Origin of the sequence: Streptomyces fractus (assembly GCF_049844455.1) — a bacterium.
Lineage (GTDB): Bacteria > Actinomycetota > Actinomycetes > Streptomycetales > Streptomycetaceae > Streptomyces > Streptomyces fractus.
Genome location: NZ_JBMYHI010000002.1, coordinates 1,651,211 through 1,762,768, shown reverse-complemented (window position 1 = coordinate 1,762,768; position 111,558 = coordinate 1,651,211). Strand labels below are relative to the sequence as shown.

Here is a 111,558-nt window from a genome sequence, read left to right as displayed (position 1 = left end):
CGCGTGCGGTACGCCTTGGGGACGACGAACGGGGAACGTGGATGGCCGACCGGTCGGTCGACGGCGAGGACGCCGGGGTCGCGCCCCGGCGCGGCATCTGGACCCGCGACTTCGGCCTCTTCTTCACCGCGAGGGGCGTGGCCAAGCTCGGCGACAGCATGCTCCCGGTGGCCCTCGCGGCGGGGCTCCTGCAGTACGGCTACGGGGCGGGCGCGGTCGGCCTGGCGATGGCCTCCTCGGTGGCCTGCTTCGCCGGCCTGGTCATCTTCGGCGGCGTACTGGCGGACCGTTTCAACACACGGCTGCTGATGACGGGCGCCGACCTCGTCCGCCTGGTCACCCAGTCCCTCGCGGCCGTCATGTTCTTCACCGGCCATGTCGTGCTCTGGCAGATCTGCGCCATCGGAGCGATCAACGGCCTGGCCGCGGCGATCTTCCAACCTGGCGTCGCCGGCACGGTGCCCCGCCTGGCATCCGACGTCCAGGCGGCGAACGGCGCGATCCGGGTCGCGGAGTCCGGCGCGCAGCTGGCGGGCCCCGCAATGGCGGGCATGCTGGTCGCGCTGGCCTCACCGGGCCTGGTCTTCGCGGCGCACGCGGGCACGTACGCGCTGAGCGCCCTGTGCCTGCTCCTCCTGCGCCTGCCACCGTTGCCCCGGGACGCAGCCGCCGGCAAAACCCGCACCCGAGGCGCCTTCCGCTCCGAACTGGTCGAGGGCTGGGGGGAGTTCAGATCCCGAAGATGGCTCTGGGGAGTCATCTCGGTCTGGTGCGTGCTGATGATAGGAGCGTGGGGCCCGGCCGTCCCCCTGGTCGCCGTACAGGTCACCCAGGAGTACGGCTCGAGCGCGTACGGCCTGGTGAACTCGGCACTCGGCGCGGGCACGGTCATCGGCGGCGTCCTGGCCCTGCGCGTGCGCCCGCGCAGGATGCTGCGCGCGGGCGCCCTGGCCCTGTTCGGCTTCGCCCTGTTCCCCGCCACGGCGGGCGCGGGCCTGGGTGTGCCGTGGATGATGACGGGCTGCGCGGTGGCCGGCGCCGGCATGTCGTTCTGGGGCGTGATGTGGGCGACGAGCGTCCAGACCCAGGTCCCGCGCGAGGTCCTCAACCGCATCCACGCCTACGAGGTGGCCGGTTCCATCGCCATGCAGCCGGTGGGCCAGGCCCTGGCGGGCCCGGCGGCGGCCACGTTCGGTACGCAGCAGGTCCTGCTGGCGGGCGGCGCAATCACGCTGATGGTGGCGACGACGATGATCTCGATCCCGGCGATCAGGGGCCTGGTGAGAGCGGACGTGCCACCGCAGACCTCGCTGGGACTTCCTCCTGCTACGCCGGAACCCCGACAGCGCCGACGCTCCGGGAAAGCAGAAACCCACTGATCCGCTCCCGCAGTGCCGCCGCGTCGAGCCCGTGCCCGACGATGTGCTCCTCGACGCTCCCGTACCGCCGCAGCTCCCGCCTCCCGACACCGAGCCCGAGAACGCGGTGCGGAAGATCGGTGAGCGCGTCATTGGCGGCGCCGGTGGAGGTCCCGGCAAGATAGGGTTCGACGACCACGACATCAGTGCTGCTGCCATTGCCCACGGCCCGCCGCAGCCCGGCGCCATCAAAGGGCCGCACGGTGGTCCCGTACAGCACACTCACATCAAGCCCTTCGGTGGCGGCCAGCACGTTGTCCAGCATGGGCCCGACGGCGACGACAACTCCCTGCCGCCCCTCCCGCACACTCAGGAACCGCTCCCCATCAACAGGCATCGCCTCCCGATTCCCCTGCACGGAGAGCCGCACATATTCGCGCGAGTCCTTGACGGGATCGCCGCTACTGCTACCGCTACTGCTACCGCTACTGCTCCGGACGGCGTGCCGCAGCAGGACCTCGGCCTCGTCGGGGTGCCCGGGCACGTGCACCCGCCACCCATCAAGGGTGTCGAGCAGCGCGACATCACCGGGGGACATGTGCGTGAACCCTCCGGAGGACACGTCATACGACGCGCCCGCACTCACCAGCACACCTCCCACCCCCTGATGCCCGAAGTCCAACTTCACCTGCTCAAAGGGCCGTTCAACGAGGAAGCTGGCGAAGGTGTGCATCACGGGCCGCATCCCGGCGAGCGCAAGCCCCGCCCCGGCCCCGACGAGCAGCTGCTCCCGGATCCCGACATTGATTACCCGCTCCGGATGCCGCCGGGCGGCCCCGGCAAAGGGCGCGACCCCGATCTCGGCGAGGACGACGGCGACACGCGGATCCTCATCGAGAATCCGGCTGAGAACGGGGGCGAACCGATCACGCATGGTGTCCACGAGAACTTTCCTTTCGGGAGAGGGGAGAGAGGGGGCGGCGGAACTCAGTAGTGGTTGAGGGAGAGGGAGAGGGAGAGGGAGGGGGGCTCACTCAAACTTGGGCTCGACGCGGGCGACGACGGCGTGCGGGCGCCCTGGATGGGACGCGGTGAACGCCTCGAACAGGGCTTCGTGATCCCGCCCGTCGACGGTCACGGTCGACCACCCGGCGGCCTCGAACCGGGCGGCGATCCCTCCGGCCCGCCCGTAGGTGGCGGACAGGTTGTCCACGACGACGGTGTGCAGCCGCTCGAGCCCGAAGGCGCCGGCGAAGGCGATGGCCTCGTGATTGCTGCCCTCGTCGAGCTCGGCGTCCCCGACCAGGGTCCAGACGGCCGGCTCGCCGAGCCCCTGGGCGCGCAGCCCGAGCGCGGTCCCGACGGCGATCGGAAGCCCGTGCCCGAGGGACCCGCTCCCGATCTCCACGCCCGGCACGAGCACGCGGTCGGGGTGATGCCCGAGCCGCGATTCGTACGCCCCGAAGTCGCTCAGCCACTCCTCGGGCACGAACCCCTTGGCGACGAGGACGGCGTAGTACGCCATGGGCCCGTGCCCCTTGGACAACAGAAACCGATCCCGCCCGGCTTCTTCGACACTCTCAGGCCCGACCCGCAGAACACGGTCGTACAGCACCCACAGCACGTCGAGGGTGGAGGTGGCGGCGGGCCCGTGCTTCTCGTCCCCGGTCATGAGACTCATGAGCCGAGGCAGATCTTCGTAGCGATAGCCGGTGTGCGCGACGGCTCCGGTGGCACTGGTCGCGATGGCGAGGTCATCCGCTGTGGTCGTCATGAAACGAAGCGTGCAACCTCAAGTTTGCTTGAGGTCAACCCTTGCTCCCGCGGTGCGCCGGATCCGGCCGCACGCCGGAAGTGATTCACGACCACCGCCCCGAGTGCGGTATGGTTTCTCTGCGCGTGAGGCCAGGGGGAAATCCCAGGTCAACGAGCACCGGGACGTGGCGCAGCTTGGTAGCGCACTTGACTGGGGGTCAAGGGGTCGCAGGTTCAAATCCTGTCGTCCCGACAAGTTCGAACGATCGAACGTCGCAGGTGAAGGGCCGTTTTCGAACGGCCCTTTTTCTGTTGCTCCCACGCTCCCAGTGGGAGCGTGGCGAGTGGGAGCGGGCTCCCACTGTCTCCTTGTCTGTTTGCTCCGACTCGGGCCGATGCGCACATATTCGAATCCTTGCGCGCGTGTTCACGTCCGTGCCCGGTTTGCTACCCCTGACTCCCCGTCCAATGGGTGGCTTTCCGGGTATGTGCTTGCGCTCTTCGTGCTGGTGGGGGCCGCTCCCAGTCGCTCCCAGTGGGAGTGGGGGCGGGAGCGGCGTCCCCTTGGCCGGAAGCTGGGTTACGGGGTCATGCGAATCATTGACCCCATTTCCGATTTCGGGTGGGCGGTATGCGGCTTTCTGGCGGTGGCCGTTGGGGGCTGCATTGAGAGGTTGAACGGGGGTGGGAGCGGTTGAATTTTGCAGGGAGCCGCTGGAAGAGGTGCCGCGCTCTCGGTGGAAGGTAGCGGCTGATCCGACGGGGCGCTGGGCCACCCTGTTCGGGCCTTTCGTGAGCGCCCCCGTGACTGCAGCGGCTCGATGTGGCTGGGGCGCCGCGATCGGCGCGACGCTCTCCGCCGCCGGGTGGTCGTCCGGCGCCGGTTCGATCGTGCCGCCGTCGGCGCGGTGCCCGGTGGCGGCACGGTCACACACGACCGCGGTGCGGCGTATGAGGGCAGCCGGTTTCAGCGTCGGCACTGGTCCGCGCGGAGTTCGAAGTCGCCGTAGCTGTTGTCGGCGGGGTTGACGGTGACGCCGGGGGCCACGATCTCGTCGATGCGGTCGAGGACGTCGGTGGAGAGCGTGACGTCGGCGGCCGGCAGGAAGGCCTCCAGTTGTTCCATGGTGCGCGGGCCGATGATGGCGGAGGTGACGCCGGGGTGGTTGATGACGAAGGCGACGGCCAGCTCGATCAGGGTGAGGCCGGACTTCTCGGCCAGTACCGCGAGTTGTTCGACCGCGTCGAGCTTGCGTTGGTTGGCCGGGGTGCTCATGTCGAAGCGGGCCGCGGGGCGCGCGGAGGACGTCGGCCCGGAGGCGGTGTCCTTGCGGTAGCGGCCCGAGAGCCAGCCGCCGGCCAGCGGGCTGTAGGTGAGGGTGCCCATGCCGTGACGGCGCACGGTGGGCAGGACGTCCTCCTCGATGCCGCGGACCAGGATCGAGTACGGCGGCTGCTCGGTCACGAACCGCTCCAAGCGGCGCTCCCGTGAAGCCCATTGGGCCTCGACGATCTGGGATCCGGAGTACGAGGAGGAACCGATGTAGCGGATCTTGCCCTGATGCACGAGGTCGGAGAGGGCGCCGAGGGTCTCCTCGACGTCGGTGTCCGGGCTCGGCCGGTGCACCTGGTAGAGGTCGATGTGGTCGGTGCCCAGGCGGCGCAGGGAGTCCTCGACCGCGCGGATGATCCAACGTCGGGAGCCGCCGCGCTGGTTGGGGTCGTCCTTGCTCATCGGCATGAAGAACTTGGTTGCGAGGACGACGTCGTCGCGGCGGCCCTTGAGTGCCTTGCCGGCGATCTCCTCGGAGGCGCCGGCGGAGTACACGTCGGCGGTGTCGACGAAGTTGATGCCGGCGTCCAGGGCGCGGTGGATGATCCGGATCGAGTCGGTCTCGTCCTCGTTGCCCCAAGGGCCGAACATCATCGCGCCCAGGCACAGCGGGCTGACCTGGACGCCAGTACGGCCGAGCGGTCGGTACTGCATGCGGTTGTTCTCCTCGTGTCTGTGCTCAATCGGTGTTGGTGCCGGTGGCGGCGGCCATGCCGATGCCCGCCCAGCTGGCGAGCAGTCCCAGGGCCTCCTGCTCCCGCGAATCGGGTTCGGGGGTGTAGAAGTTGAGGCGGAGGCCGGGGTCGGAGGGCAGTTCCATCGCCTCGTAGGGCAGCGCGAGGTCTCCGACCAGCGGGTGGTGGAGGTTCTTCACGCCGGAGCGGTGGAACTTCACGTTGTGGTGTGCCCAGAGGCGGGCGAAGTCGTCGCTCTTGGTGGTCAGTTCGCCGATCAGGTCGGTCAGCGTCTTGTCGTGCGGCGCCCGGCCGGTCTCGGTGCGCAGGAAGGCCACGGCGTCGCCGGCGCCCTTGTCCCAGTCGACCCAGAAGTCCTTGCTGGCGGGGTCGAGGAACATGAAGCGGGCACTGTTGACCGGCCCGCGCTGGGCGAACAGCGGCGAGTCGTAGACCGGCGCGTACAGCGCGCGGCCCAGCGTGTTGGCGGCCACGAGGTCGAAGCGTGCGTTGCGCACGTATGCCGGTACTCCGGTCATGGAGTCGAGCAGCCGAAGGATCGTGGGACGCACCCGGGACGCGGTCACCGTGGGCCGTCGGCCCGAGGGGGTGGCCGCACGGGCGAGGTCGTAGAGGTGTGTGCGCTCGGCCTCGTTGAGCTGCAGCGCGTGGGAGAGGGCTTCGAGGACGGAGTCGGAGGCGCCGCTGAGGTTGCCGCGCTCCAGGCGCACGTAGTAGTCCACGCTCATGCCCGACAGCAGGGCCACTTCCTCGCGGCGCAGGCCCGCCACACGGCGCTGTCCGCCGTAGACCGGCAGGCCGGCTTGCTCGGGGGTGATCCGGGCTCGCCGGGTGCTCAGGAACTCGCGGACTTCGGCGGCCTGGCTCTTCTTGTCGGCGCCGGCCACGGTCACACCCCGCGCAGGTGATCCGCAGCACCACGGGGTGTGCTGTGGTGGCGGGCTTGGGTGGGGGCCTGGGGCACGGGGAACTCCTCTTGATCGGCATGACGCGGGGTGCCGGTTTCTTCACCGTAGGCCGGTAGGCGAGGACCTGCGAGGTACTGCCAGTACCTGGAAGAGGAGTGACTCCCACCTGCGCGTCTGTGCGCGGTTACCTGGAGAACAGCTCGGCCGGCGTGGCCTGGACGAGCATCCCGAGCCCGAGTACGGGCCCGACCACAGATCAACGCGAAGGAACCCCAGTGCGCACAGCACTCCCCGCGAACCAAGCGGGCAACGCCCCCGTCGCCGCAGCGCGGCCGGGCCGGGCCCCCACCCACGCGACGCTGATCCTGGCCATCATCTGCGTCAGCTACTTCATGGTCATCCTCGACAACTCGATCGTGTTCACCGGGCTGCCCCAGATCCGCTCGGACATGGGCTTCTCCGAGACCGGCCTGTCCTGGATCACCAACGCCTACGTCCTTGTCTTCGGCGGCCTGCTCCTGCTGGGGGCGAGGGCGGGCGACCTGTTCGGGCACCGCAGGGTGTTCCTGTTCTCGCTGGCCGTGTTCTCGCTGACCTCGCTCCTGGTGGGCGCCGCGCAGACCCAGTGGTGGTTGATCGGTGCGCGGGCGCTCCAGGGCGTCGGCGCTGCGGTGCTGGCCCCGTCCGCCCTGTCCCTGCTCACCCGCAGCTTCGTCGAGGGTCAGGCGCGCAACCGGGCGATGGCCGCGTACAGCGCGGTCGCCGGTCTTGGCGCCGCCCTGGGGCTTGTTGTCGGCGGGCTGGCCGCCGACCTGGTGTCGTGGCGGGCCGGGTTCTTCCTCAACGTGCCGATCGGCATCGTGATGACGGTGCTCGCGGTGCGCTTCCTGTCGGAGACCGAGCGGCGGCGCGGCCGTTTCGACCTGGCCGGCGCGCTGCTCGCGACCCTCGGCTCGACGGCCCTGGTGCTCGGCATCGTGGACGCCGCCGACTTCGGCTGGACGGCTTCCGCCACCGTGCTGTCCCTTGTGACCGGTGCGGCGATGCTGGGCCTGTTCGTGAGGGTGGAGCGGCGGGCGGCGCAGCCGATCGTGCCGCTGCGGCTGTTCGCCAGCCGGGAACGGAGCGGCGCCTATCTTGCCCGGATGCTCTACATGGGCGCGATGATCGGGTTCTTCTTCTTCACCGCGCAGTTCGTGCAGAGCGTCTACCACTGGACACCCTTGCAGGCCGGGCTCTCCTTCCTGCCGATGACCCTGGTCAACTTCGTGTGCGCCGTCCAGGTCCCCCGGTTGCTGGAACGCGCCGGCAGACCGAGGGTGCTCTTGACCGGGGTGGTTGTGACCACGGCAGGCATGGCGTGGCTCAGCCGCCTGGACCTGCACACCCCGTACCTGACAGGAGTGGCGATCCCGATGGCGCTCATCGGCGCCGGCCAGGGCCTCGCCCTGGCTCCGCTGACCTCCAGCGGCGTCGACGGCATCGCCCCCGCGGACGCGGGGGCCGGCGCCGGCCTGGTCAACACCGTGCACCAGATCGGCAGCGCCCTGAGCCTGAGCATCCTCACCGCCCTGGCGGCCTCCGTCTCCACCGGACACACGGTCGCCGACATCGCGGCCCGCTCCGGTGTGGCCCTGACCGGCTCCGCCACCCTGCTGGCCCTCGCCGTCCTGACCGTCCTCCTCCTCATCGTGCCCGCACGGGCACACCGCAACGAAAGGCCCCTGTGATGCAGACCCTCACCCTCAACAACGGCGTCGAGATCCCCGCCCTCGGCCTCGGCGTCTTCCAGACCCCGCCGGAGGAGACCCGGGACGCCGTCACGGCCGCGCTCGAGCTCGGCTACCGGCACATCGACACCGCCGCCGCGTACGGCAACGAACGTGAGGTCGGCCGGGCCATCCACGAATCGAGCGTGCCGCGCGAGGACGTCTTCATCGAGACGAAGATCTGGATCAGCGACTTCGGCCACGACGAGACCCTGCACGGCTTCGACAAGAGCGCCGCCAAGCTCGGCGTCGACCAGATCGACCTGCTCATCCTGCACCAGGCCCTGCCGACCGACTTCGACAAGACCCTCGCCGCCTACCGAGCCCTGGAAAAGCTCCTGGCCGACGGCAAGGTCCGCGCGATCGGCGTCAGCAACTTCATGGTCGACCACCTCCGCGCGCTCCTCGACGCCACCTCGGTCGTGCCCGCGGTCAACCAGCTGGAGATCCACCCCTACTTCCAGCAGCGCGCGGTGCTGGACTTCGACGACGAGCACAACATCCTCAATCAGGCCTGGTCCCCGATCGGCGGCATCACCTTCTACCCGGGCTACGGCGAGCACCGCACTAGCGTCCTTGAGGACCCGGCCGTCACCCGCATCGCCGAGAAGCACGGCAAGAGCCCCGCCCAGGTACTGCTGCGCTGGGGCCTGCAGCAGGGCCGCTCCGTCATCCCCAAGTCCACCAAGCGCCACCGCATCGCCGAGAACATCGACGTCTTCGACTTCGACCTCACCGCGGACGAACTCGCCGCCCTCGACGCCCTGGAGACCGGCCACCGCGGCGGCCCCGAGCCCGAGAACGTCACCCTCGACACCTACGGCCGCGCCATCCCCGAGGCGTAACACCGCCTCGGCGCCCAGCACACGTCACCGCCAGGAGGAACGACCATGCCGCACTGGAACAGCTCAGACCTTGAAAAGATCGGTTCCGCCGAGGAACTGGACCTGGCGACCGAACGCGCCGACGGCACTCTGCGCGACCGCGTCACCATGTGGGTCGTCCGGTCCGGAGACCATCTCTACGTCCGCTCCGTCAAAGGCACCGACGGCCCCTGGTACCGGGGAACCCAGTCCCGCCACCAGGGCCGCATCGACGCAGGCGGCGTCCACCAGGACGTCACCCTCCACGAGGCCGACCCCGCCGAATACCCGGCGGTGGACGACGCCTACCGGCACAAGTACGGCCACTACACCACGATCGTCGAGCACGTCCTGACCGACCGCGCCCGCAATTCCACCCTCCGGCTCGAACCTCGCTGACACCCCCTCAGGCTGTCATGGCCAACAGAGCCGCTGATCGCAACTGACGTCCCAGCCGGTGATGCCCCCGTAGCAGAGGCATCACCAGGCCCCGACCAGCGCCGCGTCCGGATCGGACGCGGCGCTGCTTCATGTCCGCCCACGGGTGCAGCCTTCCGGCGGGAGGCCCAACGCGTGCCGTGCCGATCTGCACCGTGCAGGACGCAAGATGCAGTCAGCCGGACGGGCGACGGCTGATGACGGTGCCCAGCAGCACCCGGGTCCGCTCGCCGTCAGGATCGTCACGCAGTTCGTAGACCTCGACACGTTGGTCGGGCTGACCGGACTGGGCCAGAGCTGGAAGTCCCGTGATCTCGCCGGCGTGCGGGTCGACCATGCGCTTGGTGCCCGCGGCGCATTCACCTACCCGACCCGACGATGCGATCTGCCGTGTGTGGCCATATGGGCTACGACCTCGGCCGGGACATCCTGCGCCAACTGATCAGCCCCTATGGCCCATCGGATTCCACCTTGCCCGCGAGCTGGGTTCAGCGCTCGACGCGCTGTTGCGCGATTGCAGTGGTGTTGAGTTCCCGGGGTGCGCGGTCACTCGAAGGCGGTCAGGGGATCGCGGCCGTGCTCTTCGAGGTATGTGGCGTGGTTCTCGGTGACGCGGTCGGGCACGACGAGCGTGCAGTACTGCCAGAAGTCCAGGAGTACATCCAGCACCTCGCGGGGCGTGAACTCGTCGGCTACATGCTCCACGAACTCGTTTTGCACGGAGACGTTGTCTCGGTCCGCCTCGACGTAGAAGGCGTTGCCGCTCAGTTCCTGCGGCGCCTCGACGTGGCCGGTGCTCACACCATGGATGACATCGACCATGTCCAGGACGGTGTGCGGCGACAGCTGAACGTCGCCGGTGACCCACACCCCGAGGAGTCCTCGGAGAAGTACTTGGTCTTCGGCGTCATCGTGTCTTTCCGTTCCACTACTTCGGCAGGACAGGGTACGCAGTGAGCGCGTCGCCCGTGACCGTCTCGAAGTAGCCTTCGATCCTGATCCCCTTGTAGGTGCCGCGCCACATGTTCATCGAACCCTCGACGACCTCGGAGTTGGTGAAGGCGGTTTCGATCGCCCGGTTCACTTCCTTGGGCGTCCAGGTGTCCGGGAAGAAGGTGCTGTTCACGCGCTTCTGCACCCACTCGCCGTTGCGGGGGGTTCTTCATCCACACCGGGCCGCGGGTGAGTCCGGTCTTGTTGTCACGGCCGGTGATCTTGGGCACCTTGGTGCCGGCCGGGTCCTTGCCGCCCGGTCTGTGGTGATAGCCGGTCGGCCTGCCTGCTTTGTTGATTCGGTCTGGGCCGCTTTCCAGGACAGCACCGCAGTGGGCTACTTCGTCCCGCGCGACGCTCGCCAGGGATTCGAGACGGCGATCCCCGGTGGACCGCTCGCGATCGCGTTCGAGAACGCCTGGAAGACTGGCAGCGAGAAGGACCGCGAGGCAGCGGCACAGACGGCGGAGAACTGAGGCCCGGACATGTCCCTCGCAGTACCGATCCTCGCGGTCGTCGCATTCATGGTGCTCGCCCTCGTCGCTCTGCCGATCTTCTTCTACCAGGTTCATGTCGGCTCCAGCGGCGCGCGGCAAGGGCGCCAGCAGGAGATCCTGCGGTCCCTCGACGGGAGGCCGGAGGTCAAGGTCCTGGCCACCGGCACCGGCTGGTCCATGGAGCAGACGGTGTGGGTCGCCCAGCAGCACGGGTACCAGCTCTCGCACATGGAGGGCGTGCGCGCGCAACCCCGGTATCTGGTGCTGCGCTCCACGCAGGCGTTCACCCCCTTCCCACCTCCTCCGCCGCAGGGGACGTTTCCGCCTCCTCCCGGGTCGCCCGAACTGCGGCCCGCGCACCAGGAGATGAGGAAGGCGGGCAACCCGGGCGCCGTCTACGGCCTGGCCTTCATCCTCGGCCTGCCGGGCTGCGGCATGGTGGTGAAGGCCGTCACCGCCGCCCGGCACGGGGAATCCTTCGCCGGGCAGGCCCTGCTCGGTGTCGCAATGCTGGCCGGGGCGATCGCCCTCATTGTGGTGGCCCGCCGCATGACACGACGCAACGCCCCCGGGAGCATGCGGTGAACGTCACTTTCCAGGTTCCCCCGTTCTTCCAGGAGATCGTGCCGGGACTCGACGCCGACCGGGCGCGCACCGCGGCCGCGGTCCGGGCGGGCAGCCGTGCGGGCAGCCTCAGCGAGGATCAGCTGGACGGCCTCGCCGCTGAGTACGCTCGTGCGTCCGCCTCGTTGGCCGCGGCGAACGTCTTCTATGCCGCCACCTGCTTGGTCACCATCGGCGGCGACCTGTCGAGCGGCACTCTGCTGCTCGCACGGGAGCCGCTGGCCTATCGCGATCCGGGGACGGCGGTCGCCGGTATCGGTGAGGTGATGGCACGCCGGCACGGCACCGATGGTGCCGTCAGGCAGTGGGACCTGCCCTGCGGCCAGGCCGTCCTCGTGTTCGAGCAGAGCGCGGCGCTGCGCATTCCGGGGGAGCTGACCGCGTCGGGTGAGGACTTCCCGGTCGAGGTCGCGCAGATCCAGGCGTACGTACCGGTGCCGCACGAAGCCGTGCCCGGCGCGCAGGACATGGTCGTGGCGACCTTCAGCACCCCCAGTACGGACCACTGGGAGGAGTACTGCGAGGTGATGGCGGCGCTCCTGAGGAGCCTCGCCTTCGCGCCGGAGGAGGAGCCTTCCTCGTCGACGCCGGCCGGGGGAGCCCCGGTGGCGTAGGCCGGACCTGCTCGGGGCTCAGTTCCGTGGTCCCCGGTCCTTGCCAGGGAGTTGGTGATGAGCTCCAGCCATTCCTACGGTTGTTCGGCGAACGGCAGGTGCCGAGTGGGCAGCTCGGTGACCTCGGGGGCGGGGACCCCAGCGGCGAGCTGCCGTTGCAGGGCCGGGTAGATGAGCGGGTCCTCGGTCGTGACGATCGCAAGGGTCGGCACGGTGATCCCGGCGGGGTCGGCGCGGACGTTGATGCGCCGGACGGTCGACGTGGTCCCCGGTGTCGGGCGGGCGGTCGGACGCGAGTTGCTCGGCCGACGTCTGGACCAAGACGGGGGCAAGCGAATTCAGGGCGTCCTCGTCGAGGGCCATCTGGTTCAGGTACAGGTACAGGGCCAGCAGGGTGCGCCGACCGGACTCGTAGCGCTGTTGCCAGATGGCGGCGGCGAGGTCCGTGCGGGTGTCGGCGTGGGCGCACGTGGCGCTGAGGACGATCGCGGTGATCCGCTCGGCGTGGCGTGCGGCGAGGCGGATCGCTGCGGGCGCGCGAGTCCCTGGCCGTCACCAATGTGTAGAGACCGCAGGCCTAGTGACCCGCGGGCTCCGCCGCCGCGCCGGTGCCGGAACTGGTCTCTGTCCCAGCGGACTTGGAAAGCCTGTCCGTTCCGGCGCCTCCCTGGCCGTTGCGGCTCCCCGCGCGGAGTCGCAGCAGGGCCAGCGGGGTGAGGAGTGCGGCCAGGAGGCCGCCGGTGAGGCCCAGCGCGGGGAAGCCGGCGCCGGCCACCACCGCGCCGGAGGCTGCCCCGCCCGTGGCGCCCGCGAGGGAGATGCCGACGTCGACGAGGCCCTGGGTGCGGGCCCGGGTGGCCACGGGGAGCGCGTCCGTGATGAGGGCGGTGCCGCTGACGAGGCCGAAGTTCCAGCCGAGGCCCAGCAGGACCAGGGCCGTGGCGAGCGCGGCGACGGAGTGCGGCGGCGCCAGAGCGGCGAGCGCCCCCGCCGCGAGCAGCGTCGTCCCGGAGGCCGCGGCCAGCCACAGCCGTCCGATGCGGTCGACAAGGAGCCCCGTGAGCGGCGACGGCAGATACATGGCACCCACGTGCAGGGCGATGACCAGGCCCGTTGCCTGGGTGCCGTGCCCGTGGGCCTGCATGTGGACCGGCGTCATCGTCATGACAGCGATCATCACGAGCTGGGTGAGGATCATGACAGCGGTGCCGGTGGCCAGGCCGCGGGTGTCGGTACGTCCCGCGGCCCCGGCGGCCGACCCCGGCTCCGCCGTCGCCTCCTCCTCGGCGGCCCGTTCGCGCGCGAGCAGCAGCGGGTCCGGCCGCAGGAGGGCGGCCAGGGTCAGAGAGGCCGCACCGTACGCGGCCGTGGCGAGCAGGAAGGGGCCCGCGAGGCGCGGTATGCCCCAGGCATGGGCCCAATTGCCGGTCACGTCGGCGAGGTTGGGGCCGATGACCGCCCCGAACGTCGTCGCGAACAGGACGGTGCTGACCGCCCGGCCACGTCGTGCGGGCGAGGCGACGTCGGCCCCGGCGTACCGGGCGAGGAGGTTGGCGGCCGTGCCCGAGCCGTACACCAGCAGCGAGACGAACAGCAGCGGCACGCTGTCCGCGACCGCGGCGAGCACGACGCCGAGGCTGCCGACCGCTCCCGTCCCGTACCCCAGGGCGAGACCGGGGCGGCGGCCCCACCGCTGGCAGAGCCGCCCGATGCCCACCGAACCGAGCGCGGCGCCCCCGGTGAACAGCGCGCTGGGCAGCCCGGCAAGGCTCGTGGAGCCCAGCATCTGCTCGGCGAGCAACGCCCCCACGGTGATGCCGGCGGCGAGGCCTGCCCCGCTCAAGGCCTGACAGAGGGAGAGGACGGTCAACACACGCCGCTGCGCGGGGTGTTCGGGTTCGGGCGTCGGTCGTCCGGACTGCGAGGGGCGTGCCGCAGAGGTCACGCCGCGCCGATCCGCTCGGCGGGGGCGTTCGGCTCGGCCGCGGCGTTCGGCTCCATCGGTTCGAGCGCCGAGATCTCGTCCAGCGGCATGTCCATGTGCTGGTGCAGGTAGCGCACGATGGTCCAGTGCGGCAGCGCACCCTCGTCGAAGGGCCCGAACTCCCGGCAGTACAACGGGATCCAGCGCAGCGCCTCCTCGGCAGCCTGCTCGCGGCCCGGCTCGGCCTGGTAGTCCTCGTAGGCGATGCTGCGGTGGTGGATGAAGTACCGGCCAGGCAGGCGCTCCTCGCACAGGGCGACGTATTCGCGGGTCTGCAGGATCAGGTAGTGCCAGATCTCGTCGATGGCCTGCTCGACGGGGAGGAAGAGGCCGCTGAGCCGCTCGCGGTACTTCGAGACGAGGTAGAGGTAGCGGAGGCACTCGGTGACCTGCCGCTCCACGTAGGCGCGTTCCTCGCCGGTCTCCTTCACGAAGTACGCGACCACCTCGCCGTGCAAACCGTGGCCGAGCAGTTCGCGCAGGTCCTCGTCGGTGACGGTGGTGGTGGGTGCTTCGTGTGCCGCCGCGTGCGGGTCCTGCTGGTTGGCCATGGTGGTCTGGTCGTTCACGTCGTTCCCCTCAGATACTTCCCTCGGTGTTGCCCTTTGCGCTGCCCCGGGGTGTCCCGGCCTTCGCTCTCACTGGGGGCGGTGCCCATCAACTCCGTCCCAGCCAGGAGTACTTGCCGGAGGCGCCGATGGGGATGTGATCCCGGTGTTCGACGCGGCAGTCGCGCCCGGTCAGCGCGGAGACGGAGCGCCCCAGTGCTTCGGACTCGTCCGTGCCGAGCGGCTTGCCGTCGAAGGTGGTGCAGTGGAGCACGGCCGGCGGCGGGCCGTGCCCCTCCGTTTCGGCCTCCGGCAGCAGCAGTTGGTGCACGAAGACGCGGGGTGCGGCGGTGGCGACCCGCTCGTCCAGGTCGCCCGCCGCGACGGGCCCGTCCGGCCCGTCGAGGAGCTCCTTCTCCCGGCCGCAGAACGACACGATCTTCTCGGGGTCCGGCGAGCCGTCCCGCGTACGGGCGCAGTCGCCGGAGCGATAGCGGACCAGTGGCATGTGCGGGTTGCGGACGCTGGTGACGATGAGGGAGTAGAGGGTGCTGCCCGGGGCGACGGGGAGGAGCTCAACGCTCATCCCCTCCAGGTACGGGCGGTAACTGCCGGTGCGGTCGCTGTAGAAGAGGTAGCCGAGCTCGGTGCTGCCGAAGAGGTCGACGACCGGGCAGTCGAACCGGCTCTCCAGGAAGCGGCGTACGTTGCGCGGCGTGTACTCGTACGCGGTGATGATGCTCGCCGGGCGCGGGAACGACTCCGGGCTCTCCCACAGTCCGGCGTCCTCGGCGTGGCGCACGAGGTGTGCCAGGTGGTAGCCGGAGCAGTCCAGGTGGTAGCGGCCTTCGGGGTGGGATGCGGCGATCGCGCGCAGCTCGCCGAGCATGCGCTCGACATCGGCACGCTCCCACAGGGCGGGGTCGAGACGCAGGTTGAGATAGACGGTGCGCTCGTCCAACCGCCGTTCCTCGAGGGAGGGTTCGGCGCCCGAGCCGCTGGCGCTTGCGTCGAGCTTCTTCGCATTCACGCGGGCCACGTGTTCGGTGGCCAGAACCGTGGTGAGGGAGGCGCGTCGGCAGCCGTCCCGCCAGGTGTGCGCGATGTCGGGGTGCTCGCTCCACAGCCGGTAGTAGGAGCGGAGCAGGAAGTACGGGGGGCGGATGAGCTGCATCCGCGCGTGGTTGGTGCCGGTGGACAGGACGTACTCCGCCGCGCCGGCCGCGAGGGCGGCCTCCAGCCGTGGCGTCATCCAGTTGTCCGGGAAGCCGCGGGCGATCTCGGGCTTCTCCAGCACGGGGAAGTGGCCGCGCGCGATGGATTCGCGGTAGATCGGTATGTCCTTGACCTGCTCTATGACGTCGGCAGTCGGCTGACCGTCCATGGTCGTCCTCGAAGGATCGGGGGGGGGGCGCTCGCTGTCGCCCGTACGTCGCCTGGGTGCGGGCCGCGGCCGGTCCTGTCGCTCCGGCCGCGGCCCGCCCTGGGCCGCCGCTGTCACCCGGGTCGGTGCTCAGGGGCAGTCCTTGATCGTGCGACCGGGTGCGTCCTGCTTCAGGAGATGCAGCCGGTCTTCGGGGCGGCGCTGATGCAGCCCGCCTTGGGGGCCGCGCTGATGCAGCCGTCCTTGGCGGCGGTCGCCGAGTTGGCGGCGACCCAGCCCTGCCAGTTGGCGTCCTGGGCCATCTTCTTGACGAGCTTCTCCATGTCGACCTCCGCAAATGTGGTGGGGACAGCGGTACGACGACCAAGATCCGTACCGCCCGATTGAGCGTAAAAGCAGCCCCAAGAAAATGTCAAAGGTCGGTAAAGTGAACTGGTCGACGGCTGGGTGGAATTGGCTCGAACTGATCGTTAACGGGGCGTCAGTGCGGCAGGACGAGCGTCACCGTGAGGAACGCCAAGCCGACGGTGATCGCGGCCGGGTTGGTGAGGAGGACCGGGCGTCGCCAGGCGGCACGGAGGTCCAGGAGGGGGCCTTGGCGCGCAGTTCGAAGAGTGCACCTGCCGGGAACTCCATCCGCGCGGTTCAAGCAACGTGCTGGTACTCCTGGAGCGCTCCACTCAGGCGGTCTCTCCGGCGTGCCTTCAGGCGGGTGTGGATGCCCACGCTGGACAGTCGTGCACAACGTGCGGATCAGCGTCTTGCGCCGGGCTACGCCGCTCCCGAGTGGAGCGGGGTGCATCAGGAGATGGCCGCAAAGCCGGGCTTTGGGCCCCCGGTCGGCATCCTCGACGGCGATCGGTTGTGCGCGCAGACGCTTCACGTCCTCGACGTGGTCGCCGAGTCCGACCTGGCCATCGGGACCGGGCATCTGGACGCCCGGGAGGTGTCCGTCCTCTTTGCGGAGCTTCGCCGGCGAAGGCTCCAACGGGTGATGGTGGCGCACCCCGACTTTCTCCGGCAGGGGATCGGCATCGAGGAGCACACCCCGCCGTATCGGCACGCGGCCGCCGACTCCGGCGGCCTCAGAGGGCGGCTCCCAGGGGGAGCGTCCCCTGGGAGCCGATGCGTGATCTGCGCCGAGCTCCGGCCCGGCGCCTCGGTCAGGCGGGCCGGACCGTCACCGTGTGGCGTCCGCCCTGCACCCCGCTGTAGCGGACGGAGCCGTCGGTGACGCGGACATCGCGCGCGGTATGGTCGCGCCGCCACAGTGTGGCGGCGTCCCAACGCACCACCCAGTCGCCCTGGCGCGGAAGCGGCACGGCGATCTCCCTCACGGCGCCGGCCGGGGCATCGACGGTGAGAGTGAAGTCCCCGTCGTGGGCCCGGTGCCAGGACACCGTGATGACGCCGTCCGAGGTCACCAGTCGGCCCTCGGCGTAGCGGTGGTCGCCCGGATGTGGGGCGATGACGTGACCCGGCCCGTCCTCGGCCGGAACGATGCCCAGGAAGTGGCAGGTCAACGCCGAGGTGGGGGCGGTGGACCAGCCGTGCGCGGCGCTCATGTACGAGCCGCCGTAGTCCGAGGTCCCGTCGCGGCGGTATCCCTCCCAGAACGTACTCGCCGTGCCCGTAGGGGTGTTGAGCATGAAGCCCCACTGGCGGCGGATCAGGTCGAGGGCTCTGTCCGCGTGGTCGGCGAGGAAGTGGGCGTGGACCTCCATGCCGCCGGGGAAGGGGTGCACCGAGTCGGCGCTCTTCTCCGGGCTGGGTGCGCCCACGCCCGTCCAGCGGGCGGCCAGACGTTCGCTGATGACGGCCGCCCGCTGCGGGGTGGGGACCAGGCCGAACCAGACGGCGAGCGCGTTGCCGTCCTGCGGATACAGTGCGGCACCGGCGCCGGAGGGCTTGTCGCGGTACAGGCCGGCGTCCTCGTCCCAGTAACCGCCTTTCTCCACCGCCGACTTGAGGGCGGCGGCCAGTGACGTCCAGCGCCCGGCGGACGCGGTGTCCCCTTGCGACACGGCGAGCGTGCTGCCGGTGACCAGGGCCCGGTACATGATCGCGTTGGCCTCGAGGTTCTTGCCGTCGGAGTCCCCGCGTGCCCAGTCGGCACTGCTGGTGACGTTGAGGAGGCCATCGGTGTCGAGCTTGGCGACGATGTAGGCCATGGCCGTGCGGTAGGCGTCGTACATGGATGCCAACCATGCGGTGTCCGAGCTGAGTTGGACATACAGGGCCGTGCCGATGAGCGTCCACAGGTGGTACGCGTCGGAGTTTCCGATGAAGTTGACGGCGGGCCCTGCGTAGGGCAGCGCGCCGGATGCGGCCTGGTGGTTGTAGAGGGTGCGCAGGGAGTTGCGCACGGTGCCCAGGTCGCCCAGCGACACATAGTCGGTGAGTACCGAGATGCCGAGGTCGCCGGGCCACACCGTCCGGTCCCGCTTGGCGCCGTCGACCAGGACCGTGGCGCCCTGCTCGCCGACCGTCGCCGCGTTGTTCCAGCCGGTCTCGGGAGGCCCCCAGACGCGGCCCTGGTCGCAGGCGATGATGTTGGTCTGGACGGTGTACGCCCCTGCGTACCAGATCCGGTTGAGCAGATCGTCGTCGCAGTGGAAGTAGTTGGGATAGGCCCGCAGGTCGATGACGTTCGGAGCGAACGTGATGTCCACCTCTACGGCGGTGAGGTCGAGGTCGCCGTCCGTGGTGTTGATGACGGTCAAATAGCGGAACCCTCCGCGCAGTTGGGAGGCGGCGGAGGAGCCCGGCGGCGTTCCCCCGGTGGGTGCGTCGAGGCGGGTGCGCACCGCCGTGCCGGGCTGTGCCGAATAGCGGACCGGCGGCTCGTGGTTGGTGCCGCCGTTGGAGCCGTCACTGGTGGTGGCGCTGATGTAGGTGGACAGCTCGGCGTAGGTCAGGCCGAGGGTCTGGCCTGAGGTGGTCGTCGGCGCCACATGCAGGGTGACGAAGCCGCCGACCTCCTTGCCGAAGTCGAGCGTGACGGTGGACCCCTGCCCGCTCAGCCGGGCGTACCGGCCCCGCGCCCCTTTTCGCTGGCCGGGTGCGAGGACCTCTGGTGTGGTCACCTTCCCGGTGGTGCTGTGCACGGCCACCGGCCGGACGGTGCGGCTCGCGGGGGAGAGGTTGAAGCGGTCCCAGCGTCCGGCCGGTGCTTTCGGCGACGCGGTGACGTGCTCGCCCGGCTCCGCCCCGGGCAGCGCTGCGGCGGCGGTGGCCGGGAGGCCCGCGGCTGCCACGACGGCGGTGCCGGCCCCCGCCGCGATGATGCTGCGGCGTCCGGGTCCCTGTGGTGTGTGATGCGGCATGCGTACTCCTGTGCGGGATGGCTGCGGGTGGGGTGAGCGAGGGCCGGCGCCGTGCGCGCGGGCAGTGCGCGGTGCGGCCGAGCCGGTCGGCTCGTGCGACGGTGGACGCGGCCGGGTCAGTCGGCCCGTACGACGGTGAAGGTGCGCGCGTTGCCGCCGGTGAGCGCGACGGTGACCCGCCCGTCCGCGGTATCGACCGAGGAGGTCTTGCCCCGCTGTCCGTCCCACAGGACGGTGCGCCCCTCGCGCACTGTCACCCGCTCGCTGGCGCCCGGGAGGGCGACCGTCCCCCTGGTGCCGTCGGGTCCCTGGACGGACACGGTCGTGGTGGCGCCCGAGACCTGCCAGGAGACCGTCAACGGGCCGTGTGGAGTGGGTAGTTGTCCCTGCGCCCAGGCGACGTCGCCCGGTATCGGCCGCACCTGCTACGTGGCGTACCCCGGTGCCGTCGGACGCGCGCCGAGCAGCTGGTGGGTGAGGGCGGGCAGTACCCCGGTCGACCAGCCGTGCGCCATGCTCGTGTACGCGTCCTCGTAGGGGATGCCGTCCGGCCCGATGCCCTCCCAGTGTGTGATGCCGGGGTCGTGTGCGTCCATCCACCCGTAGGTGCGACGGATCTGGTCGAGTGCCGAGCCGGCGTGCCCGCTCTCGAACCTGGCCACGATCTCGGGATAGGAGGTGAACGCGTACACCCGTCGCGAGGCACCACCGAAGATGGTGTCGTTGTCCATGAAGGCGTTGCCGTAGGGCAGCCGCGTGGTGGCGTCGAGATGCGCCAGGAGTGAGGAGGTGCGCGCGGCGTCCGCGACACCCGCCACCACGGCCAGCCCGTTGCCGTCCTGTGCATGGCGGACCGGCCCCGTCCCCGAGTCCAGGTAGGCCCCCGCCGCCTCGTCCCACAGGTGGGAGTTGACCGCGTCCGCGACCTGCCCGGCCCGCTTCTCCCAGCGCGCCGCGTCGTCGGAGTGCCCCAGCCAGCGGGCCAGGCGGGCGGCGTCACCGAGCGCCTGGACGTACAGGACGTTGTAGTACGTGATCCGGCCCGTGCGATCGAGGAAGGCGTAATCCCCGTACCCGCCAGTGTGGTTGAGCCCCTTGCTGAGGAGCCCCGCGTCGTCGGTGACGCTCGGGTGCCAGGTGTCGAGGACCTTCTTCAGATGCGGGAAGTAGCCGCTCGCATAGCCTCGGTCGCCGGTGTAGAGCACGTAGTCCCAGCTGCACGTCACCCACCACAGCGGATAGTCGAACAGCGGGAGCGTGTACTTGTTGATGGAGGCCGGGGGGATCCAGCCGTCGGCGCGCTGGTGCTCGGCCAGGTCGGCGAGCACATTGCGGGCGGCGGCCGCGGCGTCGTCGTGCGTGAGGTAGAGGCTGCGTGCCGACACCGCGAGATCCCCCACGTAGGGGTCGCGGTCCCGCTTGGGCCCGTCGTGCAGGACCAGTTTCCCCTCGAGGGTGTCGCTCCAGGCGTCTCGCGGGTCCACGTCGTCACGGCGGAAGGTGTCGGTGACGAGTTCGTTGGTGTACGACGCCCCGTACCAGTAGCGGTTGAGGGCGTCGTCGGAACACAGGAACCAGCCGCGGTAGGTGCTCGGGGTGCCGAGGTAGGCGGTGAACTCCAGACTCACCGCGTCGATGTCCACCCGTCCCCATGGCTGCGCGGCCGGCGCGTCCGAGGCCAGCGCGTCCAGGGTGATCTTGAGATAGCGGAAGCCGTGCAGCCCGTCCGCGAAGACCTTCTCGCCGGCCTGGAAGCCCTTGTGGTCCGTCCAGTCGGCGCCCTTGGCGGGCACGGCGAACGAGTCCGCGCCCTGTCCCGCGCCGCCCGCCTGGTCGGAGCGCGTGAAGTCACTGCGCTCCGTCAGGAACTGGCGCGTCTCGGAGAAGGCGAGCCGGACACCGGGGGAGTTGTCCGACGCGGAACGGAAACGCACCCGCGGGTACCCGACGACGACCTTCCCGAAGTCGAGCGTGACACTGGGCAGTTCCTCCGCCTCGACGGGCTCGGGCCACACCTCGTTGATCCGGGTGAACGCACCCTGCGAGGTCTGCTGCACGGCCGTCACGGTGATCCGCACCTTCGACACCTTCGACGCCGAGACGGTGGTGCTGAAGGGGACCGCACACTGGATGACATCGTTGTCGGAGACTGTTGCGGCGGCGTGCCAGGCATCGTCGTACCAGGCCTCGACCGTGAACGCGCGCGGTACGCCGTCCCGATTGGAGATCACCGTGATGCCGGACAGCTCCCGCTCCTCGGGCAGCTGGATGGTCAGCACGTCGGGGAAGGCGCCCTCGGTGTCGTCGTTCCAGAAGGTGTCCCGGTCGCCGTCCACGGCGTGCGAGGCATCGTACGTACGAGGCGTGCCGTCGCTGCCGTTGTTGCCCGCGTGGGTGGAGGAGGCCTGCGCGGTGGTGCCGTCGGGCCAGCGCGGCGTGGGTGCGGGCTCGGCCCGGCGCAGAGAGGTGGCGCGGCCCCCGGCCGTGAGCAGCGCCGCGGGCGCGGTGACATCACCGCTGTGGGTCACTACGCGGACGGGGCGCACGGTCCGGGAGGCGGGCGCCTGGACGTAGCGCTGCCATCCGGTACCGGCCCGCGGCGGCCCGGCGGCCTCGCTCGCGGCCGTCGCGGCCGCTGTGGTGGGGGCGGGTTTTGCGGGGGCCGCGGTGGCGCGTGAGGTGCCGACGGTGGTGAGGGTCGCCGCGGCGGCACCGGACGCGATGACCGCGCGGCGGGTGGGGCGGGCGCTGGGGGCGGGCGTCTGGTCGTTCGGGGTGTTCGCGTCGTTCGTGCGGGAGCGGCTCGTTGTCATGGGCCTCGGTCTTCTGCGACAGGGGATGTGTGAAACGATTCATATCCGGTGGGCGAGGCGAACGTATATCAACTACGGCTTGGCGTACAGGTGTTGGGCAGTACCAGGATGGGCGGGAGTGCGCGCAGGCCCGAGTGGCCGCCACGAGCGGATGAATCCGGTGACACGGTTGTGACGTAAACCGGGGCAACGGGTATGCCGGGTCACTGGTCGTACAGAGCAGTCCGGCCAATTGGAACCAGCATGTGGGACGACATGCACGAGCACACGGGGAACGCGCCGATGACGAACACCCGCACCCGCACCCGTCTCACCACCTCCCGACCCCGCAACTCCCGTATCTGTAGAGGCCTGTTGACGCTGACCGTGGTGGCGGCCGCCACCGTGGGCGTCGCCGCGACGACGACCGCCTCCGCATTCGCGTCCGGGACGCCGCGGTTCCTGTCCCCGTCCCAGCTGCCGCCGCACCCATCGTCGCCCTGGTACGCGGGTCCGGTCACGGCCGGACAGCCGGACCCGCTGCCGATGTGCGTGGGTGAGGCGCTGCCGTCGACCTCCCTGCACCGCGCCTACTACACCGACCTCGATGCCACGGCGCTCCAGGTGACGGTGGTCGAGCGCAGCGTGCAACGCGCCAAGGACTTCGCGGCGCTGCTGCGCAAGGACCTCGGCAGGTGTGCAGCTGCGGTGATGAACCAGTACCCCGAGGTGAGCGCCACCCAGAAGTACTACGGCCGGCTCCCCGTGGAGGAAGGCGCGCACGTCTACGGCGTGCACACCACGGCCACGTGGGGTGCGTCCGACATCAACCTGTTCTCGGTGGGCCGTGACGGAAACGTCGTGACGGTGGTGCGCTGGGGCCAGATGGGCTCCTACCGCGACGCTCAGGTGGCCGACTTCAAGAAGACGACCGTGACGGCGGTGAACAAGCTGCGCTGACCTGCGCACGGTTGAGTCGTGCAGTGGGGCGGCAGCCTTCGCCGACCAGGCAGGCGAGGCCGATCGGGGCCATGGTGGGCGCCCGCCGCCCACGGGGCGGTGGTGCTGAGTCCGGCTCTCTCGGTGGAGAATCCTCACAGGGCGCGCAGAACCCGCAGGAAGGCACGGTGCTCCTCGTGCGCTCGGGGATGGTCACGTCTGCCTCTGTCGCGTCGTGAAGAGAGTGGCGGCCCCGGCTCGTGCTCCTCGACGGTGCCCGCCATGGTGTCGACCGGCAAACAAGACAACGCCTCCACCCCAATCGGGTGTGGGGGCGCTGTCGCGCGTCAGGCAGACGGCCCAGTGATCTGCACGATGTATACGCGCCGGCGCGGCCGGTGAACCTGGTACGACACCACCCACGTCCCCTCCGGATGCATGAGCAGATCGCTCACCCCAGGATCGCCGTACTCCGGATCGCGCGGATACATGAACGCCGCCCGCTCCGTGAGCCGCCGAGCAATGCCATCCAACTCCACCCGCTGCTCCACCGAAAAGCCCTGCAACGACGACCTGGCATGCCCGTCGTACTCGAACTCCCAGTCCGTCACGGCAACGGCAGGTCAGCCGACACCTTGTGCAGCAGTTCGCTCATCTCGATCGCCACCGCACGTGCCTCCTCATCCGTCTTCGCCGCGCCCATCGCCACTTCCAGCTCACGGATCCGGGCCGCGGTCGCCGGCACCCGATACCGCTCCACCCACACCGCCCAACGGGTCAAGAACGTCCGCAACGGAAGATCCGACGACGCGGGAGAGTTGACCTCAGACAACTCCCTGTCGAACACCACTGTCTGCGCCGGATCCAGACGAACCACCGCAGCCCGCAATGCATCCACCGTCACAGCAGGACGAGGAACCAACTCGTGCGACGACTCCGGGTTGAACGGCAGATCAGACACAACAAACATCCCAACACGCCAAGAGATTGAAGAAGACACAAGAGGCCGCGGCGACCCCGGACGGCACACTCCCGCACCACCCGAGATCACCTGGCCGAAACGGGCAAACACGCCCCAAGACAAGGGCGCGTTCGGACGATCCGACCGCCCTCGCCACCGCCGCCAGAGCACGCAACCGCGCCTCGAACGCAGCCGCACGATCAGCCGCGGCCGGCCCCCGGCGTGCGTCACGTCCACCAGGTGCCGCTGGCGGCTGCGGGCCAGGAGTTCGGCGTTCTGTCACCGTCGCTCCCGGCCGGGGGCGGGTGATCGCTAGGCGATCACCAGGGAAGTGGGCTCGTTGCTCAAGCCCAGGGGGGTGGTTGCCGAGACCGTGTTGGTCGTCGTGTCCACGCGGATGATCGTGCTGGACGTGTTGTTGGTGACCCATATGTCGGTGCCGTCGCCGATGATGCCGGTGGGTATGTGGCCGACCGTCAGGGTGCCGGTCACGGCCGGGCGGGACGTGTCGATGATCGACAGGGTGTCGTCGTTGGCGTTGGTGACGTACGCGTGCGAGCCGTTGCCGGTGAAGGCCACGTTCCACGGGGCGCGGCCGGTCGTGATGCGCTTGGTTACCTTGCCGGTGGCGGTGTCCACCACGGCTACGCGGTCGTCCATCGGCAGAGTGACGTAGCAGGACCTGCCGTCGGGGCTCAGCGTGGCGCCTCGGGCGCGGGACAGCTCGCTCAGGACGGTCAGCCGACGGCCGTCCGCCGCGTCCAGAACGTACAGCCCGTTGCTGCAGGGAACGTACAGCCGGGCGCCGTCGGGGGACACCGCGATCGTGTACGGGGCCTCACCGGCCTGGTATGTGGCGGTCACCGTGTCGGTCGCGACGTCGATCACCGAGATGTCCCGCGAGCCGCCGGAGCCGGTGTCCGGGCCGGTGTCGGCCACGTATACGCGGGTGCTGTCCGGCGAGGCGGCGGCGCCGTGCGGGTACACGCCGACGGTGATCTTCTTCGTGATCTTGTTGGTGGCCCGGTCGACCACCGCGACCGTGTTCGTGCCGGAGTTCGCCACGTACACCTTGCCCGCGGCGGCCGTGATGCCGTACGCGTTGGTGAACCCTTTGACCGCGGCGATCAGCGTGCCGGACGACCGGTCGAGGATCGCGAGCCCGCCGCCGAGCGACGCGACATACACGGCGGGCGTGGTCGTGTCCGCCGCGGCGTCCAGGTGGCTCTGGCTGGAGACCGCCTCCATGATGCCGGGGAAGTTGGTGCCCTTGCCGCGGTCGGGATAGTCGTCGCGGGCGCTGGTACGGACCTCGTCCAGGCGGCTGGGTGACTCACGCAGGGCGCCGCCCCGGCGCCGGCCCGGGTTCTTCTGGGACGGCATGGGGGACGGCGACTGCTGCTGGTGCGGCGGCGTCTGGTCCGTGCCGGGAAGCGTCGGCGCGGGCAGGTTCCCGGCCTCGTACTCCGCCAGCCAGAACGACGGCAGCGTGGGCGGCATGGGCGGGAACCGCTTGTGCACCTTCATGCCGAGCGCGGACGTCAGGTCGCCGAACGTCTCGCGCCGCCAGTCCGTGATGTTGGCCGCGCGCACGCCGGTGACCTGCTCCAGGAACTGCAGGGTGGACGTGTGGTCGAACGCCTCGCTCGCCACGTGCCCGCCGCGCGTCCACGGCGACACGATCGTGCAGGGCACCCGGAACCCGCCGCCGATGGGCAGCCCGCCCACGAACTCGTGCGGGGTCCCGGCCGGCGGTGTGGGCGGCGGCACATGGTCGAACAGCCCGTCGTTCTCGTCGTAGTTGATGATGAAGACGGTCTTGGAGAACAGGTTCGGGTCGGACGCAACCGCCTCGAGCTTGCTTGCCACGAAGTCGGCCGCGGCGGCCGGGAGATACGCCGGGTGGGAGGACTGTTCCGACGTCGGGATGATCCACGAGACGGCGGGCAGCCGGCCGCGCTTGACGTCGTACTCGAACTGATCCGCCGGGCCGATCCGCATGCCCCGCGTGTGCAGCGGCGAGCCGGGTCTGGCGTCCTGGAACGTCTGGAAGAACTCCAGCGGGTTGCAGCCGTAGTCGTCCTCGTCCTGGTAGACGCGCCAGCTCACCCCCGCCTCCTCCAGCTGCTCGGGATAGGACTTCCAGCGGTACGGCTGCGGCACGACGTTGCTGATGACCGGGCCGCCCGCCGCGCCGTCCGGATCGATCGTGCCGGACATCAGGTACAGGCGGTTCGGCCAGGTCGGGCCCATGAGGGAGCAGAAGTAGCCGTCGCACAAGGTGAACGCGTGGGCCAGCGCGTAGTCGAAGGGAATGTCCTGCCATTCGTAATAGCCCATGGTGTACGGCCCGACCGCGTCGCCGTCGGCTCGCCGGTGAGCGGGCAGCCAGTTGTCCATCTTGCCGTTGTTCCAGGCCTCGTGCTGCACGGACCAGGCGTGACTGGTGGAGGGGATGGCCTGGGCGCTGGTGCGGTGGGTGTCCAGGTGCCAGGGCAGCAGATAGCCGTCCGGGTTCTTCGGATCCGGCTGGTAGAAGACGGACTTGCCGTCCGGGAGCTTCAGCGCGTCCGGGTCGTCGAATCCGCGGACCCCGGCCAGCGAGCCGAAGTAGTGGTCGAACGAGCGGTTCTCCAGCGTCAGGATGACCACGTGCTCGATGTCGCTCAGGGAGCCGGGTCTGCCCGTCGCGGCCGCCGCCGCTTGCAGATTGGGCGGCAGGTACGAGGCGATGAGCGCGCCGGCGGCGGTACCGGCCATGGATCCGAGCAGTCGACGACGTGTGATCTCGGGCATGTATGAGACACCTTTCTGGCACGACGGTGCGGACGCGTTTCCCGAGCGGACAGCAGGTCTCTTGATGACTCGGCCGCGTGCGGATACCTGACCGGCTCCGGCACGCGGCTGCGGTGACGTGGGAGCGAGAGGTGACTTGGATGACCATTACACGGATGTGCCGTGAGGGGCAGTTGTGGGATCGGACTTTGCGGGATCTTTGCGGGCAGACTGAGGGGCTGTCACCTCGTGCTCCGCGCGGGCCGCTGGGGTCGACGTAACGTGCCGTTCCGGTAGCGGTCTTGACGGGGCGCTCCGGCGAACGCGGGCCGGAGGAAGGCCTGTTCGAGGTGCTTGGTGCTTGGTGCTTTGTGCTTCGGCGGGACGGGCTCTCGGCTCGGATCGAGGGCCGGGACCTTCGGAGAACCGGGTCCAGAAGCATTCCATCTACGCGGGGGACTGCATCCGCGGTGTGATGGAGTACCGACACACGATGTACGTCACCAAGTGGCGCTGCCGTCCTGGTCGTGCTGCCGGCGACGCTGGTCCCGGATCAGCCGCTGGGCAGCGGTGGTCAGCCCTACATCGCCTGGCTGCCCGGTGAGGGGCCGTGCGGCCGCGACGTGTCTGGTTCTGAGCGTTCTCGTCGAGGCGGCGCAGCCGCGGCACGCCCAATGGCCTTGCAGGAACGCCCTGTTCGCGGCCGCGGCACCTGGCGGCACGTGCCTTTCCAGGGCCTCGATACCCTGGCCTGGGGATCTGGGAGGCCTCAGAGGTGGCACGAACGACGCGTTCTCTCTCAGCAGCCTCGGCTTCGAGCGCTGCACGTCACAAGCGCCGCCAGTGCCTGGAAGGTGATCAGCCAGCAGTACGCGATGTGCGGAGGCTCACCTGTGCGACGGCCTTCGTACGTCTCACCCGGCAAGTGGCCGCCACAATGCCCGCTCATCAGGGTCCGTGGGGGTGCCCCACGTCAGCGCTCCGTTGATCAACCCGGGTGTGGCGCCAGTGGCCAAGGACGGTACGTCGAGCATGTCGGCCATCTCCTCCAAGTAGCACGACAGTGACGCGAACTCCACAGCCCGCCCGGCATACTTGCTCCACGACCACAGCTTCCCCGTTTCCGCATCCAGGCAGAGGCCGAACAGGCGGTCTATCTCTGAGCAGAACGGGATCCATGAAGCGCGCCAGAGCAGGAACTCCTCATGTGTCCCACCGCGACGATGACTCAACTCGTTCTCATGCTGCTGCATCTCCAGCATGCTCCGATACTTTCGAATCACTGAATCGAACTTCATCGGCGCCCAGTTGCCCAACAAGAACTGCCCCTGCGGGCCGGGCTGCACCCCCGAGCAGTGGCGCCATATGCCCTGAGACCCGCCGGGATGCGCACGCCCAGTTCCTGCTGCAGGGCATCTATCTCTGTATCGGATGCTCCGGGCAGGAGATTGTCCGTGGTCGCCGGAGCGTGTTGATGCAGCCACGACTGGATACGGCGCCAGGCGTCAGCGACCTGGCGTTCCTCCATGGCTTGCGCCTGCTGTATGTCGTCAGTCACGGACGAAAAGGTACCCAGCGGCTTGCAGCGACACCTCTCCAACAGGCAGTGCGCCGTGGCCGCTCGCCGGATTTGTCGTGTGTGATGTGGGGAGCCCCGAGCCCACCCTCACCGTCTCGGATCTGCACGTGGTGATGTGCTGTGCGCGGTGCACTGTCACCTGTACGCGGTGCTGAGCTGCACTGTTTCGTGGGGAGTCGAACCCCCGCGTTGCTCTTCACGCGCCAGGAGTGGGCCGGAAACCGCCGGCCCTCGGTGTGTGCACGCCTCCGACACGGCTACCTGCTCCACATCGTCATGACCTCCGTGGACCTTCTAGTCCAGCAGATCGACCTCCCAGTTCGCACGCTGGATACGCACGTCGATCTCACGGATCTCCCGCGCGAGGACGTCGGACTGTGTGCGCAGTTCGGCGACCGAGAGCGCGGAGAGCATCACCAGTTCGGAGCGCAGCTGTCGGCCGTACCCCCGGTTGCCCGATCCTGCGGCCGAGTCCGCCGCCTTGGTGATGACTGAGTGGCGCAGGCGGAGCACGTCCCGGCGTGCGAGTGCGTCGGTGAGCGTGCTGTCCTCGCCCATTCGCACGGTGGCATTGGTGCGGTTGATCCGTCGGATCAGCAGTTCGAGGCGGTCCAGTACCTCGCCGACCTCGGTCAGCAGCTGCGGCGCGTCCTCCGCGGGCGTCTCGCCTTCCTGATAGCGCGCGTTGTCGACGATGCGTGCGCGCAGCTGCTCGACGCGTCGTGTTGCATCCGCCCGCTCTGCCAGTGCCTCGGCCAGTTTCATTGGCTCCACCCCCGCTCGTTGTTGGTCCGGCCGACTCTACGGACCTGCGCGCTGCGAAACCACGGAATAACCAACGCCCGGCCCGATGCGCTGAGCAGGCGGAACGATCCCTGCGCAGGAATTGCACCCAGGCGTGGTCGCTTGTCGTCTCGTTCGCGGATCCGTCGTTCTGCACATTCCAGGACGCGGGTGTGCATGCCGTCGAGCGGTCCTCATGGCGGCCCGGGCAATGGCACCCACCGCCGGTCATCCAATACTCCGACTCTTGCGTTCTGTGTGGGCATTTTCTTGATCAATTACGCTCGACAGGCGAACCCAGCCAGGGGGTGGGACGTCCGCGAACACGTCAACGGTGGACGGCCGAATGGAGGGCGTTGTCCAGAGCTGGGCCCGTCGCCCTCCGCCCATTTCAAGCGCCATCCTGCTGGGGTAGACATCACGACAAGCTCCCTCGACTGCAGGGATCAGCCCGTGGTTCTCCAGGTCTCGTCGCACGTTGACGAGGGCAACAAAGAGATTCCAGGCCGTGTGTTCCGAAGCGTGTTCATTCCAGCTGATACGGACGGTGTAGCCGGGCCCGGACATTGCGGCGAACAGATGGCCGGCGATCTCGCCCTCCGGCGAAACGAGTATGACGGTCTTCTGATACAGAATCTCGGCTTCGTCGGCCATAGGGAGCCTCGGGGCTGTCGAGAGCGGATGGGGATCAAGACGCCGAGCTCAAGAAGTGGGTGTCCATCGGGCTCGGGCGCCGAGCTGCATCGGTGGCCGACATATCGTGGCTACCGCAGCTCTGCTGTGCCGGTACGGCTTTTGAGGTGGCTGGTCAGGGTGTGGAGCGTTGCCCAGGCGTCGGCGCTGGTGCCATCGCCCAGCGGGTAGTGGAGAGATGGCGCCGCGGCGGTGCCGAGTTGTACTGGCTTGATCGCGAGTGGTGGGCGGCGGGCGTACGCGAGACCGATGGCGCGGACGTCGGACGCACCGAGGGTGAATGTCACCGGGAGGGGTGGGGGCGTCAGGAGCGGCGGCAGGGTGAGGTCGGCGCGGGCCATGCGGAGTGTGGTCAGCATCGTGGCCAGGCCATGGTCGTCGACGAGTTCGGCGGCGAGGGGCTCGATGGCGGCCAGGGGGACCGGCTCGTCGGCGTGGTAGCCGACCGTGAGGGTGATGTCCTCGGCGATGCCTGTCGTGGTGCGTGTGGTGCGGTGGGTGGCGACGGCCGGGCGGTCCGGAGTGCCGATCACGAGCGTGTGGGTGGGTTCCGGGGCGCGGTCGCGGGCCAGGTCGGTCAACTGGCGGGGCGACCAGGGGAGGTTGATGGGTTCGGCGGTGCCCCAGCCAGTCGGCGGTGTGCCCAGCAGGTGGCGCCAGGCGGCCTCCAGTGAGGCGCCGAGAGTCAGGTCCGCGTCGGATGCCTGCAGCGTGCGGAAGGACACCGTCAGCTGGTGCTCATGCGCCGGGGCGGCGGTGCCGGCCGTGAAAGCGGCGGCGACTTTGCCGGCGCCGGCCGGTGCGAATGTGCCCTCTCGCCAGGTGAGTTCGGCTCCGGACAGGCCGTCGTAGTAGCCGCCCTCCGGGTGTTGGGCGACCCAGCGGTTGGGGGCGCCACCCAGCGCTGTTCGTAGGGGGAGCGTGAGGCGGGTGTGGGGTGGTGTCACGATGTGCAGGGCGCGGTTGGCCGCGGTCGCGATGCGCAGGACGTCGGCGAGCCAGGTGGTCAGGCCCAGGACGGGCCGGTCCGCGATGACGACCGCCGTGGAGTCGGTCAGGACGTCCACGATGGGTAGCGCGCCCGCCGCGGCGGGCGTTGGTGTGATGTCGTCCGGTGGCGAGTCGACCGCCTCTACGACGGACGTGGTGTGCGTGCCCCGAGGCCAGGTGGTGCCGCCCAGCAGCATCTTCAGGCGGGCGGCCACCGAGGTGGCGAGGGTCTCCGCCTCGGGGGCGGCGGTGGAGGCGCGGAGTTCGGTCCACCAGAACGGTGGTTCGGGGGCGTCGACTTCCGGGCCAAGCAGGCGTTCCGCCTCGCCCGTCGTGTGGACGAGGACCGGTGCTTCGACGGAGACCAGGGGGCGGCCTTCCGGGGTGCACAGGTGGATGACCGCGTCGTCGTCGGTAGTGGTCAGGGTGAGGTCGGGGCCGCCGGCGTGCAGGGCGGCGAGGAGGGCCGCGGGGTCGGGCATCTTCGGGGTGAGGGCGATGACGTCCTGGGTCACGCCGGTGTCTCCTCGGCTTCGGGCGCGAGGGCGGTCTGGATGAGCTGGTGGCGGCGTCCTCGGCGGGCCAGGGTGCCGCGGCCGGGCGGCTGTTGGGAGGCGTAGAGGCCGGGCAGGAGTTGGCCCTCGCTGCGGTCGCCGGTCATGACCAGGGCGGTGGCCCCGGTCTCGCGCAGGGCCATCAGGAACGGGTCGTACAGGGCGCGGGAGGAGCCCGCGACGTGGCGCGTGACGACGAAGTGCAGGCCGATGTCCTGGGCCGAGGAGATGTACGGCAGGAACGGGTCCAGGGGGTGCTGTCCGGCTGCGGTGAGGATGTCGTAGTCGTCGACGAGGATCACGATCCGCGGGCCCTTGAAGGTGGGTTCGGCTTCTGTTGAGTCCGGGTCGGCGGCTTCCGGGAGGCGCTTTTCCAGTTCGGTGGCGATGCCGGTGGCGAGCGCGTTCGCCAGCTTGGCGTTGTGGGCGTAGCCGCCGCGGTACGGCTCGGGGATGACACCCCGCAGGCCGCGGCGCGGGTCGAAGACGCCGAAGACCAGTTCCTTGTCTCCGTGGCGGTCGACCAGGGAGCGGGAGATGAGGGCGAGGAGGTTGGTCTTGCCGCACTCGTTGTCGCCGAGGATCAGCAGGTGCTGGTCGGCGCCGAACAGGTTCAGGACGGCGGGGGAGAGGGTGTCCTGGTCGAGACCGATCGGCACCGCGTGGGGTTCCGTGGTGGTGGACGGCAGGCGTTGCGCGGGCAGGTGTGTCGGCAACACCCGGACGGGGGCGGCGAGTTCGCCGTGCCAGGTGGCGCGGACGGTGCGGGCGGCCTCTTCGAGGGCGGGGCCGATGTCTGTCGTGGTGGTGCTGGTGTCGATGCGGGGCAGGGCCGTGTGTGCGAAGAGCTTGCCGTCGGTGAGGGCGCGTCCCGGTGTGTCGGCGGTCAGTGTCTCGGAGAGTTTGCGGTCGACGGAGGAGTCGGCGGGGTCGTTGAGGCGCAGTTCGATGCGGCTGCCGAACATGGACTGGGCGGCGATGCGGACGTCGTTCCAGCGGAGCATGCCTGCCACGACGTGGATGCCGTAGCCGCTGCCGCGCTTGAGCAGGTCGGCGACCGGCTCGTCGAGGTGGGCGAACTCGTCGCGCAGTGCGCCGTAGCCGTCGATGAGCAGCACGATGTCCGTGGAGCCGAGTTCGGGCAGGTGGCCCTGGGTGCGTAGGGCGCGCAGTTGGTCGACGGAGTCGATGCCGTGCTCGCGGAAGGCGGTTTCGCGGCGGTCCAGCATGGCGCGGACTTCGGCGACGGTGCGGGCGGCGCGTTCGTGGTCGGCGCGGCCCGCGATGCCACCCACGTGCGGCAGGTCGGCCAGCGCGCTCAGTCCGCCGCCGGCCAGGTCCAGGCCATAGAGGGCGACGTCGGCGGGGGTGTGGGTGAGCGCGAGCGACAGGGCGAGGGTGCGCAGCAGGGTCGTCTTGCCGGACTGCGGGCCGCCGATAATCGCGGTGTGTCCGCCGGCCGTGTTCAGGTCGTGGACCCAGGGGCCCTGCCATTGCCGCGCCGGGTCGTCGAGGATGCCGAGGGGTGCACGCAACGCGCCGTCGGCTGTGGCGAGTTGTACGCCTTGGGGCGTCGCCTGTACGGGGCCTGCGGCCGTGTCGAGGGTGGCGGCCTGCGGGAGTGGGGGCAGCCAGATGCGGCGGACTGTCGGGGCGGCGTCGGTGAGTTGGGCGACGGCGGTGGACAGGACCGTCGGCCCGGTCTCTCGCTCCCGCATCGTCGCCGGCTCGGTGTCCTGCGGTGAACTCTCCAGCGCCTGAGGTGTGTTGAAGGCCGGGTACGGCCATACGCGGGGCGTGTCGTCGGTCGTCGTCTTGCGGAGCGCCGGGCCGCGGTAGGCGCCGGAGACGTAGCCCGCCTTGAAGCGGGTGTACGTGGAGGTGTCGACCTTGAGGTAGCCGAAGCCGGGCAGGGGCGGCAGGTGGAAGGCGTCGGTGGTCTCCAGGACCGTGCGGGACTCGTCGGCGGAGAAGGTGCGCAGGCCCAGGCGGTAGGACAGGTATGTTTCCAGGCCTTTGAGGTTGCCGCCCTCGATGCGCTGGCTGGACAGCAGCAGGTGCACGCCGATCGAGCGGCCGATGCGCCCGATGGACAGGAACAGGTCGATGAAGTCCGGTTTCGCCGTGAGGAGTTCGCCGAATTCGTCGATGACGACGAAGAGGTGGGGGAGCGGTTCGAGATCGGGCCGCTCGCTGTCACGCAGGGCGCGGTAGTGGCCGATGTCGGCGATGTTGCCCGCGTCCTTCAGGACCTGCTGACGGCGCTTGATCTCGCCGGCGAGGGAGGTATGGACGCGTTCGACGAGTCCCGCCTGGTTCTCCAGGTTGGTGATGACACCGGCGACGTGCGGCAGTCCGGTGAACGGGGCGAAGGTGGCGCCGCCTTTGTAGTCGACCAGGACCATCGCGAGGTCGTCGGGGGAGTGGGTGGCGGTGAGCGCGAGGACGAGGGTGCGCAGGAGCTCGCTCTTGCCGGAGCCGGTGGCGCCCACGCACAGTCCGTGCGGGCCCATGCCGAGTTCGGAGGACTCCTTGAGGTCGAGGAGGACCGGCTGGTGGCGGTCGTCGAGGCCGATCGGGACGCGCAGGAAGTCCCGTTCGCCGCGGGGTGCCCACTGCCGGGGCAGGTCGAGGGCGGCCATGTCCTCGATGCCGAGGAGGTGGGGGAAGTCGACCGGGCCCGCGACGGGGGCACCGTCGGCCGCGGATTCGGCCGACAGGCGCAGCGGGGCCAGGACACGCGAGAGTGCTTCGGCGGCTGCCGGGCCGGCCTCGTCGGCGATCCCTGAGGTGCGTACGGGCTGCTGGGGGCGCAGATCGTCCACGACGATCCGGTCCTCGTCGACGGTGATGCGCACCGAGACATGGTCGGGCTCGTGGCGCTGGTCGGCGAGCAGGTGGACCACGGTGACACCCATGGCGTCGAGCGGGACGGCCGCGTCGGGGCGGGGCAGATCGGTGGCGTTCTCGCCGTAGGTGTCATGGACGACGAGGAGCCGGTCGGTGAGGGCGAGGGCCCGCTTGTCGGCGAGGCCGCGGCGCACCTCGGCGGCGTAGGTGGCACGCTGCTTGAGGTCGGCGCCGATCACCTGGGCCAGTTGGTTCAGGTCGGGGGCGATGCGGCGCGCCGGGGTGGTCCCGTCCGGGGTGGTGTTCGGGTCGAGGGCGTGCGGGAGCCACTTGGCCCACTCCCACTCCTCGATACGGTCCCCGGGCACGGCGAGCGCGAGCGCCGCGTCGTCCGGGGCATGAGTGGCGGCCACCTGCATGAGCAGGGCGCGGGCGATGCGCAGCACGCCCGCGCGGTCACCGATGACACTGACGTTGCCCGCCCGGTCCAGCTGCACAGCCAGCGGGTGGTCGGGTGTGGTGGCGTAGCGGGCCTGGAGGGCACGGGCCTCGTTCAGCATGAACGGGTCGGGCGGGGTCATCGCGGTGCCGGACGTGTTCTGCCCGATGGCCAGGTCCTGCACGGGAACGTCGCCGACGCCGATACGCGCCTGAAGGAAGTCTGCGTCCGAGCGGCGCCGCTCCCACAGCCGCGCCGGATCACGCACGATGTCGTGCAGGGCGGCCGGGTCCGGGTGCAGGAAACGGGCCGCGCGACGGCGGTCGCGTTCGGCGTCGGCCAACTCGGTCCGCAGTCCCTCCAGATACTCCAGGTACCGCTCGCGCTGGGTGCGCCGCTGGCGCTGCGCCTTGCCGCGCTGGGACAGGAACAGGGCCACCGCGCCGAGCAGCGCGATGACCAGGACGACGGCGCCGAGCCCGGCGAACTGACTGGAGCGGATCACCGTCATCATCACGACCGAGCCCATGACACCCGCCATCGGCAGCAGCGCGGTGGCGGCGCTGCCGGTCTTGCCCTCGGGCAGATTCGGCGGCGGCTCAATGGTGCGCGTCTCGGCGGGCGGCAGCGGACGGTACGAGCGGGCCGGGCGGTGGACGAGGCGCTGGGTCACCGGGTGCGCACCGCCGTCCGGTTCAGGTGGTGGGTCATCGGACGCGCACCGCCCGCTGCATCGCCTCGGCGGACAGTTCGGTGGCCGCGCGCCGGGTGGCCTCGCCGAGCCGGTCGGTGCGGATCGGGCCGCCGCCCGCCAGATGACGGTCGTAGGGCAGGTGCACGACGGTCACGCCCGTTTCGCGCAGATGGGCCATGGCCACCTTCAACTCCAGGCTGGGATCGGTGCTGTTGGTGGTGAGTACCACGACGGTGGAAGCGAGCGCGTCCTGCGGCAGCTGGGCCAGCCAGTCCAGGACGATCCGGCTGCCGTTGACACCCTCCGCCGTCTGTGGCGCGACCACGATGCGGGCGTGGGCGGTGGCCATGGCGGTGCGGGCGATCTCGCCGGGCAGCGACTCGCAGTCCACCACGGTCACGGCGAAGTAGCGGCGCAGCGAGAGCGTCACCTTGCGATACGTCGGGATGTCCAGCGGTGCGACGCCGAGGCGTCCCTGGCTGGCCGGCAGCAGCCAGCCGCCGTCCCCGGTCGGGGCCAGGTAGCCGGTCACGTCGGTCAGTTGCATCGACGGGGTGAGGAGCTGGGCGAGGTCGGTGGCCGACCAGCGCACGCTCTGGGCCCCCAGGCGCACCGGCAGGGTGCCCAGCGCGGAGTCCGCGTCCAGGGCCAGGACCGGGTCGTGCCGGTAGTGGCTGAGAGTGCGGGTCAGGAGAGCGGAGGTGGTGGTCTTGCCCGCGCCGCCACGGATCGACGTCACCGCGATCACGCGGCCCGTGGTCACCGGCTGCTGCAACAGTCCGGCGAGCCGGGTCTCCTCACCGACGTCGCGCGCGGCGGACGAGGCCAGCTTGCGTAGACCGCGTCCGGTGCGCCGGGCCATCGAGTCACCGTGCTGCGGTGTGCCCAGCGCGTAGGCGAGGCGGGGGTCGAGGGTCGGGACGGACTCGGGGGAGGCGACTGGTGGCCGGGGCGGACTGGGCGGGGGCGAGGCGGGCGAGAGACTGGTGGGATGAGGGTGGGCGGGTGCGGGCGGGGCCGACGGCGCCTGTTGAGGTGGGTCGGCCTGGGGCGGCGCCGCTTGCGGCATCGGCTGTGCGCCGACCGGAGAAGCCTCCGGCCGGGACGGGGCATGCGCCTGCCCCGGGTGGGGCCGCTGCTCGTCCGGGCGCCGCACGGGCAACGGCGAGCGGCCGTCGTCAGGTGCGGGTTGCTCGGCGGACGCGTTGAGCTCTCGCAGTACGTCGTTCTGCCACCGGCCGGATGTCGTCATCACCGCCCCCTTACGCGAACGTGCCGAGCAGCCGCCCGTACACCCCGAACACCCCGAGAACCAACGGGAACAGAGCGATCACCCCGACCGACTCCAGCACGTCCCCGACCTTGCGAAGCCGCACGCGCACATGCTCGGCCGGCTCCACGGCGAGCACACCGAACGGCACCAGCGCCAGCACCACCAGCACCGCGAGCGGCCCCGCGGCGCCCTGCTGCTCCAGCCACAGCCAGGCCAGCCGCGCCACGACGACACCCGACGCCAGCAGCAACGCGACGACCTCGGCCACCAGCGGATACGCCCGGGCCCGCAGCGCGAGAACGAGAGCGACGGTCACCGCGAGCAGCACCGTCCACACCGTCACCGAACGGACGACCAGCACCCCGGCGAGCGCTCCGGATGCCGCCATCACCACCGTCGCCAGGGCCAGTCCCCGATGCGTAGCGGCCATGGCGGTCCCCACCTGCAGCCGGCTCACCGATGTGCCCGCTGAACGCCGGTCATCGAGCCCGGACAGCCCCGACGCCATCAAGGCAAGCCGCGGCAGAACCCCCGAGGCCACTACGGAAACCACGGCGAGCAGCGCCGCCGCGCGAGCGGAACCGACGGCCTGCTCGCCGCCGGACTGCAGGGCGAGCGCGACTTCCCAGCACGCCCCGGCCCCGGCCAGCGCACCGGCACCGACCAGAGCACCGCGCCCGAGCGGCGTGAACCCACCGAACAGCAACAACGCCACGACCCCCACCGCGACCACGGCGCCCCACCGCAGAGCCGCAGACCACCCGCTGGCATCCGCGAACGACCACGCACCCACGATCCCGACAGCAGCACTCGCGCCGATCAGCGCCGTGGCGAGTCCCTGCCGCCCGGCCCGCCCGAGCAGCACACCGGCCACCGCGGCGACGACCGCGGCGATAGCCAGCGCGCCTCCGACGGTTCGCGCCTCGTACCCGTCGCGGGCGATGAACGACGCGGCCACGGCCCAAACAACACAGGCCCCGGCAGAGACGACCCTTCGCGACCGCGCACCCCACCGCCAGGCCCGCACATCCAGATCGTCTGCTGCTTCGTCACTCACGTCATGTACGACGGGAGCGGACGGTGCATGCTCGATGCGCACCAGCCGCAGCACGGCGCCATCGGGCACCCCTGCGGACTCCAGCGTGGCGTCCTGCTCCAGGGCGCTGCCGTCGGCGGTCACCAGGTGCCGGGCCTGCGGCCGTTCACCGACCCGGTCGTCCAACAGCCGCATCACCTCAGGAAGAAGCAGCCCGATCGGCTCCTGCGAGGGCAGCACCAGATCAATACGGCGCCGCTCGCCGACCAACGTGATACGGCTCAACGCCGTACGACTCACAGCCCCCTGGGAAATCACGCGTTCGAACCTATCATCGGCCCGAAGCCGCATTCTTCGGCGCTTCAGATGCTGGAACGGATGACGTCGACACAGGTCCTGACGTCGTCCCGTATCCGGTCTTCCCGATCACCCGATGCGAAATGAACGACCAGCCCACACAGCCGGCGCACAACACGGCGGCAATCACCACACCGGCGAAGGCCTTCCCCAACCGCTCGTCCACGGTGCGGCGTTGCCGCTGCCCACCGAACAGCACGGCGTCGCGGAGCCGTCGGCGACGTACGGCTACCGACTCGAGAAGCTGACTGTCGTAGTCCTGGGCTGGCATGACTCACTTTCCATTCCGGGGTGGCCTTGTTTGGGTGTCGCCGTACCACGCGTGTACATCCTGACATTCTGGTGCCGGTGTGAGGCGGGCTGTCTATAGGGTCGGGCCATGAGTGACGTGTATGCCCTTGATCTGGCCGTTGATTTGTCCATGGGGACACCACGAGCGGTCCTGGACGGGCTCCGATGGCACCTGGGTATCGAAGCGGAGTGCGATCTAGACGAAGACGACGGGCCTCTGTTGGCAGAGCGTGGTGCCGCGCTGCGTATCGGAGGCGCTCTGGTAGGTGAACTGGTCTGTGCGGACAACGCTTGGCATCTCACCGCTCGTCAGGAGGTGCACGAGGAAACCTTGCTTGAACTGTATGAACTGCTCGGCCGCCTGGTGAAGCATGCAAGTAGGGACGGCATCATCGGGCAGATCCGTTTCTATGAGGATGAGGTTCCTGACCTCCTGATCCATGAGGATGGGGCCGTTAAGAAGGTCGCGTAGCAACGCCAAGCGGCCCCAGAGACGCAGGAGCCAGGCATCACCTGAGTTTGACATCACCGTGGTGGCGAGGTTCAGGCGTCAACCTCTCCGACCCAGCCGAACTTCAGCAGCTCTTTGGGTAGGTAGTCGGATTCGACGTCGACGGGGAAGTCTGCATCACGTGCCATGCAGGCAAGGGCGAGCGGGGCCAGGGCTACCAGCCCGTCGACGCTACGAGCGCGTTCTTCGTCTGTGGTCCAGTACTCCTTGTGCCCGGTGATGGCATGTGTGAGAGCGGCGTTTAAACGCTCGACCTCTTGGCGTTGATAGAGGTGAAAGAGCTCCAGCGGCGGATACAGGACGTTGAGCAGCACGTCGTTGTCCGCATTGTGCGGCAGGGCTGGATCGGTGCCGTTGACCGCAGACACGATCTTGTTCCACATGGTTTCAGACTGTCCATGCCAGGAACTCCGGAGAGCCTCCGCCCAGTCGTACAGGAATTCGTCGAAGATCGCGCCTGACTGGCGGAGGAAAGACACCGGGATGCCTGCCAGTTGTTCAAGACGATCGTTCTCACGGCAAATGGTGGCGAGGTACCATGCCGTAAGCCATGCGCCGACGTGCAGATAGGGCTGAGGTCCGGTGGCTGGGAGGTCCTTGGTCTTGCCGTCGACTCCGATCGGGCACGAGATGGGCCCGTCGGTCGCCGTGCCGGCGGTGAACAATGCAGAGCCGACCTGCATAGCTGTGACCCAAGCCTCCCAGGTCTCGAACCTGGCGGCAGCGGGATCGCTCGCGCACGAGGCTTTGGCCACGGTCAGCGTGGCATCGAGGGCACGCGAGCGGGACATGTCCGATCGTTCAAGGCGACCCAGTACCCGATTGGTGCTGTTGGTCAGCGACGCCAGATCATCCCTGGTGGCCTCCACCGGGAACTCATGGCGAGGAACGCTCGTCACCACTGGGCTCTCCTCCACTTGGCGCTTTGGACGCTGAGGCGCAAAATACGGCATCACCGCAAGCGCCATCATTGGGACCGTGCCGGGTGGCGGGGCTGGGGGAGCGGTTCGGCGCACCTCAGACTTGGAACTCGCCGACCCACGCGCGGTCGAGGAGATGACTTGGAAGGTAGTGGGACTCCACATTGATCGAGAAGCCTGCATCGTATGCCAGGCATGTGATGGCCAGGAGGGCGAGGGCTACCGATCCGCCCAGGTCGTTCGCCCGCATTTCGTCCGTTGTCCAGCAACTCTTGTGGAGCTGCAAGGCCTCGAGCAGGGCGGAGTTGAAGGTGGCGTGGTCCTTTCGCAGGAACTGGTAGAAGAGGTTGATGGGCGGATACAGAATGCTCTGATGCAGGTCCCTGGGCGCGACCGCTGCGACTTCCGGGTATGAGTTGTCGATGGTGGCGGAGAGCTTGTCTACCAACCCCGGTCGCTCCAGCCAATATGTCTGCAGTGTGTCGACCCAGTTGTAGATGTATTCATCGCCCGTCACGCCCGAGGCTCGAAGGGTCGTCAGCGGGATCTGGCAGAGCTCGGTCATACGTGCCTGATCCCGGCAGATGATTGCGAACCATAGGGCGGTGAGCCAGTTTCCCGCGTTCGCGTAGAATTGTGGCCCGGTCGCGGGGAGCGTGCGCACCTGGTCGATGATCCGGAGTTCCACGGTGCCGACGTTCGGCGTGGTCGTGGCGAAGGCCGCGTGACTGACCTGCATGGCCGCCACCACTGCTTCCCAAGTGCCCTGATCTGCCGCGGTCGGATCGATGGAAAGGCGTGCTTGCACGAGCATCTGCGCCTCGTTCACGGCCAGGCCAAAGATCATCGGCGAGCCCCCAAGGTTGTCGAGGGTGTCCTCCAAGTCGTCGGTCAGATCCCGGATGGCGAGCTGGTCAATGGTCGCGGTCCTGGAGTGTCGCGCTACTTGCATCGTCACCTTGTGTTCCCTCCACCGGTGTCAAGTTCTGGTCGCCCCAGAGGTAACGGCAGTTCGGCTTGCGCATTCGCCGCGCCCATTCACGTGCTTTCGGTGGGTACGATTTTGCGCGCGCGCACGCTGTGCGACCCCATTTTGGAGCGCTCCGGAGCCGGGCCCAATAGGGGCTTGGCCGCGCTGACGCGGGCGCTGACGTCAGTATCTTGGGCTGAGATGGTCCCATTCCGTTGGGTTGCTCAGGTCTCGAACTCGCCTGCCCACGCTCCTTCCAGGAGAGCTTGGGGAAGGTAGTCGGACTCAACGTCGGTCGGGAAGCCTGCATCGTGGGCGAAGCACGCCATGGCGAGTGGCCCGGCCGCTACCGCGCCTGAACTGAGGCGGGAGCGATCCTCGTCCGCCGACCAGTACTCCCGGTGCCACCGGACGGCCTGAGTAAGTGTGCTGCCGAATCGCACGTGGTCCTGGCGGAGGAGTTGATGCAGCAGCTCCATCGGGGGCCACGCAATCTTCGACAACAGTTCAGAGGGGGGCGATGCGTGTCTCATGTGGTGTTGTGCCCCGGGCCGCGGCCACGAGCCTTTCACTCAAGCCTGGGCGACCGAGCCAGTAGCCCTGGAGCGCTTCAATCCAGTGATAGATGTACTCGTCGTACTCGGCGCCCGATGCGCGGAGCAGGGAGACCGGAACTTGGCACAGCTTGGTGAGCCGTTCCTTTTCGCGGCAGATCACGCAGAGCCAGAACGCGGTGGTCCAGTTGGCTGCGTTGGCATCCGGCTGGGCGCCCGTGGCAGGGATGGTCCGCAGCTGGTGCGCGATGCGCGTTTGCACCGTTCCGCTACTGACCATGGCGGCATCGAAGAGCGCGGCGGCCGCCTGCATAGCGGTGACCCAGGCGTCCCAAGTCTCGAATTCCTCTGCCGGCGGGTCCTTGATGCAACACGTCTGCGCGCGGGTCAGAGCCGAGTGCAATGCGTCGCTGACTGCCTGGGGCGCCTCGTCGAGGTCTTCAAGCGCCCATGCCACGTTGCGATTGAGCACCTTCAGGTCTGCCGCCAGATCCTCGCGGGGAATGTTGTGGCGAGAACCAACGAGGGGCATGCCATCTCCTTCCCTTTCCTGACCCGTCTGTCAGTGGAACCAGTTCGTCAAGTGAGGGGACCAGGCCATTCTCGTCCGTGTCTGGATCAGGGAGGCCGTCAACGATAGCTGCCCCGAAGCAGGGCGGTTCTCCGGGTATCGGAGGCATGCCCAACAGGTCCGAGAGATCGGCCAGTGCGGCGTCGAGTCTGGGCTTCCTCGCGCGGACACCACGTCGTGGAGCATGCGTCGGCGCACGGACACCGACTCAAGGAATTTCCTTTGGGGGCTGGCGCAGTTACGAGTGCGCCGCATTGCGGATGACATGGATGTCTGCGCCATGGTTCCGAAGCCAGTTCTGCAGGTCGCTCCCTGCAAGCTTGTGCGACTGGCCCATGTCCACAAGTTCGGCCGGGCCGAAGACAGTCCCGGTGGCACCGTGCAGGACCGTCTTGGTATCGAGCGTTACTTTGAAGGAGTTTTCGTCGAAGACGGCGCCGCTCAGGTCTGCCCCACGGAGGCTCACCTCAAGTAGTGACGAACCCATGAAGCGAGTACCGCGGCAGCTCGCACCTGTTGCATCAACGTCGTATAGAGATGCTTTGATCAGGTTTGCCCGGTCGAGGATGGCGCCCCGTAGCGTCGCCTCGTCGAGATTGACTCGGACGAGAGAGCTTTCCGTGAGGTTGGCTCGGTCAAGGTCGGCACCCTCTGCATCGGAACGATAGAACTCGCATCCCACCAGGTGGGCGTCGGCAAGACGAGCCTCCGTAAACCAGGATTCGGAGAAATCTCCGTGAGAAAGATCTGATCTACTTAGGTCGAGGCCCACTGCATCAGAGACCGCGCACCTCGCTCTGAAGCCATTCGCGCAATCGCTGTGCTGCGGCCGGGTCTTCGGGGAACCTCGCTGGCGCCCAGCCGCTACGGGTACCAGATGACATTGTCTTCCCAGCCGTTCGTCTCGATGATGGACTTGATGTTGTCGATTGCAGCCTGGTTCGCGTTCCGCACGTCCAGGATAACGGTGCGGTTCTTGTCCACGATCTGCTCGGAGAGCTTCAGAACCCACTTGCCGTTCTTGGCCGGGTTGTACGCGCCACGGAAGGGCCCTGCCAGCACTGCCGGGTCTTGAACGTTGTTGAAGGGCGGCCAGTAAGAGTGAACACCTTTGATGTCATAGTGCCGTCCGGTGCTGGGTGAATAGAACTCTCCGCGGTCGGCTTCAGCCGGACGTCTGATGTCCGAGGGCAAGCGCCCTTGATCGCGAAGGTCCAGGCCGACACGCGCCTCGTCCTTCGACGGATCGGAAATCCCGCCGTTCTTGTCGGGATCGCGCTGCAGATGATCGAAGTCGTCGGGGCTCCGCTTCTCTACGTCCTCCAAGTGCCCCCAGTGGGCGGCCCTTTCCTCAGGAGTCAAAGCAGGCAGCGGTTCATTGATCCTCTCAGAAGCTTTGCCACCAGCTGCGGCGCTCTCATGGGCTGTGTCGGGCCCTCCCTCCGTCCTACCATGCTGTTCAACAGCATCGCTGCCCGGAGTTGCACTGCCAGGGCTATCCGCTGCGTGGCTGGGACCATGTCCCGCGTCGCCGTGGCGGCCGACCTCCGTCGGGGGCTCCTCGGCGCCGCCCGCGACACGCGTCCCGGAGCTCCCGGCAGCGTCCCCGGTTGGCGGTGCCGAATTCTGTGCGCTGCTGCGCCCGACGGTCGCTCCATTGCCGGAGCCGTGCGTGAGGCCGTCTCCGGCGTGAGCGGTGACGAGCCCAGGGGAGTGCGTGCCGGGTACGGAGGTGCGTGGTGTTGAGTCCAGGGCGGCGCGATCAGCGGCCGACATCTCGACCTTGGCCGCACTCCCGTGCAAGCTGCCGTCGGCATCAAGGAGGTGGCCTTGGTCGGTGAGGTAGACGACCTTCCCGGTGGCGTTGTCGACGTATGGGATCGCCGTCTCGGGAATCGTGGGTGAGCGGACTGCGTCGGCCTGCCGAATCAGGTCGATCGAGGCGCCGGTGCGGAGGTTCTTCAGGGCCGTGAAGGTGTCGCCGACCTTGACGAAGGCGAACTTGCCCGCCTTGCCGACGTACGTCATCGGGTCGACGATCCGTGCGGCCTTGCCGGTGATGGACAGGGCGCGGGCGACCGCTCCCGCCTTGCCCGCGCCGGAGGCGGCGCCGCCGGCGCCGCCGGTGAAGATGGTGGTGACGGCGTTGAAGGTGACGGCTCCGGCCGCGCGGGACGGGTTGGTCTTCCAGGTGTCCCAGGCGACCAGGGCCTTGCCGGTCTCCTTCATGGTGGTGCGTGATTCGCGCAGCCAGGTGGGGAGTTTGTCGTCGGGGGCCGTCCAGTAGGCGGCGGCGACTCCGGCGCCGCCGAACATGGCGGTGGAGGTGATGGCCAGGCCGGTGCCGAGTTGGGCGAGGTGCTTCCAGGCCTGCCCGGCCGCCGCCCAGCCGTCGGTGCCGACCAGGGTGCCCAGGCCCGTGATGGTGCCCCACACGCCGTCGACGATGAAGCCGTCCCACACGTAGCTCTTGATCTGGTGTCCGAGCCAGGCCAGGCCCTCGTACTCGCGCTCGGCCGACGAGCCCCACGGGGTCTCCTCGGCGTGGTCGAGGTCGCCGGCCTTGAAGCCGTACATGTTCTTGGCGTGCGAGCCGTCGTCGGTGGTCAGCGCCGTGCCACCGATCAGCGCCATGATCTTGTTGTAGGCGGCGCGCTCGGCGGACTGGAACGCGGCGACCGTGTGGTTGACGTCATGCCACAGGTCGTTGTTGTGGTCGACCTTGTCCTGGTCCTTGCGCCAGTCGTCGTCCCCGGACACCGAGTTCACGAACGCGGTCGCGTCCGCTTTGAGGGTGTTGAGCTTCTTGACCAGCGGCTGGACTTCGGTGCTGTAGGCGGACAGCGCGGAGGAGACCTTCTCCAGGTCGTCGGCGAACGCGTCCGTCTTCGTCTTCACCGGCAGCGTGGTGGCGAACAACTGGTCCGCCTCCGGTGCTTGGTAGAACGCGGACAGGCCCTGGAACTCGGTGTGCACGTCCGCGCCCGCCGAACGGAACTCGCCCGCATGCGTGCTCAGGTTCGTGACGTCGGTGTCCAGGGTGGCCAGATCGCCGATGAAGTGCGGGATCCCGGACGGGTCGATCAGCTGGTCGCTCACCGCTACTGCCCTTCCGTTCGACGCCCGGTCTCACCCGCGCCGGGGTCTTGGGCCTGACCCGCTCCCGGCATGTCGATCTTCGGTTCCTGGGACGCGGCGTGCTGGGCGTTCGCCGCCTGCTCACGCGCTCCGTGCATGTACGCGGCGGTGGCCTCGGCCGCGCCGTTCAGTGAACTCTCGGTGCGCTTGGCGATGTAGAGCAGATCCCGGTTCCAGTGCTGCGCGAACTGTGCAAGGGCTGCACCCACCACACCGGCCGTACTCGTGTAGGGGCCGTACTGGCTGGTGAGCGTGCCCGCGGCGGAGGAAGCGGACTCCAGATCCTTCTGCATCGCGCCGCCGGCCTTGGACATGTCCTGCGCCGCGGCGCCCGACTTGGACAGCACACCGGACACCCCGGCCGGGTCGATGTCCCACCCCGTCACGACCATCCCCCTCATCCCCGTTGACGGCGCGTGCCAGGGCCCGCGCCGGTACTCACATCACGTAACTCGGCGTGCGTCAGCCGATGTTGTTCACGGCCGAGCGTGCCCTGGCGAGGGTGGACTGGGCCGTGGCGTCGTTCTTCTCCAGCGTCGTGCGGACCAGCTGGATGATGTCGCGCACCTCGTTCGCGGCACGGTTCCAGCGGACTTCCTTGCCGTGGTACTCGTCCGACACCCCGTCGGCCTGGTAGTCGGCCATTGCCGTCTTCACGGCACGGTCGCGGTCGCCGAGCACGGTCTCCAGGCGGCCGATGATGCCGTGCAGGCTTCCCTGCACCTCGGCGGAGGCGCCGGTGTCGTACGAACGTCGGTCCTGCGTCGCCATGATCGTCAATCCCCTGTGTGTCTCAGCCGCTGAAGCGGGCCGCGTCGAAGTTCGCGGCGCCCATGTTCTGCTGCGCGTTGTCGGACTGCTCCTGGTCACCCGTCCCGAACGCGGTGTCCATCCCGGACTGCCCGCCCAGGATCGACGACAGCGAACCGTTCAGCGCGGCCGTGATGTCGTCCGCGTTCGCCTTGAACGCATCGAACATCGCCTTGCCCTCACCGTTGAACTTCCCCTCCAACGGCTGCGCCGCAGCGATCAACTGTTGGATCAGTGAACCCAGATCGTCACTCGACCCGCTCGTGCTCTTGGCCAGCGTCGACAGAGTCGTCGACCCCATGTCGAACTTCATGTTCCCCGCTCCCCGTCCACCAGCGTCAGTTGCTGCGCCGTCCCCTGGACGACATCCCGCAACACTCACAGGCGTCACGGGAGTCACAAACCAATTCGTACATGCTCACGCAAAGGGAGCCGCGGACGCAACGACTCCACGCCGGAGTGGCCGGATTCACGCGGTGACAGAGGCAACAGGCCGGTCATCTGTACAGGGGTCGGCGAGGTTTGTGCAGGTGCGTGGTGATGCTGCGCATCGGAGCGCCGGGCGCTCTTGCTGATGCGGACGCCGACGCGGTTCACGGCCACGAGGGCGGGTTTTCGCTGGGCAGGCTCAGGATCAGAGAGGCGGATGGAGCGCACGGCCCGGGGGCCGGCCCGGGCGGCGAGGCCGAGAGGCGTTCGTGTGACGCTGTCATCACGCCTGGCTGCCACGGCGCGATGACGGCTTGGGGGGGCTGCGTGAATGGGGTTTTGGCACGCACAGGGTAGATCAGGTTCCCACCCGATCCCTGCTCCGGGCGCGTGCGGCTGGCGCGCGGCAGCAGCCCTGGAGGGCAGGCCCCCTCCCTCCTGCCCTCCCGGGTTTGCCAAGGGCCGCCCGCCGCGCCCTGGTTGGCGGGGCGCGGGCGGCTCGGCACGTGCGGGCGGAACTGTCAGTCAGCTGTCCTCGTCGGCCGGAGCCCTTGCATCGGCCGGGGCCAGCTTCGTGCAGTCCCGGTCGCGGATGGTCGCCGCGTTCCAGACGTCCAGCATGTTGCCGGCGTACAGGTGGTGGATGGTCTTGTCCTCGATCCGCGCGGTGACCTCGTCGTTCTCCTCCAGCGACGACGGGGTGAAGTTGGCGCTGCCGGTGAAGGTGACGTACCGGTCCTTGCCGAGGTAGTTCCCGGCGATCGTCATGTTCTTCCCGTGCGTGCCGTGCTCGCGCTGGGCGGCGCGGAAGCCGCGGATCTGCGGTCCGGTGTAGCCGCCGTCCTTCTTGGTCAGTGCTTCGCATGCCTTCTCGGAGATCTGGTTGACCACGATCTGCACCCCGCATCCCGTCCGCCCCATCTCCCAGAGCTTCTTGGCGAGGTCCGTCTTCGCGAGCCACCAGTGGTCGATCCGGATCAGCGCCCGCTTGTTGCAGTCCACGCCCTTGAGAATGTTGACGAACGTGTTGGCGCCCTGCCGCGGGTGGAAGTACGTCTTGACGTTCTTGTACGAGGCCGGCTTGCCGTCCTCCGTGTTGTAGTAGTCGTCGTTCTTGGTCTCCGCCCGCAGGTCGTAGAAGTAGTCGCGCATACGGTCGTAGAGGCCGTCGTTGCCGACCCGCGTGTAGGCGCTGTTCCAGCCGCCGGTGCCGCCCACGGTGTCGTCGCCCGTGAGGTTCGCGGTCGTGATGAAGGTGACCTTGGACTGCCGCAGGGTGTTGGAGAACAGGGCGAACTTGCTGTGCTGGTACGCGGAGCCCTTGTTCCCGATGCACCCCGAGCCCTTGGAGCAGAGCTTCGCCCAGGTGGAGTCCTTGCCGTCGTTCTTCATCGCGTCGTCGAAGCGCTCGTAGACGTCCGGGTGCTTGTTGAGGGACCGGTAGTCGGCGATCACCTTCACGCCCACGCCCCGCTCGGCGGCACCGGTGAGGCTCGCGGCGACGTCCTCGTCGCGGAAGAGGAAGGTGCTCAGGTAGATCGAGCCGTGCTCGGATCCGTCGATCAGACGGATCAGCTGGTCTTTGACCTCGGTGCCACCCGGCTTGCTGAACACGGCACTTGTGCCGAGGTCCGGCGGCGGCGCCGCTGTCACGGTGGTGGGCGCGCTGAGCCCGAACGCCGCGAGAATTCCGGCAGCGACGACCAGGAGAAGTCTGCGCATGCCGGTCACCTCTGAATCTGTGCGGCCGCGTCGGCGGCCGGTGCGGAGTGCGCCGCGGTCGTCGTACCACCCGGTTCGCACGCCACGCTCGTGCGCACGCCTGTGAGGGCCGTGGTGATCTTCGGACGCGTGAGGGTGAGCATGAGCAGGTCTCCTTGTCTCCGTGCGCGCGGCCGCCCCCACGAGGACGGGCACGATGGTTCGTTCGGTCGCCCGGCCAGGCTCGTGACGCGTAGCCGCGACCCGCAACGTGTTTCGGCCTGGACCGAATCATGCGGACAGGGGTGCCTCTGTGCCCGATGAACGTCGGGCAGGTCAGGCCTCGCAGTCAGGGGGCGTGAGGTCGGGCAGGGTGAGGGCCGAATGGGCGGGCCGTGTCTGGGCGGAGGGGAGGGCGTCGAGGCTGCGGAGTCTGTCGTTGCGCTGTTTCAGCGTCTGCGCGGTGGTCGGGAAGAGCGGAGCGTCACCTGCGCCGACCAGCCCCTGGTTCAGGCTCACGAACTCGCGGGTGCCGTGTTCGTATGCGGCGAACCCCGCGGCGTGGTCGCCCGGGTTGGCGGCCAGGGAGTGGGCGAGCATGTACGCGCCGACGAGCGCGAGACTGGTGCCCTGACCGGTGAGGAACGAGGGCGCGTACGCACTGTCGCCGACCAGCGCGACCCTGCCGCTGGACCAGCGAGGCATGCGGATCTGGCCGACCGCGTCGAAGAACACGTCGTCGGCGTCGCGAAGGGCGGCAAGCAGCTCCGGGATCCTCCATCCCGCGTCACCGAACACCTCGACGAGCAGGTCCTGTTGGGCTTTCGTGTCCGAGAACGCGTCGTGTCGCGGCTGTGTGTGGGAGAAGTTCAGAAAGGCATGCACGTCTTCGGATTGGGTGCGGATCCTCTGAAGTGAAGGTCGGATTCATGCGGTGAGGCGGTAGTCCTGCTGGTCGGGGTTGGGGTAGAGGCGTTGATGTTCGCGGGCCGCGTGGAAGGTCCAGTAGTCCTCGAAGTCGCCGTTGGTGATCAGTGCGCGGAGTCGGAGGACGGCTTCGGCGCCGTCGAGGCCCCAGCGGGCGCCGGTGATGTCGAGGCGGTCGGCGATCAGGTGGCGGCAGACACCTCACGATGCCAACACGTCAAGCTGCGGTGGCGAGTTCGGTAGGGAACGCGGTGTGCTCGTCGAACAGCTTGCGGTTTTGGAGGCAGTGGTAGAGCTGTCCGATCATGCGGTTGAAGAGGTTGCGCTGGGCGGCAGCGTGCCAGTCCCCGCGCTCACGGCGGCGCCGGTAGTGAGCATCCGCCCCGGGTGAGTGCCGGAGAGCGGCGAACGCCCACAGGTAGCCCGCGTGGTTGAGTCGGTCGTTCTTCACCCACCGCCGGGTGATGGATGACTTCTTCCCGGAGGCTCTGGTGACGGGCGACGAGCCGGCGTAGGCCTTGAGGCCGCGGGCGTCGGCGAAGCGAGTGTGGTCATCCCCGATCTCAGCGAGGATCCGGGCGCCGAGCTGGACGCCGAGCCCCGGGAAGCTGAGGATCACTTCGGCGTCCGGGTGTTGAGGGAAAGCCTGTTCCACCGCCTCTGCGAGCTGGTCGGAGGCGGCGCAGGCTGCCTCCAGCTGGATGAGGAGGGCGAGCATTTGCTTGCCGAGTGCGTCCTCCACCAGCTGCGGCTGGTGGGCCCACTCGGCCCGGAAGACGTCGCGAAGGCGGTCGGCCTCGGCAGCGATGCCGCGCTGGCGGCCGGCCCGCTTCAGGGCGGCCTGGAGCTGTGCACGGGTCAACCGCGCGGCCCGGGTGGGCGTCGGTGCGGCCTTCAGAAGTTCACGGGCCTCGGGGCGGCACAGGCCGTTGGCCCAGGGGGCGAAGGCGTCCAAGGCCGCCGGGTAAGGGCAGCAGCCCCTGCATGGTGGTGGCCCCGCCCATCGCCGTCCCGGCGTTGAGCTGCAGCGGCACCACGTCATCGAGCCGCTTGAGTCGGCGCGCGGTGTCGAGGATCTCCCGCCAGTCGCGGGGCTGCCAGTCCTCGGGCAGCCCCGCCTTGCGGAACAGCACCTTGTTGTAGAAGAGGACGCGTGCGTCGGTGCCGGCCGGGATGCCGTAGAGCTTGTTCTCGAACGTGGCCAACCGGCGTACCTGACGGCTGATCTGCCGCCAGCCCTCCCACCGCTCGAAGTCGGTCCCGACCACGGACCGCAGCGGCTCGATGTACCCGGCCTGCGCGAACTCACCGACCCAGATGCCGTCGAGCGCCATGATGTCGGGTCCCGCGTGGGCCTTGAGGTCGAGAGCGAGCTTCGTCTTGTACTGCTCGTCGTCGACGCCGCTGGGGGCGTACTCCACCCTGACCCGCCGCCCCTTGGCCCGCTGGGCGCGCTCGAACCGAGGGATCACCCATTGCTTGATCCAGTCCGCCTCGTCGGCGTTCTTGCCACCGGACACAGCGTTCGTGGCGATCGTCAGCAGCATGCTGTCGCTCCCACCGCCGTCCCCGTGCGTGAGGTCGAGCGCTGTCCCGCATCCCGAGAGCAGCACCGACCCCGCGCCGAGAGCGGCCGCTGTCAACGCGGTTCGCCGCGCGACGACTTCCATTCGGCCTCCTTGCGCGAAATGATCGTGCGCAAGATTCACACGACATCGCGTTGGCATGAAGACCTAATGTCTTAACATTTTGGCATCGTCCGTCGAAGAGGCCGAGGCGTCCGCCCTGGGAGGCGCGCGAGGTGTGGCCGCGGACCCGTCCCCGGGGTTGAAACTTCGGCGTGCTGCCGCGGTATCGCGGTCGCTCGACTTCGTCCAGACGGAGATCAGCCCAACCACCCGTCAAGTCAGCATCCGTGCCCGGTTCTTGCTCGCCCGGTGGACCCCCAGGCCGATGAAACCGACCCAGGCCATGGTGATCAGGCCGACGAGGGCGTCCGCACCCCACCCGTTGATGGCGTAGAAGTGGGTGGCGTCCATGCCGAAGTAGAGGGACGGGACGGCCAGCAGGTTGATGACTCCGACGACGGTGGCGCCGCGCAGGGCCCACCGCGGCGCGATCGGTGACGCGGCTGTCGTGAACTGCTGCGCGGCACGGGCGAATCCGAGCAGGAACATCGCGATCCACAGGTGTGCGATCGGGCCATGAGCCAGTGCCATGGCGGCCGCCAGAGGGCCGTCCGTGGTCGGGTCCATGCCCCGGTCCGGGAAGGCCAAGGGGGTGCCGGCCTCGAGCGAGGTGGCGAAGAGGATCACCGCGACGTAGGTGAGCAGCGACACGATGGTGAGCTGTCCGGCGATGGTGCGTTGGCCCCGTGTCGTCCCTGGGCAGCAGGCGTGCCAGAGCGACCCCGAACGCCGTCAGCACGGCCATGGTCACCAGCGTCAGGAGGCTGCGCGTCAGGACGTTCCACTCCGGGGGCGGTCCTGAGTAGACGAAGTACAGAGCCACCAACGGCACGGCGAGGGCACCCACGGCCATTCCCGCTCGCCCGGCGAACACGGTGCTGGTCAGGTCCGATGCGTCGGCTGCGTGACGAGACGCGGCAGAGAGGTTCGGGGTGGTCGATGGCGTGGTCACAGTGACTCCCGGGTGATGTCGTCCATACGGGGGTTGCTGGTCTGGGGGCTGTGCGAGGCGCCGGCGCGTGGCCACTGGTGGCGCACGTGGTCCGCCGACAGCAGGGCAGCGTTGACGATGAGGGCGCTGCCGGGTGTCCACAGCCACCACGGGCCGTCGAGATGCGTGCGGAAGATGCCCAGCAGCAACCAGACGATGATCTGTACGGCGGTCGCGAAGGCGGTAATCGTGGTGATGGCCAAGCGGATCCGGGTCGTGGAGCGCTGACCGGTCGGGTCCAGCCCGAGCAGCGTCATCAGGTATCGGCGAGGACGTGTGGTGTTCATGTCCTCAACGATGTCGGCCGGCCGGTGCGCCGGACGTCTGCCGATCGGGACCGAGCGCGTCCACCAACGGCCAATGGCTTCTACGACTTTCGTTGACTGTTTCGTCGGGACCGGCCGTCTAGGGTGGTCCGGTGCCGACTCCTCCTCCCGCCGTCGTCGGCGGTCTCAACGACGAGGCCCCGGTGCGCCGGGGGCCGTGGGTCGAGCGCGGCCGGTCGGCGTTGCTGGTTCTGGCCTCGTTCGCCGGTGGACTCGCCATGCTGTTCCTGGTCCTCGAGCAACGCCCGGGAGGCGGGTGGCGCGTCCTCGACATCACCGTGGGCGCCGTCGCGAGTCTCGTGCTGCTGGTTCGTTACCGTGCTCCGGTCGTGGTCGGTCTGGTGCTGGCGGTCGCGGGGGCGTTCTGCGCCACAGCCGGTGTGGCCAACTACGTGGCCCTGTTCGCCGTGGCACGCAGCCGGCGCATCGAGCAGGCATTCGTCGTGGCGCTGGCCGATATCGTCGGCGGCCTGGTCTTCTGGCTGCTGTATCCGGCCAACTCGGTGCTGAGCCTCACCGTGGTGGTCAACACCGCGATCGCACTCGCCGTGGTGGCCTGGGGCGCGCTGCAGCAGAAGCAGCAGGACCTGGTCGCGGTCTACCGGGACAGAGCGGCCCGTATCGAGCGCGAGCGGGAGCAGCGAGCGGAACAGATCCAGATGGCCGAACGCGCCAGAATCGCCCGGGACATGCACGACTCGGTCGCGCACTACATCTCGCTGATCGCGCTCTACGCCGGCGGGCTCGCGGTCGCCAGGGACAACGCCAAGAATGTCGGCACCACAGCCGCGACGATCCGCACGACCGCGATCAGCGCACTCGACGAACTGCGCACGGTGATCGGCATGCTGCGCGACGGCACCGTCGTGACACCGCGAAGCTCCGAGCACGAGCAGTACACCGTCGCGGGGTTGATCGACGAAGCCAGACAGGCGGGCCAGATGATCGTCGCGCGCCTCGATCTCGCCGACAGCGGCACCAATACCGGCAACACTGGGAGCACAGCCGCGCTGCAGGAGTCCCCGAACGTCGAGCACGTCTATCGCGTCGTGCAAGAGGGGCTGACCAACGCACGTAAGCATGCCCCTGGTGCACTGGTCACGGTGAATGTGCACCGCCAGGGCAGTGATGCCCTCGTCACGATCACCAACCCGATCGAGGAAGCCGAGTCGGCGTTGCCCGGAAGTGGCGCCGGGCTGAGCGGTCTCGTCGAACGGATCGCCGCCGTGGGAGGCGTCGCCGAGCACGAGGTCGTCGACCGCGGTGAGAACACCCACGAGTTCCGACTCTCTGCGCGAGTGCCTCTGTGATGACCAACTCCCCACCGTCCAGCAGCGCTCCCGGCACGCCCACGTCGGTGCTCATCGTCGACGACGACGCGATGGTCCGCACCGGGCTTTCGATGGTCCTGTCGGTGGACCCCACGATCACCATCGTCGCCGAGGCATCAGGCGGCGCCGAGGCCGTCAGCGCTGCAACGCAGCACCGTCCCGATGTCGTCCTGATGGACCTGCAGATGCCGGAGATGAACGGCGTCGAGGCCACCCGCCGTGTCCGTGCGGCGGTGCCGTCGGTCGCGGTGTTGATGCTGACCACCTTCCACCTGGACACCCACGTCCTCGACGCCCTGCAGGCCGGCGCGAGCGGATATCTGCTCAAGGACGTCGCGCCGCAAGAGCTCTGCCACGCGATTCACCTTGCCGCCTCGGGGGAGTCCGCGTTCTCGGCAACGATTACCCGCCAACTGGTGGCACGCCACACTCGCACGGCCAATGACTCCGCCAGTGCCAAAGCTCAGCAGACATTGGAGACGCTCACCGATCGGGAACGCGCCGTCGCCGAGGCCGTCGCCGAGGGCGCTTCCAACGCGACCATCGCGAAGGCCCTCTTCATGAGCGAAGGCACCGTCAAGACACACATCTCCCGCGCGCTCACCAAGACCGGCTTGGACAACCGGGTCCAGCTGGCACTCATGGTCTTCCAGGCACAGCGGAACTCCTAGCGCCTGTCGTCAAAGTGCCGTGCCCGGGCCTCGGCGGGATGACCGGATGGTCCTCAACGGCATCGTGTGGAAGTTCCGTACCGGCGTGGCCTGGCGCGATGTGCCCGACCGGTGCGGGCCCTGGGCCAGTGGCCGGTGCGTACGCGGCCACCGGGGTTCAGGTGGGTCGGGGGCGGCCGAAGAGGAGGTCGTACCCGGCGGGGAGTTGGAGCAGGATCTCGTCGAGGAGGTCGTCTCCGGCGGCGTCGGCGGCCGTGGACAGCACGGCGCTGACGTCCCATGTGGCGGTCTGTTCCGTCGCGCCCTCGATCCAGGCCGCGGTCGCGCGCACGAACCGCTCCGGGGAGAGGGGCTCGGCGCTCTGCAGCGGGTTGAGGAGGATCAGGGCGAAGCCTTCCGGCAGACGCGCCGCCAGTTGGGCTCGTACCTCGCCGATCAGATGTGCGCCCAGCAGGGCGAGCACGACGCGGGCCGCGCGCTCGGCTTCCTGGAGGGTGTCGTACTCGCCGCGTTCCTTGACGTGGTCGAGGAACGCTTCGCGTCGCATCGTCACCGTGGCCGTCACCCCTTCCCAAGGGCCGGGCGGCTGCCGCGGCCCACAGGTCTTCCTCACTCCGCGGGGGCGCGGAGGACGGGCGAGGGGGAGGTCAGGTACCCGTCCTCCGTCGCTGTCAACGCTCGCCGATCCGGGCCAGTGCTCGCCGGTCCGGCTCAGCCGGAGATCTCCTTGTGGCCGGTCCCGCTGCCGATGGAGATCTTGCGGGGCTTGGCGCGCTCGGCGATCGGGATGCGCAGGGTGAGCACGCCTGCGTCGTAGTCGGCCTGGATGTGCTCGGTGTCCAGCGTGTCGGCGAGCACGATCTGGCGGGAGAAGACGCCCAGCGGCCGCTCCGACAGCTCCACCTGTACGTCCTCGGACTTCGTCACGGGGCGGCGCTCGACCTTGACGGTCAGCATGTTCCGCTCGACGTCGATGTCGATCGCCTCGACGGTGACGCCGGGGATGTCGAAGGCCACCACGTACTGGTCACCCTCGCGGTAGGCGTCCATCGGCATCGGGGAGGGCCTCGACCAGGTGCCCGGCTCCATCAGCTGCTGCGTCAGCCGGTCCAGCTCACGGAAGGGGTCAGTGCGCATCAACATCGTGAGAACACCTCCAGCGGTTCGGGCAGTTGCTGCCAATGCGCTTCACTGACACCGTTGTAGCATGTCGTCCAATGGATGACAAACAATATGTCGTCGAATCGATGACAGGCAGGATGGGTCGCCGGACAACTGACCAGACGGCCGACCAGCCGACCAACCAAGGGAGGTGCCCATGACCCCGTCCGACCAGTCGGCATCGTCGAACGCCGACGCAACGAGCCCGGCGTCGTTCCTCGCCGCCGCGGCAGCCCTCGAGGCGATCGACGACGCGCTGCACACCGCCGGACGCGCGGACCCGGGCGGCGCCGAGACGCACGACGTCGGCGCGGCTCAGGCCCTGGCCTCCCTGCTGCTGTTGCGGCAGGTCCGCGAGCAGCTCGCCGGATGGGAGACCGGGCTGATCGAAACGGCCCGCCAGGCGGGTGCCAGCTGGGCCGATCTCGCCCACCCTCTCGGCGTCGCCAGCCGTCAGGCAGCCGAGCGCCGCTATCTGCGGGGGCAGCCCGGCCCCGCCGGAACCACCGGCGAACAACGCGTCCAGGCCACCCGCGAGCGCCGCGCCGCCGAGCGCACCACCGCCACTTGGGCCCGCCACCACGCGGCCGACCTGCGCCGCATCGCCGGCCAGATCACGGCCCTCACCGACCTGCCCACGACGGCCCGCAAACCGCTCGGCCGACTCCACGAGGCCCTCGCCGACAACGACCCCGCCGCACTCATCCGCCCCCTCAACGCCACCCGCCCCCACCTCACCCCCGGCCACGCGGACCTCGCCGCGCAGCTCGACGCCCTGACCAACTCCGACTCCGCGACGGGTCCGGAAGCCTCCTAGTGCGTCACCCTGCGCGCAGCCGGCGCACGTCTCCCAGTTGCTGCGTGGGCTGCCGGCCAGTCGTGCCGATCGGCGCCGTGTGGCGGATGTACTGATTCCGAGGGCACGGGCGAGGCGCCGGGGCGGGCCGCCGCCGTCCGAGTGGGCGCGGATCGCTGCGTCGTCTATCGCGCGGAGGCGGTCATGGAGGCGTCGGGTCCCCATGAGTGCGGCAGCCCAGTCGGCAAGCTTGGGTGGTGGTGTGCCGGGGTCGCGGGAATTGACGTGGGTGCGAAGCATGCCCAGGGCCCATAGATGACTGTCCAGGACTTCGGCCATGATCTCGGCGTCTGCGCCGAGGGCCTCGGCTTCGGCCGCGGTCAGGCTGATGGTGATCTGAAGACCGGCGCCCGATCGGTCATCGCCGGGATGGCAGGTAACGCTCATGGGGCTGCTCCTGAACGCATGGTGGGGTTCCTCCAAGACCAGTGATGGAGAGGGGTGTCAGGGGAGGACGCGGGCGAAGGAGTCGAGGGCTGTCAGGGCGTCGGGGCCGGCGGGCGCGAGGACCACGCTGGTCGCGCCGGCCGTGTGGCGGGCGGCGATCGCCGCGCGGGCCTGGTCGGGCGTTCCGGCGATGCTCAGCTCGCGGACCCAGGCGGCGGGCATGGTCCGGGCGAACTCCCGGGCGTTGGAACAGGCGGCACGGTGGGCGCGCAGTTCGGCGGCGAAGGGCAGTGGGTCGATGTGGGCCGCCCAGTCCGGCTCGCCGATTGCTTCCAGGCCGGCCCGGACGCGGGCGAGGGCGGCTTCCTCGTCGTCGTCGACGGCTGCGGCGTCGTAGGTGATGATCTCCCGGGTTCCCGAGGAGGCTGCGGGCCCCAAGTGGCGCAAGGAGGCGGTTACGTAGGCGGGGGCGGCGGGTTCGGCCAGAAGGAGCCCGTCGGCCACCTCGCCCGCGGCTTGCTGTGACCGGGGGCCGCGGACGCCCAGGACAACCGGTGGGACGGCCTCGGCGTCGGGGGTTTCGGTGAGGACGACGCCTTCGCAGCGCACATAGCGGCCGTTCCCGGGCCCCGGCTCACCCCGCAAGAGCAGTCGCAGCGCAGTCGTGTACTCCCTGAGGAGTGTCAGGGGGCTGTCGGGCCAGGATCCGGCCTGGCGCATCCAGTCGGGCATGCCGTGGCCGATTCCGGCGATGAGGCGGCCGGGGTGGAGCTGGGCGAGGGTGGCCAACTCCATCGCGGCGAAGCACACGTTGCGGGCGCCTGCGGGCAGAAGGCCGATGCCGACCGTGATGTTCGCCGTGCCGGCCAGGGCGGATGCGGCCTGGGCGATGCCGCCGCGCCAGCCGAGGTCCTCCACCACCCAGAGCTGATCGAAGCCGAGCTCTTCGGCGCGCCGGGCGTAGGACAGCACCTCGCGTGCGGGCAGGTCCCGGGGCAACAGGACTCCGACGCGGCCGCGGGCGGGCCGGGCATGAGGATCAGACATCGGGCTCCTTCGGGGCGAGGGGCCTTGCCGCTCCTCGCGGGCTGGGGCTTGTACGGCACAGTCTCAGGGACCGTGTCGTACAAGCCGTTGGCGCGCAAGGGTCGGCACGGCGGCCCTCCGTGTCATCACCGCCGGCATGCTCCGCGTCGTGGTCTGCTGCCGCGCCCACCGAGGTGCCGGGCTCAGTCCGGTCTCAGCATGTCGCGAGGCCGGCTCCGAGAGGGCCGGACTCGCGATTGAAGACGTGGCGCCTACCAGTAGGTGCGCGTGATCTTGTCGGGCAGGTGCCCTCGGCGCTCCCCCTCTTGGAAGATCGCCGATGCCGTGAGCAGGAAGGCGTGACGGAACTGCGTGTCGGGGACGGGGTTTTCCACGTTCCCGACCCTCTTGTTGAGGGTCATGTTGCCGAGGGGCTCTCCCTCTGGTGTGCAGGGGCGGGCAATTGACCCTTCCGGGTCGATCAGGACGTGTCCGGTGGCTCCGACTGCGGTTTCCCAGGCGTACACGGATCCTGCTTCGTGGGACATGGTCTTTCTGCATGTCAGTGATGCCGTCACGTGAATCTCCGCTACGAGTGTTCGTTGCCTGTCTCACATGGTTCGGCCTGCAAGGAGTCCAGCGACCCTCACCTGCGCTACCTGAACCCTTACTGCGGATGACCCGGATTGGCGTCGCGGAACACCAGGCGTACGGAGGTCCACCCCGCCGGACACTACTGTCGGAGCCATGACTGACAACGCGCTGCGCTCCGTGTCCATCGAACGTTCCGGGCCGGGGCGGTTCACCGCGACCAACGTACGTGGGGGCACGGTGACCTTCGGTACCGGTTCGGATGAGGACTTCACGCCGGTCGAGCTCCTGCTCGCCGCCCTCGGCGGCTGCACCGCCGTCGACGTGGAGGCCGCCACGACCCGGCATGCCGAGCCGACCGCGTTCACCATCACGGCGTCCGGCGACAAGGTCGAGGACGAGGGTGGCAACCGGATGACGGACCTCGCGGTCACCTTCCATGTCACGTTCCCCGACGGGCCGGAGGGGGACCGGTCCCGCGCGATCCTGCCGCGGGCCGTGAAGAGCTCGCACGACCGGCTGTGCACGGTGAGCCGCACCGTGGAGGCGGGCACACCGGTCACCGCGACAGTGTCGCCTGAGGCCTGACCCCGGCCGGCACACGCACAAGTGCGGAACGAATGAGGCGCCGCGGCCGGGCCGCCCCCACAGCGGCCGCGGTCGCGGCACCGGTCCAAGGTGTCCGAGCCGGTCGGCTCAGACGGAGAAGCGCTCCTTCGCGAGGAGGGGGCGTACCCGTGAGGCGAAGCCGCCCGTGCGGAAGGGCTGTTGGAGCAGGCCGGGGCTCAGTTCCTGGGCGAGGGCGGCCGCGATCATGCCCTGGTCCAGGGCCAGCACGAAATCGCTGACCCGGCCTGTCTTCACGTTCACCGAGTCCCGGAAGCCGTAACGCTGGTCGTACGCACCGAAGTCCGCGTCGAGCGCCTTGAGGTTCGCGACGGCCTCCGCGCGGGCGTACGGAAGGGCGAGGAAGGAGGCGTGCGGGGTGACGACGCCGAGGGAGTTGTAGCCCTCCTCCTGCATGCCGAGGGCGTCGACACCGTATTCGCGGTAGCCGCCCTCGGGGATGTTGGCGGGGGAGAAGCCCCAGTAGCCGTACGCCGCCTCCTCCAGGCCGTGCTCGATCTGGCCGCGGACGTAACGGGTGTGCGTCGTGCCCCACGAGCGCGGGGACCACTGCGCCTCCGGCACGAACAGCGGCACCATCAGCGCCTCGAACATCGAGCCGCCCCAAGTGGGCACCACCTTGAGGCCCCGGTACGTGTAGTGGCCCTGCCACACCCGGACACCGTCGATCGTGACGTACGAGCCCTCGGGCTCCTGCTCCTGGCCCGCTCCCGGCAGCAGCGTGCGCGACAGGTGCCAGTAGTGCTCGGACGGCAGGCTGCCGTCGGCGATGCCGAGGTAACTCGCCATCCGGGGCTCGGTGTTGAGGGCGCCGTAGTGGTGGCCCGTCGGCTCGCCCTTGCCGGGCTTGTCGGGCCAGAAGCCACCGCGGAGCTGCCCGGGGCCCGTGACCGGGTCGGCCGCGTCGTAGGGCGTGTAGTAGTACGACCAGTCGGCGTCGGCCAGCAGCTTCGCGACGCGCGGGCGCAGCGCCGGCGAGGCGTGGGCGGCGATGCGCAGGCCCGTGACGAGCCAGGCGTTGTCCACCGACGACAGGAACGGGCGGACGGTGTCACCCGTCTCCGGCCAGGACGTCAGGAGTGAACCGTCGTGGGCGTCGTACCAGTTGAACCAGAAGCCGTGTGCCCGCTCCAGCTTCTCGACCGCCGCGACGGTCTTCGCGAGCCTGCGTTCCATGATGTCCCGGCCGATCACACCGAGCCCGCCGGCGGCGGCCGTCGACCAGAGCCCGCAGCCGATGTTCGTCGGCGAGGTCTGCACGGACGGCACCGGGGCGCCGGATCCGCTCACGTCCACCTTGTCCGTGACGAGGCCGAGGTCGGTGGTCATCGCCTCGATCGAGCGGTACGTCGAACGGAACCAGGTGCGCAGCAGCGACGGAGCCGGGACGGCGGGGGCGGCCGAGGCGAAGGGCGCGGCGCCCAGCGTCAGGGCGGCGCCACCGGCGCTCGCCGCGGTCAGGAACGTACGGCGGTCCATGAAGGTCCTTCTTCCGAAAGGGCGGACGTGGAAGGGAAGTTCGTGGTGCTCGTGTGGGGGAGTGGAGTGGAGAGGAGTGGGCGGGGCCGGCGCACGTCAGGGGTGTGCCGGCCCCCACCCGGCGGCCCGCGGGGTCAGGATCGCGGGCCTCAGGGGCGGGACAACGGGTGCTTGGTCCCCGCCCCGGTTCGGTGGTCGTGCCGTGCGGCGGTGTCCGTGCCCGGACCGCCGCTCGCGGTCACAGGCGCGGCAGGGCCTGCTCCCGGCCGAGGCCGCCCAGCCAGTGGGCGGCGGGCTTGGGTGTGCGGGCGAAGGTCTCGCGGTCCCAGCCGATGAGGCCGAACGTCGCCTTGTAGGTGCCCCACTCGTAGTTGTCGAGGGCGCTCCAGGCGAGGTATCCGCGGACGTCGAGCCCGTCGTCGAGGCAGGCCGCGACGGCGTCGAGGGCGCCCGCGTAGTAGTCGACGCGGCGCTGTTCGTCGTCCGTGGCGATGCCGTTCTCGGTGACGATCAGCGGGGTGTCCGGGCCGATGACCTCGGCGGTGTGCCGCAGCGCGTGGCCGACGGCCTCGGGGTAGTACTCCCACGTCGTGAGCGTGCGCTCGGCGTCGGCCGGGGCCGGCACGGGGCCGTCCGTGCCGATCTTCGTGCGGGTGTAGGACTGCACGCCGATCCAGTCGTCGCCGCGCGCCGCCTCGATGAAGATGTCCTCGCGGGGGTGGCGGTACGCGGCCGTGACCTCCTCGGCGCCGGGCAGCGCCTGGTAGACCTGGTTGGCGACGGTCCAGCCCACCTGGATCTCCGGGTTGATGGCACGCACGACCTTCACGGCGGCGTGGTGTGCCGCGATGACCGCGTGCGTGGTCTCCTCGTCGGGGAAGGGCAGTCCTGCGGGCGGGAAGCCCTGGTCTCCGCGCTTGGCGAGTCCGGCCATCACGGCGATCATGTTCGGCTCGTTGAGGGTGCACACGTGGCGGACGCCGTCCGCGATGATCGGCGCGCACGCCTCCACGTACCGCGCGAACAGCTCGACAGCGCCCTCGGCGGTGAAGCCGCCCAGATCCTCGAACCACTGCGGGATCGTGAAGTGGTGCAGGGTCACGTTCGGGCGCAGGCCGCGGGCGAGCGCGCCCTCGACCATGCGGCGGTAGTGGGCGATCTCGGCGCGCGAGAAGTGCCCGCGGGCCGGTTCGATGCGGGCCCATTCGACGCTGAACCGGTAGTCGGTGAAGCCGAGTTCGGCCAGCAGGTCCATGTCCTGCTCCCAGCGGTGGTAGCTGTCGCAGGCGTCCAGGCTCGGCTCCTGGATCCCGGCCGCCGGGTCGTGCTCCTTGCGCCACCAGTCGCTGTTGATGTTGTTGCCCTCGATCTGGTGGGCGGCGGTGGAAGCACCCCACAGGAAGCCGTCGGGGAAGGGCGTGCGGGCAGGGGTGGGCGTCATGGTGGTGTCTGTCTTTCTACGTGCGTGTGGGAGGGGCCGGTCAGTTCATGACCGCGGCGTGGCGGGTCACTTCATGCCGGCGGTGGCGATGCCCTGGGTGAAGTGCCGCTGCAGGACGGCGAAGACGAGCAGCACGGGCAGGACGACGAGCAGCGAGCCCGCCATGAGCATTCCGTTGCCGCCGCCGACCGTGCGGTTGGGGTCGTTGGCGAACGTCGCGAGGGCCACCGGGAGGGTGTACTTGTCCGGGTCGTTGGTGGCGATGAGCGGCCAGATGAAGTTGTTCCAGGACCCGAGGAACGTGAAGATCGTGAGCGTCGCGAGGGCCGGCTTGACCAGGGGAAGGACGATGCGCCAGAAGATGTACCACTCGCCCGCGCCGTCCATTCGGGCCGCTTCCAGCAGCTCGTCCGGGATGGACTGCATGAACTGCCGCATCAGGAAGACACCGAAGGCGCCCGCGGCGAAGGGCAGCACCAGGCCCGCGTAAGTGTCCAGCAGGTTCAGCTGGTTGATCAGGACGAACAGCGGAAGGACCATCAGGTTCGCCGGGACCATCAGGGCGGCGAGCACGACGCCGAAGACCTTCGAGCGGCCGCTGAAGTTCAGCTTGGCCAGCGCGTAGCCGAGCATCGAGCAGAACAGCAGATTGCACACGGTCACGAGGACCGCGACGATCACCGAGTTCAGGAAGTACCGCGGCATGTCGAGCTGGGCGAGCAGATCCTGGAAGTTCTGCAGCGTCCACTCGGACGGGATCCACACCGGTGGGCTGGCGGTGAGGTCCTTCTTCGTCTTGAAGGCGCTGAGCGCCATCCAGAGGAAGGGGGCGGCCATGATCAGCAGGCCGAGCGAGGCGACGACGTACAGCAGGGGCTTGCGGGCCCGCCGGTCGGGGCGGTGGCCGGTGGGGGTGACGGCGCTCATTTCGTGTTGTCCTTCATCAGTCGCAGCTGCAGCACCGTGATGCCCATGATCACAACGAACAGGACGTACGCCATCGCGCTCGCGTAGCCCATGTTGAAGAAGCTGAAGCCCTGCTTGTACATGTCGAGCGACACGGTCAGTGTGGCGTCGGACGGGCCGCCCTGGGTCATCACGAACGGTTCCTCGAAGACGTTGAGGTAGCCGATCGTGGTGATGACCGTGGCGTACAGCAGCGTCGGGCGCAGCAGCGGCACCGTGATCCGGCGCAGTTCCTGCCAGGCGCTCGCCCCGTCGAGCCGGGCGGCCTCGCGGACCTCCGTCGGGATGGCCTGCAGACCGGCGATCATCAGGACCATCACGGTACCGAGGTTGCGCCACACCGCCATCAGGATCAGCGACGGCATGGCCCAGGTCTCCGAACCCAGGAAGTCCGGTGCGGTGAAGCCGAGTTCGTCACCGAGCCCGGCGATGAGGCCGTCGGACGGGTCGAGCACGAACCGCCACACGATCGCCACGGCGACGATGGTGGTGACCACGGGAGCGTAGAAGCCGACGCGGAAGAAGGTGCGGGCCCGGTCGATCCCGTTGTTGAGCAGCACCGCGACGAACAGCCCGAGACCGATGGTCAGCGGTACTCCGACGACCACGAAGTACGCGGTGTTGAACAGCGCCCGCAGGAACTGGTCGTCGCCGAACAGCTTCACGTAGTTGTCGAAGCCGATGAACTTCGCGTCGAGCGGCTGCCGGACGTTGCGCTGCGCGAAGTCGGTGAAGCTCATCACGAGCGTCGCGATGATCGGGAAGAGCATGAAGACCGCGAACAGTGCCAGGAACGGGGTGGAGAACAGCCAGCCGGCCAGGTTCTGCTTCCCCATCGAGCGTTTTCCGCGCCGTTTCGTGCCGTCGCCGTCCTGGGGGCCGCCGTCCGGAGCCTTGACGGCTCCGGGCGGCGCGGGGGTGGGTGTCGTGGTGGACATGGTCCGTCCTTCGGGCTTCCGGCGTCCTGCGCACGTCCGGGGCGGGGGTGCGCGGGAGGCCGGGGTGGGGGAGTTGCTTCACGAGGCGGCGACCACCGCCGCCTCGAGGGTGCGGCTACTTCTGCACGAGGCCTTCGATCTCGGTGTTGGCCGTGTCGAGCGCGCTCTTCGCCGAGGCCTTGCCCTGGGCGACCTTCTCGATCGCGGTGTCGACCTTCGAGGTGATCTCGGTCCACTTGGGCTGGGCCGGGGAGGCCTTCGCCGACTCCATCTGCGTCTTCCAGACCTTCATGTCCGGGTCGGTGGCCAGGTCACCGGACTTCCAGGCGTTCACGTTGGCCGGGAGGTCCTTGGTGCGCTCGTACCAGTCGGCCTGGCCCTTGGTGTCCGTGAGGTACTTCACCAGTTCCTTGGCGGCGGCCTTGTGCCCGCTGTCGGCGGAGATGGTCAGCGCCGAGCCGCCGGCCATGGCGGCGGAGGTCTCGTCGGCGGGCACGTTGGCGACGGCCCACTTGCCCTTGAGGTCCGGGTAGTTGTCGGCCAGCAGGCCCATGTGCCAGGGGCCGCCGAAGAACATCGGCACGGAGCCGTTGTTGAAGTCCTTGGTCACGTCGTAGCCCGGGCGCACGGACTTCTCGCTCAGGCCCTTCTTGAAGTAACTGCCGTAGTTCTCCAGGGCCTTGACGGCCTGTGGGCTGTTGGCGACGGCCTTGCCGTCCTCGGTGACGAGTTGGCCGCCCGCCGAGTACAGGAACTGGTAGAAGCTCTGCACGGTGTCGAGGCCGCCCGGCTGGATGGACAGGCCCCACTTGGTGCCGGCCTTGTCCTGGTACTTCTCGGCGGCCTGCCGCAGTTCGGCCATGGTGGCCGGTGCCTTGTCGATGCCGGCCTTCTTCGCCAGGTCGGTGCGGTAGTAGAGCGCGCGGGTGTCGACGTACCACGGCACACCGTAGGTGTCACCGTCGTACTGGCCCTGCTTCCAGCCGGCCGGGAAGTAGTCCTTCTCCTTGAAGGTCTTGGTGTCGACCTTCTCGAGGGCGCCCATGTCCGCGAACTCGGTGAGGTAGCTGCCGCCCATCTGCATCACGTCGGGCAGCTTGTTCGCCGCGGCGGCCGAGACCAGCTTCTGGTGGGCGACGTCCCAGCCGATCGGGGTCACCTTGACCGTGATGTTCGGGTTCGCCTTCTCGTAGACCTTGGCCACGTCGGCGAGCTTCTCGCCCTCGGTGCCCATGGCCCACACCGTGAGCGTCTGCTTCGCATCGGCCTTGACCTGGTCGCCGCCGGAGCCGCCGCAAGCGGTCAGGGTGAGTGCGGACGCCAGGGTGACGCCGATCGCGGCGGTGGTGGCTCGGCGGTTCATGGACGGCTCCTCCTTGAGCGGACCGTGGAATGTAAGCGCTGTTTGTAAGCGCATACATCACTCTGTAAGAACGCCCTCGATGTGGCAAGAGGGGCTTGGTCACACTCTCGTAACGGCAGTGACATCACGGGAGAGTCATCAAGTGGAAGGGCGTCACGTGACATCGAGAGGGAGACATCAAGTGACATCAGGGGGCAAGCGGGGCCACCCCAGAAGGTCATACCTCCTGATCTAAGGTCTCGGCCATGACCCACAGCACAGTCGCCGACGGAGATCGCTCGGCCCGCGACTTCGCGCACGACTTCCCCTTCGACCCCGCCTACGGCCGGACGTTGAGCGAGCTGCTGCGCATCCCCGCGCCCGGGGCCCCCGCCGGCTTCGACGCGTTCTGGCGCTCGCGCCACGAGGCGGCCGGCGCGGTGGACCCGAGGCCCGAGCTCGGACGGCTCGTCGAGGAGCGGGACGGTGTGCGCGTCCACGAGGTGTCGTACACCTCCGTGGGCGGCGTCCGGCTCGGCGGCTGGCTCGTGCTGCCCGCCGAGGGGGAGGCGGAGCACGGCTTCGTCGTCGGCCACGGCTACGGAGGCCGCGACCAGGTCGGCCCCGACGTGCCGCTGCCGCTGCCCCGGTCCGCGGCGATCCTGCCGTGCGTGCGCGGCATGCCGGACCGCGGCCTGCTGTCCGGCGTGCCGTCCGTCGCCGCGGAACACGTCCTGCACGGGATCGCCTCGCGTGACACCTACGTCATCGGAGAGTGTGTCGCCGACCTGTGGTGTGCCGCGTCGGCGCTGCTGGAACTGGTGCCGGAGCTGAACGGTCCCGACCCGCGCCTGGGATACCTCGGCGTGAGCTTCGGCGGCGGGCTCGGCGCCCTGGCGCTGCCGTGGGACGAACGGCTCGCCGCGGGGCAGCTGACCGTGCCGACGTTCGGCAACCACCCGTTGCGGCTGAACCTGGACTGCGTCGGCAGCGGCGCGGCCGTGCGCCGGTACCGCGCGCAGCACCCCGAAGTCGTCGACGTGCTGGGCTACTTCGACGCGGCGACGGCGGCCGGCCGGCTGCGCAAGCCGGTTCTGGTGGCCGCGGCGCTCTTCGACCCGTCGGTGCCGCCGCCCGGCCAGTTCGCCGTGTACAACGCGCTGGCCGGGGAGCGGGAGCTGCGGGTGCTGGAGGCCGGGCATTTCGAGTACGAGGGGGCGCAGGCGGAGCAGGCCGGGCTGGACGCCGCCACCGCGGACTTCTTCGCCCGTGTGCTGAGGTGAGGTGAGGCTGAGGTGAGGTGAGGGGTGGTGGATGGCGTGAGGTGTGGCGATGTGTGGTGGGTGGCGTGAGGCGTCGCGACGCCTCACGTACGGCCGCCGGCCGGGGTGTCTACTTCACCTGCCCCGCGCACCCGCAACTGGCCCGGCGCACGACCGACACCGGCAACACCTTCGAGACCGGACCGCCGCCCCGGCGCCCGGTCAGACGGCGGACGAGCAGTTCCACCGCCTCCTCGCCCATCTGCCGCATCGACTGGTGAACGGTGGTGAGCGCGGGCCGCACCAGGCGGCCGAGCGCGATGCCGTCGAAGCCGGTGACCGCGATGTCCTTCGGCACCCGCACACCCCGGCGCTCGAAGGAGTGCAGGGCGCCGACCGCCAGCTGGTCGTTGGCGAACAGCACTGCCTGCGGCCGCTCGCCGGGCCGGTCGAGCAGGGCGTCGGCGGCGCGGGCACCCTCGGCCTGCGTCATCATGCCGACGCTGACGTCGGGTTCCTCGGGCGCGGGGATCCCTGCGGCCCGGCAGGCCTCCACGTACCCGCGGAAACGGGCCCGTACGTCCGGTGAGTCCTCGGCGGCGCCGACGTAGGTGAGCCGGCGCAGCCCGTGGTCCTCGATGAGGTGCCGGGTGAGTTCGCGCTGGCCGTCGGCGTTGGCGACCTCGACGTGGTCCAGGTGGTCGTGGACGTCGGGCTCGCGCGGCCCGGCCAGCATGACCACCGGCTGGCGCTGCGCGATGACCTCCAGGTCCTCCGTCGGCACGGTGCGGGCCATCACCGCGAACCCGTCGGACCGGCCGGCCACCTTCGCCACCTGGCTCTCCGGGCCGCCCTTGGGGGAGGCCGCGATCAGCAGCGCGTACCCGTGGCGGCGCGCGGCCCGCTCCATGCCGCGGATGATCTGGTCGGCGTAGAGCACCGCGGCGTCGTCCTCCGCCTCGTCGCCCGGGCCGTGCTCCGCCTCCGACTCGACGTCCGGGTCGGAGTAGTCGGGCAGGCACAGGCCGAGTACGCCGGTGGAGCGGCTGGCGAGGCCGCGGGCGTTGCCGCTGGGTACGTAGCCGAGCTCACGGGCGGCCGCGAGGACCCGCTCGCGGGTCTGGGCGCGGACCGTGTCGGGTGTGCGGAACACGCGGGACACAGTGGCGATGGACACGCCGGAGCGTTCGGCGACGTCGTACACCGTGGGGGCTGTGCTCACTGGGTGGAATCCCCCGAGTCCGTTGCGGCCCGGCAGGGCCTGAGTCTATGAAAGCGCATTCACTTTAGGTGGATGGCGTCAGCGGGGCAAGGGAAGTCGATCACGAAGCGCCACGTCCGCACACCTCCGGGGGAGAGCCCGGTCCAGCGCGCCGTTCCCGGAGTGCGGTGGCCAAGGGCACACATCGACGATGCTCAACGGAGGCGGATGCCGCGCAAGTTTTCCTGAGGGTCCAGGAAGGCGAGCGTCCGGCCCGCGGCCAGCGGGGCGCTCGTGCCGAGGCTCGCCGTGAACTCGCCTTTCCACAACGTGCGGCCGTCGGAGGAACGCAGGACGCGTGTCGTTTGCCGGCTCTGGAAGAGCCGGGCGGTTCGGGTGTGCCGGATCATCGTGTAGGCGCCCGCGGAGGCGATGTCGAGGTCCGTACCGCCCTCGGACCGCCAGCGTTCCTTGCCGTCGTCGGCGTTGAGGCAGACGACGCCGTCGGCCGTGGGCAGGACGAAGCCGTCGGGGGTGGACACCGCGTCGGGGGCACGGTCCCCGGTGGGCGCCGCACCCTTGAAGGTCCACTTCTCCTTGCCGGTGCGGACGTCGACGGCCGTGGGTCTGCTGCGCTCGCCCTTGAAGCGGGGCAGCAGGAGGGTGCTACCGGACAGCGGGGCCGCCGGGGGAGCCTCCTCGTCGAGGCCGCTGGTGCCGGGTACCGTCGTGACCTTGGCCAGGGGGATGCGCCACTTCTCCTTTCCCGTGCGGGCGCCCAGCAGGACGAGATCGATGCGCTTCTTGGTGACCTTGTCGTGGAAGAGGACGGCATCATCCGTGCGCTGTGGCGCGCTGATGTGCTGTCCCAGCTCGGTGTACAGGTTCATGCCGGGCCGGTCCCACAGCTTCCTTCCGGTCGCTCCGTCGAGTGCCGTCGAGCCCACCAGGGCCATGTCGCCGATCCCCTCGATGGAGCCTGGCTGGTCCATCTCTCGGGTCCAGCGTTCCTTCCCCGTGCGTGCGTCGAAGGCGGTGACCGTCTGCTGGTTGGGGTCGCCGTTGTCGAAGAGCACCAGTCCGCTGCGGTCGAGGACGTGCAGGTGGTAGTCGTCCTTGTCGTACAGTTCCCGCTTCCAACGGGTCCTGCCGGTCGCGCCATCGAGTACGTACAGCATGGCGATCCGGTCCTGGGGCAGCTGCATCAACGCGAGCACGGTGTCGCCGTCGTCGACCGCCGCGGCCTGTGAGGCTCCGGCCAGGGGCCACTCGAGGCGCAAGTCGCGCTTCCAGAGATGCTTGTCGCCGGCGAGTTCGAACGCTTGGAACGCGGCGCCGGTGTGGGCGGGGACGAAGCAGCGAGTGCCGGACAGGATGGGCTGGTCCCAGCCTCCGCGGCGTTCACCGAGGCCGTGCGACCAGGCGAACGCGTCGTGTCCGGGGTCGGCGGAGAAATAGACGCCCGCCGAAATGGCGGCCGTGGCCACCGCGGCGAATCCGGCGCCGCCCAGCAGCAGTCCACGGCGGCTCAACTCGGGGCGGCCGCTGGCCTCCGGGGTGCTGTGCTGTGCCGCCGTGACGGTGACGGCGGCATCGAGGGGTACGGGGGCGGCGGACGCGGGCTCCGGATCGACCACGGTGGGCGGGTGTGCGGGGCGCGGCGCGGGCACCGGTGTCGCCGGGGCGGCCTGCCCCTCCAGTTCGCGCAGCGCGTCGCCGAGTTCGGTGGCCGAGCCGTACCGCTCCTGAGGGTCCTTCGCCAGCAGGCGCAGGATCAACGCGTCCCAGGCAGGGGAGAGGTGCGGTGCGATGCTGCTGGGCGCTGGTGGCACGTCGTTGAGGTGCGCTGTCAGAAAGCCGAGGGTGTCGGGTGCGGTGAACGGCAGCCTGCCGGTGCGCAGTTCGAACAGGACGCAGCCCATCGCGTACAGGTCGCTGCTCTGCTCCGGGTAGCCGCGGGCCTGTTCGGGTGCCATGTACGCGGCCGTGCCGATGACCAGTCCGGTACGGGTCAGCCGGCCGTCGGTGGCCGAGGCGTCGGCGGCCCGCGCGATCCCGAAGTCCAGGACCTTGATCCGGTCCGACGGCGTCACGAAGAGGTTGGCGGGCTTGATGTCACGGTGCAGCACACCCGCGGCGTGCGCTTCCGCGAGCGCCTCGCAGATCTGCCCTCCCCACCGGGCCGCCTGCGCGCCGCCGACCGGGCCCCGCTGGACGGTGGCCTCCAGGCCCTCGCCGCGCAGCAGTTCCATGACCAGGAACGGTGTGCTGCCCTCGGGGGTGACGGCCGTGCCGACGTCGTGCACGGTCACGATGTGCGGATGCTGCAGCGCGGCGGTGATCCGCGCCTCGCGCAGAAAGCGGGCGCGCGCGTCGTCGGCGCTGCTGCCGCCGCCCGCGAGCATCGAGATCACCTTGACGGCGACCGGGCGCCCCAGGACCTCGTCCCGGGCCTCCCACACTTCCCCCATCCCGCCCTGACCCAGCGGCCTGATGAGCCGGTACCGGTCGGCCAGTATGCGATCCGCCACGTCTCAAGTCCCCCAGATTGCACCGTGGTTCAGCGAAGTGATCGCAGCGTAGCCCTCCGGCGCGGGGCGTGTGTACGGTCGGGTGTATGGCGAAACTATGGAGGTCGGCGTTCGCACGCGTTCGCTACCGACTTGATGTGTGCGCGGCTGTGGCGGGGCGCGCGGCACCGGATTCCATCACGGTGTAACAGGCGAATGGCATTCAGCCGGCCCGGCGCGCTTCCGGCCGAATTCGAAGGCGCGCTGCTCTGCCATGACGGTTCCGGTGAACTCGTACTCCCGGGCTTCCACCGGTTCAGCAAGTAGTACGTGGTGTGGGGAGCGGTAGACGAACGCCGCAGTCACCAGCTGAGGGACAAGCACCCGCACGAGAGTGGAAACCGGCTCTTCGTCACCCACGCAGAAGGCGAAGAGGCGGGCAGGGTGGGCGTGTTCGAGCACGGCGACGGTGCCTCGTTCCCGGAAGACCCGGCCTCCGACAGCCTCCCCCGCCTCCTGAAGGCCACCGCGCAGGTCCTGCGCTATTTGATCTTGCTGGTGCACAGCGTCGAGCGGGAAGCAGAACTTGTCCGACGCAGCACGGCGTTCGGCTTGTCGAATGCCTGGTGTGACGGAGAACGGTCTCTACGAGGTGTCCGGCGGGCTGCCGCAGGGGGCCGGAGCCCCGTCACACTCGCCACCGTCATGATCAGGAACGTGCGGCAAACCGTCACGCTCCGCCACACAAGTGGTGCAATCGGAAGGGGCGGTGCAAGGTGGCGCCATGTGTACTCGTGTGATCTGGACGCCCGAGGGCTTCCCGGCTCTCGTCGGGCGCAACATGGACTGGAAGTTCGACCTGCACACCAACCTGTGGGTCACTCCGCGTGGTGTCGCGCGCTCCGGTGCCCCCGGCGACCCCAAGCCGCTGACGTGGACGAGCCGCTACGGCAGCGTGGTCGCCACCGCCTACGACAAGGCCGTGTGCGACGGCATGAACGAGACCGGCCTCGCCGCGCACCTGCTGTGGCTCGTCGAGTCCGACTACGGTGAGCGCGACCCGTCGAAGGCGGCCCTGGAACAGTCCAAGTGGGGCCAGTTCGTCCTCGACCAGTTCTCCACGGTGGCCCAGCTCGTCGACTTCCTCGCCTCGACGCCGGTGCAGATCCTCGCCCAGGCCATGCAGAACACGAAGGGCGCCACCACCCACCTCGCCGTCGAGGACGCCACCGGCGACTCGGCGATCGTCGAGTTCCTCGACGGCGTCCCGCACATCCACCACGACCCCGAGCACACCGTCCTCACCAACTCCCCTTCCTACGAGGAACAGTTGGAGAACCTGAAGACGTACGCGGGCTTCGGCGGGTCCGCGCCCCTGCCCGGCACGACGGTCGCCGCGGACCGGTTCGTGCGGGCCCGCTACTACCGCGACCACCTCCCGAAGCCGGAGAGCGAGACGCACGCCTACGCGGCGCTGCTGAGCGTGATGCGCAACACCGCCGAGCCGTTCGGCGTCCCCGAGACCGACGAGCCGAACATCTCGCAGACGATCTGGACGACCCTGTCCGACCTGACGAACCGCGTCTACGCGTTCGCGTCCTCGTACCGCACCGACATCTTCTGGACCGACCTGAGCCGCCTGGACTTCACGACCACCCAGCGTCTCGACCTCACGGACCGGTCGCTGGAAGGGGACGTGACCGCACGGTTCGAGGCGGCGGAGCCGTTCGCGTACGCACCTGCATGAGGACCCCTTTCCTGGGCCGCGCAGCGTCCACCGTGGGATGCTGCCGCCGCGGTTGCCCGCGATCGCCGAGGTGGCGTGGACGCCGCAACCCGAGCCCATCTGGCCGGAACTTCGCCCGCCTGCGATTTCGCACCCGCCCATGGTGAGCGTGGTGCGGTTCGAGCAGTCAACTCGCCCTGAGCGGGCAACATTTCGCCCCTTCCCGGCAATCGGCCGGTTACAGTCTCGCCGTTTCATCTCAGTCGACGCAGATTCTTGACGTGAAACATCGAGGGCTGGGGCAGCGGAGTCGGCGGCGCCGGGCGAGCCGATAGCGCCCGGGCCATCGGGCCGTGGCCCTGGCGTGAAGCTGCCACGGCGCTTTCCCGTCAGGGCCGGGGTGCGGCGCGCGTACAGGAGAGGGGCCACGGGTGCACGACGACCGTCGGCGGGTCCTGAGCGGGCCGGCGCTGTCGGCCGTTGCGGGTGAACGACGTCTGGACATGGGGGAGTTCACCCGCCGAGTTCAAGGACCGGCCGGCTGCGACCAAGGCGGCCCTCTACGAGAACATCAGGAGCGACGGTCAGCCGCTCCACCAGGCCGGGCGGACCCGGAGGCTGCCGGTGTCGACGCAGCCCGCGCCGTTGACGACCTCCTCGGTGTCCAGGCTCCAGCCGACGACGCCGTTGCCCTTGCGGCCCAGTTCGACGACGTGTTGGTCCGTGGCGCGCGCCCCTTCCTGGACCTGGCAGTCGAGGACGGACGTCCATGCCTTCCCGTCGACCGCCGACGCGAAGGCGAGAAGGGGCAGGGCCGCGACCGTCAGCAGGAGGGACACGCCCTGCTCGGCGGCGGCGAAGCGAGCGAGCCAGGGTGCGGGCGAGTAGCCCTCCTGGCGATGCCGTCGGCCGCGGCGGCCGGCTCGGTACTCGACAAGGACCCCCTGGCGCAGCGCGTAGGCCACCAGCCCGGTGGCGAGCCCCCACCAAGGGCCGTAGAAGCAGGCGCCGATGACACCGACGGCCAGCGGGTTGACGGCCGTGAGGGTCACTCGGCGGGCCGCCGCGGCCGGGCCGCTTCCTTCGGGCACGGACCCGCGCGCCGCGAACAGGGCGAAGATCACGCGGGAGACGACGACGCCGAACACCGAGCCGAGGGCCGGTTCGGTGAGCAGCATGCCCACCAGGACGTCGGGCCAGTTGGACAGTTCCATGCCGACGAACACGTCGCGGGCGTGGTCGCCGCCACCGACCGTGTAGGCGACCTTCACCGCGGGGATCGCGAGGGCGAGGGCCAGCAGGATCGTGTGCCCCGGGCCGCCCTTCCGGTCGATCGAGCGTTCCTGTTGTGTGGGTTCACCCTGCATGGGCTCCATGAAACACGCGGCGATCCGTTCGCACGGCGCGGACACGACGGCTCTGTCCGCAGCAGTCCTTCTGCGTCACCGACGACGAGCTTGTCGCGCCGGTCAGTGGCGTGGCCGGTACTCGCTCGCGGGGGAGGGCCGGTGGCGGCGGCCGGGTCGACTTCCTGTCGAGGAGGCGGTGCACCGCTGAGGACTTTCGTCCGTATGCGCGTGCCACCCGGCTCGCCCAGACTGACAGTGGACGGTCTCCCGGCCCTGAGGGGACTGTCGTCACCCGGATTCGGAGGAACCGTCATGGCCGCCCCGTACGCCGACCTGATCCTGCGCGCCGCCCGCATCCACACCTGCGTGGCAGGCCAGGAACCGCAGTGCGCGCTGGCCGTGCGCGGGGACCGGGTCGCGGCGCTCTCCCCGGATCCCGGCGGGCTCGACGACCTCGTCGGGCCCGACACCCGCGTCCTCGACCTCCGAAGCGACGACGCGACGGTCCTCCCGGCCTTCGACGACACCCATACGCACCTGGTCTCGGCCGGTGACAGCGCCCACGACGTCGCCGTCGATGGAGCCCGAAGCATCGCCGAGTTCCTCGACCTGATCCGGGCCCGCGCCGCCGAGACGCCGCCCGGCCAGTGGATCCGTACGGCGGGACACTGGCAGGAACTGAACCTCGCCGAGCACCGCTTCCCCACCGCCGCCGAACTCGACACCGCCACCGACCGTCACCCGGTCCTGGTCCTGCGCGGCGTCCACAACCAGGTCCTCAACGGCCAGGCACTGAAGATCTGCGGGATCGATGTCACCACCCCCGACCCGGAGGGCGGCGCCATCGAGCGCGACGCCGACGGGAACCCGAACGGCCATCTCGTCGACGGCCTCGCCCTCATCCAGCCGCACCTGCCCGCCCCCGACCCGGCACTCAAACTCGACGGGCTCAGGCTCGCCTCGCACGACTACGCCGCCACCGGCATCGGCACCGTACGGGACACGAACTCCTCGCTCGCCGACCTCGCCGCCATGCAACAGGTGCGGGAAGCGGGGGAGTTGGGCTGCCGGGTGCGGGTGCTGCTCAGCACGATGGGGTTCACCTCCGTCGAGCAGGTCGAGGAGGTCCTCGACGGCATGGAGGAGTGGAAGTACGTCGACGACCCCTGGCTCAGGGTGTGGGGCGTCAAGTTCTGGATGGACGGCGGCATCGAGTCCGGCGCGCTCGACGCCCCGTACTGCGAGTCCCATCGGCCGACCCCCGGCTACACCGGTCAACTCGCCTGGAAGCAGGATGTGTTGGAGGAGGCCGTCGAGCGGGTGGTGCGGCGCGGCTGGCGGGTCGGGATCCACGCGTACGGGGACCGGGGCGTGCGCGCGCTCCTCGACCTCTATGAGCGGGTGCAGCACCGCATCCCCGGCCTCCCCTACGGCACCCTCGTCATGGAGCACGGCGGCATCGCGGACGACGAGCAGCGCCGCCGCGCCGTCGCCCTCGGCATCCCGGTCACCGTCCAGCAGGCGCTGCTGTACGACGCGGCCGCCGTGCAGAGCGAGTACTGGGGCGAGGAGCGGGTCGCCGAACTCTTCCCCGCACGGCAGTGGCTGGACGCGGGCGCCGACATCTCCGGCGGCTCGGACTATCCCGTCGGGTCGTACGGAGCCGCGCACTCGCTGTACGGACTCACCACCCGGCAGACCGTGTCCGGCGTCCTCGGCGCGGACCATGCCATCACCCGCGACGAGGCGATCGCCCTGCACACCACGGCCGGCGCCCGCCTCACCGGCGAGAGCGCGCTGCGCGGCCGCCTCACCCCGGGACGGCTCGCCGACCTCACGGTGTGGGGCCACGACCCGCTGACGGTGCCCGAGGAGGAGCTGGCCGGGCTGCGGCCCACGTACACGATCCTCGGCGGCCGGCAGGTGCACGGGCCGGCGCCGTCCGACGGGCGGGCGGGGGCGTAGCCGCGTACGTTCGGAATACGGGGGAACCCAGGGGAGAAGCGCGCGAAAGGGCCGTACGACGATGACCACCGCACCCCGTACCCCCGAGGCCGGACCCCGCGCCTCCGATGCCGACGAGACCCCGGCCGGCGGCTACGGCCCCACCCGCGGTGAGCCCTCGCACAGCCCCTACCACCACCCCACCGCGGGCTGGGGCGCCGCGAAGTCCGTCGGCAAGGTCCTCGCCAAGGCCAAGGAGCCGGTCAACGGCGTGCGTCTGATGACGCGGATGAACCACGAGGACGGCGGCTACGACTGCCCGGGCTGCGCCTGGCCCGACGACCTTCACGGCCTCAAGCTCGACCTGTGCGAGAACGGCATCAAGCACGCCACCTGGGAGATGACGCCGAAGCGCGCGGGCAAGGAGTTCTTCGCCGCGCACACCGTCACCGAGCTCGCGACCTGGCCGGACCACGACCTGGAGGACCAGGGCCGGTTGGTGGGCCCCCTCTCCTACGATCCGGACACCGACCGCTACGTACCCGTGTCCTGGGCGGACGCCTTCGCCCTCATCGGCGACACGCTGCGCGGCCTCGACTCCCCGGACCAGGCGCTCTTCTACACCTCTGGCCGGCTCAGCAACGAGGCGACGTTCCTGTACCAGCTCTTCGCCCGCGAGTACGGCACGAACAACCTGCCCGACTGCTCGAACATGTGCCACGAGGCGAGCGGCCGCGCCCTGACAGCGTCGATCGGGACGGGCAAGGGCACCGTCGACCTGAACGACCTCGACCAGGCCGACGCTCTCTTCGTGATGGGCGTGAACGCCGCGTCGAACGTCCCCCGCATGATCACCACCCTCGCCGAGGCCCACCGCCGCGGCGCCCAGATCGTGCACGTCAACCCCCTGGTCGAGGCAGCCGCGGGCCGCACGATCGTCCCGCACGAGTTCGCCGCGATGGCCACCTTCAAGGCGACATCGACCGGCACCATGAATCTCCAGCCCCGCATCGGCGGCGACCTGGCCCTGCTGCGCGGCATCGCCAAACATGTGCTGGAGGCGGCCGAGCAGGACCCGAAGGCCATCGACGAGGAGTTCCTCGCCCGGCACACGGAGGGCTTCGACGCGTACCGGGACCTGTGCGCGGCCACGCCCTGGGAGGACCTGGAGGCGGCGAGCGGCCTGACGCGGAAGGAGATCCGCGCGGCCGGCGACATCTACCTCAACTCCCATCGTACGGTGATCAGTTGGTGCCTGGGCATCACCCAGCAGGAACACGGGGTGGACACGGTCCGCGAGATCGTCAACGTCCTGCTGCTGCGCGGCAACATCGGCCGCGAGGGCGCGGGCCCCTGCCCCATCCGAGGCCACAGCAACGTGCAGGGCAACCGCACCTGCGGCATCGACCACCGCCCCAAGAAGGCCTTCCTCGACCGGCTCGCGCAGGCCTGCGGGATCAACCCGCCGCGCGAGCCCGGCCTGGACACGGTGCACGGGATCGCGGCGATGGCGCGCGGTGACGCGCGGGTCTTCGTCGGCATGGGCGGCAACTTCGTACGCGCCGCACCCGACACCGAGTTCACCGAACAGGCGCTGCGCACCTGCGAGTTGACGGTTCAGGTGTCGACGAAGCTGAACCGCTCGCACCTCGTCCACGGCAAGCGCGCGCTGATCCTGCCGTGCCTGGGCCGCACCGAGCGGGACATCCAGGAAGCGGGCCCGCAGGCGGTCTCGGTCGAGGACTCGATGAGCATGGTCCATCTGTCGCGGGGTATGAAGCGTCCCGCGTCCCCTCACCTGCTCTCCGAACCGGCGATCATCGCGGCGATGGCCCGCGCCACGCTCCCCGACTCGGCGACCCCCTGGGGGCGGTACGCGGCCGACTACGACCGCATCCGCGACGTGATGGCCCACGCGCTGGAGGGCTTCGAGGACTTCAACCGGCGCGTGCGCGGACCCCACGGGTTCCGGCTGCGCCAGCCGGCCCGCGAGCGCGTCTTCCAAACCCCTTCCCACCGTGCTGAGTTCAGCTTCGCCGCGCTTCCCGACCCGAACCCGGGGGCCGGTCTGCTGACCCTCGCCACGGTCCGCTCGCACGATCAGTGGAACACCACGATCTACTCGTCGGACGACCGCTACCGGGGCGTGCGCAACCTGCGCACGCTCGTCTTCCTCAACGCCGCCGACATGCGCGAACGCGGCCTGAACGACATGGACCGCGTCGACATCACCAGCATCGCCAAGGACGGCACCCGGCGCTCGGTCCGCGGCTACCGCGCGCTCACGTACGACGTGCCGGTCGGGTGTGCGGTCGGCTACATGCCTGAGCTCAACTCCCTGTGCCCGCTGGGTGACTTCAGCCCCCAGAGTGATCAGCCGCTGATGAAACACCTGACGGTGGAAGTCGCCGCCTCCACCCAGGGGTAGGGGGCAAGTGCGAATGGGCGCCGCCTGTCAACACCGGTTATGGCAGGCCTACTTCGCGTACAGCAGGGTGCCGAGGCCGTTCCGGCCGAGGTCGTACTTGGGATCGAGCAGGACCTGCCGCAAGGTGTAGTCCAGGTACAGGCTTGTCCACGCCCCTGGCGGACGCAGCGTCACGCTCGGGTGCCCACGGCGAACTTCCCGCGTGGGGGATGAGCCGGAACGCCCCAGCCGATAGCGGCGTACGTCTGTTCATGTCGCCCGATGGTTGTACGGAGCGCCCAGCTTCTCCGGTTCGGGTGGGGCTCGGGCTTGCCGAGCTCGCCGTCGTTCATGGGTGTGCCGCCCCTTCCGCTGATCCAGGGACCGTTACCCGACCACGCCGTGCGGCCCTGGCGTTCGGCGGATCCGCCCTCGCTTTGCGGCGGTGGGCCGAAGCGCCCAGCCATGAGGTTCTCCACGGCCGTGGCAACTGCCGTGGTTCGCCGTGCTGTTCGGCGTTGGGAAGCGGCCCGCCGCCCGCTTGTCCACGGTGATGACATCGTCACCGAAGGGCGGGTGCCGGGTTCGTCGCGCATGGTGGCCGCTCAGCCGTCGACCTCGACGACGATCTTGCCGTTCAGGTGGCCCTGCTCGCTGTGGCGGTGGGCGTCGGCCATGCGGGGCAGGGGGAAGGCGGAGTCGATGGGCATGTGGATCCGGCCGTCCTCGATCATCGGCAGTACGGCGCCGAGTGCTTCGCGCATCGGAACGGGGGTGCCGGAGAAGCGCACGCCGTGGTCGGCGGCGGCGAGGTCGGCGATGGTGAGGACCCGGTCGGGGCCGCCGGCCAGTTCGATCGACTCGGGCAGGACGCCTCGTCCGGAGGCGTCGAGAACGGCGTCGATGCCTTGGGGTGCGGCGGCGCGGACGCGCTCGACGAGGCCGTCGCCGTAGCTGACCGGGACCGCGCCGATCTTCTCCAGGAAGGCGTGGTTGGACGCGCCGGCGGTGCCGATGACGCGTGCCCCCCAGGCGCGGGCGAGTTGGACGGCGACCAGGCCCACGCCACCGGCGGCGGCGTGGATCAGGAGGGTGTCGCCGGTACTCACGCCGAGGTCGCGCAGCGTGCGGTAGGCGGTTTCGACGGCGACCGGGAGGGCGGCGGCCTGCGCGAAGGACAACTCGTCCGGCTTGGCCATCAGTTCGCTCACGCCGGCCACGTCGTGGGTGGCGGCCGCGCTGCGGTTCGCGGAGCGGCCGAAGACTGCCTGGCCGACCTGCCAGTCGGTCACGTCCGGGCCCACGGCGTCGACGAGCCCGGCCAGCTCGATGCCGGTGCCCGCCGGTTCGGTCAGCTCCTCGCCGCCGCTGAACGCGCCGCTGCGGATCTTCCAGTCGATGGGGTTGACCCCGACCGCCCGCACCGCCACGCGGACCTCGTCCGCTCCGGGCTCCGGCAGCGGCACGTCGACCAGGTTCAGCACATCGGCGTCACCGTAGGAAGCAAAACGAATGGCCTGGGGCATCGATCTTCAACTCCTGTCGGGGGTGGTCCTGCCGGTGAACGCGTTGGGGGCTCTCGTAGCGTCGCAGGACCGTCGTTGTTCCGCACTCCAGGCTACCCCCTATCGGAGCGGAGCGCTCCGCTCCGATAGGGTCGGCGTCGGAACCCTGCACCTGTGCGCGCACCATCTCGTGCGCACGTCATCTCGGAGGACACATGACAGCGACAGTCACCCGCCCCACGGCCCTGGTCACCGGAGCCGGCCGCGGGATCGGCGCGGCGACCGCCCGCGAACTGGCGGCCCGCGGATACCGCGTCGCCGTGAACTACCACTCGAACCGGGAGGCGGCCGACCAGGTCGTGAAGGCCATCGAGGTCGAGGGTGGCGAAGCCGTCGCGCTCCAGGCCGATGTGTTCGACCCGGCCCAGGCCGAGGACCTCCTGCGCGCCGCCGCCCCCGACGGACGCCTCGACGTCCTGGTGTGCAACGCAGGAGCCCGTTTCACCCCCACCCCCGTGCGGGATCTGGCCTGGGAGGACTTCCGGCAGAAGGTGACGGACGAACTCGCCGCCGTCTACACCTTCACGCAGCGGGCCCTGGAGACCATGGGCGCCCGCGGGCAGGGGCGCATCGTGTACGTCTCCAGCGCGGTCGCAGGCGGCCCGACCTCCCCCGGCATGGCCGCCCACGGCACCTCCAAGTCCGCCCTCAACACCTTCGCCCGCTTCGCCGCCTACGAGGCCGGCCCCCTCGGTATCCGTATCAACGTCGTCGCCCCGGGCTTCGTCCGCACCGAGGCCAGCGCCCACGTACCGCAGCAGGCCCAGCAGCGGCTCGCGGACATGACCCCGCTGGGGCAGCGCGTCGCCGAACCGGAGGACGTGGCCCGCGCGATCGCCGCGCTCGTGGGCGAGGAGACCGGCTTCGTCACCGGCGCGGTACTCCCCGTCGACGGCGGCCGCGGCCTGGCGGTCGGGTAGGGGAGAATCCTCGCCATGGGTGACACGCACAACGGGGCGCCGCGGGGCCGGCGGCGAGAGGCGGACCGCAACGACGTCCGCCTCCTCCGGGCCGCGCGGGAGGTCTTCGCGGAACAGGGCTGGCAGGCCCCCGTCTCCGAGATCGCCCGCCGGGCCGGCATCGGCATGGGCAGCCTCTACCGCCGCTTCCCCAGCAAGGAGGACCTCGCCCAGCGGATGCGGATCGCAGGGATGGAACAGCTCACCGCGCAGGCGCGCACCGCGCTCGCCGAGGAGCCGGATCCCTGGGCGGCCTTCGCCCGCTTCCTGCGCGACGCCCTCTCCAGCCACGACGCCGGCGGTCCACTCCTTCCGCTGGTCGGCGGGCGGCTCCCCGCCACCGAGGAGATCGACACCGCCGCCGCGCGGTTGCGAGAGGCCCTCGACGACCTGGTCGCCGGTGCCCAGCGCGCCGGGACGCTGCGCGCCGACTTCACCTCCGCGGATGTCCCGCTGCTGCTCGAACACCTCGGAGCGCGGATCCCTGTCGACGGTGAGCGCGGCACCGAACTGCACTTGCGCTATCTCGACCTGGTCCTCGCCGGTCTGCGCGCTCAAGGCCAGGGCCACCCCGCCGCCATGCGGGGCCCGGCACCGGACTGGTCCGAGCTGGGGCACCTGTGGAACGCACCGGACACGTAGGCGCAGACCGTGGGGCGGACCGCTTCAGGGTCCGATCGTCGCGGAGGGGTGACCGTGCGGGGAGGTGCGCCGTTCGCGCGTTCTCCGAGGAGCCGATCCACAAGTCATGAGTAGTCGAGGGCGGGGGCGGCGGGGAACGTCCTCAGGTCATTGCGCCGCTCTGCTCTCGGACACGCGCATCTCCTCGTTGTCGAGGGCGGCCTGGAGGCGGCGCAGCACGGTGTCGTCGATGGTGTTCTCGTCGCGGAGGCGGACGACGGTGGCCCGTTTGTGGGCGATGAGGGCCAGGTGCAGTGCGAGGTAGCCCCGGTGTCGGACCAGCACCGGGTCGTCGTCGGTCCTGCCCGCGCTTCTGGCCCGTACGGTCGCCAGGTACGCCTCGTACTCCTGGCGCAGCCACTCGGCCGTCTCCGGTTCGGTGCCCAGGTCGGCGGCGAGACCCGGAAGGGCCGTGAGTGCCTCCTCGACGGCGGTGGTCTCGGCGAGGTTCTGCTCCTCGTCCACCGAGGTGTCCGGGGGGGGAACTTCGCCCAGCGCACCGCGACTGGCAACAGGAGCCCTTGCACCACCAGGGTGACGAGGATGACGCCGGAGGTGACGAAGATGATGAAGCTGCGGTCGGGGAAGGGGGCGCCCGAGTCGAGCGTCACCGGCACCGAGAGCGCCACCGCGAGGGAGACGGCGCCCCGGAACCCGGCGAGGCCGGTGACCACCCGGGACCGGTGGCTGATGCGCCGAAGGAGCTGCTGCGGGCGGCGGTCGAGGACGCGGATCAGGTAGGCGGAGCCGAAGAGGAACGCGAGGCGTACGGCCACGAGGACGAGGGAGACGGCACCCACCGCGACCAGGGCGCTGCGGATGTCGCCGTCGCTGAGGTGACGTACGGCGTACTGCAGCTGCACGCCGACCAGGACGAACAGGGACCCGTTGATGATGAAGGTGACCAGCGGCCAGAAGGCCATGGCCTGTGTGCGGTGGTCGGCACGGATGATGCGCGGGGCGACATGGGCCATGATCAGGCCGCTGACGACCACGGCGAGGACGCCGGAGGCCCCGATCAGCTCGGCGAGCAGGTAGGCGGCGAAGGGCGCCAGGACCATGACGAGGTTGCCGAGGAGCGGATCGTCGATCCGGCGCCGCAGATTCATGTTGACCCAGGCGACCACCGCGCCGACCAGGGCTCCGCCACCGTAGGCGAGCAGGAAGAGGCCGCCGATGTGCGGGATGCTCAGGTGCTCCTCGCCGACGGTGATGCCGACCGCGAGACCGTAGACGACCAGAGCGGTCCCGTCGTTCACCAGGCTCTCCGCCTGCAGCACGGTGACCTGGCGGCGGGGCAGCGAGCGGGCCAGGGCGGCGACGGCGGTGGCGTCGGTGGGAGCGACGGCGGCGCCGAGCACCCAGGCCGGGCCCCATGGCAGCCCGAGCGCGTGCCCGGCCGCGGCCACGGCCCAGGCCGTGAGGATGACCAGCACGGTGCTGAGGAGCACGATGCCGCGCAGGCTGGCGAGGATCTCGCGCAGGGATGTCGACAGGCTTTCCCAGTACAGGAGCACCGGAAGGAAGAGCAACAGGACGACGTCCGGCGGAAGTTGCGTCTGTCGCACGGCCGGGATGAATCCCAGGACGATCCCGGTCACGAGCAGCAGGACGGGCGGGGCGACACCGGAGCGCTGCGCCAGGAGGCTGCCCACCAGGACGGCCACGCCGAGGACCACGACGAGTTCGAGTGCTTGCACGGTGCTTCTTCCGGGGTCGGGGCGGACAGGCCGGAGGATCCGCCGATGACCGTCATGGTCGCCTGTACCGGGGCCTGCGGCCGGATGGCGGGCGGGGAGTCCGCCGCCGTGTCGCGGTAGGTCTCCGTCGCGGCGGCGCGGCTCGAGCGGGCGGGAGCCGTCCTCGTGCGGCCTCGGCGCGCGGGCTCAGAAGGTGAGGACCAGGCGTCCGCGCAGGCCGCCCGCGGCCAGGAGGCGATGTGCCTCGGCGGCCTCTTCGGCGGGCAGGGTCCGCGCGACCCGCAGGGTGAGGCGGCCCGCCTCCGCCAGTTGCCGCAGGCGCTCCAGCTTGGCGTGCTCGCGTGCGTACAGCGGTACGAAGGCGTTCCGGGTGGTGATGCCGCGCTCGACCGCGCCCTGGGGGCCGCCGCCCGTGGCCGCGATCCGGCCGCCGTCGCGTACCGCCGCGGCGGCCTTCTCGGCCAGGCCCACGACGTCGACGAGCCCGTCGACGCCGTCGGGGACCTCCTTGCGCACAAGGCCGGCGAAGTCGTCCCCGCGGGGCAGTACGACGTCGGCGCCCAGCTCCCTGACCAGCTGCTCGTCCTTGGGTGCCGCGTCGACGATCACCCGGTGTCCGTCCGCCTTGGCCAGTTGGAGGGCATAGCCGCCGACCGCGCCGGCGGCTCCGGTGATCGCCACCGTGGCACTGGCGGGGAGTTCGAGGAGGTCCAGCGTCATCCGGGCGGTCAGGCCGTTCATCGGGAGCGTGGCGGCCTCGGTGTCGCTCGCGCCGGCCGGTGCGCGGACCACCGACTCGGCGGGGACGACGAGGTGCTCGGCGTACGCGCCGTGTGTCCCGGAGGTGGCCACGACGGCGATCACGCGGTCGCCGATCCGCAGGTCGGTGTCGGCCCCCTCGCCGATCTGCTCGACCACGCCCGCCGCGTCCATGCCCGGAACGTAGGGCGGCTCGGCGTCGGAGACGAAGTTGATGCCCCGGCGGACCAGCGTGTCGACCGGGTTGACCGTCGCGGCGCGGACCCGGACGCGAATCTGGCCCGGCCCGGCATCGGGGATCGGCAGCTCCAGTACCCGCAACACTTCGGGCCCGCCGAACGTGGTCAGTCCTACGGCTTTCACCGGGCAATCCCTCCTGACGTTCCGCGGCCGCGCACGGCACTCTCTCCACCAGGAAACAGGGGAATTAAGCAGAGCAAAAGCGGAGGAACAGGGAGAGAATCCTCCCCCCTTCCCGGGGCGCGGACGGATTGGCCCGGGGTTAGCGTCGGCAGCGGCGAATACGTCAGATATGGAGTATTTGCCGAATCCAGGAAAGGACGGCCGGAGACCTCATGACCGCCCCCCGCGTCGAGCTGATCGACGTCCACGCGCACTTCCTCACCGACGCGTACGTGGCGGCCGCCACCGCCGCCGGGCACGCACACCCCGACGGTCTGGCGTACTGGCCCACCTGGAGCCCCGAGGACCACCTGAAGCTGATGGACGAGGGCTCCATCGCCACCTCCGTCCTGTCCATGTCGTCGCCCGGCACCCACTTCGGAGACGACACGGCCGCCCGCGCACTGACCCGCCAGGTCAACGAGTACGGGGCCTCGCTCGTCCACGACCACCCCGGCCGGTTCGGCCTCTTCGCCTCACTGCCGCTGCCCGACATCGAAGGCAGTCTCACCGAGATCGCCTACGCCTTCGACGAGCTGCGCTGCGACGGCGTCGCGCTGATGACGAACGTCCACGGCCGATACCTGGGCGACGCGGCCTTCGCCCCCGTCTGGGCGGACCTTGAGCGGCGCGGCGCCGCCGTCTTCGTCCACCCGACCTCGCCGCCGAACCCCGACCCGGTCTCGCTCGGCAAGCCGCGCGCCATGCTGGAGTTCCTCTTCGACTCCGCGCGCACCGCCGCCGACCTGTCCTTCGCCGGAGTCCTGACCCGCTACCCGGGCATCCGCTGGGTGTTCACGCACGGCGGCGGCCCGGCTCCGCCGCCACGTGGGAGAAGTGCGACCCGAAGAACACGCTCCAGCGTTGGCAGATCGCCCGGGCGCCCGGCGGCTACACCCTCACCAATGCCATCACCCGCATGACCCTCGACGTCACCGTCGACGGAGGTCTGGCGCAGTACCCGCCGGACCAGGAGACCCCGACGACCTGGAAGCTCAACCAGAGCTGACCCGACCGATACGCAAGGGCCCGTCCCCAGCCGGTGCCGCGGCGCCGGCGGGCGACGGCGACTCCCGCGCGACCGCTCAGCGTGAGCCGCGACGCTGCTTCGATGAGTGAGGGACGGTCACATCCATGAGTCGTGGTCACTCTCTCGAACCATGTGGGGCAGTGCGCAGGCAATGAAGCAGCCACGAGTTCACATGCATGTCCAGTCGGTGGCTGCAAGACCATTGTGGCCGCCCGGCCGGGTCTGCGAGCATCGGCGGGCGATCTTCGAGCCGCGGCCGCGTCGGCGGGCCGGCTCGGACTGGCACGACGGCCTGCGCGTCGCGGCAGGGCCGAACTTCGTCGAGGGGATGAGCACACGATGCGCCGAAGAGACATCCTGCGTGGCACCGTCGCCCTGGGGGTGTCCGCGGTCGCGTCGCGTGCCGCCTCGCAGGCCGCGGCCCTGTCGACCGAGTCCGTCCCCGGCACCGGGAACGGACTCGACTGGCCGCGGTTCGCCCATGAGACACGCCCCTGGACCCGCTGGTGGTGGCTCGGCAGCGCCGTCACCGAGGCGGGGCTCGCGCGCCACCTGGAACAGTTCCAGCAGGTCGGCTTCGGCGGCGTCGAGATCCAGCCCATCTACGAGGCCCAGGGCTACGAGGACCACGACCTCGCCTACCTCGGACAGGACTGGCTCGCCGCGCTCGACGCCACCACCCGGCATGCCCGGCGACTCGACCTCGGCGTGGACCTCACCACGGGCTCCGGTTGGACCTTCGGCGGGCCGTGGATCAAGCCCGAACAGAGCGCGGGCAAAGTCCTCGTGGAGCACTGGGAGTTGGGGCACGGCGAGCGGCTCGGCGTCCCGGTGCGCACCACGCAGCCGCCGCACCCCGGCCTCGTCGACGAGGAGAAGCTCGCCCGGCCCGACCTGCGTCCGCCCATGGACCCGCTCCCCGAGCCGCCGCTCGCCGCCCTGGTCGCCCGGGAGGCAGACAGCGGCGACACCGTCGACCTCACCGCGCGTGTGCATCCGGACGGCACCCTCAACTGGACAGCACCGGCCGGGAGTTGGCGGCTCACAGGCGTGTTCAGTGGCCTGGTGCTCAAGCGGGTCGAGCGGGCGGGGCCCGGCGGCAAGGGCCTGTTGGTCGACTACTTCGACGGAGCGGCCGTTCGTCATCACCTCGACCACTTCGGCGAAGCCATCGGCTCGGGGCGAGGGATACGCGCGCTGTTCCACGACTCGTTCGAGCTGGAGGCGACGGACTGGACACACCGGGCCGTCGCGGAGTTCGCCCGGCTGCGCGGCTACGACCTCGTCCCGCACCTGCCCGAGGTGTTCACCGACGCCGGCACGCCCGAGGTGCGCTCGCGCGTCCTGTCCGATGTCCGCGAGACGCTGTCCGACCTGTTCCTCGAGCAGTTCGCGGAGCCTTGGGACGCCTGGAGCGCCGAGCGCGGCTGGCTCACCCGCAACCAGGCGCACGGATCGCCCGCCAACCTGCTCGACATCTACGGTGCGGCGGACATCCCGGAGACCGAGTACGCGGGCGCCGAGCTCATCCCGATCCCGGGCCTGCGCCAGGGAGCGGGGACCGCGCATGCGCCCAAGTCCCTTGTGTGGCGCTGCGCTTCGTCGCCGGCCCATGTGCTGGGCAAGCCGCTCGCCTCGGCCGAGACACTCACCTGGCGCGACGAACACTTCCACGTGGCACTCTCGCAGGCGAAGCCCACCGTGGACCTGCTGTTCGCCGCCGGCATCAACCACCTCGTGTTCCACGGCACGGCGTATTCGCCAGAGGGGACCGACGACACCGACAAGACCACGGACATCCCCTGGCCCGGCTTCTCCTTCTACGCTGCCACCGAACTCCAGCCCGCCAACACCCTCTGGGGCGACCTGCCCGAACTCAACGACTACATCACCCGCTGCCAGTCGGTGCTCCAGTCCGGCGAACACGGCAACGACGTCCTCGTCCACTTCCCCCAGCACGATCTGTGGGCCCTGCCCGACGGCGGGGTCGGCGACGGCGCCGAGGACATCGAGCTGTCCCCGGACTACAAGTGGGAGGGCACCGACTGGATGTACGGCCACCCCAGTGGTGTCGGCGACATCGCCGGGGGCCTGGAGGCGCGCGGCTGGCAGTTCGACTGGGTCTCCGACCGGCAGCTCTCCGACTTCCGCGGCTCCGCCGGCGGCGTGTCCAACGGCCACAGCCGGTACTCGGTGGTCCTCGTGCCGAACGCGCGGCTCATCCCGTTGGAGACCGCCCGCAAGCTCCGTGACCTCGCCGCGGCGGGAGCGACGGTGGTCTTCGTCGACGAGCTGCCCGAGGACGTGCCGGGGCTCGCCGAACTCGACCGCCGCCGGGCCGAGTTCAAACAGGTCGTCGCCGAACTGTGCGAGCGGCCGGACCCGGGCCACAGGGGACGGTTCCGGGTCGGGCGCGGCCGCGTCGTCGTCACCGGGCGCGGCGGTGGACTCGACGCGGCTCTCGCCGCGGCAGGCGCGGTACGCGAGCCGGTGGCCGACTCGGGTCTACGTGTGCTGCGCCGCCGCCATGCCGAAGGCAACCACCTGTTCGTCACCAACGTCACCGCGCAGCGCGTCGACGGCTGGTGGCCGCTCGGCTCGGACGCGGCATCCGTCGGTGTCCTCGACCCCCTGCACGACACCCGGGGGCTCGCGGAGACCCGGCGCGCCAGGGCGGCGGTCGAGGTGCGGCTGCGCCTCGAACCGGGCGAGTCCCGCATCCTGCGCACCTTCACGACGCGCGCACTCGCCGCGGCCCCTGCTCCCATGCAGGTACCCACGGGCCGCGAGCGCGAGCTGACCGGGCCGTGGACGTTGGCGTTCCGCGAGGGCGGCCCGGAGCTGCCGCCGACGAGGTCGCTGGACAAACTGGTGTCCTGGACCGAACTGGGCTTCCAGGAAGCGGAGTTCTCCGGCACTGCCCGCTACACGCTCCGCTTCACCGCCACGGATAAGGAGCGTGCGCGCGACTGGCTGCTCGACCTCGGCGACGTACGCGAGAGCGCCCGAGTGCGGCTGAACGGCCATGACGTGGCCACAGCTTGGGCGCTCCCGTTCCGCGTGCCCTTGGGGCGCGTGCTGCGCGAGGGGGAGAACGTCCTGGAACTCGACGTCACCAACCTCGCGGCGAACCGGGTCCGTGCCCTGGCACGGCGCGGTGAACTGGCCCTGGGCCACTACATGCAGTGGCGCTCGACCCCGCCCCAGAGCTGGGACCCGATGCCGTCCGGTCTGCTCGGGCCGGTTCGGCTGGTGGAGGTGGGCCGCTGATTCGACCGGACCGGATCAAGGCCGGCCGGCCTTCGCACCGTGCACGATCAGGTCCTGCCATCGCGCTGGGATTCGTGCCAGGCCAGCCGTTCGCGGCGGAGGCGGCGCCGTCGTCGGTCTCGCCTGAGTCGCTTGCCGCATGTGGCGCCTGCGACGAGGAGCAGCAGCAACGCGAGCAGGGCGGCCATGACCGCCTGGGCGGCGCAGGCCAGAGGAAGGTCAGCCCGGGCCAAGCCGTAGGCGATAGCTGCCGAACACGCCGCCCCCGTACTCAGCACGAACAAGTACCGGCCCGTCGGATCAGGTACCGACTGCCCTTGGGTGGCCCATTGCTTCATGCCTTCAGCGAACCAGAAGCCCACCAACGCCACCGTTTCGAGCGCAGACAGCAGCACAGCCAGGCCAAGGTCCGCAGAGAACCGCATGCTCACCATGCTCTGGCAGGCGGTCAGCAGCCCGCCTGAGTACGGCTATTCAGATCCGAGTGCGTGCTGCCCAGAGCATTCTTGGTTCGCAGCGGTCGCGGTCCGTGAGGCATCGCGCACGGTCAACAGGTGGAGAGATTCGCCGTAGAGGCCGAGACCGGCGGGTGCGGGTTCGGGCCGTTACCAAGGCACGTACTGGCCCTGGTGGTTGAGGAACTTCAGGCCCGGTTCGCCGCTGTGGCGTTCGATCGTGTCGACCACGCCCGGGACGGACTGCTCGACGGTCAACGAGGCGCCGGGGCCGCCGAGTTGGGTTCGGACGTGGCCCGGGCACATGAGCAGGAGGGCGTGTTTGGCGTCGGCGTTCCGGGCGGCGTAGCTGCGCATCAGTTGGTTCAGGGCGGATTTGCTGGCGCGGTAGACGTCGTTGCCGCCCTTGGTGTTGAGGCCGAGGCTGCCCTGGCGGGAGGACATGACGCCGATGGTGCCGGTCGGTGTCACCCGCTCGCGCAGGGACTCGACGACGCGCATCGGGGCGTACGCGTTGGTGAGCATGACCTCGACGAACATGTCCTCGGGGACGTCGCCGATCGCCAAGTCGCCTCGCGTGACCGCGGCGTTGACGAACAGCAGGTCCAAGTGGGCGCGCCCCGCCAGGCGTTCGCGCAGTGCGGCGATCTGCTCGGGCTTCGTCATGTCGAGTGACTCGACGGTGACCCGGCCCTCGGACGTGTCGGCGAGGTCGTGGAGGCCGGTGCGGTCATCGCCGCGGACGGTTCCGATGACGTCCCAGCCGCGGTGCGCGAGTTCCGTGGCGAGGCCGAGTCCCAGGGTGCGGGAGGCGCCCACGACGAGCGCGGTCCGGGCGCTCACGCCTGGACCGCCGGCTTGAGGACCTCCTCGCACCAGGTGCGGAAGGTGGTCGGGCTCGCGGTCCGCGGGGTGCGTGGCACGCCGTCGTCGAGGCCGGCCTCCTTGGCGTGCAGCATGTCGACGAAGCCGTTCACGAGCGCGTCCCCCGCACCGTGTGCCGCGAACGCGGCGCGGAACTCGTCGAGCGGCTGCCGTTCGTGGCGGACGGGGCGGTCGAGTACCTCGGACATGATGCGGGCCATGTCGTTCGGCGAGAGGTCCTCGGGGCCCAGCACCGGGACTTCACCCGTTCCCGACCAGGAGCGGTCGAGCAGCAGGGCGACCGCGGCCGCGGCGATGTCCCGCGTGGCGGCCAGCGGAGCCCGGTGGTCGCCGGCCTCGATGCTGGTGAACACGCCGGTGTCACGGATCGGTGCCACCTGCCGCAGCACGTTGTCCATGAAGGACGGGTTCGCGAGCGCCCGATAGGCGACGCCCGTGCCCGCGATGAGGTCGTCCATGGCCAGCGACGCCGTCACGAGCCCGGCCCGGCCGGCGACGGAAGTGCCCCGGCCGAGCGCCGAGACACCGACGACGTGTCCGACGCCATGCGCCGCGAAGGCCTTCGCCGCGGGGCGGGTGAACCCGGAGTACACGTCGTCCAGGCTCGACGCCTGCGGATCGGTCGACGAGGGGACCACCCAGAAGACGGCGTCCGCGCCGTCGAAGGCCCGGTCGACGACGTCGGGGTCGCCGTGCGAGCCGGTGACGACGTCGACGCGGGCGCGCACCTCGTCGGGGAGTTTCGCGGGGTCGCGCACGATGACGCGCAGTTCCTCGCCGCGTGCGGGGGCCTCGGTCAGCAGCGTGTCGAGGACCTGGCTGCCGATATTTCCGGTGGGTGTGGTGAGCACGATCATGCCTCGAGTCTCGGACCCGACCTCGCGAAGCGTCCAATACCCTTCCCGGCAATCAATACCCTGGAGGTATGGATCTCGATCTGCGCAAACTGCGGTACTTCGTCGCGGTGGCCGAGCACCGCCACTTCGGGCGGGCGGCGCAGCGGCTCTACATCGCCCAGCCGGTACTCAGCCGTCAAATCAGGGCGTTCGAGGAGGAGTTGGAGTGCACGCTGTTCGCCCGCACCAGTCGCAGCGTGGAGCTGACCGCCGCCGGAGAGCAGCTGTACGAGGAGGCGCGAGGCATCCTGGCGTCGGTCGCGGCGGGCGTCCAGCGCGTACGGGACGTCGAGCACGGCGTCCAACGACTGGTGGTCGCCTTCTCCCCGGGGCTGCATGTGGCGGACGCCATCCGGGCGTTCACCTCGCGCCACCCGGACGTGGAGACGGACCTCGTCCCGGCCCGCTGGTGGGAGCAGGACGCGCCTCTGCGGGACGGCCGGGCCCAAGTCGGTTATCTGCGGCGGCCGTTCGAGGCGGCGGGCCTGCACATCATCCCCATCGGCGAGGAACCCAGGGTCGCCTGCATGCCGACGACCCACCCACTCGCCGACCGTACCGAGCTCACCTCCGCGGACCTCGACGGCGCCCGCCTCCTCGACGCGCCGACCCGGCGGACGTCGACGCTGGAGGAGAAGTTCGAACTCGTCGCCTCCGGCCACGGCCTCGCCCTCGTACCCCTGAGCGTCGCCCGCTCCTACTCCCGCCCCGACCTCACCCACATCCCCGTCACGGACGCCCCGACGATCGAGACGTGTCTGGCCGTCCCCGCGGGCCGCCGGGACAAACTGCTGCGCGACTTCTTGGAGATCGCCACGGAGGCGTTGCGGAGGGCGGCGGAACGTCGGTGACGTCGACCAGTGCACTCCGGGTCTGTGACGTGGTGCTCGGGATGCATCTCCGTAAGGATCATCAGCGGAGAAGCTGCGTCGGGATCTGAGTTCCGTCGACGTTCGTGACACCTATTGGTTTTGGCTGGCTCAGCTCGTGGGTCGAGCCGGCTTCTCGCGCGTCGACGATCTCGTCCCAGTGCGCTGCCGTCCAGGAGTAGACGTGGACCAGTACCTCGACCAGGCTCCGCCCGAGGGGCGTGAGGCCGTAGCCGTCCGGGCTGCGGGTGACGAATCCGTCATGCTGCAGAGACCGGAGTGCGCGAGTGAGCTCCTTGGGGCCGATGCGTGGAAGATCCCGACGGAGGGCGTTGAACGATTGGTCGCCGCGGTCGAGTAGTCGTAGCACGAGCGGGGCCCACTTGTTCTGCATCCGTACCGGAAGCATTGACGACGGACATAGCTCGTCGTCGAACGCGATGTGCGTCATCGAGTGCATACGGCAAGGGTAGGTACCCGATCGGGAACCAGTGGGTGGCCTAGCTTCTTGCCCATGTCGAACATCGTGATTTTTGGAGCCGGCGGCCAGGCCGGGACCGCTGCGGCAGCCGAGGCATCGGCGCGTGGACACCACGTGACCGCCCTGGGCAGAGGCGACGCCGATGTCACCGATCCGCAGGCGGTGGCCCGGGCGGCGTTGGGGAAGGACGCGGCGATCGTCGCGGTGGCGCCGTCGGACGGCGACCCGGTGGAGTTCTACCGCGTCGCGGCGACCAGCTTGGCCGACGGCCTTGTCCACGCGGGCGTGGACCGCCTGGTGTGGGTGAGCATCGGGACGCTGCTTCCGGACATCGGCGGGGTCGCTCCGGTCGACGCCGATGGGTTCCCGGCGAAGTACCTCCCGTTCTCGCTCGGCCACCGTGCGGCACTGGAGGTGTTCTCCCGAACGGAGCTGAGCTGGACCGCGGTAAGCCCGGCCGGAGACTTCGATCGCACCGGCGGTCCACGTGTTGGCTATGTCCTGAGCGAGGTGGTCGCTCTTGGTGCGCAGATCAGCTACGCCGATCACGCATGCGCACTCGTCGACATTGCCGAGCAGCCCGGTGCGCACGTGAGCGGGCATGTTGGGGTTCTGCGGCCACCGTCGGACGCGGCGGTGCCGACTATTGGCGGTGCGGTTGCCGGCGCTCACCAGTGACGCTTCGCAACGTGCCACTCTCTGTCGAGGGGCGACGGCGTTGAATCGAACGTTGCAGGACCCGGCCGATCGCCCATGTCGCGGCCGAGTTGGGAATCTCGCGCTCGTGCGCGTCGAAGTGGGTCGATCGCTTCCGAGAGTTCGGCGAGGTAGGTCTCCTCGACGGATCCTCGCCGAGTTCCTCTACGCCCGCACATGGACATCAGACAAGAACGCCGCGAGGCCCTGGTGGTCTGGAACATCCACTTCACCTACCACCGGCCACACAGCGGAACAGACTTCCAGCCACTGGCAGCACGGCTGAGTGAAGGCGTCACGCGTCACTAACGTCGTGGACTCTTGCAACTCGCCGCCGAGCTTCCCGCGTTCGTCTTCAGCCGTCTGCTCGGCTTCAGCGAGCAGACCGCTGCGAAATGGATGGCGGAGAGCGGAGGCGACGATGCCCCTACGCCGCCCACCGAGCCCACAGCGCCGGCGACACCTGCCCAGGAAGCCGGGGCTGCGCCGGACCAGCGCCGCGCACGCCACGATTTGGACGCCCTGCGTCCGGATGCCTCTTCAGTCGCAGCGGTCCCCGGAATTTGCGTCGGGCGTGGACGGTCCGCTGCCCGAAGCATCTGCTGGTTCGGCGGCGCCGAGCAGGCGGAGCAGGCTGGCACGCAGGACATCGCGTGCCGCCGTCGCGGGAAGTCGGCCGGCGTCCTGCTCCGTGCTCGCTGTGTGCCCGAGCGCGATGGTCGAGGCGACCAGCCAGTCGACGGGGAGCCGGTCGTCGAATTCTCCGGACCGCCGGCCTCTTTCGATCACCTGCCCAATCCGGTCCGCGACGGGCAGGTGCCGGTCGCGGTCGGCCTCCGTGCTGACGGGCTGGGCGCTGATCATCTTCAGCAGTACGGGGTAGCGCTCGGTCACTTGGGCGCCGGCATCGATCATGCGGAGCAGCGTTTCCGCTGCGGTGTCGGTGTCGGTGTCCAGGGCGATGGCGTCCATGGCGGCGACGGCCTCGTCGGTGATCCGATCGACCACGGCCAGCAAGAGCTGCTCCCGGGAGGGGAAGTGGGCGTAGATCGTCGGTCGGGTCACGCCCGCGGCCATGGCGATGGCCCCCAGACCGGCGTCGGGTTCGACGTTGAGGACCTGGGTTGCGGCATCCAGGATGGCGGCCCTGCTGCGGCGGGCGTCAGCGCGGCGGTTGCGGGAAGAGGACGACTTCATCTCTTACATGTTGCCAAAATTATCAGCCGCTGTATATTTTACAGCGCGTAAAAGATTGCGTCCGTACGTCAACGGCGGGAGCGACATGCGACCACTTGACAGCACCGACCCCGGGCAGTTCATCGCGGACTTCTACACCTCCTTGACCGAGGAGTTGTTGCAGTCGGACGAGGATGCGGCGGTGATCATCGACCGGTATCACACTCCGGACGTCATCGAGATCGCCGACGGACACCGGATGGACCGCGACAAGCTCATCGCGCATTGCCGTCCGGTGCGCAAGAACCGCCCCACTCTGCGCATGGAGGTCCACGAGGCCATCGTCGACGGCGACCGGCTCGCCGCCCGCTACACCATGTGCTCCTCGCAACGTGGCAAGGACCTCGCCACCGAGGTCTACTTCTTCGGCCGGTTCACGTCGGACGGGCGTATGAGGCAGGCCCACATGACCACCCGTACTCTTCGGGGCGATGGAAACAGCGGGCGGGCGGTGACACCGTGACCGAGCGCGTATTCACCGTCAGAGGCATGGTCTGCGACCACTGCGCGGAGTCGGTCGGCGAAGAGATCGAAAGCATCGCCGGTGTCACGGCTGTCAGCGTGGACGTCGACAGCGGCACGGTTGTGATCACCAGCGATGAGGCGCTGGACACCGCGAACGTACGCGCGGCGATCGAGGAAGCCGGCTACGAGCTGTCTGCCGAAGGCGCGTAGATCCCAGCCGGCGGCCGCCACCACGAGGCAGCGACCCACCGTGGAATCGCACACCCGACAGTCAGTGCGCCAGTCGCCACCACGCAGCGTTCACGCAGCCGGACTCAAGGTCGTAGGCCTCTTCTTCTGGTCCGCCCAACGATCCGAACGACCGGCTCCAGCCGGAAGTGCCCTGGGTGTGGATCCGCATGCCGGCCAACACCGGGACGAGCGTGGGTGTGTCGCCTCGCTGCCCCGGTGTTGGTCGGTCCGGTCAGGTCACTGGGCTCAGCGCACGTCCACGCAGTCACCGGTGGCGGTGACCGGCGGCGTGGTGGAGGTGCCCTCGAACTTGTAGCGGTAGCAGCGGTCGGTGGTCGCGGTGCGCGTCTGCTTCTCGACGCCCGCCAGGCTGCCGGTGCCGGTGATGTGGCTGCTTGTGGTGGCGTACGAGCCGGTCAGCGAACGCTCCTGGAGGCGGACGGTCTGCTGGGTGTAGCCCGCGTACTTGTGGGTGTCCCAGTTGGCGCGCTCCAGCTTGCCCGTGATCGTGATCGTCTTGCCCTTGGCGACGGGCTCGGGGGCCGCGTTGTTGCTCAGCCGGGACCAGCGCTTGAGGTACCAGGTCATGGCGTTGTCGGTGTCCACGTCGGTGGCCGCGTCAGTGATGGCGAAGAGGGAGATCTTCCAGGCTCCGGCATCCTCGTTCGTGAGGTAGACCTGGGGGTCGATCTTGAAGGTGGCCGTGCAGTTGTACGTGGTGTCGCCGGACTGGACGCAGGGGTCGGTGTCCGCCTTGGCCTGCTCGGAGTTGAACCACTGCTTCAGCCCGCTGTCCTGGTCGGTGCCGCGCCAGAGCGACGCGTTGCTGCCGTAGAGCTTCGACCCGCCGCTGATCTTCCACTTCACGGTGATCGTCTGCGTGTTCGTCGTCCCGACGCGGGCGCTGTTGCCGCCGTCGACGGTGACGCCGGAGACGACGGTGGCGTCGGCGGCGCTCGCGGCCAGGGTCTTGGGTCTGGGCGCGGCGGCCTTCGCCGCCGACGCGTCGGCGGCCGCGGCCTTGCTCTGTTCCCGCGCCTCGGCCGCGTCGGTCCCGCCCGCCATCGCGGACGGTGTGACGAGCAGGCCGACGGCGAGCCCGGAGGCGGCCAGTGCGCTGACGCCCAGGGTCACCTTCTTGCCAGTCGTCAACTTACTGCGGGAATGCTGGGGCATGAGGAGGCTCCGTTATCGACGATCGACTATCGACGGGCGGATGCGGGTCGCGGACGGGCGGACGCACATCACCCACGGCCACAGCGGCCGCACAGTCTTGATCGGCAATGAAGCGAAAGGGTTGTACGCGTGTGACAGTTGAGGCGTGTGAGGTGCGTCACTCAACTGTGCCGTGTCGCGCAGGGATTGGTGTTGCCCTCGCCCCGCAGGGGCCCAACCACCAAGTCCGGAACGACAACAGGTACTTGGTGGGATACGGCTTCTCAGGTCGAGGTCGAGGTCGACGGGGTGGAGGAAATCCTCGTCATCGAGACGGTCGATCGAGCGAGTCGTCTGCTGTCACGTGCACCTGTGCGCGGAGCACGCTGGAGGGGCCCTGGTGCCATTGGCACCAGGGCCCCGAAGGAACGGTTACACCATCTTCCGGCCCTGATACTGCGCCGGACTTGTGTTTCCGCAGACCCGACGATGCTGCTGTCGGGGGTGCGGGGATCGCGGTTGCTTGACCGGAGACCACCTCACTGTCGATGTCCTGCGGTACCCGGGCTCACGCTTTCCGCCCGGGCGATCCTGATGGCGTCTGGCTCCTCCGTTCTTCCCTCTGGGATGAATCACTTGCCTACTGCTGGTGATGCGAACTGCTCTGTGGCCTGTGGCAGCGCCACTGTTGAACGTCCCGGTGCGCGCGTGCGCAGGTAACGCCTTCACCGGGGTACTGCCCATGGCGGCCCCTGATGACTGCGGGCCACCCGGTCCGGTCGTCAGTCCCGTCGCCGTCCTGCAACAACCCTGGCTTCGGAACTCCACCACCGGACCGTCCTGCGCACTGCAACTGCGGTACTGCTACTGCTGCCCGGCAGTTCGTCCCTGCCGGGCCCTGTTGATCTCGACTACGTGAGAAACCATAACCACGCCACCGACCAATGTCTACTCCAGCCGACATAGATTTTCGCGTGTTCGACGATGAGGTAATCAACCTCGAACAGTGACGGAAGGACGGAAGGGCGGAAGGCTAGAGCAGGCCCCCGCTCCGCTGTGCGTCAGGGACACCTGGCGTTTCTCGGTGGCGTGCGCATGGGGCACGTCCCCGGTTGGTGACGTGGCTTCTGCCTGGCCCTGGCCTCGGTGTCACTCATCACACGGATATCAACTGACGCTCTCTGTGTGCGAGTTACGCCCGATAGGGATGCAGTGACATCGGTGGCTGATGAACGGGGAGGGCGGGCACGTCGTCCGTACTGGGGACGTTCCGGGTGGGTGTCGAGTAACTGGGCGGGTTCGTGACCCGGTTGGACGAGTGCACGTCCGAGATGCGCGCTGTCGGCCGGTAGAGGTGGTCGGCGTGGGCCATGAGGCCGTCGGCGGCGACAAGGACTGCGAGGCGGCGGCACAATCGGCACCGCATCCGGCATCGCCGACGGCGCAGAACTGAGGCCCCCTGATATGTCCAACGCAGTACCGTTGCTCGCGATTGCCGCATTCGCGGTTCTCGCCCGCATCGCGCTGCCGTTCTTCTTCTCCACGTGCACGTCGGCTCCGCCGCCGGCCGGTAACAGCGCCAGCAGGAGGTTCTGCGATCCCTCGGCGGGCGGGCGGGCGGACGGAGGTCAAGGTCTTGGCCTCCGGCACCGGTTGGTCCATGGACCAGACGCTCTGGGTGGCCCACGAGCACGGTTACGAGCTCTCTCGCGTCGAGGGCTTCCGCGCGCAACCCAGGTATCTGGTGCTGCGCTCCACGCGCGCGTTCACACCCCCTTTCCCGTCCCCTTCGCCGCACGGCACGTTACCTGAACTGCGGCCCGCGTCCGAGGAGATGAAGAAGGCCGGTAATCCGGGTGCGATCAAGGCCCTGGCCCTCGTGCTCGGACTGCCCGGCGCGGGCATGCCGACGAGGGCCGGGAGCCCGTGCCCTCCCGGCCCTGCCTCGTGCGGGGTGTCAGCTCGCCTGGGTGAGTTCCAGTGCGACGTCGACGATCATGTCCTCCTGGCCGCCTACGAGGCCGCGCTTGCCGACCTCGACGAGGATCGTGCGGACGTCGACGCCGTAGCGCTCGGCTGCCGCTTCGGCATGGCGGAGGAAGGAGCCGTACACCCCGGCGTACCCGAGGGTGAGGGTCTCGCGGTCGACGCGGACCGGGCGGTCCTGGAGCGGGCGGACCAGGTCCTCGGCGGCGTCCTGGAGAGCGAAGAGGTCGCAGCCGTGCTGCCAGCCGTTGAGGTCGGCGACGGCGACGAAGGGTTCGATGGGGCAGTTGCCGGCGCCCGCTCCCTGGCCGGCCAGCGACGCGTCCACGCGGGTGACGCCTTCCTCGACGGCGGCCATGGAGTTGGCGACGGCGAGGGAGAGGTTCTCGTGGGCGTGGATGCCGAGTTCGGTGGCGGGGTCGAGGACGTCGCGGTAGGCGCGCATCCGCTCGCGGACGCCGTCCATCATGAGGCGGCCGCCGGAGTCGGTGACGTAGACGCAGTGGGCGCCGTAGGACTCCATGAGTTTGGCCTGCTGGGCGAGGGTCTTGGCGTCGGCCATGTGACTCATCATCAGGAAGCCCGAGACGTCCATGCCCAATTCGCGTGCGGTGGCGATGTGTTGGGCCGCCACGTCGGCCTCGGTGCAGTGGGTGGCGACGCGTACGGAGCGCACCCCGAGCGCGTAGGCCCGCTTGAGTTCCTCGATGGTGCCGATACCGGGCAGGAGGAGGGTGGTGAGGCGGGCGTGGGTGATGTGTGCGGCGGCGGTCTCGATCCACTCCCAGTCGGTGTGGCTGCCGGGGCCGTAGTTGAGGGAGCCGCCGGCGAGGCCGTCGCCGTGTGACACCTCGATGCCGTCCACGCCGGCCGCGTCGAGGGCGGCGACGATCTTCCCGACCTGTTCCGGTTCGATGCGGTGCCGGATGGCGTGCATGCCGTCGCGGAGGGTGACGTCCTGGATGAACAGCTTGGTGTCATGTGTGGCGGTGTCACTCATGCGTCGGCTCCCTGGAGTTCGGTGGTGCGGGCGGCCATGGCCTCGGCCATCCGCAGGGCCGCGCTGGTCATGATGTCGAGGTTCCCGGCGTACGCGGGAAGGTAATGTGCGGCGCCCTCGACCTCGAGGAAGACGGACACCTGGTGGGTGACCGGGGCTGTGGTGAGGGTGTGCACGGGCTGGTCGGCGGGGACCGGCGTGATCTGCACCTGCTGCTTGAGGCGGTAGCCCGGCACGTACGCCGAGACCTCGTCGACGCGCTTGGTGATGGCCGCGCGGATCGCGTCGTGTGCGGTGGCGTCCGGGGCGTTCACCAGCGCGAGCACGGTGTCCCGCATGATCAGCGGGGGCTCCGCCGGGTTGAGGACGATGACGGCCTTGCCGCGCTGGGCGCCGCCGACGGTCTCGATGGCGTGGCTGGTCGTCTCGGTGAACTCGTCGATGTTGGCGCGGGTGCCGGGACCGGCGCTCTTCGACGCGATCGAGGCGACGATCTCCGCGTACGGGACGGGTGTCACGGAGGAGATGGCCGCGACGATCGGGATGGTGGCCTGACCGCCGCACGTCACCATGTTCACGTTGTCCGCGCCGACGTGTTCTTCGAGGTTGACCGCCGGGATCACCATCGGGCCGATGGCGGCGGGGGTCAGATCGACGAGCTGCTTACCGTACGGGGCGAGGGCGGCGGCGTTCGCGGTGTGCGCCTTCGCGGAGGTGGCGTCGAAGACGATGCGGATGTCCTCGAAGCCGTCCATCGCGATCAGGCCCTGGACGCCCTCGGCGGTCACGGGCACGCCGAGGCGTTCGGCGCGGGCGAGGCCGTCGGAGGCGGGGTCGATGCCGACCATCGCGCCCATTTCGAGGGTGTCGGAGAGGCGGAGCACCTTGATCATCAGGTCGGTGCCGATGTTGCCCGAGCCGATGACGGCGACCTTGCTCTTCATGCGGTGGCTCCCTCGGGGGTGGCGGTGTGGAAGCGGACGGAGACGGAGCCGAGTCCGGTGATGTCGGCGGTGAACGTGTCGCCGGCCGCGGCGGGCACCATCGGGCCGAGCGCGCCGGACAGTACGACCTGCCCTGCGCGCAGCGGGTCGCCGACGTCGCGGGCGGTCCGGGCGAGCCAGGCCAGCGCGGTGAGCGGGTCGCCGAGGCAGGCCGCGCCGTCGCCGGTGGAGACGGTCTCGCCGTGCCGCTTCAGGGTCATGGCGGCCTCGACCGGTTCGAACTCGGTGAGCGGCCTGGCCGGGGTGCCGAGGACGTAGAGCGCGGAGGAGCCGTTGTCGGCGACGGTGTCACCGAAGGTGATGTCCCAGTCGGCGATCCGGCTGTCCACGATCTCCAGGGCCGGCACGGCGTGCGCCACGGCGGCCCGGATCTGCGCGTCGTCGAGCGGTCCTTCGGCGAGGTCGGCGCCCAGGACGAACGCGATCTCCGCCTCGACCTTCGGCTGGAGCAGCCCCTCGACCGGTACCGACGCCCCGTCGTCGACGCTCATGTCGGCGAACAGCACCCCGAAGTCCGGTTGGTCCACGCCCAGTTGCTGTTGCACGGCGGGCGAGGTGAGCCCGATCTTGCGACCGGTGACATGGCCGCCCGCCTCGATGCGGTCCGCGGTGAGCAGCGCCTGGACGGCGTAGGCCGCTTTCACGTCGTCGCTGCCGATCAGGTCGCGGACCGGGGCGCAGGGCGTGTGGTCGGCGGCGGCGCGGAGTAGGCGGCGTGCGGCCTGCGACACGGCGCCGCCGGGGCCGGGGCGGCGGCCGGGGCCGTTGTCGGGGGAGATCTCGTTCATGCCTTCAGCTTGGACACCGGGGTCGCGCCATGCCCAGCATTGAGTTCCGCCTGGCGGAACTCGCCCGTGGATCGGAACCCGTGGATCGGAACCCGCGGATCAGTGCCCGCGGATCAGTGCCCGCGGTTCAATGATTGCGCAGCTCCGCGCGCCGTCCGAGAGTCGCGGAGATCCCCGCCGCGGCGGCGCGCACGCTGTTGGCGTGCCGGGCGGGCTGGAAGCGGTGCACCGGGCCGGTGACACTGATCGCCGCCACGATCTCGTCCGCCGGGCCGAAGATCCCGGCAGCGACACACACGATGCCGACCGCGGACTCCTCGTACTCGAAGGCGACGCCCTTGGTGAGAACGTCGGACAGCTGCCCGGTCAGGACGTCGACGTTGGTGATGGTCCGGGGTGCCTTGCGCTCAAGCGGGCCGCGCAGCGTGGCCTCGCGGACCTCGGCCGGGGCGTGCGCGAGCAGGATCTTTCCGATCGCCGTCGCGTGCAGCGGCATCCGCCCGCCGAGCCGCGAGGGGGAGTCGGCCTGCTGATGGCCGCCCATCTTGGCGACGTAGACGACCTCCGTGCCCTCCCGAGTCCCCAGATGGACCAGCTCGTGCGTGCGCACGTACAGGTCCTCCAGGAAGGGTGTGGCCACCTCGAGCAGTCCGCGCTCGACCGACGCGCGCATCCCCAACTCGAAGACCAGACCGGACAGCCGGTAGCGCCCCTGCACACGGTCGAGGAGCCGGGCGGCCACGAGATCGCCGAGGACCCGGTGCAGGGTGCTCTTCGCGAAGTCGGTACGCCGCTGCAACTCGGCGAAGCCGAGGGTGGTGTCCTCGACGGTGAAGGCCTGCAGCACGGTGAGGGCCTTGGCCAGGACACCGCTCGGCGCGTGATCGCTCAAGGGGGTCATCCTTTTCGGAGGTGCCCGGCGCAGTGGGGGCGCAGACATCACGGACGGCTCGACTGTACGGGACGGGGCGCACCTCTCCGTGATGACGGTGTGTCACCACTGCCCCCGTAGACTGGGCGGATGAGTGACAACCAGGCGGGGGCGGACACGCAGGGCGCGCCGGGCGAGGGGGCCGGGCGCGTCGGTGGGCGGGGGAGCGGGGCGGCCGGGAAGGCCGTCGGGTCCCAGACGCTCTCGCGGGGACTGCGCGCCCTCGAACTGGTCGCCGGGCAGCCGCAAGGGCTCGCCGTGCAGGACGTCGCGGAGCACCTCGGCGTACACCGCACCATCGCCTACCGGACGCTGGTCACCCTCGCCGAGCACCACCTCGTCGTCCGGGCTTCGGACGGCCGCTACCGGGCCGGGTCCGGCACGGTCACGCTGGCGCGTGGATACGTGGCCGGGGCCCGTGAGGCCGCTCTGCCGCTGCTGCGCCGTACTGCCGACGAACTCGGCGCCACGGTCGCGCTGATCGCGGCGGAGGGGGACGAGGCCGTCGCCGTCGCCGTGGTCGAACCACGGTCCGTGGACTACCACATCGGCTACCGGGTCGGCAGCCGTCACCCCGTCGGCGTCGGCGCGGCCGGCCTCGCGCTCGCGACGCTGCGGCTGCCCGCGCCGGCGGAGCCCGCCGAGGTCACGCAGGCCCGCGAACAGGGGTACGCCCGCACCTTCGGCCGGATCGAGCCCGGCGCGCACGGTGTCGCGGTACCCCTGCACATGGCGGATCCGGCCCTGCACATGTGCGTCAACCTCATCACGTCACGCGAGAGCGTGGCCGACGCGTCCGTGCCCGCGATGAGGGCGGTCGCCAAGGAGATCTCGGCGCTGGGGTGAGGGGGGCCGGTGGTGGTCGGCGCGGCACCTGCCCCTCCCTGAGACCGCGGACCGGGGGTGGGCGTCGGGCTCAAGTAGCTCGACCCGCCATGCCGTCAGGGTCGCAGTGTCAGCAGACCGGGACGGTAGGGCAGGAGGCCGTAGTCGCCGCCGGAGTCGGGGCTGCGTCCCTGGTAGAGCAACTGCAGATGGCAGGGGTCGACGGTCATGGTCTGATCGGCGCCGGTGCGCAGCAGTTCGCCGTGGCTGATGTCGTTGGTCCAGGTGGCGCCGCTGTTGGCCTTGCCCGCGAAGGGGTTGCTCTCGGTCGCGGCCTGGGGTGTCCACGAGCCGTTCAGGCTGGTGGCCGTGAACGAGCGGAAGTAGCGGCCCTGGGAGCCGATCGCCTCGACCATCATGAGGTAGCGGTTCTGGCCCTGGAGTTTGTAGACCTGCGGGGCTTCGAACAGGTTGTTCGTCGTATCGCTCATGACCACGGTCGAGTTGGTGCCGAAGCTGCCCGGGAAGTCGCCGATCGGCATGGCGGCCCGATAGATCTTGCCGTTGTCACCGGCGAAGAACAGGTACATGTTCGTCCCGTCGCCGATGAGTGTCTGGTCGATGGGCCCCGTCCCGGAGCCGGTGATGCTTCCGGAGAAGAGCGCGTGCTCGGACGACCAGCCGTTCGGGTTGGCGGGGTCGCTCGACGTCCGGTAGGAGAAGGCACTTCCGCCCCACTGGTAGGTGAGCACCCAGACGTTCTTCGGCGCGAAGTAGAAGAGCGTGGGCGCGACGGTGGCGGAAGACATGGTGTTCTGGCCGGCCGAGGCCATGTCCGACCAGTTGGTGAACAGGCCGAAGTTCATCGACCCCCACTTCGTCCCCGTGTCGTGCGTCGTCGCGTAGACGAGCTGCTTGCCGTTGTACGGGGCGACGGTGAAGTCCTTGAGCGAGGCCCATCCCGACTTGGGCTGTGCCAGTGCGCCCGTGGATGTCCAGCGGTACGACGCCGGAAGATCGCAGGTGCCGGGGGTGTCGCCGCCGACCTTGACGAGCTGCCACTGCTGGTTGGCGCCGCCCCAGTCGTCGTACTGGACGATGTTCGCGCTGTCGGCGGTGGAGCCGCCCTGCACTTCGAGGGCCTTGTTGCTGTGGCGCGAGATCAGCCGGACGTAGCCGTCCGAGCTGTCGGCCAGCCGCCACTGCTGATTCGTGGCGTTCAGGTCGGTCCACTGGACGATCGGACCGCCGTTCGCGGTCGACCAGTTGTGGACGTCCAGCACCTTGCCCGACAGACGGGACTTGACGCGGTAGTAGCCGTCCCCGGAATCGACGAACTGCCACTGCTGCTGGCTCTGATCGTTTCTGGCCCACTGGGTGATGCGGGCGCCGTCGTTGGTCGCCATGTTGTAGACGTCGAGGGCTTTGCCGCTGTTGCGGTTCACCAGTACGTACGAGGCGTTGGGGTCCACGGTCGCCGCGCCGGCGGGCTGGGCGCCGAGGAAGGTGGCGACGAGGAGCAGGGGCGCGAGGACCGCGAGTAAGTGTCTCAGGCGGACCGGGGACGGTCGGCGGAACCACATCATTGGGACTCCCTTGAGGGTGAGGACACGTCCGGCTTGAGGGCCAGGGACGTCCGAAAAATTCTCGGAGTATTCCCGGAATCTGTGACGCCACAAGCTAGGAATGTGTGACTCCCCGGTCAAGGCCTGTCGCTGAACTGTCCATAAACAGCGGCCCGTTGAGGGTTCCGGAAGCTTTCAGGGATGGAACGGAAACTTCTTCTGCCGGGTGTATTGACGATGCACCGCCAACACCTCAATCATCCGTGTCTGAATCCCCGTCCATCGTTCGAGATGACGAACCACACACCACACTTCAGCGGAGGCACCGTCATGGGTCCGTACGTCCTTTCCAGATCCGTTGTCCATCGAAGGCTCCGCGGTCTGCTGTTATCGCTGGTCGTTGGCGTTCTCGCGGCGGCCGCCGCACTGGTCGCGCCGCCGGCCGCACACGCCGCCGAGAGCACGCTCGGCGCCGCCGCGGCGCAGAACGGCCGCTACTTCGGCACCGCCATCGCCTCCGGCAAGCTGGGCGACTCGGCGTACACGTCGATCGCGGGCCGCGAGTTCAACATGGTGACGCCCGAGAACGAGATGAAGCCCGACGCCACCGAACCGCAGCGCGGCCAGTTCAACTTCACCGCCGGTGACCGTGTCTACAACTGGGCGGTGCAGAACGGCAAGCAGGTGCGCGGACACACCCTGGCCTGGCACTCCCAGCAGCCCGGCTGGATGCAGAGCCTCAGCGGCAGCGACCTGCGCCAGGCGATGATCAGTCACATCAACGGCGTGATGGGCCACTACAAGGGCAAGATCGCCCAGTGGGACGTCGTGAACGAGGCCTTCGCAGACGGCAGTTCGGGGGCCAGGCGCGACTCCAACCTGCAGCGCACCGGCAACGACTGGATCGAGGTCGCCTTCCGCACCGCGCGCGCCGCCGACCCGTCCGCCAAGCTCTGCTACAACGACTACAACGTCGAGAACTGGACCTGGGCCAAGACCCAGGCCATGTACAACATGGTCAAGGACTTCAAGCAGCGCGGTGTGCCGATCGACTGCGTCGGCTTCCAGGCGCACTTCAACAGTGGCAGCCCGTACAACAGCAACTTCCGCACCACCCTGCAGAACTTCGCCGCGCTCGGTGTTGACGTGGCCGTCACCGAACTCGACATCCAGGGCGCCTCGTCCACCACCTACGCGAACGTGACCAACGACTGCCTGGCCGTCCCGCGCTGCCTCGGCATCACCGTCTGGGGTGTGCGCGACACCGACTCCTGGCGCTCGTCGGACACTCCGCTGCTGTTCAACGGCGACGGCAGCAAGAAGCCCGCCTACACCGCCGTCCTCAACGCACTGAACGGGGGCTCCACCACGCCGCCCGCGGATGCCGGACAGATCAAGGGTGTCGGCTCGGGCCGCTGCCTGGACGTGCCGAACTCCAGTACCTCCGACGGCACCCAGGTCCAACTGTGGGACTGCTCGGGGGGCACCAACCAGCAGTGGACGACCACCGCCTCCGGCGAGCTGAAGGTCTACGGCAGCAAGTGCCTGGACGCTGCCGGCTCCGCCAACGGAGCCAAAGTCCAGATCTACGGGTGCTCGGGCGCCGACAACCAGAAATGGCGCCTCAACTCCGACGGTTCCATCGTCGGAGTCCAGTCCGGCCGCTGTCTCGACGCCGTCGGGGCCGGCACCGGCAACGGCACCCTGATCCAGCTCTACTCCTGCTCGAACGGCAACAACCAACGCTGGACCCGCCCCTGATACGACCCGCCACACCGCTTCGGGGCCGCCGCCATCGCCGATGCCCGACGGTGCACGCGCCGTGCGTCGGCGAAGCCGTGCCGCTCGCTGAGTCCCATGCCGAGTCGCAGCAGGGCCGTCGCCGTGTCCCGGCGCCGAGCCGCTGTATCGCCGAGCGCGGCGGCTCGCAGCAGCGGTTCGATCGCGTCGTGGAAGCGGCCCCTGTCGGTCATGGAGGTGCCCAGGTCGAGCGGCGCTTCGTACTCGGATCGGCTCTGCGGTACCACGGTCCTCCAGAGTGATCGGACCCGGCTTTTGACCTTGCCACATCCAGAGGGAAGTTGGGGCTCAGAGGGCCCACCAGGCCCAATTCTGGCGGGAGTTGCTACCGATTGCCCGCATGGGCAGGTCCGGGGAAGGGCCGTCGTGCCGTCGTGCTGGTGCCTGCCGGTCCAGGCAGGTGGCAGGTGGCACGTAAAACAGGCACGAGACGCCACGCCCGGCGAGTCACGAACGGCGGCGCGTGATCCCGAATGTCAGACGGCAGGCATAGGCTTCGAACCGTGGCATCGACCCCGAACCCGACACATCCTCCGGTGCGGTTCGAGACGGCTGAGCGTGTCTGGCGTCTCGTCGTCGACGAGGCCGATCGCGGGCGCGCGGGGCCCGAGCAGGTGCGGCTCGCGTGCGTCCTCACGCTGGCCCGGGCGACCGGCGGGCGGGCGCGGGTGGGGGAGTTGCAGCAGATCACCATCGACGATGTCGACGTGGAGGTGGGCACGGTCGCGGTCCGGCACGCGCGGCCGGGACCTGCGACCGGCTCCCGCTACCTGCGCACGTACCCGCTGGACGACGATGCGTTGACGGTGCTCGGCTGGTGGCTGGACGCCCGGAAGCGGGTGATGCACGGGCCGATCGAGGGCGACCGCGTGCGGGCGTTGTTCGTGACGGTGCGGGCCGCGCACAGACCGGACGGCACCCTGTACCACGTGGGGATGCCGATTCACCCGCGCGGAATGCAGCAGTCGTGGGACCGATTGGTGGGTCGGTTGAATGCCCGTCATGTCGGCCAGCCGGGGTTCCCGTTGCCGCGCCGGTTCGAGCAGATGCGTCGGGCGTGGCGGTAGCTCCCGGCCGAGGAGCAGGCGCAGGAGGAACCGCGTGTCGTCAGTTACGGATGGACCCTCCACCGGCCTTCCGAAATGACATCCACCTTGCCGTCCCTGACACGTACGGCCGTCTCGTCGTCGATGAAGTAGACCGGGAAGTCCGCCCGCGCGGCGATGCGGTCGGCCCAGGCGTCGTCCCGCTCGGGGAAGTCCGGTGAGTTCAGGTGGGGCTTGAGGTACCAGTCGAAGAGGCCGAACGGTGGCTCGATGGTCGTCGCGCCGAGGACGTGGAGGTCCGCGGTGTCACCTACGACGTCGGCGGAGTGTCCGGTGAGATGACGGCTGAAGATCATTGATCCGGCGCTGAACCCCACGTAGACCCGGCTCTGCAGCGCCTCCAGGAAGCCGTCGGCCAGGCCGTTGCCGGTGATGCTGCGCGCGAGGTGGTAGTGGTTGCCGCCCGCTACGTAGATGACGTCTGCGTGGAGCAGCCGGTCGAGCACCATCTGCTGGGGCAGGCCGTTCAGCTCCAGGATGTCGAACTCCTGCCAACCGAGGCCGTGCATCCGGTTCAGGTCCGCGACGGACCACCCGTGGTCCCCTGCCTCGGCGACGGACGCCGTGGGAACGTACACGGCGTTCGCCGACCCGAACGGCTTGCCCAGCATGTCCCGCAGCGCTTCCCGCTGGGTCTCGTTGCGCAGGCCGGCTGATGTCAACAGAAGGTTCATCGGACGAGCCAAGCACGGCTCACGGGGCTGGTGCAACGAACCCAGGAGCCACCAACACGGTCACGGTAGGGGTGCATGGTGGCCTGCTGTGATCACGAACGTCGGCACGGTCGTCGCTGCGCGGCTCAACAGGCGGGGCGAGGGCTGGTTTCGCCGCCTGCCCTTTGGGCTCAGCCAACTGGACACGGTGGCCGCGGACCCGACCAGAAAGGCCTCATGCCGTGGACCTGGACGAGATGTTCGGCGAAGGCGCCTTTGTCCTTGGTCGTGAGATGCCGGGCAGCTGGACGCTTCGACCTGTCCGGCGGCGGACACCGACGAGCCCGAGGGCGGCCTCGTCCTCGCCGTGCGGGTTCTGACCGGCCTCACCCTTACCGCGGCCGCCTTCGAGGGGCGGTGCGCCGGGGGTGTGTCCGGGGCCGTCTCCTGACCTGGGGCTCAAGACGAACTTGAAGGTCAAGTAAGGGACTGTGCAAGCTCGTTGGGTTGCAGCTGAGTACCGGGGTCACGGGGGAAACCAGGACCGATCGGGGCCCCGGCGATGACATGAGGGGGAAGAGCGACTACCTCAACGACCGCATTCTCGCCTGGGACGAGTCCTTGAGCTGGGCGGTCAGCGACGCGTACCACGTGCGCATCAGCTGAGGACCGAGCCCGAGGCGGACGTGTGTCCCCTTCCCCCCCCGTGGCCCGGACGACTGGGAGGGGCCGGTCGCGGCACACGGGATCACTCCTGTCGCCGCTCTTACCGAAAACCCGTTACTGCGTCATGATCCACGGAAGCGCAGCGAAGAGAGATCCGAGCAGTGTGCCTGTAGGAGTGATGGATGACGTCTCGCCGCCAGATCCTCGGTGTTCTGGGAGCCGCCCCCGCGATCGCCGCCCTCGGCAGCACCGGCGCGCACGCCGCCACTGCCGCACCGGCGGGGAAATCGACCAGTAGCGGGGCCCGCGTTCGGCCCGCCTCGATCATCCCGGTCACCGGGGAGGACACCCCGGAACAGATCATCGCCAAGGCCGCCAACGTCGTGCCCAGAAAAGGACAGTTGGCGTGGCAGCGGCGGGAGATTACCGCGTTCACGCACTTCGGGATGAACACGTTCACCGATCGCGAGTGGGGGTCGGGCGCCGAGGACGCGGCGACGTTCGCGCCGACAGCCGTCGACGCCGACCAGTGGATCCGCACGTACCGGGCCATGGGCGCCGAGCTTGCGATGATCACGGCCAAGCATCACGACGGGTTCACGCTGTTCCCCAGCCGGTACACGCCTCACTCGATCCTCAAGAGTCCCGGGCAGCCGAATGTCGTCCGCAAGTACGTGGACGCGGCGCGCGCCCAGGGGATGCGCGTGGGGATCTATCTCTCGCCCTCCGACGGCGGCGAGTTGCCGCATGCCTGGCACGCCGACTGGATCGCGTCGCTGCGGAAGAAGCAGTCCGAGGGCGGGAAGCTGACCTCGGTGGAGCAGACCGCCGTCGATGACGGTGACCGTGCGCCCGGCGGCCTCGGCCGGTTCGGCAACGGCAGTGCCGTCAAGGAGCACACCATCCCCACGCTCGTGGACGGCGACGACCGGGCGGACGCCGTGCGGTCGGGGAAGCTGCCCACGTTCACCGTGCACGTCAACGACTACGACGCGTACTACCTGAACCTGGTCTACGAACTGTTCACCGAGTACGGACCGTTGGACGAGTTCTGGCTGGACGGCGCCAACCCGTGGGCCGACGCCGGGATCACTCAGGAGTACCGCTTCGAGGAGTGGTTCCGGGTGATCGACGCACTGTCGCCGGACACCGTGGTCTTCGGGGGCCCGGCGGGCGTGCGCTGGGTCGGCAACGAGGACGGGGTCGCCCGCGAGACCGAGTGGAGTGTGGTGCCGACGACCGCCGACCCGTGGACGTACCACGGCGAATGGCTGCTGCCGCACGGCGCGAGCGTCGACGACATCGGCTCCCGGGCGCGGCTCACCGAGCCCGGCGTGACCCACCTGTCCTGGTTCCCGGCGGAGGCCGATGTGTCCAACCGGCCGGGCTGGTTCCATCACGCGGACGAGAAGCCGAAGACGGCGGCGCAGCTCTTCGACCTGTACGAGAAGAGTGTCGGACGCAACGCGACCCTGCTGCTCAACGTGCCGCCCTCGAAGGCGGGGACGATCGATGCCGCGGACGTCGCCGAGCTGACGGCGTTCGGCCAACGGGTCCGGAAGGTGTACGGCCGGCCGGTGGCCAGGAACGCCGACGGGACGTCCACCTTCGACCGGGTCGCGGTCCGCGAGGACATCGAGCACGGGCAACGCGTGGAGAAGTTCGACGTAGAGGCCGAGATCGGCGGGGCCTGGCGGCGGATCGCCTCCGGTACCACCATCGGCCATCAGCGGATCCTGCCGCTGGACGCCTCCGTCACCGCGAGCCGCGTACGCATCAAGGTGCTTGCCGCCCGCGCGGAGCCGCACCTGGGCCGGACCACGCTCCACCGGGCGACCGACTGACCCACGCTTGGGGTGCGGAACTCGGCCTCGGTGACGGCGTGCTCGTGTACGCAGGTGTCGTCGATGCCGAGGGTGTCCCGGGCCGCTTGCAGGGCGTCTCGGTTCAAGTCCGTGCCGATGAAGCCCAGTTCCTGGACTTCGGTGACGTGCGTGTCGCGGGCGGCGGTCGGCTCGACGCGGGCTACGGAGTCGGCCTGTGACCACAGGTCCGTGGCGTTCGGACGGCTCGCAAGTGTGAAGAACCCCTCGTAGCGCAGGATTTGGCCGAACGCCCCGCGGTCGAGCCGCTCCGTGACGAAACTCCACAACCGTCCCGGGCGGGAGGGGCGCGGGGATCGGAAGACGGTGGAGGTGACTCCGCTGGCTTGCGGATGTCGTGGCCGGTTGGTCGCCGGTGGGTCAGTCGAGGTCCAGGCCGCGGCGGCCGGTGTCGTTCAGGTCGTCGAGGGTGAAGCGGTCGGTCCAGGTGCGCTCGTAGTGTTCGGCGGGGAAGTCGCTGGGGCTGGAGCCGGTGACGAAGGCCTCGCGGACCTCGGCGGCGTAGCGCTCGTTGCGGGCGCACCAGGGGGCGGCCGGGATGTACATGACGTTGCCCCAGCCCTTCTGGTCCTCGACCGGCGCCACGCTGTGGATCATGTCGCAGTGCCACCAGACGGAATCGCCCGCCTTGACGTCGGGGATGGGGGTCAGGGCCCGGTAGAGCGTGGGGTGCCAGCGCTTGGTGACCGGGAAGACCTGGTTGGGCCGCACGCCGCACATGGAGTCCTCGGGCACGTCCGGCATCAGGGGGCGCAGCAGCAGGTACGCCATGATCTCGGGGATCGGGACGGTGTGCAGGACCCCCTGGTCGTTGTCCATGTCCGAGAGCGCGGTCCAGCCCTGGAAGGTGCGGAACGCCGAACACATGGTGGAGCCGGGGTACTGCGGACCGGTGGTGCGGTGGGCGGCGTCCCACGGGTCGTACCGGTCGACCTCGCCGTTGAAAAGGTGGCGGAACGCCTTCTGGTACTCCGCGGTCATCCACAGGTCGAGGGTGCCCGGGTCGCAGTGCGTGCCCAGGCCCGAGGAGTCGGCGCCCGGCGGGCGGCGGCGGATGCGGTCCGGGTAGAGCGCGTCACGGTCCGGGTCGAACCACTGCGTGCCCTCGTCGTCGGTGTGCTTCCAGAACGAGTTCAGGAACGACTGCACCGTCGCCATCCGCTCCGACTGGCGCGCCTGCATCTGCGCCTGCGACCAGTAGACCGGGTAGATCTCAGGCTTCGAGCCGACGCTGCCGAAGAAGTCGTCGCCCGGGCCGCGGTAGGTCTCGAAGAACTTGTTGCGCTCGACGTAGTCGACGATGCCGGCGTCCCAGGCCAGGGCCTGCTCGCGCGGGAAGTGGCCGCGCACGATCAGGCAGCCCCGCCGCTTGAGCTTGTCGAGCTCGTCGGCGGTCACGGTGCCGTCCGCGATGGCGTCGTAGTCCAGGACCGGCCAGACCTCGTCGCCGCGCTCCCGGTCGGCCTCGATCTCGGCGACCCGGGACTCGATCCGCCGCTCGGCCGCGGCGAAGACCTCCTCGACGCTGCGGCCGGAGGCCTCGATCCGGGCGCGCAGGGCGGCCTTGGTCTCGCGGATCGCGGCCGAGAGGTCTTCGGGGGTCTGGTCCCAGTGCGGGAGGGCGGGTGCCGGGTGCGGCTCCGTGGTGGTCATCTCGACTCCATTGGTGAGGACTCCTTACTAGTGCGACGGTAGGCGCTCCCCGCAGCTTTTGGCAACACTCCTTACTAGAATGGTTCGCATGACCCCTCCCAAGCCGTCACTGGAGCTGCTGCGAGGCCTGACGGACGAGAACGTGCTACGCGCTCTCATGGCCCGCGACCGGCTCACCAGGGCGGAGATCGCCACCCGGACCGGCATCTCCAAGCCCACCATCTCCGACAGCGTCCAACGCCTCGAACAGGCAGGACTGGTGGCCGACACCGGCGAGCGGACCACTGGGCGCGGCCGGGTCGGTTCCTACTACTCGCTCTCACCGCAGAGCGGCACCGCGCTGGTCGCGAGCATCACCCCGCACGGCGTGACCGCCGAAGCCGTCGACGCCCTCGGACACAGTCACGGACAGGTGCGCACCAGCCTGAAGGCCGACGCGGGGCAGGAAGTCGCCGCCCGCGCGCTGGCCGCCGCCGCACGGAAGTTGGGGGAGAAGGCCGCCGGCCCGCTGCGCCTGGCGGTGGTGAGCGCCGCCGACCCCGTCGACCGCGCGACGGGCCGGCTGGTGCACCTGCCCGACGCCCCCTTCCTGGTGGGCGCACTCGATCCGCCCACCGTCCTGAAGGACGTCGTACTGGGCCCCGTCCTCGTGGACAACGACGTCAACTGGGCCGCCCGCGCCGAGTACGAGCAAGGCTGCGCGCAGGACATCGACGACTTCGTCTACCTCCACCTCGGCGAGGGACTCGGCTGCGCCGTGATGAGCGACGGCACCGTGCGCCGAGGCCACCGGGGACTGGTCGGCGAGATCGCGCACCTGTGCACCGAGGGGCCCGACGGGCAGGCCATGGCCTTCACCGAGGTCTTCGCCGTACTGGGGCTGCGCCGATCCGGGTCCACGGCTGTCGACGTACCGAAACTGCTGAGGACCCTCGAAACCCCGGGCACCGAGTCCGACCGGGTCCGTACGACGCTGGCGCGCTCCATCGGAGGCGTGCTCACGGCAGCCGTCTCCCTGGCGGACCCGCGGACCGTCGTCGTGGGCGGCACCTGGGGCCCCCACCCCGCCATGCTCGCCGCGATCGACGAGCACTTCCGGCGAACCCCGCGCCCCGTC

The 111,558-nt window shown here is 69.6% G+C and carries 101 protein-coding genes, 1 tRNA gene and 8 pseudogenes (1 of these 110 running past the window's edge); 35 read left to right on the top strand and 75 right to left on the bottom strand.

Annotation, left to right across the window (positions count from 1 at the left end):
- Window positions 1-41 precede the first annotated feature (41 nt).
- Window positions 42-1,379 (top strand): MFS transporter, encoded by a 1,338-nt coding sequence (locus tag ACP4E5_RS10005; RefSeq protein WP_425827094.1) that lies wholly within the window; start codon window positions 42-44, stop codon window positions 1,377-1,379.
- Here ACP4E5_RS10005 and ACP4E5_RS10000 read toward each other — a convergent pair.
- Both ACP4E5_RS10000 and ACP4E5_RS09995 read right to left on the bottom strand, forming a co-directional pair.
- Entirely contained in the window at window positions 1,327-2,301 is a 975-nt protein-coding gene (locus ACP4E5_RS10000; RefSeq protein ID WP_425827092.1) for a transketolase family protein, read from the bottom strand. The two genes, ACP4E5_RS10005 and ACP4E5_RS10000, sit on opposite strands and share 53 nt — an antisense overlap.
- Window positions 2,302-2,388: 87 nt before the next feature.
- A complete protein-coding gene (locus tag ACP4E5_RS09995) occupies window positions 2,389-3,039 on the bottom strand; it encodes a transketolase (RefSeq protein WP_425841170.1) in 651 nt (216 codons plus the stop codon).
- Between the two features lie 253 nt (window positions 3,040-3,292).
- Between ACP4E5_RS09995 and ACP4E5_RS09990 the strand changes: the two genes are divergently transcribed.
- A tRNA-Pro gene (locus ACP4E5_RS09990) sits at window positions 3,293-3,366 on the top strand.
- Window positions 3,367-4,080: 714 nt separating this feature from the next.
- On the opposite strand, the gene ACP4E5_RS09985 is transcribed toward ACP4E5_RS09990, so the two are convergent.
- Both ACP4E5_RS09985 and ACP4E5_RS09980 read right to left on the bottom strand, forming a co-directional pair.
- Window positions 4,081-5,100, bottom strand: coding sequence for an aldo/keto reductase (locus ACP4E5_RS09985; RefSeq protein ID WP_425827090.1), 1,020 nt, complete (start codon window positions 5,098-5,100; stop codon window positions 4,081-4,083).
- Window positions 5,101-5,125: 25 nt separating this feature from the next.
- Entirely contained in the window at window positions 5,126-6,028 is a 903-nt protein-coding gene (locus ACP4E5_RS09980) for a helix-turn-helix domain-containing protein (RefSeq protein WP_425827088.1), read from the bottom strand.
- Window positions 6,029-6,324: 296 nt separating this feature from the next.
- Here ACP4E5_RS09980 and ACP4E5_RS09975 point away from each other — a divergent pair, with 296 nt between their 5' ends.
- From ACP4E5_RS09975 to ACP4E5_RS09965, 3 genes are read left to right on the top strand one after another with little or no spacing between them, the layout of a single operon-like run.
- Window positions 6,325-7,779, top strand: a complete 1,455-nt coding sequence (locus ACP4E5_RS09975; RefSeq protein ID WP_425827086.1) for an MFS transporter — start codon at window positions 6,325-6,327, stop codon at window positions 7,777-7,779.
- The gene (locus ACP4E5_RS09970; RefSeq protein ID WP_425827084.1) at window positions 7,779-8,663 is read left to right on the top strand and encodes an aldo/keto reductase; all 885 of its coding nucleotides are present in this window, start codon (window positions 7,779-7,781) and stop codon (window positions 8,661-8,663) included. The genes ACP4E5_RS09975 and ACP4E5_RS09970 overlap by 1 nt, the downstream gene beginning before the upstream one ends.
- A gap of 45 nt (window positions 8,664-8,708) precedes the next feature.
- Complete coding sequence (locus ACP4E5_RS09965; protein ID WP_425827082.1) at window positions 8,709-9,080, top strand: DUF2255 family protein; 372 nt, start codon at window positions 8,709-8,711, stop codon at window positions 9,078-9,080.
- Window positions 9,081-9,294: 214 nt separating this feature from the next.
- Here the strand turns inward: ACP4E5_RS09965 and ACP4E5_RS09960 are convergent, their stop codons facing one another.
- The 3 genes from ACP4E5_RS09960 to ACP4E5_RS09950 form a co-directional block, all read right to left on the bottom strand.
- On the bottom strand, window positions 9,295-9,456 hold the full coding sequence (locus ACP4E5_RS09960) for a hypothetical protein (RefSeq protein ID WP_425827080.1): 162 nt from the start codon (window positions 9,454-9,456) through the stop codon (window positions 9,295-9,297).
- A gap of 209 nt (window positions 9,457-9,665) precedes the next feature.
- The gene (locus ACP4E5_RS09955) at window positions 9,666-9,989 is read right to left on the bottom strand and encodes a hypothetical protein (protein WP_425827079.1); all 324 of its coding nucleotides are present in this window, start codon (window positions 9,987-9,989) and stop codon (window positions 9,666-9,668) included.
- Window positions 9,990-10,047: 58 nt separating this feature from the next.
- Window positions 10,048-10,257 carry an EndoU domain-containing protein gene (locus ACP4E5_RS09950; RefSeq protein ID WP_425827077.1) on the bottom strand — a complete coding sequence of 70 codons (210 nt, stop codon included), beginning with the start codon at window positions 10,255-10,257 and terminating at the stop codon, window positions 10,048-10,050.
- A 187-nt stretch (window positions 10,258-10,444) separates the two neighbouring features.
- On the opposite strand from ACP4E5_RS09950, the gene ACP4E5_RS09945 reads away from it, so the two are divergent.
- From ACP4E5_RS09945 to ACP4E5_RS09935, 3 genes are read left to right on the top strand one after another with little or no spacing between them, the layout of a single operon-like run.
- Window positions 10,445-10,588, top strand: a complete 144-nt coding sequence (locus ACP4E5_RS09945) for a hypothetical protein (protein WP_425827075.1) — start codon at window positions 10,445-10,447, stop codon at window positions 10,586-10,588.
- A gap of 9 nt (window positions 10,589-10,597) precedes the next feature.
- On the top strand, window positions 10,598-11,194 hold the full coding sequence (locus tag ACP4E5_RS09940; RefSeq protein ID WP_425827073.1) for a hypothetical protein: 597 nt from the start codon (window positions 10,598-10,600) through the stop codon (window positions 11,192-11,194).
- Entirely contained in the window at window positions 11,191-11,847 is a 657-nt protein-coding gene (locus ACP4E5_RS09935; protein WP_425827071.1) for a hypothetical protein, read from the top strand. Before ACP4E5_RS09940 ends, ACP4E5_RS09935 begins: the two co-directional genes overlap by 4 nt.
- A gap of 74 nt (window positions 11,848-11,921) precedes the next feature.
- Here ACP4E5_RS09935 and ACP4E5_RS09930 read toward each other — a convergent pair whose 3' ends face one another.
- The 5 genes from ACP4E5_RS09930 to ACP4E5_RS09910 form a co-directional block, all read right to left on the bottom strand.
- A complete protein-coding gene (locus ACP4E5_RS09930) occupies window positions 11,922-12,059 on the bottom strand; it encodes an alpha/beta fold hydrolase (RefSeq protein WP_425827069.1) in 138 nt (45 codons plus the stop codon).
- A 365-nt stretch (window positions 12,060-12,424) separates the two neighbouring features.
- Entirely contained in the window at window positions 12,425-13,792 is a 1,368-nt protein-coding gene (locus tag ACP4E5_RS09925; RefSeq protein WP_425827067.1) for an MFS transporter, read from the bottom strand.
- Window positions 13,789-14,382 carry a glycine-rich domain-containing protein gene (locus ACP4E5_RS09920; protein ID WP_425841167.1) on the bottom strand — a complete coding sequence of 198 codons (594 nt, stop codon included), beginning with the start codon at window positions 14,380-14,382 and terminating at the stop codon, window positions 13,789-13,791. Before ACP4E5_RS09920 ends, ACP4E5_RS09925 begins: the two co-directional genes overlap by 4 nt.
- Before the next feature lie 106 nt (window positions 14,383-14,488).
- The gene (locus ACP4E5_RS09915; RefSeq protein ID WP_425827065.1) at window positions 14,489-15,763 is read right to left on the bottom strand and encodes a phenylacetate--CoA ligase family protein; all 1,275 of its coding nucleotides are present in this window, start codon (window positions 15,761-15,763) and stop codon (window positions 14,489-14,491) included.
- 170 nt (window positions 15,764-15,933) lie between these two features.
- Window positions 15,934-16,086, bottom strand: a complete 153-nt coding sequence (locus tag ACP4E5_RS09910) for a hypothetical protein (RefSeq protein ID WP_266717401.1) — start codon at window positions 16,084-16,086, stop codon at window positions 15,934-15,936.
- Between the two features lie 14 nt (window positions 16,087-16,100).
- On the opposite strand from ACP4E5_RS09910, the gene ACP4E5_RS09905 reads away from it, so the two are divergent.
- On the top strand, window positions 16,101-16,997 hold the full coding sequence (locus ACP4E5_RS09905; RefSeq protein WP_425827063.1) for a DUF6282 family protein: 897 nt from the start codon (window positions 16,101-16,103) through the stop codon (window positions 16,995-16,997).
- Here the strand turns inward: ACP4E5_RS09905 and ACP4E5_RS09900 are convergent.
- The 3 genes from ACP4E5_RS09900 to ACP4E5_RS09890 all read right to left on the bottom strand — a co-directional run bounded on the left by ACP4E5_RS09900 (window position 16,927) and on the right by ACP4E5_RS09890 (window position 21,902).
- Complete coding sequence (locus ACP4E5_RS09900) at window positions 16,927-19,089, bottom strand: alpha-L-rhamnosidase-related protein (RefSeq protein ID WP_425827061.1); 2,163 nt, start codon at window positions 19,087-19,089, stop codon at window positions 16,927-16,929. The two genes, ACP4E5_RS09905 and ACP4E5_RS09900, sit on opposite strands and share 71 nt — an antisense overlap.
- 116 nt (window positions 19,090-19,205) lie before the next feature.
- Entirely contained in the window at window positions 19,206-19,511 is a 306-nt protein-coding gene (locus tag ACP4E5_RS09895; protein WP_425827059.1) for an alpha-L-rhamnosidase C-terminal domain-containing protein, read from the bottom strand.
- A 3-nt stretch (window positions 19,512-19,514) separates the two neighbouring features.
- Complete coding sequence (locus ACP4E5_RS09890; RefSeq protein ID WP_425827057.1) at window positions 19,515-21,902, bottom strand: alpha-L-rhamnosidase-related protein; 2,388 nt, start codon at window positions 21,900-21,902, stop codon at window positions 19,515-19,517.
- 255 nt (window positions 21,903-22,157) lie between these two features.
- Here ACP4E5_RS09890 and ACP4E5_RS09885 point away from each other — a divergent pair, with 255 nt between their 5' ends.
- Window positions 22,158-22,841: a hypothetical protein gene (locus ACP4E5_RS09885; protein WP_425827055.1), complete on the top strand. Its 684-nt coding sequence runs from the start codon at window positions 22,158-22,160 to the stop codon at window positions 22,839-22,841.
- Between the two features lie 326 nt (window positions 22,842-23,167).
- Here the strand turns inward: ACP4E5_RS09885 and ACP4E5_RS09880 are convergent, their stop codons facing one another.
- From ACP4E5_RS09880 to ACP4E5_RS09825, 12 genes and pseudogenes are all read right to left on the bottom strand, one after another.
- Entirely contained in the window at window positions 23,168-23,431 is a 264-nt protein-coding gene (locus ACP4E5_RS09880; protein ID WP_425827053.1) for a hypothetical protein, read from the bottom strand.
- Window positions 23,428-23,781, bottom strand: coding sequence for a hypothetical protein (locus tag ACP4E5_RS09875; RefSeq protein WP_425827051.1), 354 nt, complete (start codon window positions 23,779-23,781; stop codon window positions 23,428-23,430). Before ACP4E5_RS09875 ends, ACP4E5_RS09880 begins: the two co-directional genes overlap by 4 nt.
- Window positions 23,782-24,093: 312 nt before the next feature.
- Window positions 24,094-25,029 (bottom strand): YVTN family beta-propeller repeat protein, encoded by a 936-nt coding sequence (locus ACP4E5_RS09870; RefSeq protein WP_425841165.1) that lies wholly within the window; start codon window positions 25,027-25,029, stop codon window positions 24,094-24,096.
- A gap of 135 nt (window positions 25,030-25,164) precedes the next feature.
- Window positions 25,165-26,577, bottom strand: a pseudogene (locus ACP4E5_RS09865) (alkaline phosphatase family protein); the annotation flags it as partial.
- A gap of 893 nt (window positions 26,578-27,470) precedes the next feature.
- Window positions 27,471-27,818 (bottom strand): hypothetical protein, encoded by a 348-nt coding sequence (locus ACP4E5_RS09860; protein ID WP_425827049.1) that lies wholly within the window; start codon window positions 27,816-27,818, stop codon window positions 27,471-27,473.
- Between the two features lie 611 nt (window positions 27,819-28,429).
- Window positions 28,430-28,900 (bottom strand): DIP1984 family protein, encoded by a 471-nt coding sequence (locus tag ACP4E5_RS09855; protein WP_425827047.1) that lies wholly within the window; start codon window positions 28,898-28,900, stop codon window positions 28,430-28,432.
- 246 nt (window positions 28,901-29,146) lie between these two features.
- Window positions 29,147-29,572 (bottom strand): hypothetical protein, encoded by a 426-nt coding sequence (locus ACP4E5_RS09850; RefSeq protein ID WP_425827045.1) that lies wholly within the window; start codon window positions 29,570-29,572, stop codon window positions 29,147-29,149.
- A 110-nt stretch (window positions 29,573-29,682) separates the two neighbouring features.
- Window positions 29,683-31,116 (bottom strand): DUF6177 family protein, encoded by a 1,434-nt coding sequence (locus ACP4E5_RS09845; RefSeq protein ID WP_425827043.1) that lies wholly within the window; start codon window positions 31,114-31,116, stop codon window positions 29,683-29,685.
- Window positions 31,113-35,117, bottom strand: coding sequence for a type VII secretion protein EccCa (gene eccCa, locus ACP4E5_RS09840; protein ID WP_425827041.1), 4,005 nt, complete (start codon window positions 35,115-35,117; stop codon window positions 31,113-31,115). The genes ACP4E5_RS09845 and eccCa overlap by 4 nt, the downstream gene beginning before the upstream one ends.
- A gap of 34 nt (window positions 35,118-35,151) precedes the next feature.
- Window positions 35,152-36,390 carry a MinD/ParA family ATP-binding protein gene (locus tag ACP4E5_RS09835; protein WP_425827039.1) on the bottom strand — a complete coding sequence of 413 codons (1,239 nt, stop codon included), beginning with the start codon at window positions 36,388-36,390 and terminating at the stop codon, window positions 35,152-35,154.
- Between the two features lie 10 nt (window positions 36,391-36,400).
- Entirely contained in the window at window positions 36,401-37,765 is a 1,365-nt protein-coding gene (gene eccD / locus ACP4E5_RS09830) for a type VII secretion integral membrane protein EccD (protein ID WP_425827037.1), read from the bottom strand.
- Between the two features lie 13 nt (window positions 37,766-37,778).
- On the bottom strand, window positions 37,779-38,075 hold the full coding sequence (locus ACP4E5_RS09825) for a hypothetical protein (protein WP_425827035.1): 297 nt from the start codon (window positions 38,073-38,075) through the stop codon (window positions 37,779-37,781).
- Window positions 38,076-38,183: 108 nt separating this feature from the next.
- Between ACP4E5_RS09825 and ACP4E5_RS09820 the strand changes: the two genes are divergently transcribed.
- Window positions 38,184-38,567 (top strand): hypothetical protein, encoded by a 384-nt coding sequence (locus tag ACP4E5_RS09820; RefSeq protein ID WP_425827033.1) that lies wholly within the window; start codon window positions 38,184-38,186, stop codon window positions 38,565-38,567.
- A gap of 71 nt (window positions 38,568-38,638) precedes the next feature.
- Here ACP4E5_RS09820 and ACP4E5_RS09815 read toward each other — a convergent pair whose 3' ends face one another.
- The 16 genes and pseudogenes from ACP4E5_RS09815 to ACP4E5_RS09735 form a co-directional block, all read right to left on the bottom strand.
- A complete protein-coding gene (locus ACP4E5_RS09815; protein WP_425827031.1) occupies window positions 38,639-39,574 on the bottom strand; it encodes an immunity 49 family protein in 936 nt (311 codons plus the stop codon).
- A 49-nt stretch (window positions 39,575-39,623) separates the two neighbouring features.
- On the bottom strand, window positions 39,624-40,478 hold the full coding sequence (locus ACP4E5_RS09810; protein WP_425841162.1) for an immunity 49 family protein: 855 nt from the start codon (window positions 40,476-40,478) through the stop codon (window positions 39,624-39,626).
- 242 nt (window positions 40,479-40,720) lie between these two features.
- A pseudogene (locus ACP4E5_RS45805) lies at window positions 40,721-41,363 on the bottom strand (immunity 49 family protein).
- A gap of 496 nt (window positions 41,364-41,859) precedes the next feature.
- Window positions 41,860-42,393, bottom strand: coding sequence for a pentapeptide repeat-containing protein (locus ACP4E5_RS09795; protein ID WP_425827025.1), 534 nt, complete (start codon window positions 42,391-42,393; stop codon window positions 41,860-41,862).
- A gap of 92 nt (window positions 42,394-42,485) precedes the next feature.
- Window positions 42,486-44,720: a prolipoprotein diacylglyceryl transferase gene (locus tag ACP4E5_RS09790; protein ID WP_425827023.1), complete on the bottom strand. Its 2,235-nt coding sequence runs from the start codon at window positions 44,718-44,720 to the stop codon at window positions 42,486-42,488.
- 2 nt (window positions 44,721-44,722) lie between these two features.
- Window positions 44,723-45,145, bottom strand: a complete 423-nt coding sequence (locus ACP4E5_RS09785) for a DUF6507 family protein (protein ID WP_425827021.1) — start codon at window positions 45,143-45,145, stop codon at window positions 44,723-44,725.
- A 76-nt stretch (window positions 45,146-45,221) separates the two neighbouring features.
- The gene (locus tag ACP4E5_RS09780) at window positions 45,222-45,530 is read right to left on the bottom strand and encodes a pore-forming ESAT-6 family protein (protein WP_267068312.1); all 309 of its coding nucleotides are present in this window, start codon (window positions 45,528-45,530) and stop codon (window positions 45,222-45,224) included.
- A gap of 22 nt (window positions 45,531-45,552) precedes the next feature.
- The gene (locus ACP4E5_RS09775; protein ID WP_425827018.1) at window positions 45,553-45,882 is read right to left on the bottom strand and encodes a hypothetical protein; all 330 of its coding nucleotides are present in this window, start codon (window positions 45,880-45,882) and stop codon (window positions 45,553-45,555) included.
- Window positions 45,883-46,523: 641 nt separating this feature from the next.
- Window positions 46,524-47,720 carry a phospholipase D-like domain-containing protein gene (locus ACP4E5_RS09770; RefSeq protein WP_425827016.1) on the bottom strand — a complete coding sequence of 399 codons (1,197 nt, stop codon included), beginning with the start codon at window positions 47,718-47,720 and terminating at the stop codon, window positions 46,524-46,526.
- Between the two features lie 5 nt (window positions 47,721-47,725).
- Window positions 47,726-47,863, bottom strand: coding sequence for a hypothetical protein (locus ACP4E5_RS09765; protein ID WP_425827014.1), 138 nt, complete (start codon window positions 47,861-47,863; stop codon window positions 47,726-47,728).
- Between the two features lie 172 nt (window positions 47,864-48,035).
- A pseudogene (locus tag ACP4E5_RS09760) lies at window positions 48,036-48,590 on the bottom strand (FAD-dependent oxidoreductase); the annotation flags it as partial.
- A gap of 36 nt (window positions 48,591-48,626) precedes the next feature.
- Window positions 48,627-48,827, bottom strand: a pseudogene (locus tag ACP4E5_RS09755) (ISKra4 family transposase); the annotation flags it as partial.
- Window positions 48,828-48,843: 16 nt separating this feature from the next.
- A pseudogene (locus ACP4E5_RS09750) lies at window positions 48,844-49,593 on the bottom strand (transposase); the annotation flags it as partial.
- Window positions 49,529-50,173 (bottom strand): ABC transporter substrate-binding protein, encoded by a 645-nt coding sequence (locus ACP4E5_RS09745; protein ID WP_425841159.1) that lies wholly within the window; start codon window positions 50,171-50,173, stop codon window positions 49,529-49,531. The pseudogene ACP4E5_RS09750 and the gene ACP4E5_RS09745, both read right to left, overlap by 65 nt.
- Before the next feature lie 354 nt (window positions 50,174-50,527).
- Window positions 50,528-50,965, bottom strand: coding sequence for a hypothetical protein (locus ACP4E5_RS09740; RefSeq protein WP_425827012.1), 438 nt, complete (start codon window positions 50,963-50,965; stop codon window positions 50,528-50,530).
- 297 nt (window positions 50,966-51,262) lie between these two features.
- Window positions 51,263-51,592, bottom strand: a complete 330-nt coding sequence (locus ACP4E5_RS09735; protein ID WP_425827010.1) for a hypothetical protein — start codon at window positions 51,590-51,592, stop codon at window positions 51,263-51,265.
- A 257-nt stretch (window positions 51,593-51,849) separates the two neighbouring features.
- Here ACP4E5_RS09735 and ACP4E5_RS09730 point away from each other — a divergent pair, with 257 nt between their 5' ends.
- From ACP4E5_RS09730 to ACP4E5_RS09720, 3 genes and pseudogenes are all read left to right on the top strand, one after another.
- Complete coding sequence (locus ACP4E5_RS09730; protein WP_425827008.1) at window positions 51,850-52,941, top strand: sensor histidine kinase; 1,092 nt, start codon at window positions 51,850-51,852, stop codon at window positions 52,939-52,941.
- Between the two features lie 47 nt (window positions 52,942-52,988).
- On the top strand, window positions 52,989-53,633 hold the full coding sequence (locus ACP4E5_RS09725; RefSeq protein ID WP_425827006.1) for a response regulator: 645 nt from the start codon (window positions 52,989-52,991) through the stop codon (window positions 53,631-53,633).
- Window positions 53,634-53,652: 19 nt separating this feature from the next.
- A pseudogene (locus ACP4E5_RS09720) lies at window positions 53,653-53,748 on the top strand (transposase); the annotation flags it as partial.
- Between the two features lie 42 nt (window positions 53,749-53,790).
- On the opposite strand, the gene ACP4E5_RS09715 reads toward ACP4E5_RS09720, so the two are convergent.
- Both ACP4E5_RS09715 and ACP4E5_RS09710 read right to left on the bottom strand, forming a co-directional pair.
- Window positions 53,791-54,186, bottom strand: coding sequence for a DUF2267 domain-containing protein (locus ACP4E5_RS09715; protein WP_425827004.1), 396 nt, complete (start codon window positions 54,184-54,186; stop codon window positions 53,791-53,793).
- 158 nt (window positions 54,187-54,344) lie between these two features.
- Window positions 54,345-54,776: an Hsp20/alpha crystallin family protein gene (locus tag ACP4E5_RS09710; RefSeq protein ID WP_425827002.1), complete on the bottom strand. Its 432-nt coding sequence runs from the start codon at window positions 54,774-54,776 to the stop codon at window positions 54,345-54,347.
- 175 nt (window positions 54,777-54,951) lie between these two features.
- Between ACP4E5_RS09710 and ACP4E5_RS09705 the strand changes: the two genes are divergently transcribed.
- Window positions 54,952-55,611 carry a type III effector protein gene (locus tag ACP4E5_RS09705; RefSeq protein ID WP_425827000.1) on the top strand — a complete coding sequence of 220 codons (660 nt, stop codon included), beginning with the start codon at window positions 54,952-54,954 and terminating at the stop codon, window positions 55,609-55,611.
- Window positions 55,612-55,905: 294 nt separating this feature from the next.
- A complete protein-coding gene (locus tag ACP4E5_RS09700) occupies window positions 55,906-56,082 on the top strand; it encodes a hypothetical protein (RefSeq protein WP_425826998.1) in 177 nt (58 codons plus the stop codon).
- 12 nt (window positions 56,083-56,094) lie between these two features.
- Here the strand turns inward: ACP4E5_RS09700 and ACP4E5_RS09695 are convergent, their stop codons facing one another.
- Window positions 56,095-57,084, bottom strand: coding sequence for an LLM class flavin-dependent oxidoreductase (locus ACP4E5_RS09695; RefSeq protein ID WP_425826996.1), 990 nt, complete (start codon window positions 57,082-57,084; stop codon window positions 56,095-56,097).
- Window positions 57,085-57,335: 251 nt separating this feature from the next.
- The gene (locus ACP4E5_RS09690; RefSeq protein ID WP_425826994.1) at window positions 57,336-57,485 is read right to left on the bottom strand and encodes a hypothetical protein; all 150 of its coding nucleotides are present in this window, start codon (window positions 57,483-57,485) and stop codon (window positions 57,336-57,338) included.
- Between the two features lie 325 nt (window positions 57,486-57,810).
- Between ACP4E5_RS09690 and ACP4E5_RS09685 the strand changes: the two genes are divergently transcribed.
- The gene (locus ACP4E5_RS09685) at window positions 57,811-58,242 is read left to right on the top strand and encodes an OsmC family protein (RefSeq protein WP_425826992.1); all 432 of its coding nucleotides are present in this window, start codon (window positions 57,811-57,813) and stop codon (window positions 58,240-58,242) included.
- A 108-nt stretch (window positions 58,243-58,350) separates the two neighbouring features.
- Here the strand turns inward: ACP4E5_RS09685 and ACP4E5_RS09680 are convergent, their stop codons facing one another.
- From ACP4E5_RS09680 to ACP4E5_RS09660, 5 genes are all read right to left on the bottom strand, one after another.
- Window positions 58,351-59,760, bottom strand: a complete 1,410-nt coding sequence (locus ACP4E5_RS09680; protein ID WP_425826990.1) for a glucoamylase family protein — start codon at window positions 59,758-59,760, stop codon at window positions 58,351-58,353.
- A gap of 238 nt (window positions 59,761-59,998) precedes the next feature.
- On the bottom strand, window positions 59,999-61,201 hold the full coding sequence (locus tag ACP4E5_RS09675; protein ID WP_425826988.1) for a glycoside hydrolase family 1 protein: 1,203 nt from the start codon (window positions 61,199-61,201) through the stop codon (window positions 59,999-60,001).
- A 66-nt stretch (window positions 61,202-61,267) separates the two neighbouring features.
- Entirely contained in the window at window positions 61,268-62,128 is an 861-nt protein-coding gene (locus ACP4E5_RS09670) for a carbohydrate ABC transporter permease (protein ID WP_425826986.1), read from the bottom strand.
- Complete coding sequence (locus ACP4E5_RS09665) at window positions 62,125-63,105, bottom strand: carbohydrate ABC transporter permease (protein ID WP_425826984.1); 981 nt, start codon at window positions 63,103-63,105, stop codon at window positions 62,125-62,127. Before ACP4E5_RS09665 ends, ACP4E5_RS09670 begins: the two co-directional genes overlap by 4 nt.
- Window positions 63,106-63,220: 115 nt before the next feature.
- Window positions 63,221-64,468 carry a sugar ABC transporter substrate-binding protein gene (locus tag ACP4E5_RS09660; protein WP_425826982.1) on the bottom strand — a complete coding sequence of 416 codons (1,248 nt, stop codon included), beginning with the start codon at window positions 64,466-64,468 and terminating at the stop codon, window positions 63,221-63,223.
- A 245-nt stretch (window positions 64,469-64,713) separates the two neighbouring features.
- Here ACP4E5_RS09660 and ACP4E5_RS09655 point away from each other — a divergent pair, with 245 nt between their 5' ends.
- Window positions 64,714-65,730 (top strand): acetylxylan esterase, encoded by a 1,017-nt coding sequence (locus tag ACP4E5_RS09655; RefSeq protein ID WP_425826980.1) that lies wholly within the window; start codon window positions 64,714-64,716, stop codon window positions 65,728-65,730.
- Between the two features lie 109 nt (window positions 65,731-65,839).
- Here the strand turns inward: ACP4E5_RS09655 and ACP4E5_RS09650 are convergent, their stop codons facing one another.
- From ACP4E5_RS09650 to ACP4E5_RS09640, 3 genes are all read right to left on the bottom strand, one after another.
- Window positions 65,840-66,931 carry a LacI family DNA-binding transcriptional regulator gene (locus tag ACP4E5_RS09650; RefSeq protein ID WP_425826978.1) on the bottom strand — a complete coding sequence of 364 codons (1,092 nt, stop codon included), beginning with the start codon at window positions 66,929-66,931 and terminating at the stop codon, window positions 65,840-65,842.
- Between the two features lie 194 nt (window positions 66,932-67,125).
- Window positions 67,126-69,441, bottom strand: a complete 2,316-nt coding sequence (locus ACP4E5_RS09645) for a protein kinase domain-containing protein (protein ID WP_425826976.1) — start codon at window positions 69,439-69,441, stop codon at window positions 67,126-67,128.
- A 177-nt stretch (window positions 69,442-69,618) separates the two neighbouring features.
- Complete coding sequence (locus ACP4E5_RS09640; RefSeq protein ID WP_425826974.1) at window positions 69,619-69,882, bottom strand: hypothetical protein; 264 nt, start codon at window positions 69,880-69,882, stop codon at window positions 69,619-69,621.
- Window positions 69,883-70,204: 322 nt separating this feature from the next.
- Here ACP4E5_RS09640 and ACP4E5_RS09635 point away from each other — a divergent pair, with 322 nt between their 5' ends.
- Complete coding sequence (locus ACP4E5_RS09635; RefSeq protein ID WP_425826972.1) at window positions 70,205-71,167, top strand: linear amide C-N hydrolase; 963 nt, start codon at window positions 70,205-70,207, stop codon at window positions 71,165-71,167.
- A 563-nt stretch (window positions 71,168-71,730) separates the two neighbouring features.
- Here ACP4E5_RS09635 and ACP4E5_RS09630 read toward each other — a convergent pair.
- Entirely contained in the window at window positions 71,731-72,513 is a 783-nt protein-coding gene (locus ACP4E5_RS09630) for a hypothetical protein (protein ID WP_425826970.1), read from the bottom strand.
- 294 nt (window positions 72,514-72,807) lie between these two features.
- Between ACP4E5_RS09630 and ACP4E5_RS09625 the strand changes: the two genes are divergently transcribed.
- Window positions 72,808-74,460, top strand: coding sequence for an amidohydrolase (locus ACP4E5_RS09625; RefSeq protein ID WP_425826968.1), 1,653 nt, complete (start codon window positions 72,808-72,810; stop codon window positions 74,458-74,460).
- A gap of 61 nt (window positions 74,461-74,521) precedes the next feature.
- Window positions 74,522-76,867, top strand: coding sequence for an FdhF/YdeP family oxidoreductase (locus ACP4E5_RS09620; RefSeq protein WP_425826966.1), 2,346 nt, complete (start codon window positions 74,522-74,524; stop codon window positions 76,865-76,867).
- Window positions 76,868-76,915: 48 nt separating this feature from the next.
- Here the strand turns inward: ACP4E5_RS09620 and ACP4E5_RS09615 are convergent, their stop codons facing one another.
- Both ACP4E5_RS09615 and ACP4E5_RS09610 read right to left on the bottom strand, forming a co-directional pair.
- Window positions 76,916-77,041, bottom strand: coding sequence for a hypothetical protein (locus ACP4E5_RS09615; RefSeq protein ID WP_425826964.1), 126 nt, complete (start codon window positions 77,039-77,041; stop codon window positions 76,916-76,918).
- A gap of 410 nt (window positions 77,042-77,451) precedes the next feature.
- A complete protein-coding gene (locus tag ACP4E5_RS09610; RefSeq protein ID WP_425826962.1) occupies window positions 77,452-78,372 on the bottom strand; it encodes an NADP-dependent oxidoreductase in 921 nt (306 codons plus the stop codon).
- Between the two features lie 194 nt (window positions 78,373-78,566).
- On the opposite strand from ACP4E5_RS09610, the gene ACP4E5_RS09605 reads away from it, so the two are divergent.
- Entirely contained in the window at window positions 78,567-79,331 is a 765-nt protein-coding gene (locus ACP4E5_RS09605; RefSeq protein WP_425826960.1) for an SDR family oxidoreductase, read from the top strand.
- A gap of 15 nt (window positions 79,332-79,346) precedes the next feature.
- Window positions 79,347-80,012, top strand: coding sequence for a TetR/AcrR family transcriptional regulator (locus ACP4E5_RS09600; protein WP_425826958.1), 666 nt, complete (start codon window positions 79,347-79,349; stop codon window positions 80,010-80,012).
- Between the two features lie 104 nt (window positions 80,013-80,116).
- On the opposite strand, the gene ACP4E5_RS09595 is transcribed toward ACP4E5_RS09600, so the two are convergent.
- Together ACP4E5_RS09595 and ACP4E5_RS09590 are read right to left on the bottom strand one after the other, a co-directional pair.
- Window positions 80,117-81,751 carry a Na+/H+ antiporter gene (locus ACP4E5_RS09595; protein WP_425826956.1) on the bottom strand — a complete coding sequence of 545 codons (1,635 nt, stop codon included), beginning with the start codon at window positions 81,749-81,751 and terminating at the stop codon, window positions 80,117-80,119.
- A gap of 186 nt (window positions 81,752-81,937) precedes the next feature.
- A complete protein-coding gene (locus ACP4E5_RS09590; RefSeq protein WP_425826954.1) occupies window positions 81,938-82,873 on the bottom strand; it encodes an NADP-dependent oxidoreductase in 936 nt (311 codons plus the stop codon).
- Between the two features lie 212 nt (window positions 82,874-83,085).
- On the opposite strand from ACP4E5_RS09590, the gene ACP4E5_RS09585 reads away from it, so the two are divergent.
- Together ACP4E5_RS09585 and ACP4E5_RS09580 are read left to right on the top strand one after the other, a co-directional pair.
- Entirely contained in the window at window positions 83,086-83,835 is a 750-nt protein-coding gene (locus tag ACP4E5_RS09585) for an amidohydrolase family protein (protein ID WP_425826952.1), read from the top strand.
- Window positions 83,836-84,281: 446 nt separating this feature from the next.
- Window positions 84,282-87,212 carry a glycosyl hydrolase gene (locus tag ACP4E5_RS09580; protein WP_425826950.1) on the top strand — a complete coding sequence of 977 codons (2,931 nt, stop codon included), beginning with the start codon at window positions 84,282-84,284 and terminating at the stop codon, window positions 87,210-87,212.
- A 47-nt stretch (window positions 87,213-87,259) separates the two neighbouring features.
- On the opposite strand, the gene ACP4E5_RS09575 is transcribed toward ACP4E5_RS09580, so the two are convergent.
- From ACP4E5_RS09575 to ACP4E5_RS09565, 3 genes are all read right to left on the bottom strand, one after another.
- Window positions 87,260-87,637 carry a DUF6234 family protein gene (locus tag ACP4E5_RS09575; RefSeq protein ID WP_425826948.1) on the bottom strand — a complete coding sequence of 126 codons (378 nt, stop codon included), beginning with the start codon at window positions 87,635-87,637 and terminating at the stop codon, window positions 87,260-87,262.
- A gap of 180 nt (window positions 87,638-87,817) precedes the next feature.
- On the bottom strand, window positions 87,818-88,510 hold the full coding sequence (locus ACP4E5_RS09570; protein ID WP_425826946.1) for an SDR family NAD(P)-dependent oxidoreductase: 693 nt from the start codon (window positions 88,508-88,510) through the stop codon (window positions 87,818-87,820).
- Complete coding sequence (locus ACP4E5_RS09565; protein ID WP_425826944.1) at window positions 88,507-89,409, bottom strand: NAD(P)H-binding protein; 903 nt, start codon at window positions 89,407-89,409, stop codon at window positions 88,507-88,509. The genes ACP4E5_RS09570 and ACP4E5_RS09565 overlap by 4 nt, the downstream gene beginning before the upstream one ends.
- 68 nt (window positions 89,410-89,477) lie before the next feature.
- On the opposite strand from ACP4E5_RS09565, the gene ACP4E5_RS09560 reads away from it, so the two are divergent.
- On the top strand, window positions 89,478-90,299 hold the full coding sequence (locus ACP4E5_RS09560) for a LysR family transcriptional regulator (RefSeq protein WP_425826942.1): 822 nt from the start codon (window positions 89,478-89,480) through the stop codon (window positions 90,297-90,299).
- A gap of 61 nt (window positions 90,300-90,360) precedes the next feature.
- Here ACP4E5_RS09560 and ACP4E5_RS09555 read toward each other — a convergent pair whose 3' ends face one another.
- On the bottom strand, window positions 90,361-90,777 hold the full coding sequence (locus ACP4E5_RS09555; protein ID WP_425826940.1) for a winged helix-turn-helix transcriptional regulator: 417 nt from the start codon (window positions 90,775-90,777) through the stop codon (window positions 90,361-90,363).
- A gap of 54 nt (window positions 90,778-90,831) precedes the next feature.
- On the opposite strand from ACP4E5_RS09555, the gene ACP4E5_RS09550 reads away from it, so the two are divergent.
- Window positions 90,832-91,476, top strand: a complete 645-nt coding sequence (locus ACP4E5_RS09550; protein WP_425826938.1) for an NAD(P)-dependent oxidoreductase — start codon at window positions 90,832-90,834, stop codon at window positions 91,474-91,476.
- A 44-nt stretch (window positions 91,477-91,520) separates the two neighbouring features.
- Window positions 91,521-91,670, top strand: a pseudogene (locus ACP4E5_RS09545) (helix-turn-helix domain-containing protein); the annotation flags it as partial.
- A gap of 364 nt (window positions 91,671-92,034) precedes the next feature.
- On the opposite strand, the gene ACP4E5_RS09540 reads toward ACP4E5_RS09545, so the two are convergent.
- A complete protein-coding gene (locus tag ACP4E5_RS09540) occupies window positions 92,035-92,691 on the bottom strand; it encodes a TetR/AcrR family transcriptional regulator (RefSeq protein ID WP_425826936.1) in 657 nt (218 codons plus the stop codon).
- Window positions 92,692-92,776: 85 nt separating this feature from the next.
- Between ACP4E5_RS09540 and ACP4E5_RS09535 the strand changes: the two genes are divergently transcribed.
- Together ACP4E5_RS09535 and ACP4E5_RS09530 are read left to right on the top strand one after the other, a co-directional pair.
- Window positions 92,777-93,193 carry a nuclear transport factor 2 family protein gene (locus ACP4E5_RS09535; RefSeq protein WP_425826934.1) on the top strand — a complete coding sequence of 139 codons (417 nt, stop codon included), beginning with the start codon at window positions 92,777-92,779 and terminating at the stop codon, window positions 93,191-93,193.
- Window positions 93,190-93,405 (top strand): heavy-metal-associated domain-containing protein, encoded by a 216-nt coding sequence (locus ACP4E5_RS09530; protein WP_425826932.1) that lies wholly within the window; start codon window positions 93,190-93,192, stop codon window positions 93,403-93,405. Before ACP4E5_RS09535 ends, ACP4E5_RS09530 begins: the two co-directional genes overlap by 4 nt.
- Window positions 93,406-93,672: 267 nt before the next feature.
- On the opposite strand, the gene ACP4E5_RS09525 is transcribed toward ACP4E5_RS09530, so the two are convergent.
- From ACP4E5_RS09525 to ACP4E5_RS09505, 5 genes are all read right to left on the bottom strand, one after another.
- Window positions 93,673-94,602, bottom strand: a complete 930-nt coding sequence (locus tag ACP4E5_RS09525; protein WP_425826930.1) for a calcium-binding protein — start codon at window positions 94,600-94,602, stop codon at window positions 93,673-93,675.
- Window positions 94,603-96,538: 1,936 nt separating this feature from the next.
- A complete protein-coding gene (gene dmpG, locus ACP4E5_RS09520) occupies window positions 96,539-97,567 on the bottom strand; it encodes a 4-hydroxy-2-oxovalerate aldolase (RefSeq protein ID WP_425826928.1) in 1,029 nt (342 codons plus the stop codon).
- A complete protein-coding gene (locus ACP4E5_RS09515) occupies window positions 97,564-98,511 on the bottom strand; it encodes an acetaldehyde dehydrogenase (acetylating) (protein WP_425826926.1) in 948 nt (315 codons plus the stop codon). Before ACP4E5_RS09515 ends, dmpG begins: the two co-directional genes overlap by 4 nt.
- Window positions 98,508-99,359 carry a 2-keto-4-pentenoate hydratase gene (locus tag ACP4E5_RS09510; RefSeq protein ID WP_425826924.1) on the bottom strand — a complete coding sequence of 284 codons (852 nt, stop codon included), beginning with the start codon at window positions 99,357-99,359 and terminating at the stop codon, window positions 98,508-98,510. Before ACP4E5_RS09510 ends, ACP4E5_RS09515 begins: the two co-directional genes overlap by 4 nt.
- 127 nt (window positions 99,360-99,486) lie before the next feature.
- Window positions 99,487-100,251: an IclR family transcriptional regulator gene (locus ACP4E5_RS09505; protein WP_425826922.1), complete on the bottom strand. Its 765-nt coding sequence runs from the start codon at window positions 100,249-100,251 to the stop codon at window positions 99,487-99,489.
- Window positions 100,252-100,380: 129 nt separating this feature from the next.
- Here ACP4E5_RS09505 and ACP4E5_RS09500 point away from each other — a divergent pair, with 129 nt between their 5' ends.
- Window positions 100,381-101,136, top strand: coding sequence for an IclR family transcriptional regulator (locus ACP4E5_RS09500; protein ID WP_425826920.1), 756 nt, complete (start codon window positions 100,381-100,383; stop codon window positions 101,134-101,136).
- Window positions 101,137-101,231: 95 nt separating this feature from the next.
- Here ACP4E5_RS09500 and ACP4E5_RS09495 read toward each other — a convergent pair whose 3' ends face one another.
- A complete protein-coding gene (locus ACP4E5_RS09495) occupies window positions 101,232-102,698 on the bottom strand; it encodes a non-reducing end alpha-L-arabinofuranosidase family hydrolase (protein WP_425841157.1) in 1,467 nt (488 codons plus the stop codon).
- Between the two features lie 312 nt (window positions 102,699-103,010).
- On the opposite strand from ACP4E5_RS09495, the gene ACP4E5_RS09490 reads away from it, so the two are divergent.
- Entirely contained in the window at window positions 103,011-104,441 is a 1,431-nt protein-coding gene (locus ACP4E5_RS09490) for an endo-1,4-beta-xylanase (RefSeq protein WP_425826918.1), read from the top strand.
- Here ACP4E5_RS09490 and ACP4E5_RS09485 read toward each other — a convergent pair.
- A complete protein-coding gene (locus ACP4E5_RS09485) occupies window positions 104,396-104,707 on the bottom strand; it encodes a hypothetical protein (protein ID WP_425826916.1) in 312 nt (103 codons plus the stop codon). The genes ACP4E5_RS09490 and ACP4E5_RS09485 overlap by 46 nt on opposite strands.
- Window positions 104,708-104,983: 276 nt before the next feature.
- Between ACP4E5_RS09485 and ACP4E5_RS09480 the strand changes: the two genes are divergently transcribed.
- The gene (locus tag ACP4E5_RS09480) at window positions 104,984-105,547 is read left to right on the top strand and encodes a tyrosine-type recombinase/integrase (RefSeq protein ID WP_425826914.1); all 564 of its coding nucleotides are present in this window, start codon (window positions 104,984-104,986) and stop codon (window positions 105,545-105,547) included.
- A gap of 44 nt (window positions 105,548-105,591) precedes the next feature.
- On the opposite strand, the gene ACP4E5_RS09475 is transcribed toward ACP4E5_RS09480, so the two are convergent.
- Window positions 105,592-106,260 (bottom strand): Type 1 glutamine amidotransferase-like domain-containing protein, encoded by a 669-nt coding sequence (locus tag ACP4E5_RS09475; RefSeq protein WP_425826912.1) that lies wholly within the window; start codon window positions 106,258-106,260, stop codon window positions 105,592-105,594.
- Between the two features lie 827 nt (window positions 106,261-107,087).
- Between ACP4E5_RS09475 and ACP4E5_RS09470 the strand changes: the two genes are divergently transcribed.
- Window positions 107,088-108,749 carry an alpha-L-fucosidase gene (locus ACP4E5_RS09470; RefSeq protein ID WP_425826910.1) on the top strand — a complete coding sequence of 554 codons (1,662 nt, stop codon included), beginning with the start codon at window positions 107,088-107,090 and terminating at the stop codon, window positions 108,747-108,749.
- Between the two features lie 38 nt (window positions 108,750-108,787).
- Here ACP4E5_RS09470 and ACP4E5_RS09465 read toward each other — a convergent pair.
- Both ACP4E5_RS09465 and ACP4E5_RS09460 read right to left on the bottom strand, forming a co-directional pair.
- Window positions 108,788-109,108: pseudogene (locus ACP4E5_RS09465) on the bottom strand (CobW C-terminal domain-containing protein); the annotation flags it as partial.
- Between the two features lie 40 nt (window positions 109,109-109,148).
- Complete coding sequence (locus ACP4E5_RS09460) at window positions 109,149-110,441, bottom strand: DUF1479 domain-containing protein (RefSeq protein ID WP_425826908.1); 1,293 nt, start codon at window positions 110,439-110,441, stop codon at window positions 109,149-109,151.
- A gap of 88 nt (window positions 110,442-110,529) precedes the next feature.
- Between ACP4E5_RS09460 and ACP4E5_RS09455 the strand changes: the two genes are divergently transcribed.
- Window positions 110,530-111,558, top strand: partial view of an ROK family transcriptional regulator gene (locus tag ACP4E5_RS09455; RefSeq protein WP_425826906.1) — the 5' portion only. 114 nt of this gene lie beyond the right edge of the window; the window shows 1,029 of its 1,143 coding nt (coding positions 1-1,029); the start codon lies at window positions 110,530-110,532; the stop codon falls past the right edge of the window.

What these genes read in the sequence shown, in the direction of transcription:
- ACP4E5_RS10005 (WP_425827094.1), top strand. Translation starts at nt 42, where the DNA reads ATGGCCGACCGGTCGGTCGACGGCGAGGACGCCGGGGTCGCGCCCCGG.
- ACP4E5_RS09995 (WP_425841170.1), bottom strand. Translation starts at nt 3,039, where the DNA reads ATGAGTCTCATGACCGGGGACGAGAAGCACGGGCCCGCCGCCACCTCC.
- ACP4E5_RS09985 (WP_425827090.1), bottom strand. Translation starts at nt 5,100, where the DNA reads ATGCAGTACCGACCGCTCGGCCGTACTGGCGTCCAGGTCAGCCCGCTG.
- ACP4E5_RS09970 (WP_425827084.1), top strand. Translation starts at nt 7,779, where the DNA reads ATGCAGACCCTCACCCTCAACAACGGCGTCGAGATCCCCGCCCTCGGC.
- ACP4E5_RS09965 (WP_425827082.1), top strand. Translation starts at nt 8,709, where the DNA reads ATGCCGCACTGGAACAGCTCAGACCTTGAAAAGATCGGTTCCGCCGAG.
- ACP4E5_RS09960 (WP_425827080.1), bottom strand. Translation starts at nt 9,456, where the DNA reads ATGGTCGACCCGCACGCCGGCGAGATCACGGGACTTCCAGCTCTGGCC.
- ACP4E5_RS09940 (WP_425827073.1), top strand. Translation starts at nt 10,598, where the DNA reads ATGTCCCTCGCAGTACCGATCCTCGCGGTCGTCGCATTCATGGTGCTC.
- ACP4E5_RS09920 (WP_425841167.1), bottom strand. Translation starts at nt 14,382, where the DNA reads ATGGCCAACCAGCAGGACCCGCACGCGGCGGCACACGAAGCACCCACC.
- ACP4E5_RS09915 (WP_425827065.1), bottom strand. Translation starts at nt 15,763, where the DNA reads ATGGACGGTCAGCCGACTGCCGACGTCATAGAGCAGGTCAAGGACATA.
- ACP4E5_RS09910 (WP_266717401.1), bottom strand. Translation starts at nt 16,086, where the DNA reads ATGGAGAAGCTCGTCAAGAAGATGGCCCAGGACGCCAACTGGCAGGGC.
- ACP4E5_RS09905 (WP_425827063.1), top strand. Translation starts at nt 16,101, where the DNA reads ATGTGGTGGGGACAGCGGTACGACGACCAAGATCCGTACCGCCCGATT.
- ACP4E5_RS09900 (WP_425827061.1), bottom strand. Translation starts at nt 19,089, where the DNA reads ATGCCGCATCACACACCACAGGGACCCGGACGCCGCAGCATCATCGCG.
- ACP4E5_RS09890 (WP_425827057.1), bottom strand. Translation starts at nt 21,902, where the DNA reads ATGACAACGAGCCGCTCCCGCACGAACGACGCGAACACCCCGAACGAC.
- ACP4E5_RS09885 (WP_425827055.1), top strand. Translation starts at nt 22,158, where the DNA reads ATGCACGAGCACACGGGGAACGCGCCGATGACGAACACCCGCACCCGC.
- ACP4E5_RS09870 (WP_425841165.1), bottom strand. Translation starts at nt 25,029, where the DNA reads ATGGAGGCGGTCTCCAGCCAGAGCCACCTGGACGCCGCGGCGGACACG.
- ACP4E5_RS09860 (WP_425827049.1), bottom strand. Translation starts at nt 27,818, where the DNA reads ATGCTGGAGATGCAGCAGCATGAGAACGAGTTGAGTCATCGTCGCGGT.
- ACP4E5_RS09855 (WP_425827047.1), bottom strand. Translation starts at nt 28,900, where the DNA reads ATGAAACTGGCCGAGGCACTGGCAGAGCGGGCGGATGCAACACGACGC.
- ACP4E5_RS09850 (WP_425827045.1), bottom strand. Translation starts at nt 29,572, where the DNA reads ATGGCCGACGAAGCCGAGATTCTGTATCAGAAGACCGTCATACTCGTT.
- ACP4E5_RS09835 (WP_425827039.1), bottom strand. Translation starts at nt 36,390, where the DNA reads ATGACGACATCCGGCCGGTGGCAGAACGACGTACTGCGAGAGCTCAAC.
- ACP4E5_RS09825 (WP_425827035.1), bottom strand. Translation starts at nt 38,075, where the DNA reads ATGCCAGCCCAGGACTACGACAGTCAGCTTCTCGAGTCGGTAGCCGTA.
- ACP4E5_RS09820 (WP_425827033.1), top strand. Translation starts at nt 38,184, where the DNA reads ATGAGTGACGTGTATGCCCTTGATCTGGCCGTTGATTTGTCCATGGGG.
- ACP4E5_RS09815 (WP_425827031.1), bottom strand. Translation starts at nt 39,574, where the DNA reads ATGGCGCTTGCGGTGATGCCGTATTTTGCGCCTCAGCGTCCAAAGCGC.
- ACP4E5_RS09810 (WP_425841162.1), bottom strand. Translation starts at nt 40,478, where the DNA reads ATGCAAGTAGCGCGACACTCCAGGACCGCGACCATTGACCAGCTCGCC.
- ACP4E5_RS09780 (WP_267068312.1), bottom strand. Translation starts at nt 45,530, where the DNA reads ATGGCGACGCAGGACCGACGTTCGTACGACACCGGCGCCTCCGCCGAG.
- ACP4E5_RS09775 (WP_425827018.1), bottom strand. Translation starts at nt 45,882, where the DNA reads ATGAAGTTCGACATGGGGTCGACGACTCTGTCGACGCTGGCCAAGAGC.
- ACP4E5_RS09770 (WP_425827016.1), bottom strand. Translation starts at nt 47,720, where the DNA reads ATGCGCAGACTTCTCCTGGTCGTCGCTGCCGGAATTCTCGCGGCGTTC.
- ACP4E5_RS09765 (WP_425827014.1), bottom strand. Translation starts at nt 47,863, where the DNA reads ATGCTCACCCTCACGCGTCCGAAGATCACCACGGCCCTCACAGGCGTG.
- ACP4E5_RS09745 (WP_425841159.1), bottom strand. Translation starts at nt 50,173, where the DNA reads ATGCTGCTGACGATCGCCACGAACGCTGTGTCCGGTGGCAAGAACGCC.
- ACP4E5_RS09735 (WP_425827010.1), bottom strand. Translation starts at nt 51,592, where the DNA reads ATGAACACCACACGTCCTCGCCGATACCTGATGACGCTGCTCGGGCTG.
- ACP4E5_RS09730 (WP_425827008.1), top strand. Translation starts at nt 51,850, where the DNA reads ATGCTGTTCCTGGTCCTCGAGCAACGCCCGGGAGGCGGGTGGCGCGTC.
- ACP4E5_RS09710 (WP_425827002.1), bottom strand. Translation starts at nt 54,776, where the DNA reads ATGTTGATGCGCACTGACCCCTTCCGTGAGCTGGACCGGCTGACGCAG.
- ACP4E5_RS09705 (WP_425827000.1), top strand. Translation starts at nt 54,952, where the DNA reads ATGACCCCGTCCGACCAGTCGGCATCGTCGAACGCCGACGCAACGAGC.
- ACP4E5_RS09700 (WP_425826998.1), top strand. Translation starts at nt 55,906, where the DNA reads ATGACTGTCCAGGACTTCGGCCATGATCTCGGCGTCTGCGCCGAGGGC.
- ACP4E5_RS09695 (WP_425826996.1), bottom strand. Translation starts at nt 57,084, where the DNA reads ATGTCTGATCCTCATGCCCGGCCCGCCCGCGGCCGCGTCGGAGTCCTG.
- ACP4E5_RS09690 (WP_425826994.1), bottom strand. Translation starts at nt 57,485, where the DNA reads ATGACCCTCAACAAGAGGGTCGGGAACGTGGAAAACCCCGTCCCCGAC.
- ACP4E5_RS09685 (WP_425826992.1), top strand. Translation starts at nt 57,811, where the DNA reads ATGACTGACAACGCGCTGCGCTCCGTGTCCATCGAACGTTCCGGGCCG.
- ACP4E5_RS09680 (WP_425826990.1), bottom strand. Translation starts at nt 59,760, where the DNA reads ATGGACCGCCGTACGTTCCTGACCGCGGCGAGCGCCGGTGGCGCCGCC.
- ACP4E5_RS09675 (WP_425826988.1), bottom strand. Translation starts at nt 61,201, where the DNA reads ATGACGCCCACCCCTGCCCGCACGCCCTTCCCCGACGGCTTCCTGTGG.
- ACP4E5_RS09670 (WP_425826986.1), bottom strand. Translation starts at nt 62,128, where the DNA reads ATGAGCGCCGTCACCCCCACCGGCCACCGCCCCGACCGGCGGGCCCGC.
- ACP4E5_RS09665 (WP_425826984.1), bottom strand. Translation starts at nt 63,105, where the DNA reads ATGTCCACCACGACACCCACCCCCGCGCCGCCCGGAGCCGTCAAGGCT.
- ACP4E5_RS09660 (WP_425826982.1), bottom strand. Translation starts at nt 64,468, where the DNA reads ATGAACCGCCGAGCCACCACCGCCGCGATCGGCGTCACCCTGGCGTCC.
- ACP4E5_RS09655 (WP_425826980.1), top strand. Translation starts at nt 64,714, where the DNA reads ATGACCCACAGCACAGTCGCCGACGGAGATCGCTCGGCCCGCGACTTC.
- ACP4E5_RS09635 (WP_425826972.1), top strand. Translation starts at nt 70,205, where the DNA reads ATGTGTACTCGTGTGATCTGGACGCCCGAGGGCTTCCCGGCTCTCGTC.
- ACP4E5_RS09630 (WP_425826970.1), bottom strand. Translation starts at nt 72,513, where the DNA reads ATGCAGGGTGAACCCACACAACAGGAACGCTCGATCGACCGGAAGGGC.
- ACP4E5_RS09625 (WP_425826968.1), top strand. Translation starts at nt 72,808, where the DNA reads ATGGCCGCCCCGTACGCCGACCTGATCCTGCGCGCCGCCCGCATCCAC.
- ACP4E5_RS09620 (WP_425826966.1), top strand. Translation starts at nt 74,522, where the DNA reads ATGACCACCGCACCCCGTACCCCCGAGGCCGGACCCCGCGCCTCCGAT.
- ACP4E5_RS09610 (WP_425826962.1), bottom strand. Translation starts at nt 78,372, where the DNA reads ATGCCCCAGGCCATTCGTTTTGCTTCCTACGGTGACGCCGATGTGCTG.
- ACP4E5_RS09605 (WP_425826960.1), top strand. Translation starts at nt 78,567, where the DNA reads ATGACAGCGACAGTCACCCGCCCCACGGCCCTGGTCACCGGAGCCGGC.
- ACP4E5_RS09600 (WP_425826958.1), top strand. Translation starts at nt 79,347, where the DNA reads ATGGGTGACACGCACAACGGGGCGCCGCGGGGCCGGCGGCGAGAGGCG.
- ACP4E5_RS09585 (WP_425826952.1), top strand. Translation starts at nt 83,086, where the DNA reads ATGACCGCCCCCCGCGTCGAGCTGATCGACGTCCACGCGCACTTCCTC.
- ACP4E5_RS09580 (WP_425826950.1), top strand. Translation starts at nt 84,282, where the DNA reads ATGCGCCGAAGAGACATCCTGCGTGGCACCGTCGCCCTGGGGGTGTCC.
- ACP4E5_RS09575 (WP_425826948.1), bottom strand. Translation starts at nt 87,637, where the DNA reads ATGCGGTTCTCTGCGGACCTTGGCCTGGCTGTGCTGCTGTCTGCGCTC.
- ACP4E5_RS09565 (WP_425826944.1), bottom strand. Translation starts at nt 89,409, where the DNA reads ATGATCGTGCTCACCACACCCACCGGAAATATCGGCAGCCAGGTCCTC.
- ACP4E5_RS09560 (WP_425826942.1), top strand. Translation starts at nt 89,478, where the DNA reads ATGGATCTCGATCTGCGCAAACTGCGGTACTTCGTCGCGGTGGCCGAG.
- ACP4E5_RS09555 (WP_425826940.1), bottom strand. Translation starts at nt 90,777, where the DNA reads ATGCACTCGATGACGCACATCGCGTTCGACGACGAGCTATGTCCGTCG.
- ACP4E5_RS09550 (WP_425826938.1), top strand. Translation starts at nt 90,832, where the DNA reads ATGTCGAACATCGTGATTTTTGGAGCCGGCGGCCAGGCCGGGACCGCT.
- ACP4E5_RS09540 (WP_425826936.1), bottom strand. Translation starts at nt 92,691, where the DNA reads ATGAAGTCGTCCTCTTCCCGCAACCGCCGCGCTGACGCCCGCCGCAGC.
- ACP4E5_RS09535 (WP_425826934.1), top strand. Translation starts at nt 92,777, where the DNA reads ATGCGACCACTTGACAGCACCGACCCCGGGCAGTTCATCGCGGACTTC.
- ACP4E5_RS09525 (WP_425826930.1), bottom strand. Translation starts at nt 94,602, where the DNA reads ATGCCCCAGCATTCCCGCAGTAAGTTGACGACTGGCAAGAAGGTGACC.
- dmpG (WP_425826928.1), bottom strand. Translation starts at nt 97,567, where the DNA reads ATGAGTGACACCGCCACACATGACACCAAGCTGTTCATCCAGGACGTC.
- ACP4E5_RS09515 (WP_425826926.1), bottom strand. Translation starts at nt 98,511, where the DNA reads ATGAAGAGCAAGGTCGCCGTCATCGGCTCGGGCAACATCGGCACCGAC.
- ACP4E5_RS09510 (WP_425826924.1), bottom strand. Translation starts at nt 99,359, where the DNA reads ATGAACGAGATCTCCCCCGACAACGGCCCCGGCCGCCGCCCCGGCCCC.
- ACP4E5_RS09500 (WP_425826920.1), top strand. Translation starts at nt 100,381, where the DNA reads ATGAGTGACAACCAGGCGGGGGCGGACACGCAGGGCGCGCCGGGCGAG.
- ACP4E5_RS09495 (WP_425841157.1), bottom strand. Translation starts at nt 102,698, where the DNA reads ATGTGGTTCCGCCGACCGTCCCCGGTCCGCCTGAGACACTTACTCGCG.
- ACP4E5_RS09490 (WP_425826918.1), top strand. Translation starts at nt 103,011, where the DNA reads ATGGGTCCGTACGTCCTTTCCAGATCCGTTGTCCATCGAAGGCTCCGC.
- ACP4E5_RS09475 (WP_425826912.1), bottom strand. Translation starts at nt 106,260, where the DNA reads ATGAACCTTCTGTTGACATCAGCCGGCCTGCGCAACGAGACCCAGCGG.
- ACP4E5_RS09470 (WP_425826910.1), top strand. Translation starts at nt 107,088, where the DNA reads ATGACGTCTCGCCGCCAGATCCTCGGTGTTCTGGGAGCCGCCCCCGCG.
- ACP4E5_RS09460 (WP_425826908.1), bottom strand. Translation starts at nt 110,441, where the DNA reads ATGACCACCACGGAGCCGCACCCGGCACCCGCCCTCCCGCACTGGGAC.